Origin of the sequence: Saccharothrix sp. HUAS TT1 (assembly GCF_040744945.1) — a bacterium.
In the GTDB taxonomy this organism is placed as follows: domain Bacteria; phylum Actinomycetota; class Actinomycetes; order Mycobacteriales; family Pseudonocardiaceae; genus Actinosynnema.
Genome location: NZ_CP160453.1, coordinates 2,152,068 through 2,267,410, shown reverse-complemented (window position 1 = coordinate 2,267,410; position 115,343 = coordinate 2,152,068). Strand labels below are relative to the sequence as shown.

Sequence of the window (115,343 nt, the reverse complement as noted above, 5' to 3'; positions counted from 1 at the left end):
CCTCGGCCACCGGCAGGTCGCGCGTGGCCTCGTACACCAGCATCACGGTCAGCTCGTGCAGCGCGGCGCGGAACGCCGCGTTGTCGGTGCGGGCGTCGCGCATGGTGGTCAGCCGCGCCCTGGCCAGTGGGTGATCGACAACGAGGACGTCCATGGTCGAACAGTATGTGGTACCTCTAGGCGATGCCCGACGGCTCTTTACCCGGCTCGGTCGTCCGGTTCACCGACGCGGCGGGGCACGTCGTCGGGGTCGGCGTCCTGGTCGGCGAACGCCGGGTGCTCACCTGCGCGCACGTGGTCAACCTGGCCGTCGGGCGGGACGGGCTCAGCGGCGCGCCGCCCGACGACCCCGTGCTGGTCGACTTCCCCGGTCGCGCGGCGATCCGCGCGACCGTGCGGCAGTGGCTGCCACCGCCTCCCCGCGAAGGCGCGCCGGGCCAGGACGTCGCCGGCCTCGAACTGGCCGAGGATGCCCCCGCCGGGGCCACCCCCGCCAAGCTGATCACCACGCTGCCCGGCCCCGGTCACGAGGTCGACGTCTTCGGCTACCCCGACCGCCCGGCCCGCCCGGACGGCGCCTGGGTGCGCGCGGTCGTCCGCGGCCGGGTCGGCAACGGCTACCTGCAGCTCGACTCGACCTCCGCGCTCCAGGTCCAGCCCGGCTACAGCGGCAGCCCGGTGTGGGACCCGGTGACGGGCCGCGTCGTCGGCATCATCGCCACGGCCGGCCGCACGGCGCCGGACTGCTACGCCATCACCGCCGACCTGCTGCGCCTGAGCTGGCCGGACGCCCTGGACCACCACCGCCGCCGCGGCGACGTCCGCGGTCCCGACCGGCTCGACGTCCTGCACCTGGCAGGCACCCGCTTCGGCCGCGACGGCGACCACCGGCTCACCGTGCTGCACCACGACCTGGAGCACCTGGCGGCGCGGGAGGGGCTGCGCCCGGACCTGGTCGTGGTCGCGGGCGACCTCACCGAACGCGGGCTGCGCACCGAGTTCGAGCAGGCGTTCGCGTTCCTGGAGGGGCTGGCCGAGGCGGTCGAGCTGCCGCGCGACCGGGTGGTGGTCGTGCCCGGCCCGCACGACGTGAACCTGGTCGCGTGCCGCGCCTACTTCCTGGACATGGAGGCGGAGCAGCGGGAGCCGGTGCCGCCCTACTGGCGCAAGTGGAAGCAGTACGGCGAGGCGTTCGACCGGTTCTACCGGGACGCGGGCGCCACCTTCACGCCGGACGAGCACTGGACGTTCTTCACCGCGCCGGACCTGCGCGTGGCCGTGGCGGGCCTGAACTCGACCGTCGCCGACAGCCACGTCCACGACGGCACGCCCGAGGTGGACGCGGCCCAGCTGCGGCGGTTCGCCGCGCACCTGGAGGAGCACCGGGCGAAGGGCTGGCTGCGACTGGGCGTCGTGCACCGGTCCACGGCCGGTGTGAAGCACGCGCTGGTCCGGCCCGGCCTGGTGGACCACCTGCTGACCGGCACGCCGGACGCCGGGTCGTACGAGCTGGTGTCGTTCGACGAGCGCGGTTTCACCCGGCACGCCCGGCGGTTCGAACCCGACCAGGGCCGGTGGGTGGGCGACACGCGGGTCAGCCCGGACGGCGCCGACTGGCGCGTCCGGCACGTGCTGAGGCCGACCTCGGCCCACGCCTTCCGCACCACACCGCGCGAGGAGGAGCGGGCACGCCCGCCGCTCGCCGGGGACTCGTTCTTCGAGCGGGTGGCGGAGGCGACGCGGATCAGCCACCCCGGCGCGACCGTGACGCCCTACCTGGAGCACGCCTACCTGCGCGTCACCAAGCCCACCTCTGGTGGCGGCGTCGAGCAGTGGCCGGTGGCCGTGGTCGAGGGCGACGTGACGGCGGACGGCGTCGAGCGGTTCGCGCGGGACGTGCACGTGCGGTTCGCCGAGCACGACCGGTCGGTGCGGTCCGAGCTGGTGCACGGGGGCGCGCCCGCGCCCGCCGAGCTGGTCGCGCGGGCGTTGAGCCTGGGCATCCGGCTGCGCAGCTGGGTCGACTACCAGGGGATGCTCGACCTGCGGGCGCAGGAGCACCGCCAGCAGGCGCGGCTGGCCGACGACCCGATCTACCCGGCCCACCTGTACGTGCCGCAGCGGTTCCACGAGCTGACCAGGCGTGGCCCGGGCGAGGTCCGGGACAACGCGCTGGACCAGGTGCTGGAGTGGCTGTCGCCGGACGCGGCCCGGTTCGTCGTGGTGCTCGGCGACTTCGGCCGCGGCAAGTCGTTCCTGCTGCGGCAGCTGGCCAGGGAGCTGCGGTCGCGGCTGGGCAACGTGTCGCCGGTGCTGGTCGAGCTGCGCAGCCTGGAGAAGGCGCCGACGCTGGACGAGCTGCTGACCCAGCACCTGGTGCGCGAGGGCGTCGAGGTGCTGGACGTGGTGAAGCTCCGGTACATGATCGGCAGCGGTCGGCTGGCGCTGCTGTTCGACGGCTTCGACGAGCTGGAGCTGCGGGTCGGCTACGACAACGCCGCCGAGTACCTGCGCACGCTGCTGGTCGCGGTGAGCGATCGGGCGAAGGTCGTGCTGACGAGCCGCAGCCAGCACTTCCGGTCGCACAACCAGGTGCTCACGGCGTTGGGCGACCAGGTCGCCGCGATGAGCTCCAGCCGGGTGGCGGTGCTGGAGGACTTCACCGACGGGCAGGTCCTCGACTTCCTGACCCGGCACTACCGGGGTGACGCCGGGCAGGCCGAGCGCCGGTTCGACCTGCTGCGCGAGGTGCACGACCTGCTGGGCCTGTCCCGCAACCCGCGGATGCTGGCGTTCATCGCCGACCTGGACGAGCGGCGGCTGCGGCAGGTGCGGCAGGAGCAGGGCCGGATCAGCGCCGCCGAGCTGTACCGGGAGCTGGTCGACTTCTGGCTGCTGCACGAGGCGGAGCGGCAGCGGCACCCGTCCGGGCTGCGGTCGTTCGACGAGCTGGAACGGCTGCGCGTGTGCACGGTGCTCGCGTCGCGGCTGTGGTCGGGCACGGCGGCCGCGGTGCAGGCGTCCGACCTGGGTGAGACGGTCGCGCAGACGTTGACCGAGCTGGTGGAGCGGGGCTACTCGACGGCGCAGGCGGCGCACGCGGTCGGCTCGGGCACGTTGCTGGTCAACACGGAGGACGGCTTCGGGTTCGTGCACCAGTCGGTGATGGAGTGGCTGGTCGCCAACGCGGCGGCCGAGCAGGTCCGCGACGGCGCCGTGCCGAGCGTGATGAGCAGGCCCATGTCGCCGTTGATGGTGGACTTCTTCTGCGACCTCGCCGGCCACGCCGCCGCCCGCGAGTGGGCGGTGCGGGTCGCGACGCGGCCGGGCGCCGACAAGGTCGTGCGGCTGAACGCGGTGGCGGTGTGGGACCGGCTGGGCGGGCCCGCGACCGTGCGGCAGCACCTGGTCGACCTCGACCTGCGCCACCGCGACCTGTCCGGGGTCGACCTGCGCGGCACCGCGGTGACGGGGGCGGACCTGCGCGGGCAGCGGTTGACCGACGCGGACCTCACCGGGGCGGACCTGGCCGGCGCGGACTTCCGGGGCGTCCGGATGACCGGCGGCGACCTGACCGGCGCGCGGTTGACCGGCAGCGACTGGCGCGGCGCGGTGCTGCTCGGCGTGCGCGGGGTGGAGGAGCACCCGGAGCTGGCCGAGGCGACCGTCGTCGGCCGCGACCCGGCCTCGGTGGTGACCGCCGTCGGCGGTGCGCAGTCCCTCGCCTACTCCCCCGACGGCACGGTGCTCGCGGTGGCCAGTGGCTGGGCCGTCACGCTGGTCGAGCGAGCGACGCGGAAGGCGCTCCGGACGCTGACCGGTCACACCGGGCACGTCACCCGGGTCGCCTGGTCCCCGACCGGCGAACACCTCGCCTCGTCGTCCGACGACGGCACCGCGCGGATCTGGACCCGTGACGGCGACCTGGTCACGGTCGTGGGAGGACACCAGGACGGCGTGCGGTGCGTGGCGTTCGCGCCCGGCGGACAGCACATCGTCACCGGTTCGCGCGACCGCACCGCACGGATCTGGACCCTCGGCGGTGATGAGGTCGCGGTGCTCCTCGGGCACGAGGAGAAGATCGAAGCCGTGGCGTTCGCACCGGACCGCCGCCACGTCACCACCGCGTCCGACGACGGGACCGTCCGCATCTGGACCGTCGACGGTGAGCCGGTCTCGACGCTCGCCGGCCACACCAGGGGACTGTGCGGAGTGGCGTTCTCACCGGACGGGGAACACCTCGTCACCGGAGCGCACGACACCACAGCGCGGATCTGGACCATCGGCGGCAGCCCTGTCGCGACGCTGCAGCACTCGTCCCCGGTCTACGACGTCGCCTACTCGCCGGACGGCAAGCACATCGCCACGACGACCACGAGCGACCACACCCTCACCCTCTGGGCCTCGGACGGCACCCGCACAGCCGAGATCGGCCGGGACCCCGGCACCAACGTGCTGGCGTTCTCGCCGGACGGTGAGGAGATCGCGACGGCGAACAACCGGCAGGTGCTGTTCTGCACACCGACCGGTGATCCGCTCGACCACCACGGTGGTCAGGTGCGGCCGGTGACCACGGTGATCTTCTCGCCCGACGGCGCCTCCCTGGCCACCGCGTCGACCCGCGGCGCGCACCTGTGGGCCGGCGCCGGGCCGGCCCTGACCATCCGGCGGGGCGAGGTGGCGGCGATCGCCTTCGCACCGGACGGCAGGTCCCTCGCGGTCGCCTCGTTCACCGACGCGCTGCGGGTCCACTTCCTCGACCAGCGCCTCCCCCTCGTGTACTCGACCTCCGACACCCCGGTGGTCTCGGTCGCCTTCTCCCCTGACGGTCGGCGGGTGCTCGGCGGCACGATCGGTGGGGAGGCGCACATCTGGTCCGTCGACGGCGGTTCGGAGCGCCTGGTCCTGTCAGGTCATGCGCTCTCCGTGGAAGCCGTGGCGTTCAGCCCGGACGGGAAGCGCTTCGCGACCGCTTCGGCGGACGGGACCGCTCACGTGTGGACCACCTCCGGTCGCCTCACGGCCACTTACGCGGACCACAGCGGGTGGCTCACCTCGGTGGTCTTCTCTCCCGACGGCCGGTACATCGCCACCGCGTCGGCGGACGGAACCGCTCGCGTCCGGACCAGGCGGCACAGGACCGCACTGGTGCTGCGCGGGCATGGCGCAGAGGTGTGGGCGGTCGCCTTCGCACCGGACAGCAAGCTCCTCGCCACGTGCTCCGACGACGGGACCGCTCGTGTGTGGAGTCTCCAGGGACGGGAGGTGGCCGTTCTGCGCGGACACCTCGGGCCGGTGAGGTGCGTGGCCTTCTCGCCGGACGGCAAGCACCTCGCCACCACGTCGACGGACGGGACGACGCGGATCTGGAGCGTCGGCGGCACGGAACTGGCCAAGTTGATCAACGCTGATGACGGGTGGGCCGTGCTGCTGGCGGACGGGTCGTACCGGATCGGGGGCGACGTGGGCAACCAGGTGTGGTGGGCGGTGAGGTCGGCGCGGTTCGAGGAGGGCGAGTTGGACCCGTACGTGCCGGAGATCCGGAGGATGCCCGATCACAGGACGATTCCCGGGATCGTGGCGGGGGTAGTGACATGAGCATGGCCGACCACGTGCGGATCGGGGTTCTGGGGGCGGCGCGGATCGTGCCGTCGGCGTTGGTGCGGCCGGCGCGGTCCGTGGCGGCGGTCGAGGTGTCGGCGGTGGCGGCCCGGGAGGTCGGGCGGGCGCAGGCGTTCGCCGACCGGCACGGGATCCCGCGGGTGCACGCGACGTACGAGGAGCTGCTGGACGACCCCAACCTGGACGCCGTCTACATCCCGCTGCCCAACGGGCTGCACGGGAAGTGGACGTTGGCGGCGTTGGCGGCCGGGAAGCACGTGCTGTGCGAGAAGCCGTTCGCGGCCAACGCCGAGGAGGCCGCGGAGGTGGCGGCGGTCGCCAGGAGCAGCGGGTTGGTGGTGATGGAGGCGTTCCACTACCGCTACCACCCGTTGGCGCTGCGGTTGCCGGAGGTGGTCGCGGAACTCGGCGAGTTGCGGCACGTGGAGGCGCGGATGTGCATCCCGCTGCCGCGGTTCGGCGACATCCGGTACTCGCTGGACCTGGCGGGCGGCGCGATGATGGACACCGGCTGCTACCCGGTGAACCTGGTGCGCCACCTCGGTGGCGGCGAGCCGGAGGTGAAGTCGGCGCGGGCGTTGCTGAAGGGCGACGGGATCGACCGGTTCATGCGGGCGGAGCTGAAGTTCCCGGCCGGGCACACCGGGACCGTGGTGACGTCGATGTGGTCGCGCTCGCTGGTGAAGCTGACCGCGAAGGTGTTGGGCGCCAACGGTTCCCTGAAGGTGCTCAACCCCTTCGCGCCGCAGTACGGGCACCGGCTCGCGGTGAAGCTGGACGGGCACCGCCGGGTCGAGCGCTTCGACCGCCGGCCGACGTACGACTACCAGCTGGCGGCGTTCGCGGACGCCGTGCTGCACGGCAAGCCGTTCCCGACGACGGTGGACGACGCGGTGGCCACGATGCGGGTCGTGGACGACATCTACCGGGCGGCCGGCCTGTCGGTCCGCGAGCCGAGCTGACCCGCCGCCGGTCCGGCCGCCGGTTCGCCCCGGTCAGGTCGGCCGCGGTGCGGAAGTGACCGGCAAAGTCGACTGGTCGGTGCTCAGCCGCCGGTTCTGAACCTAGACTCACCCGGGTGAGCGACGAGCTGGTGCCGGACCCCCGTCAGATGCGTGCCTCGGACGCCGACCGCGAGAAGGTCGCCCAAGTGCTCCAGCAGGCGCACGGCGAGGGCAGGCTGGACCTGCACGAGCTGGACGAGCGCCTGGGCGCGGTGTACGCGGCCAAGACCTACGGCGACCTGGTGCCGCTGACCGCCGACCTCGGCGTGCCGGCGCCCAACGTCCTGCCCCAGCCGATGCACCACAACGCCCCCTCGTCGCGCATCGGCGGCACGCCCGGTTCGACGGTCTCGTTCGCGTTCTGGTCGGGCGTGGAGCGGCGCGGGGAGTGGGTCGTGCCGCCGACGCACACCGCGACGGCGTTCATGGGCGGCATCCAGCTGGACCTGACCAGGGCCCGCTTCTCCCAGGCCGAGACGACGATCAACGCCTACGCGCTGATGGGCGGGGTGGAGATCATCGTGCCGGAGGACGTCACGGTCCGGGTCGACGGCATCGGGTTCATGGGCGCGTTCGAGGACACCACGCACAAGGGGGCGCCGACCATCCCCGGTGGTCCCGTGGTGCGCATCACCGGGTTCGCGATGATGGGCGCGGTCGAGGTGAAGCGGCCGAAGAAGAAAAAGATCAAGGGGCGCAAGTACGACGAGCTGGAGGGCTGAGGGCCCGCACCCTCCCGATCGGCTCAACTAGGACGGCCGTCCCACTCCGCCTAGACTCGGCGGCATGGCTGCTCCGACAACTCCACCGCCAGCGCAGCTGCCCCCGGCGCTCGCGGACGCCGTGCGCGACGACGCGTCGCTGCGCCGGTTCCTGCACGGCCTGCCCGGCGTGGACCAGGTCGGCGTCGAACAGCGCGCGGCCGGTCTGGGCACCCGCAGCATCAAGAAGGCCGCCAAGCTGTGGGCCATCGACACCGCCATCGGCATGGTCGACCTGACCACGCTGGAGGGCGCCGACACCCGCGGCAAGGTGCGCTCGCTGGCCGCGAAGGCCCGCAGACCCGACCCCGACAACCCGGACGTGCCGCAGGTCGCCGCCGTGTGCGTGTACCCGGACATGGTCGAGACGGCCGTGGCCGAACTCGCCGGCACGGGCATCGGCGTCGCCAGCGTCGCCACCGCCTTCCCGTCCGGCCGGTCGAGCCTGAAGGTGAAGCTGGAGGACACCGCCTTCGCCGTGGCCGCGGGCGCGACCGAGATCGACATGGTGATCGACCGGGGCGCGTTCCTGTCCGGCCGCTACGGGCAGGTGTTCGACGAGATCGTGCAGGTCAAGCACGCCTGCGGGGACGCGCACCTCAAGGTCATCCTGGAGACGGGCGAGCTCGCGACCTACGACAACGCGCGCCGCGCGTCCTGGCTGGGGCTGCTCGCCGGCGGCGACTTCATCAAGACGTCCACCGGCAAGGTCTCGCCCGCCGCGACGCTGCCGGTCACGCACGTGATGCTCCAGGCCGTCCGCGACTGGCACACCCAGACCGGCGAGCTGCGGGGCGTGAAGCCCGCCGGCGGCATCCGCACGACCAAGGACGCGATCAAGTACCTGGTGGCGGTGCACGAGGTCGCCGGACCCGAATGGCTGACACCCGAGCTGTTCCGCTTCGGCGCCTCCACGCTGCTCAACGACCTGCTGATGCAGCGGCGCACCCAGTTGGCCGGCCACTACAGCGGCCCCGATTACGTGACGGTGGACTGACATGTGGGAATACGCGCCCGCGCCCGAGTCGCGGGACATCGCGAACCTCAAGCCGAACTACCGCATGTTCGTCGACGGTCAGTTCGTCGACGGCGGCGGTGAGCCGCTGAAGACCGTCAACCCCGGCACCGAGGAGGTGCTGGCCGAGGTCTCCACGGCCGCGCCCGAGGACGTCGACAAGGCCGTGAAGGCCGCCCGCCGCGCCTACGACCGCGTCTGGGGCCGGATGCCCGGCTCCGAGCGGGCCAAGTACATCTTCCGCATCGCCCGGCTCATCCAGGAGCGGTCGCGGGAGCTGGCGGTGCTGGAGTCGCTGGACAACGGCAAGCCGATCAAGGAGGCGCGGGACGTCGACGTGCCGACGGCCGCCGCGCACTTCTTCTACCACGCGGGCTGGGCCGACAAGCTCGGCTACGCGGGCTACGGCCCCGACCCGCGCCCGCTGGGCGTCGCGGGCCAGGTCATCCCGTGGAACTTCCCGCTGATGATGGCCGCGTGGAAGATCGCGCCCGCGCTGGCGACCGGCAACACCGTGGTGCTCAAGCCCGCGGAGACGACGCCGCTGACCGCGCTGGTGCTGGCGGAGATCGTCCAGCAGGCCGACCTGCCGCCCGGTGTGGTGAACATCCTCCCCGGAGCGGGTGACGTCGGCGCGGCCCTGGTGTCCCACCCGGACCTCGACAAGGTCGCGTTCACCGGCTCCACCGAGGTCGGCAAGATCATCCAGCGGCAGCTCGCGGGCACCGGCCGCCGGGTCGGCCTGGAGCTGGGCGGCAAGGCGGCGAACATCGTGTTCGACGACGCGCCGCTGGACCAGGCGGTCGAGGGCATCGTCAACGGCATCTTCTTCAACCAGGGCCACGTGTGCTGCGCGGGCTCCCGGCTGCTGGTGCAGGAGTCGGTGGCCGAGGAGCTGCTGGAGAAGCTGCGCGTCCGGGTGTCCACGCTGCGCGTCGGCGACCCGCTGGACAAGAACACCGACGTCGGCGCGATCAACTCGCGCGAGCAGCTGACGAAGATCCAGGAGCTGGTCGAGACCGGCGACGCCGAGGGCGCGCAGCGGTGGACGTCCGCGTGCCCGTTGCCGGACAAGGGCTTCTACTTCGCGCCGACGGTGTTCTCGAACGTGTCGCAGGCGATGCGGATCGCGCGCGAGGAGATCTTCGGGCCGGTGCTGTCGGTGCTCACGTTCCGCACCCCGGACGAGGCGGTGGCCAAGGCGAACAACACGCCGTACGGGCTGTCGGCGGGCATCTGGACCGAGAAGGGCTCCCGCATCCTGTGGGCGGCGCAGAAGATGCGCGCCGGCGTGGTGTGGGCGAACACGTTCAACCGCTTCGACCCGACCGCCCCGTTCGGCGGCTACCAGGAGTCGGGCTTCGGCCGCGAGGGCGGTCGCACCGGGCTGGAGGCGTACCTCGATGTCTGAGAACCGGATCGCGGTCGCGAAGACCTACAAGCTGTACATCGGCGGCGCCTTCCCCCGGTCGGAGTCGGGCCGGTCCTACCCGGTGGTGGACGCCAAGGGCGCGTTCCTGGCCAACGCGGCGCAGGGCTCGCGCAAGGACGCCCGGGACGCGGTCGCGGCGGCGCGCAAGGCGTTCCCCGGCTGGTCCGGCGCGACGGCGTACAACCGGGGGCAGGTGCTGTTCCGGGTGGCCGAGGTGCTGGAGGGCCGCCGGGACCAGTTCACCGCCGAGGTGGCCGCCTGCGAGGGCTTGCCGGTGAAGAAGGCGCAGTCGCTGGTGGACGCGGCGATCGACCGCTGGGTCTGGTACGCGGGGTGGACCGACAAGGTGGCCACCGTGCTGGGCGCGTCGAACCCGGTGGCCGGGCCGTACTTCTCGTTCTCGGTGCCGGAGCCGACGGGCGTGGTCGCCGTGCTCGCGCCGCAGCAGTCGTCGCTGCTGGGGCTGATCAGCGTGGTGGCCCCGGTGATCGCGACCGGGAACGCGGCGGTGGTCGTCAGCTCGCAGGAGCGGCCGCTGCCCGCGGTGACGCTGTCCGAGGTGCTGGCGACGTCCGACCTGCCCGGCGGCGTGGTGAACGTGCTGACCGGCCGCACGGCGGAGATCGCGCCGTGGCTGGCGTCGCACGGCGACGTGAACGCGCTCGACCTGACCGGCGCGCCGAAGTCGGCGCGGGCGGACCTGGAGCGGGCGGCGGCCGGGACCGTGAAGCGCGTGCTGCGGTCCCGGCCGGCCGAGGACTTCACCCGCGAGCCGGACATCGCCCGGCTGCGGGCGTTCCTGGAGACGAAGACGGTCTGGCACCCGATCGGCGTCTAGCGGCGGCAGCCGAACCAGCTGTGGGCCAGCAGGCCGGTGCAGCCCAGCACGACCGCGGTCACGGTGGCCGAGGTGGTGCCGGTCGGTTGCACCGGCCAGGTCAGCAGGCGGTCGAGCCAGTGGTCCGCGCCGGGCGGCACGACGAGCGTGACGCCCGTCCAGCCGACCGGCAGCGCCCACGCGGCGCGCGCGCCGAGCACCAGCGCGCCCAGGGCCGCCAGGCCGCCGAGCCCGACGACGTCGCGCAGCACGAACGCGTCCGGGGCGATCGGGTCGGCGACCCGGCCGGCGGCGAGGAGCAGCGCGGCGACGACCGCGCCGCCGAGCAGCAGGTGCGCGGCCCGGCGGGGCGGCCAGCCGAACGCGGCCGTGCGGTCCAGCGCCAGGTCCTGCCCGCCGAGGCCGGTCGCGACGGCGGCCACCCCGAGCGCCGCGCCGAACGCGGCAAGCTGCGGGCTGCCGTCCGCGCCGGCGAACGCGGCCACCCCCACGACTCCCACCACGACGGTCGCGAAGGACCCGAGGACGCCGCGAGAGCGGACGTAGAGCAGCACCCAGCGGTTCACGTCGTGCCCGCCGTCAGGGTGGTGAGGGCGTCGCCGGAGCAGGCCGCCTGGGTCTCGCGAGCCGCCTGGACCCGGGCGGCCTGGACGGGTTCGGGCAGCGAGCGCAGGTGGGCCAGTGCCTCGGCCGCCAGGCCGTCGGTCTCCCGGCTCAGCCACGACCGGTACATCGGCAGCGGTTCGACGCGGCCGGTCAGCCAGGTCGTCATCGCGGTGCGCGCGGCCAGCTCGCGGGCCGCTCCCCGCGGGACGTGCTCGCCGTAGCAGGTCCGCGTGCCCGCGCCGGCGACCAGGTAGGCCGTCACCTGCTCGGCCGTCGGCGGCGCGGTGCGGAAGTACGTGAACTCGTCCAGGTGCACCCACACGGCGTCCACCGGCTCCGGCCCGCGCGCGTCCCGGGGCCGGACCGGGGCCGCCACCTCGCGCACCGACGTCGGCGGCGACGGCAGCTTCGCCAGCGCCCGCAACGCCTCCCGCGCGGGTCCCGCCAACGCCGCCCGCTCGTCCTCGTGCGCCCGGGTCAGGCACAGCTGCTCCGCGCACACCAGCTCCGCCGCCACCGGGTCGGCCGCCACGGCCCCCTCCGGCGTCGACGGCAGCAGCGGCACGGCCACCGCCAGCGCGACCACCAGCGGCAGCGCGCCGAGCCACGCCCGCCGCAGCGCCACCAGCAGGAACCCGGCCAGCGCCACCCCCGCGAACCACACCGCCTGCCCCAGGCTCACCGAGCCCGCCACCGACGCGTACACCGTCTCCGGCGACGGCACCGAGGGCAGCAGCAGGGTCCAGCGGAACGCCGCACCGCCCGTCGGACCCGAGCCCAGCACCATCAGCGCGAACCCGGCGACCGCCACCAGCGGCGGCGTCAGGGGCGACGGCACGAGCCGGCCCAGCCCCATGCCCAGCCACGCGGCGGCGACCAGCGCCACCACGCCCACCAGCGCGACCGGCGCCCACCCGAGGTGGAAGTGGTCCGTCGCCGACGCGACCCGCACCGCGCCGACCGCGAGCACCACCGCGCACGCCACCACCAGCGCCAGCGCCAGTGCGCCGAGCGTCCAGCCCACGCGCTGGGCCCGCGGCCGCGGCGTGGAGCCGAACAGCTCCTCCACCCCGGACCGCCGGTCGCGCAGCCCCTGCAACGCGCCCGCGCCCAGCGTCAGCGGCCACGCGAACAGCAGCATGAACCGGGCCCACTCGGCCATCGTCGACCACTGCCGGTCCCACGCCGTGCTGTTCTTCGTCGACGGGCCCCAGTCCAGCAGCCCGACCAGCACCACGGCGACCAGCGCGCCGAGCACCGGCGCCGTCGTCCGCCTCAGCTCGATCCCGAGGACCCTCACCACTCGCCCGCCCCGCCGAGCAGGGCCGAGTAGCCGCGTTCCAGCGGGCTGTCGCCGACGTCGTCCGGCCCGCCCGCGGCGGCCAGCCCGTCCGGCGTGCCCTGGAACACCAGCCGACCCGCCTTGACCAGCACCACGTCCGTGCAGGCCGTCGCGACGTCCTCGACCAGGTGGGTCGACACGACGACGCACGAGTCGGCGCCCAGCTCCTGCAGCAGCTCCCGGAACCGGACCCGCTGGCCCGGGTCGAGCCCGGCGGTCGGCTCGTCCAGCAGCAGCACCTCGGGGTCGTTGACGATGGCCTGCGCGATGCCCGCCCGCCGCACCATGCCGCCGGACAGCGTCTTCAGCCGGTCGTCCGCCCGGTCGGCCAGCCCGACCCGCTCCACGGCCCGCTGCACGGCGCCGGGGACGTCCCGCTTCGGCACCTCCTTGAGCCACGCCACGTACTCGACGAACTCGCGCACGGTGAACCGCTTGTAGTAGCCGAAGTCCTGCGGCAGGTAGCCGAGCGCGCGCCGCAGCCGGCGCAGGTCCACCCGCCCCGACACCGACGAGCCCAGCACCTCCAACGTCCCCGACGCGGGCCGCAGCACGGTCGCCAGCGCCCGGATGAGCGTGGTCTTGCCCGCGCCGTTCGGCCCGAGCAGCCCGTGGACGCCGCGGCCCAGCCGCAGGTCGAGCCCGTCCACCGCCGTCCTCCGGCCCGCGCGCACGCGCAGGCCCTCCGCCCGGACCTGCCAGGCGTACCCCGCAGGCGCGACCTCCGCCGCGCTCACCGCACGTGCCATCTCCCGACCTCTCAACGACAACCCCTCCATCACAGGCGCGCGTAGGCCGCGGACCTGAGGACAACGGCGGCGGCGCCCCCGACGAACGCCGCCGCCCACACCGGCGCCGCGCCCGGCGCCAGCACACCGGGCACGGCGCCGACGACCACCGCCGGACCGACCACCAGCACCGCCCACGCGGCGGCGGCGGCGAAGGCGGCCCGGCGCACCCCGATGACGCCGCCGAGCGCGAGCGTCACCGTGGTGACGGCCAGGCACGGCAGCAGCCAGTACGCCGGTGACGCGCCCGCCAGCCAACCGCCGAGCAGCAGGCCCGGCAGCACGACCAGCAGCACCGAGAGCGTGCGGCGCAGCACGAGCTGCAGCCCGGCCCGCGCGGTGGAGACCACCAGCTCGTGCGCCGGGTCCATGCCGCGCGACCAGGCCGCGACCACGCCCAGCACCGGCACGATCGGCGCGACCAGCAGCACCGCGGACGACACCTCGTGCCGGGGCAGCAGCCCGTCCAGCGACAGCGCCGCCAGCACCGCGAACGCCGTCATGGCGAGCCACGGCAGCAGCGACGGCGCGGCCCAGCGGGCGAGGTGGCGACGTCGGCGCACCGGCGTCCCGGTCGGCCCCAGCTGCGCCCACACGGCCGCCGTCAACGCCGTGACCTGCGGCGGAGCCACGTCGGCCAGCCGCAGCCGGCACAGCTCGCAGGTCTCCAGGTGCGCCTCGACCGCCCACAGCAGGTCGGCGGGCAGGTCGTCGCCCGCCGCGTACCCGGCGATCGAGGCGGCCGAGGGGTGCTCGCTCATGACAGTGCCTCCCGCAGCGCGATCCGAGCCCGCCGGGCGCGGGTCTTGACGGTGCCCTCGGGCACCCCGAGCAGCACCGCGGTCTCGCGCACGGTCAACCCGTCCAGCACCATCGCCTGGAGCACCTGCCGCAGCTCCGGGGCCAGGTCGCGCAGCGCGCCGCCGACCTCGTCGCTCCACGTGCCCGCCAGCGCCTCGTCCTCGGCGGCGGGCGCGGCGCCCGCCACCGGGAGGGGCGCCCGCTGGAGGGCACGCCTGCGGAACGCGTCGACCAGCCGGCGGGCCGCGATCGTCCACAGCCAGCCGACCGCCGTGCCGTCGACCGCCGCGCCCGCGAACGACCCGGCCGCCCGCCAGACCGCCAGGTACGTCTCCTGCATGACCTCGGCCACGACCTGCTCGTCGGCGCACCGGCGGCGCAGGCGCACCGCCAGCCACGGCGACGTGCGGCGGTAGAGCTGTTCGAAGGCCGCGCGGTCGCCACGGGCGACCGCGCGCACCAGCTGCTCCTCGTTCACACCCGGCAAGACGACCGGGCGGCGGGAACGGTTCTCACATTGGAGTGACTTGCGTCACATCAGTACCAGGTGTCCTGGTTCTTGGCCGCGCTCACGTCGGCCTCCGAGGTGGCCCGGTGGGAGATGGCCGCCACCGCCTCCGCCAATTCGCGCCGCACGTCACCGGGCTCGTCGGTCTCCACGGTGAGCACGACCTCGCAGAGCCCGGCGTCGTCGTCGGCGACGCTCAGCACGCCCCGGTAGCCGTTCTCCTCCCACGACAGGCTCCGCCGGTCGTGGTCGATGCGCGGGGTCGAGGCGGACAGTCCGGGCAGGTGCTGGGGCAGGCTCTCGGGTCGCGCCAGGAACTCGAACAGCTCCTGGGCGGACATCTCGACGGGCGCCCGGTGCTCGTAGCTGGTCATGGCCACGGGTACCCGGTCAGGCGAGGCTCAAGACGGCGGCGGGCAGCTCGTGCCGCGCGTCGTTCGAACGGGTCACGTCCGACGGCGGTCGCGCCGGCGCGTCAGGGCCAGCGCGGTCCCGCCGGACAGGACCAGCAGGCCGCCCAGCACCACCGCCCCGCGCACCGGCGAACCGGTGGCGGCGAGCTGGCCGCCCCCGCCCGGCCGGACCGCGCCTGGCTCCGTCCCCGACTCCGACTCGGTCGTGGCCGTGGTCGTCACGTCCGCAGTCGTGGTCGTGGTCGTGGTCGTCAGGGCTGTGGACGTGGTCGTCGGGGCCGTGGTGGTCGTCGGGGCCGTGGTGGTCGTCGGGGCCGTGGTGGTCGTCGGGGCCGTGGTGGTCGTCGGGGCCGTGGTGGTGGTCGTGGTCGTCGTGGTGGTCCCGGACTCGCACGTCGTGAGGACGTCGTCGAACGGCGCGTGGTGGATCTCGCCACCGCTGCCGCTCGCGGTTCCACCGTGGACGAGGGACCGCACCACCACCGCGCCCTCGATGTTGGACGAGCTGTTGTCGACCAGGGTCGCGTTCGGCGCGTAGACGGTCCCCCACACGGTGGGCGAGTCCGGCGGCAGCGTGATGGTGCCGGAGGTGGTGAAGTTCCACAGCACGTGGTGCGACGGGCCGTTGCCCTGCCAGCTCACGTTCGGCGCCGGCCAGGTGTAGTCGCCGGTCACGTCGACGTTGACGACCAGCCACGCCTCGTCGCCGGGCTGGAGGGCGCCGTTGAGCGGGTTGACGTTGTCCAGCGCGCTCATCCGCGCGGCGTCCAGGGTGAGCACGTTCTGGCCGGGTCGCAGGCCGATGGTGGCGTTCGGGTCCGTGCCGTTCCACGGCCCCTGCCCGTTCTGGTCCCGCAGCTGCACCGTCGACGCGCACGCGGCCACGTCGGCGTTGATCCCCCGGTACAGCGCGAACAGCGCCGCGAAGTCGAACCCGCTCGGGCCGCCGACCGACCCGGCGGGCTGCGAGGTCTGCACCGCCACCGCGGGCCGGGTGTCCTGGTCACCGCCGCTCGGCACGACGAACGTGACCCCGCCGGACGGCAGCACGCTCGCGCCGCCCAGGTCGCCGATCTTGGCGTAGGACTGGTCGAGCACGCTGAGCCGCGCACCCGGCCCGCTCCCCGCGAAGTCCACCCGGCCGCCGACGACGAGGCTGGTCGGCCGGGCGTCGCCGGGCAGGGCGTAGGAGCCGGGGTTGTTCGCGCCCGCGTTGTACAGCCGGAACCGAAGGTCGCCGCCGACCGCGACCGGCCCCTCGGTCTCGTTCTCGTTCAGCGCGGCGTCGCCCTCGACCAGCACGAGGAACCCGTGGCTGGGATCCGCCACCACGTCACCGGGCGCGACCGGCCGCACCGGGTTCACCGCCGCCGCGGCCACCCCCGCCACCACTCCCGCCCCCGGCGCCCACCCGACCGCCACCACCGCGACGACAACCGCCGCACCGACCGCGCCCGCCCGGCTGATGCCCATGTCCGGCTCCCGTGGAGGTCGACCCGCCTCCTCGCAGCCAACGTCACCGCGCCCCACCCGGCACGCCGGACCGCCCCACTTCACCCGCCGGGGTCACCACCCGGCCCGGGACGTCAGTTGGTGCACCAGCCGAGCCGGCCGTCCGTCGTCACCAGCGGCTCGCAGTGGCCGAGCCGGCTGCGGTGCTCCAGCGCGGTGGCGATCTGGTCCAGCATCTCGTCCAGGCTGGTCCACTCCGGCTTCAGCATCTCGCCCGCCTCGCGGTCCCACTCGACCACGCACCCGGACAGCACGCCCGGCCGCAGGTCGACCGCCAGCGCGTCACCGCACCCGTCGAACGCGATCGGCAGCCACATCGGGTGGAAGCCGGACGTGGGCGTGCCCGCCTCGGTGTCGAGGTCCGCGGGCCAGAACCGCTCCTTCAACCGCCACGACCGCAGGGCGTTGGACGGCCCGAGCGGCGTGTAGAACGGCGGCAGCACCTCCGCGAACGCCAGGTTCTCGGTGCCGCCGCACACCGCCCACCAAGCACGCAGGTCGTCGGGCGGCACGAGGCCGCTCGCGACCGCCAACGACTCGACCGCGGCGCCGTCCTCGGGTGGCACGAACGCCGATGCGGTCAAGGGGGCGTGGTGGTCGAGCCACGCCACGATCCGTTCCCAATGGCGCAAAACACCCACATGCACATGATCAGGTGACGACGACGCCGCCGGTACCGCTCATCGGGGCAGGATCTGGCCGAACGCCGCACGACCGGCGGGTCGATGGGGCAGGATCGCGGTCGCACGGCACCAAGAGGGGGACCAGGGTGGAACGGGGTTTCGGCGTCGACACCGCGGCGCTGTCGGCGTACAGCGGCGCGGCGGCGGGTCTGGCGGGCGAGGTCGGCGCGGTCGGCACGGGCGCGCTGGCGGGCAGCACGTCGTTGGCGGCGGGCAGTTTCGGGAAGATCGGCGACGAGGTCGGCCTCGGCGCGGCGTTCCGGGCCGCGGCACAGGCCCAAGTGGACGGTGTCGCCGCCGCGGCGGCCGGGCTGTCCGGGTTCGCCACCGCCGTCCGGCAGACCGGCGAGGCGTACGTGGAGCAGGAGGCGGCCAACAGCACCGGCCTCGACCGGGCGTACCGGACCTGACGTGGACGTCGGCGGCTTCCTGGCGGCCCTGGTCCGGCCGATGAAGGACCACCTGGCCCAGCTCGACGGCGACACCGGCGGTGCGACGGGCGCGGCGGAGGCGTTCGGGCGGGCGGCCTCGGCGCTCACCGAGGTCGAGGGCAGGCACACCGGCGCGGCGAACGCGGCGCTGGCCGGCTGGTACGGCGAGAAGGCGAACGCCTTCCAGGCCCGCGTCGCGACGTTCTCCGGCGGCGTGGGCACGTTGGCGCGCAACGCGACGACCACGCGGCAGGCGGCCACCACCGCGGTCGACGCGGTGACGTCCGGCAGGACCGCGATCCAGGCCCTGATCGACGAGTTCACCGGTTGGGCGTGGCCCCGGCTGGCGGCGGCCGTGGCGGCCGGCGTGTTCGGCGGGATCGGCGCGGTGCTCGCGGTGGCGGCGGAGGTGACCGCGAAGGCCCGCGAGTACGAGGGCAGGACGGCTCGGGAGCTGGACCGGGTCCGCACCGAGCTGACGAACGTCGTCGCGCAGCTCCGGAGCTTGCAGCACCCGGACTTCGCCGGCCTCGGCGACCCGTTGGGCGTGGAGAGCGGCGGCTCCACGTCGACGTCGTCCGCGGGTGACGGCGGTGGCTCGTCGTCCAGCGGGACCGGCGGCAGCGGCGGCACAGGCGGTAGCGGCGGTGGAGGTGGGGGCGGCAGTGGTGGGGGCGGCGGTGGCGGCGCGATCGGCCCGAACCTGCCCGTGGCCATCCCGCCGCAACCCGGCACCGGCGTCGGCGTGAACCTGCCGGACGGCAGCAGCGCCGAAGCGCCCAACGAGACCGCCGCGCGCGCCGTGCGCAACGCGTTGTCCGCCCTGGGCACCCCGTACGTGTGGGGCGGCGCGAACCCGCCCCAGGGCACGGACTGCAGCGGCCTGACCCAGTGGGCCTACGGCGGCGCCGGGTTCGACATCCCGCGGCCCGCGTCGTCGCAGGCCATGGGCGCGTCGGTGCCGGCCGACCAGCTGCTGCCCGGCGACCTGGTGGTGTGGGACGGGCACGTGGCCATGGTGATCGGCAACGGGCAGATGGTGGAGGCGGGCGACCCGGTGCAGGTCAACCCGATCCGCACGAGCAACAGCGGCATGGGCTTCATGGGCTTCTACCGACCGACGGGCTGAGGGCGTGGACGAGACGCAGCGGGCGGCCGAGCGGGTCGCCGACACCGAGCGGCGGGTTTCCGAGCACGCGGCGCGCACCGGTCCGGTGCTCGGCCGGGCGTCGTCACCCGACGGCGCGGTCACCGTCGTCACCGCGCCCGGCGGACCGCCCCGGGAGGTGCGGGTGTCGCCGGCGGCGCTGAACATGGGACCGCGGGCGCTGGCCGACGAGATCCTGCGCGTCGCCGCACGGGCCTCCAAGGACGCCTCCACCCGGATGCACCGGACCCTGGAGCGGGTGGCCGACCCGGCGACGCTGCGGGCGTTGACCGAGATCGGTTTCGAGCGCGGTCCGGACGACGACGACTTCGGTGGCACGTACCTGAGGGGTTCGCGGTGACGCAGGAACAACGACTCGCGGCGGCCGAGTCCCTGACCGACGTGCTGGCCCGCACCACCGGCTCGGCCGAGCACCCCAGCCGCCTGGCCCGCGCCACGGCGACCGCCACCGGTGAGCTGAAGTCGCTCGACCTGCACCCGGACGCGCTGGCGCGGGGACCGGGCGCGGTGGGCGCGCTGGTGGTGGAGACGGCCCGGCTGGCGACCGACGCGGCCGTGCGGACCAGCTACAACGAGCTGGCCAAGGCGCTGGGCGACGGCCTGGCGATGGCGGTGGAGGCGTTCGCCGGACCGCCGCCGCTGAGGACCGCGGCCGAACCCCCGCCCGCGCCCGCCCCGCCCCCGGGACCGGCCCGACCGCCGTGGGCCGGGCAGCCGCGGAGCCGCCCCGCGCCCCGCCCGGCGCCCGAGGAGCCGGACGACGACGACTACTTCGCGGACCCTTTCCGTGGTCAACGGCAGTAGCGGGTGATCGACCCCGTACTCTTGCCCCCGCATCGCAAAGGGGCATGGCGTGACCGGGAGGTCGGATGGCACAGGACATCGTCCCGATCGAGCTGGGGCTCACCCAGGGTGATGTCGTCACCCTGTGGGCCCCGCGCTGGCGGGAAGAGGGCGAGGAGTGGGAAGCCTTCCTCGGCCACGAGGAGGACCTGTACACGTTCCCCGATGCCGCGCACCTGGCGGCGTTCGTGCGCAAGGCCGAGGAGCACGACCTGACCGACCACCCGGCGTGGCACGTGGTGCCCGCGCTGTCGGTCGGTGAGCTGTCGCCGGACGACAACCACCAGTTCGACCTGGTGGGCGTGCCGGAGCTGGTCGCCGAGGAGCCCGACACCTGGGTCATCGGCGAGCTGGCCGACGTGATCTCGATCGTGCGCTCGCTGGCGGACGTGTGCGACCTGGAGAAGGTGCACGAGATCCTGGACTCGGCGGAGGGCTTCGCGCTGCTGCCGCAGGGCACGCTGCCGTTCACCGGTCGCGAGGGCCACGCGCTGTGGACCGAGCTGGCCGAGGTCGTCTCCGACAAGTGGGACGAGGTGCTGGACGCGATCGACGAGGTCGCGAGCACGCCCGAGGTGGACGCGGTCGAGCTGAAGGCGGCGCAGGAGGAACTGGCCGCGTTCGAGGAGGCCAACGCCGCGGCGGCGGTGGTCTCGGACGACGAGGACGACGAGGACGGCGACGAGCCGGTCGGCTTCTGGGGTGAGGTCGGCATCGACCCCATCAAGATCATCAGTGGCGCGGGCGAGTACTACACGCTGCGCTGCTACCTGGACGACCAGCCGGTGTTCCTCGGCCGCAAGGGCAAGATCGACGTCTTCACGTCGCCGCGCGCGCTGGCCCGGTTCATCGTCGAGGCCGACGACAACGACCTGGCCGAGGTGTCGACCTGGGGCGAGCTGGTCACCAGGGCGACCGGCGGCGACCTCGACGTCGACGTCGACCCGGACAACGTCTACGTGCTCACCGGCCTGGACGAGGACATCGTCGACGGGCCGAACGCGATCGACCCCACGCAGCTCGACCTGGTGGTCGAACTGCTGGAGGACGCGGGCGAGTGGGCGAACGACGACACCGTGAAGGTGGCGCTGAACCAGTCCGAGCGGCTGGGCTGGCTGGTGTCGTACGTGCTCAAGCCGGACCCGACGCGGCTCGCGCCCAGCGCGCCGTTCGACGACGAGCAGGTGGCGTGGCGGGCGCTGGTGGCGGCGTTCGAGGACCGGCTCAAGGTCCACTAGGCAAGGCGTGACCAGAGGAGAGGTCGCGGGCCCCGTCGGAGCCCGCGACCTCTTCCGTCACTTCAGCAGTGCGGCGTACGCGGGCTCGATCACGTCCTGGACCAGGGCGCGGCGCTCGTCCAGCGGCAGGAACGCGGCCTTGGCGGCGTTGGCGGTGAACCGGCGCAGGTCGTCCCAGCCGAACCCGAAGTGCTCGACCACGGTGGCGAACTCGCCGGTCATCGACACCATGCTCATCAGCCGGTTGTCGGTGTTCACGGTGACCCGGAAGCCCAGGTCGGCCATCCGCCGGATCGGGTGCTCGGCCAGCGAGGCCACCGCGCCGGTGTGCACGTTCGACGTCGGGCACATCTCCAGCGCGATGCGCCGGTCCCGCACGTACGCGGCGAGGAGCCCGACCTCGTCGCCGTCGATGTCCTCGGCCAGCCGCACGCCGTGGCCCAGCCGCTCCGCGCCCGCGAGTTGCACGGCCTCCCACGCCGACTCCGCGCCGGACGCCTCGGCGGCGTGGATGGTGAAGTGCGCGTTCTGCTGCCGCAGGTACTCGAACGCGGACAGCTCCTTGCTCGGCGGGAACCCGGCCTCGGGGCCCGCGATGTCGAAGCCGACCACGCCCGCGTCCCGGTAGCGGACCACCAGGTCGGCGATCCGCTGCCAGCCGTCGTTCTGGCGCATCGCGCAGAGCAGCGTGCCCACCCGGATCCGACCGCCGGTGGCGGCCTCGCCCTGCCGGAAGCCCTCCTGCACGGCCTCGACGGCCTGCTCCAGGCTCAGGCCCTTGTCGGTGAACAGCTCGGGGGCGTAGCGGATCTCGGCGTACACGACCCCGTCGTCGGCGAGGTCCTGCACGGCCTCGGAGGCGACGCGGACCAGTGCGGCCTCGTCCTGCATGACGCCGCACGTGTGCGCGAAGCCCTCCAGGTAGCGGACCAGCGAGCCGGAGTTGGCGTTGTCGCGGAACCACTCGCCCAGCGCGACCGGGTCGGTCGTCGGCAGGCCCTGGTGGCCGCAGGCGTCGGCGAGTTCGATCACCGTCTGGGGGCGGAGGCCACCGTCGAGGTGGTCGTGCAGCAGCACCTTCGGCGCGCTGCGAAGGGCCTCCTGGGTAAGCGGGGTCGGCATGGCCGCCACCGTATACCGGTGACACGCCGTGTCGTTGCGCCGAGCGATGATCTTGATCCGGTATCATCACCCCGGCGTCACCGGGTGTGTTCAGAACCACTCTGTCGGGGGCCGCTTTCGCCGTTGTGCAGTCGTGATGCAGAACTTTCCGCTACCTCTACCACGGCTTTAGTCACTCACACGGTGGATGCTCACGCGGCGCAGTCACAGGCCCGCTGGCGGTTACCTTGAGGTAGGGTCGGCCACTGTCACTCCAACGGAGTACACGCAAGGTCGATCCAGGCGGTCCGCGTCGGGGGGCGCTACTGCCCACCGCCCCAACCTGGTTAGGCTCCCGGAGGTCTCCCCTCCCCTGGACGAAGGCACCCGAGCCGTGAACGAGAACAACAACTCCACGATGTCCTTCGATCGGATGCGCAACATGCTCACGCGCGCCGCGGAGATCCGTGAGAGCGAGCAGCAGCAGATCTTCGACGCGCTGGACGAGATCCACGCGCGGATGTCCCCGCTCGAGTCGCTGGGTTCCGTTCGCAAGCGCCTGTCCGAGCTGCCCGACCGGACCGAGGTCAGCGTGCTGGCCGAGCGGCTGGACGAGGCGCTGGCCAGGTTGGAGGCGCAGGACAACGCCGTCCAGGGCATCGGTCGGGCCGTCGAGGGCCTGGTCGACAAGCTGGCCAAGCCGTTCGCGCAGCTCGACGGTCGGCTCGACGGGGTGGCGGGCCGGTTCGAGGGCGTCGCCGGGCGGATGGACGGCCTGGAGGACAAGCTCTCCCACATCCACAAGCGGCTGGACGACCTCGACGGCCACCTGGACAAGCAGGACGGCAAGGTCGACCAGGTGCCGGGCGCGGTGATCGCGCCGCTGCGGGAGCGGATCGAGGCGCTGGAGGCCGCGCTGCGCGGTCGCCTGGACGAGGTGGACGAGGGCGTGCACGAACACCTCGACGGCACCCGCGAGGCGCTGCAGCGGTCGCTGGCGGACTCGACCAACGCCCTGCACGGCAGGCTGGACGAGACCCGCGACAACCTCAACAGCACCCGGGACGGGCTGCACTCGTCGCTGGCCGAGACGCGCGACTCGCTGTCCTCGTCGCTGGCCGACACCCGCAGCACGCTGACGGGCAAGCTGGACGAGGCCCGCGAGGCGCTGCACGCGGCGCTGGACGAGACCCGCGACCAGGTCGACTCGACCGACCGCCTGGAGGCGCTGGCGCAGCGCCTGGAGCAGGTGACGTCGCGGCTGGACACCATGGCGACCCGGCTCGACTCGGTGGAGGACGACTTCGCGTCCCGCCTCGGCGAGCTGTCCGGCGTGGTGGAGCAGGGCATCGCCAAGGTCGAGGGCACGCTGTCGACCCGGCCCGACGCCGAGTCGCTGGCCGGCCTGGTGCGCCGGAGCAACCAGGAGTCGGAGCTGCGCATCGGCGGCCAGCTGGACGAGGCCATGGCGACCTTCGCCGAGCTGATCCTCGGCGGCGGCTCCCCGACCCCGCCGCCCCCGCCGACCGCCCTCCCCCGGCCGCAGCGGCGCACCCGCAAGAACGGCTCGAAGCCGGGCGACAACCGCAACGTGGACGACGACGACCTGGCCGCCGAGGGCGCCTGACCGCCGAGCGACGAAGGCCCGGTCCGCTCCGCGCGGACCGGGCCTCCTCGTTGAGCTGCCTAACCCCGGATGGTGTCGAGGACCAGCGGTCCGCGGGCCGGGGGTTCGTCGCCGATCCCGTAGCCGCCGGCCAGCGACTCCAGAGCGCCCGGCACCGCGTCGGGGGTGTCGGTGTGCAGTTCCAGCAGCGGCTGGCCCGCGGTCACGCGTTCGCCCGGCTTCACCAGGCACAGCACGCCGGCGCCCGCCTGCACCGGGTCCTCCTTGCGAGCCCGCCCGGCGCCCAGCCGCCAGGCCGCGACGCCCACCGCGTAGGCGTCCAACGACGTCAGGTACCCGTCCTCGGCGGCCGTCACCACGTGCTTGTGCCGCCCCACGGGCAGCGGCGCGTCCGGGTCGCCGCCCTGCGCCCGGATCATCCGCGCCCAGACCTCGTAAGCCTCACCGGACGCCAGGACCGACGCCGGCGAAGCGGACACCCCCGCCCGCGACAGCATCTCCTCCGCCAGCGCCACGGTCAGCTCCACGACGTCGGCCGGACCGCCGCCGCGCAGCACGTCGACCGACTCCGCCACCTCGACCGCGTTGCCGACCGCCCGCCCCAGCGGCACCGACATGTCGGTCAGCAGCGCCGACACGCGGAGCCCGTGGTCGACGCCGATCGACACCAGCGCCGCCGCCAGCGCCCGGGCCTGCTCCAGGGACTTCATGAACGCCCCGGACCCGACCTTCACGTCCAGCACCAGCGCCTCGGCGCCTTCGGCGATCTTCTTCGACATGATCGACGACGCGATCAGCGGGATGGACTCCACCGTGCCCGTCACGTCGCGCAGCGCGTACAGCTTCCGGTCCGCCGGCGCGAGCCCGGACGTCGCGGCGCAGATCACCGCGCCCACCGACCGCAGCTGCGCCGCCACCTCGTCCACCGACAGCCGCGCCCGCCAGCCGGGGACGGCCTCCAGCTTGTCCAGCGTCCCCCCGGTGTGCCCGAGGCCGCGCCCGGACAGCTGGGGCACCGCCGCGCCGCAGGCCGCGACCAGCGGCGCCAGCGGCAGCGTGATCTTGTCGCCGACGCCGCCCGTGGAGTGCTTGTCCACGGTGGGCCTGCCGACGTCCAGCGCCAGCCGTTCGCCGGACTCCACCATGGCGCGCGTCCACCGGGCGGTCTCGGCGGCGTCCATCCCGTTCAGGAAGATCGCCATGGCCAGCGCCGACATCTGCTCGTCGGCCACCTCGCCGCGGGTGTAGGCGTCGACCACCCAGTCGATCTGGTCGTCGGTCAACCGGGCGCGGTCGCGCTTGGCGCGGATCACGTCCACGGCGGTGTGCGGTCCCGGTGGCCGGGTCACGGCAGGTCCTCCGGTCCGAACGCGTCCGGCAGCACCGAGGTCATCGGCAGCACGCCGGACGGCGTGTCCACCAGGCAGGTCGCGCCGCCCAGCTCGTAGATCACCTGTCGGCACCGCCCGCACGGCATCAGCAGCTCACCCGTGCCGCTGCGGCAGGCCAGCGCGACCAGCCTGCCGCCACCGGTCAGGAAGAACTGACCGGCCAGCGTGCACTCGGCGCACAGCCCGACGCCGTACGCGGCGTTCTCGACGTTGCACCCGACGACGACGCGGCCGTCGTCGCAGACCGCCGCCGCGCCGACCCGCAGGCCGGAGTACGGGCAGTACGCGGCCTGCGCGGCCTCGACGGCGCGCGCCCGCAGCAGGTCCCAGTCCACCTCAACCACGGCGGTACACCACCCCGTCGGCCGCGGGCATCCGCAATCGCTGCGACGCGACGGCCAGCACGATCAGCGTCACCAGGTGCGGCGCGTAGGTGGTCAGCTCGCTCGGCACCTCGTCCACCGAGTAGTACACGGCGTACAGCGCGCCGGCGGCCACGATCCCGGCCGCGGCGGCGAACCAGCGGCGGCGCACGAGCTGCCAGACCACGATCACGACCAGCAGCAGCACCGCGCCGTAGACCAGCGCCAGGAACGTCTTGCCGCCGGACCGCAGCTGCAACCCGTCGGCGTACCCGAACAGGGCCGCGCCGCCGAGCAGCCCGCCCGGCCGCCAGTTGCCGAAGATCATCGCCGCCAGGCCGATGAACCCGCGCCCGTTGACCTGGCCCTCCAGGTAGCCGGGCTGGCCGGGGTTGAGCACCAGGGCCGCGCCGCCGATGCCCGCCAGCGCGCCGGACGCGATCACCGCGACGTACTTGTACCGGTAGACGTTGACGCCCAGCGACTCGGCGGCCACCGGGTTCTCGCCGCACGAGCGCAGCCGCAGCCCGAACCGGGTCCGCCACAGCACCAGGTAGCTGCCGACCACCAGCAGGACGGCCAGCATCGTCAACGGCGACACGCCGGTGACCAGGCCGCGCAGGATGCCGGCGACGTCGGAGAGCCCGACCCGCTGCTGCGCCTCCAGCTCGCCGAGCCAGTCCGACAGCCCGGCGGCCGAGTACGTGTCGAACTTCGACACCGCGGGCGACTCGCGCGGGTTGTTCGACAGCGGGAAGAAGATCAGCGTGGACAGGTACTTGGTCAGGCCCGCCCCGAGCAGGTTGATCGCCACGCCGGAGACGATGTGGTTCACCCCGAACGTCACGGTCGCGATGGCGTGCAGCAGCCCGCCCAGCGCGCCGAACACGGCCGCCGCCACCAGCGCCGCCCACGGGCCCCACTGGTAGCCGGCCCACGCCGCGCCCCACGTGCCCATGATCATCATGCCTTCGAGGCCGATGTTCACCACGCCCGCGCGCTCGGCCCACAGGCCGCCGAGCGCGGCCAGCAGGATCGGCAGCGCCAACCGCACCGCGGTCTGGATGGTGCCGGTGGACGTCAGCTGCGGCACGCCGGTCAGGTAGGACGTGGTCGACAGCAGCACGACCGCGCCCGCCACCCCCAGCGCGCCGACGGCCCAACCGGGGATCCGGCGCCTCTTGCGCGGCGGCGGCACGGTGGAAGGGGCTTCGGACGGGTTCATCAACGAAGTGCTCATGCCGCATCCACCGTTCCGAGCTGCCGACCGACCTGCCGCTGCTGCGCGGCCAGCTCGAACCGGCGGACCACCTCGTACGCGACGACGACCGACAGCACGATCGCCCCCTGCATGATCGTCACGATCTCGCGCGGCACGCCGACGTTGTCCAGCGCGAGGCCCGACTTGTCCAGGAACGCCCACAGCAGCGCGCCGAACGCGATGCCGCCCGGGTGGTTGCGCCCGAGCAGCGCGATCGCGATGCCGGAGAAGCCGATGCCCGCCGGGAAGTTCAGGTTGTACGTGTGGTCGCGGCCCAGGATCTCGGGCATCGACACCAGGCCGGCGATCGCGCCGGACAGCAGCATCGCGACCAGCACCATCTTCTTGGCGTTCACGCCACCCGCGGCGGCGGCCGTGGACGACTCGCCGGACGCCCGCAGCTCGAAGCCGAACCGGGTGCGGTTCATCATCACCCAGTAGCCGACGCCCAGCAGCACGGCCAGGAACACCAGGCCGAACACCGTGCCGGACGAGCCGAGGGAGATGCCGGGCACCCAGCCGCTCTCCGGGATCTCCGGGGTGCGGATGTTGTTGCCGCGCAGCTCGCCGAACACGTCCGCGCCGATCAGGTACGCGGCCAGGCCCAGCGCCAGGCCGTTCATCATGATCGTGGAGATGACCTCGTTGACGCCGCGCGTCACCTTGAGGATCGCCGGGACCGCCGCCCACAGCGCGCCGGCGACGGCGGCCGTCAGGATGATCACCAGGGCGTGCAGGCCGGGCGGCAGCGCGATGGAGCCGCCGACCACGGCCGCGACGACCGCCGCGACCCGGTACTGGCCCTCGACGCCGATGTTGAACAGGTTCATCTGGAACCCGATCGCCACCGCCAGCGCCGCGATGTAGTAGGTGCCGGTGCTGTTGACGATGTCGACCGCGGTGGTCCCCTCACCGACCTGCGACAGCATCACCCCGAACGCCCGCAGCGGGTTCGCGCCGGACACCACCAGCGCCACACCGCACAGCAGGGCGGAGAACAGGATCGCCAGCACGGGCGGCAGCAGTTTGCCGCGCAAGATTCCCATCACTCGCCTTCCGATTCCGGCGCCCGCACGGCGCCAGGGGCGTGCTCGACGGCGGCGGCGCTCGTGGCGCCCGCGCCGGTCATCGCACTGCCGAGGTCTTCCGGGGTGACCGTGGCCGGGTCGGCGTCCGCGACCAGCCGACCCCGCAGCATCACCCGGATCGTGTCGGACAGGCCGATCAGCTCGTCCAGGTCCGCCGAGATCAGCAGCACGGCCAGCCCGCGCGCGCGGGCGTTGCGGATCTCGTCCCAGATCAGGGCCTGCGCGCCGACGTCGACGCCGCGCGTCGGGTGCGAGGCGATGAGCAGCACCGGGTCACCGGACAGCTCGCGGCCGACCACCAGCTTCTGCTGGTTGCCGCCGGACAGCGCGGCGGCGGCCACGTCGATGCTCGGCGTCCGCACGTCGAAGTCCCGGACGATCCGCTCGGTGTCCTGCTTCGCGCCCGGGAGGTCGAGCCACTGGCCGTTCGACACCGGGCGGCGGGTCTGGTGGCCGAGGACGCGGTTCGCCCACAGCGGCTGGGTGAGCAGCAGGCCCTGGCGGTGCCGGTCCTCGGGCACGTAGCCGATGCCCGCCTCGCGCCGCGCCAGCGTGCCCAGCCTGGTCAGGTCGCGGTCGCCGAGCAGCACGCGGCCGTGGTGCGCCCGGCGCATGCCCATGATCGTCTCGACCAGCTCGGTCTGCCCGTTGCCCTCGACGCCCGCGATGCCGACGACCTCACCCGCGCGCACGACCAGGTCGATGCCGTCCAGCACCGGTCGGGTGCCCTCGGCGGCGACCAGCCCCAGGTCTTCCACCCGGAGCACGACGCGGTCGGTGACGGTGGACTCGCGGGTCTCCGGGCTCGGCAGCTCGCTGCCGACCATCATCTCGGCCAGCTGCCGGGAGCTGACGGCCTTCGGGTCGGCGGTGCCGACCGTGGTGCCGCGCCGGATGACCGTGACGGAGTCGGCGATCGCCCGCACCTCGTCCAGCTTGTGCGAGATGAACAGGAACGTGAAGCCCTGCTCCCGCATGCCGCGCAGGGTGGCGAACAGCTCGTCCACCTCCTGCGGCACGAGCACGGCGGTCGGCTCGTCCAGGATGATCACCTTGGCGCCCCGGTAGAGCACCTTCAGGATCTCGACCCGCTGCCGGTCGGCCACGCCGAGGCGTTCCACCAGCACACCGGGGTCGACGGTCAGGCCGGTGGCGTCGGCCAGCTCCAGGATGCGCTTGCGCGCCTTGCCGCCGATGCCGTGCAGCGACTCCGCGCCGAGCACGACGTTCTCCTGCACGGTCAGGTTGTCGGCCAGCATGAAGTGCTGGTGCACCATGCCGATGCCCGCCTTGATGGCGTCGGCGGGCGTGCGGAACCGGACCTGCTCGCCGGCCACCTCGATGGTGCCCTCGTCGGGCTGCTGCATCCCGTACAGGATCTTCATCAGGGTGGACTTGCCGGCGCCGTTCTCACCGCACAGCGCGTGCACCTCGCCGACCTGGACGCTGAGGTGGACGTCGCTGTTGGCGACGACACCCGGGAAGCGCTTGGTGATGCCCGCCAGGACGACGGCAGGGGTGGTAGTGCTCATGGAAGCTCCGTCTGATCTCCGGCTGCGCCGGGGCTAACCACGCACTGGGCCCCGCGAGGGTGCTCGCAGGGCCCAGTGCGCCGGAGGCCGGATGGGGTTACGGCGTGGACTCGACCTGGATCTTGCCCTCGATGATCTGGGCCTTGTAGCCCTCGAGGACGGCCTGCAGGTCGGCGTCGATCTTGCCGCCCGACGTGGAGTAGCCGACGCCGTCGACGGACAGGTCGAACACCTTCGGCAGGCTCGCCAGGTCGTCCTTGGCGACCGCCTTCACGAAGTCGTACACCGCGACGTCGACCCGCTTGAGCATCGACGAGACGATGACGTCCTTCGACTCCTCGACCGTCTTCTGGTTGTACTGGTCGGAGTCGACGCCGATGGCCAGCGCGCTGCCCGTCTTGGCGGCCGAGAACACGCCCTTGCCGGACGCGCCGGCGGCGTGGTACAGCACGTCGGCGCCGGCCTCGATCTGGCCGGTCGCGGCCTCCTGGCCCTTGGTCGGGTCCTGGAAGCCGGTGAAGTCGCCCGCCGGGGTCAGGTACTTCTTCTCGATCTTGATGTCCGGGGCGGCGGTCTTGGCGCCCTGGGCGTAGCCCGCGTCGAACTTCTGGATCAGCGGGATCTCCACGCCGCCGACGAAGCCGATGTGGCACGACTTCGACTTGTAGGCGGCGATGACGCCGGCCAGGAACGAGCCCTGCTCCTCGGCGAACAGCAGCGGCGTGACGTTCGCCGCGCCCTCCACCGCGCCGTCCACGATGGCGAACTTGACGGCCGGGAACTCCGGCGCGACGACCTTCAGCGACTCGGCGTAGGCGAAGCCGACCCCGATGATCGGGCTGAAGCCCTCGCTCGCGAGCTGGCGCAGGCGGGTCTGCTTGGCGTCCTCGGGCTCGTTCGGGGCCGCGGTCAGCTCCTTGACCTCGGCGATGCCGAAGTCGGCCTTGGCCTTGTCCAGGCCCGCCGCAGCGGAGTCGTTGAACGACGCGTCACCCCGGCCGCCGATGTCGTAGGCCAGGCCGACCTTGAGCGCGCTGCCGTCGACCTTCTCGGTCGACGCGGCGGCGCTGGAGGTCGCGGCGGCGGCCGGCGGCTTGTCAGCCAGCTTGCAGCCCTCGGCGGTGTTGGTCGACCCGGACCCGGTGTTGTTCCCACCGGTGTCCTTGGCACAGGCAGCCATGCCAAGAACGCTGGTCAGCGCGATCGCGGCCACCGCGAGGCCACGCATTCGACGACGCACGGCTCGTCTCCCTCCCTGCTCGGCTAGGAGCAGACACATCCCGACAGCGGTCGTCGGGGCTTCCGAGTGGCGAACCGTACCCCGTAGTAATGACACCCGCGCACGGACCGGTCCGCCGTGACCTAATCGTTGGTGCCACCAGGCGACTCCGCCACTCGGAGTGATCCGCCGACTTCCCGCCGTCGTAGCCGGTTACTCACCGTCAAGGGGCGGATCAGGTGAAGCCGGCGGGCGGGCCGCCGGTCCCGACCGGGGTTCGGAGGACCGCAGGGTTGACCCGTTGGTGGGGCGTTGGGGCCGCGTTGGCGGTTCGGGTTGCACTCCACCCTGCACAGACGTCCCCCCTAGGAGGTTGAGTTGGACCCCCAGCAGTGGCTCGACAACTTCGAGGCCAAGCTGGCCGATCTCCAGCGGAAGTCGGCCGACCTCCAGGAGAACTTCGAGTCGTCGCAGGCCACGGTGTCCAGCCCGGACGGCGCGGTGACCATCACCGTCGGCCCGAACGGCGGCCTGCTCAACCTCCAGCTCGGCCACCGCGCCACCGAACTCGGCTCCGCCCGCCTCACCGCCCTGATCATGCAGACGGCCAGGACCGCGCAGAAGCAGGCCGCGCAGAAGGTGATGGCCGCGTTCGAACCGCTCGGCGAGGGCACCGAGGCCCTGCGCATGGTCAGCGACTCCATCCCGTCCGACGAGGTCGAGGACGACGGCGCCGACTACGCCGCGCCCGAGTACGCCGAGCCGGAACCCGCGCCCGCCCCGGCGCCGGCCCCGCCGCAGCCGGGCTGGCAGACCCAGGCGCAGGCGCAGACGCCGCCCCGACCGGCGCGGCCCGCGCGGCCGAGCGACGACGAAGACGACGACAACCAGCCCTGGTGACGAGGAGACCCTGAGCGATGACCGCCCCCGACACCCCGATCGCCGCGCCGCCCGGCATGGAGATCACCGAGCAGAACAAGTTCAAGGGCTCCCTGTTCATCTCGGCGTGGGACGAGATGATCACCACCATCGGCAAGGACGCCGAGACCGAGACCGAGAAGGCGCTGGACATCACGTTCGCCGCGATCGGCACGGCGTCGTCCATGGCCATGCTCGCGGTGGACCCGTTCGGCACGATCCTCGGCGCGGGCATCGGCTGGCTGATCGAGCACGTGTCGTTCCTCAAGGAACCGCTCGACCAGCTCATGGGCGACCCGGACGAGATCAACGCCAACGTCGAGGCGACCAAGAAGCAGGCCGCCGAGCTGCGGGTGCTGGCCGAGGACCACCGGCGCGAGCTGGCCACGTTCGACGGGTGGAGCGGCGCGTCGTCGGAGGCGTTCGCGAAGAACATGGAGGCCATGGGCCAGGAGCTGGACGCGCTGGCCAACGCCGTCGAGCAGAAGGCGAAGATCGTCGCGATCTGCGGCGTGCTGGTGTCCGTGCTGCGCGACATCGTGCGCGACCTGATCGCCCAGCTGCTCGGGTCGCTGCTGGCGGGCGCGCTGATCGCCGCCGCCACCGCGGTCATCACGTTCGGCGCGTCGATCGCGGCCTACATCGGCTTCGCGGTCGGCAAGGCCGTGGCGCTCGGCGTGAACATCGCGTCCCGGATCGCCCGGCTGACCGCGGCGCTCGGCCGGCAGATGGCCCGGATCAAGAACCTCGACGAGATCACCGAGAAGGTCGGCAAGGGCTGGAACCGGTTCGAGAACGTCGCCGACGTGGCCGAGGTCGGCTACGAGTCGTGGAAGGCGCAGAAGGGCGTCGACCGCGAGATCGACAAGGCGCTGGCCAAGGACGTCCAGGACGACAAGGTCACCGACGCCAACGACAAGGCCGAAGAGGCCAACAAGAAGTACGAGCAGGCCAAGGAAGCCGAGGCCAAGGCCGCCGAGGAGGCCAAGAAGGCCAACGAGGCGCTGAACGCCGCCTCGGAGAAGGCCGCCGCCGCGAACGGCAAGGTCAACTCGGCCATCGAGGAGGCCAACGCCGCCGCCGCGCGCGGCGACCAGGCCGGCTACGACGCCGCGATGGCGAAGTACGAGCAGGCCAAGGGCGAGGCCGACGCGCTGCGCTCGGAAGCGGCGAAGGCCGCCGAGGCGTCCGCGAAGGAGAGCCGCGACGTCGCCGACGCGGCCAAGGCGAGCAACGACGCGCTCAACGCCGCCAAGCCCGCCGACGAGGCCGCGAAGGCCGCGTACGAGGAGTACAAGCGGAACAACCCCGGCCCGGAGGACCCCGGTCGCACGGCCGCCGAGAACGACATGTCGGCCAAGAACGACGCGGCGAAGGCGGCGAACGCCTCCTACGAGCAGGCCAACGTCGACTACGCGGCGGCCAACGCGGCGGCGGCCGAGGCCAACGCCAAGGCGTTCGCGTCCGGCGCCGAGGCCGACATCAAGGCCGCCGAGGAGGCGTCGCGCAAGGCCGAGCAGGCCGGTTCGAAGGTCGAGCAGGCCGCCGGCGACGCCAAGGCGGCGGGCGAGGCGGCGAAGTCGAGCTACGACTCGTACCAGTCGCAGTACTCGCAGCCGACGTCCAGCGGGACGTCGACCAGTTCCGTCCAGGTCTGACCGAACAACCCCGGAGAACCAGCCATGGCACGCGGTGGCGGCGGCGTCAGCCCGAACCCGAACCCCAACTCCTCGGGCAACCCGTCGTCGCCACCGCCCGCCGCGCCACCGGTGGGCGGGCCGACCGGTGGCTCCGGGTTCGGCATGAGCGAGTCGACCATGGACGGCCTCCAGCGGCGCGCCGGTGACTTCCAGTCGCGGCTGGCGGCGATCTCCGGCGGGTTGCAGGGGTTGAAGCTCGCGCCGAACGCGCTCGGTCCGATCGGGATCGTCGCCGTGCCCGCGTTGAACAGCTCGAACGACGCCTCGGTGCAGCAGGCCAACAACGCCTCCACCGCCATGGGCAACGTGCAGTCGGGGATCAAGGCGACGCAGCAGACGCACGTCCAGAACGACCAGTTCAGCCGCGACCAGTTCAGCAAGATCGACCCCAACTCGAACGCCCAGAGGCCGCCGGGCTCCCCCGGCGCCGGGCCGCTCGGGGCGAAGGGGCCCGGCGGGCCGGTGGTGTCGCCGGTGAGCAACATCGCCGGTGGGACGGGGCCGAACGGGTCCGGCGGCCCGAAGGGTCCCGGTGGGCCGGTGGTGTCGCCGGTGAGCAACATCGCCGGTGGGACGGGGCCGAACGGGTCCGGCGGCCCGAAGGGTCCCGGTGGGCCCTCGGTCGCGCCGGTGACCAACGTGCGCGGCGGGTCGGGGCCGAACGGGACCGGTGGCCCGAAGGGGCCCGGTGGGCCCTCGGTCGCGCCGGTCACGAACGTGCGCGGTGGAGCCGGTCCGAACGGGAGCGGCGGCGTGAAGGGGCCCGGCGGGCCGGCGGTCACCCCGGTCACCGACGTGCGCGGCGGGACCGGGCCGACCGGGAGCGGCGGGGTCAGGGGACCGGGCGGGCCGGCGGTGTCGCCGATCACGAACGTGCCCGGTGGGACCGGGCCGACCGGGACCGGCGGCCCGAAGGGGTCCGGTGGACCGGTGGTGTCGCCGGTGACCAACGTGCGCGGCGGGTCGGGGCCGACCGGGACCGGTGGTCCGAAGTCGACCGGTGGTCCCCAGGTCAGCCCGGTGAAGAACGTGCCCGGCGCCACGGGGACGACCCCACCCGGTGGGTCGCGGGGCACCGGTGGGCCTCCGATCGGACCGGTGCCGGGTGTTTCCGGTCCTCCCGGGGCGTCGGGTGGTTCCCGGGGTGGCGGGATGCCCGGCGGCGGGATGCCCGGTGTGCCCGGCGCGCCCGGTTCGGCGTCGAGCGGTGGCCCGTCGGTCAAGGGCGGTCCGACCCCCGGTGCGGGTCCGATGACCGGCGCCACCGGTCCGGGCGCGAGCACGGCGTCCCGCAGCATCTCCGGGGCGCTGTCCGGCACGCCCAGCGCGACCCCGCCCCCGATGGCCGGCGCCCCGATGGCTCCCGGCGGCGCTCCGGGTGCGGCGGGCGGGTCGGACCGGTCGAGCAGGTTCACCGGCGGGCCGGGCAAGGGCGTGTTCGACGCGCCCAAGTCCCCCACCGGCGACGGCACGATCACCAAGGCCCCGGCCTCGGGCACTTCGACGCCGCCACCGGCGCCCAAGCCGACCACCGGCGCGCCCAACGTGCCGAGCACGAGCGCGCCGGTGACCGGCACGAACACCCCCAGCACGTCGACGGTCCCCCCGTCGACCGGCCCGAAGGTCTCCCCCGGCACTCCGCCGCCGGGGGGCGCTCCGGTCATGGGCGGGATGGCCCCACCGGCCGCGAGCGCGCCCGCGACCCCGTCGACGGACCGGTCGAGCAAGTACGCGGGCGGGCCGGGCAAGGGCGTGTTCGACGCGCCCAAGCCACCGACCGGCGACAGCACCATCACCAAGGCCCCGACCACCTCGCCCTCCACACCCCCACCGGCCCCGAAGCCGACCGTGAGCGCGCCCCCGGCCACCCCCGGCGTCCAGGCTCCTCCAGCGGCGAGCAAGCCACCGGCCACCCCGGCGTTCACCCCACCACCGGCCACCCCTCCGGCCACGGTTCTCCCGCCGGCAGCAGTCACCCCACCGCCCGCCACAACCCCCACCCCACCCCGCACCACCACCCCGCCGGTCAGCACCCCGCCGCCTGCCAACACCGCACCACCGACCAGCCCACCACCAACGGCCCCTCCCGCGACCACTGCGCCACCCGCAGCACGCCCCACCCCACCCCCGGCCCCACTCGCCAACACCGCCCCGCCCGCAACACCGCCCACCGCAACACCGCCCACTCAGCCCTCGACCCCGACTCCCACCCCGCCCCCGCCCCCGGCTCCGACCTCGACCCCTGCTCCGGCTCCGGCTCCGGCTCCGACCCCGGCCCCGGCCCCGGCCCCGAAGACCGCACCACCGGTCAACCCGCCGAGTGGCACCGTGCCGCCCCCGGCCCAACCGGCTCCGCCAATCAGCACACCGCCGCCCGCCAACGCACCCACGAGCCCACCCGCGAGCGCCCCGGCCAACCCACTCGCGAGCCCGATCGCGAACCCCACGGCGAATCCTGCCGTCAACCCACCGGCCAACCCGGCGGCGAACCCACCCGCGAGCCCGACCCCCAACCCACCTGCGAACCCGGCAGCGAATCCGACCACCAACTCGCCCGCGAACCCAGCTGCCAACCCACCGGCCAGCCCGCCCGCGAACCCACCGGCCAACTCACCCGCAAGCCCGGCAGCCAACCCACCGGCGAGCCCGCCCGCGAGCCCAACCGCGAACCCGCTGTCCGCCCCGCCCGCCGACTCACGCCCCCCGGCGCCCGCGCCGCGCACCCCCGACGTCCGACCCGCACCGGCAGACGGCCCCAAGACCGAGGTCGGCAACACCCCCGACACCAAGCCGAAGGACGCCCCGCCGACCAATCCCCCCGTCGTGGTGGGACTGGTCACGCCCCCCGGTCGGAAGACGCCGAACTTCCCGTCCTCCACCCCGGACCCGGCCGCCACCCCCAACCCCGCCCCCGCCGCACCGAGCCCCCGCGCCACCCCGGACGCCCCGGCAGCGGTCGTCGGTGGCGGTCGGGACGCGGACGTGCCGAAGAAGCTGCACTTCGTCTGGATGGGTGGTGAGCTGAGCCCGTCGGCGAAGGCGAACATCACCGAGTGGGCGGCCAAGGCCGCCGAGTCCGGCTGGCGCGTCCGGCTGTGGACCGACGCGTCCGCCGCCGCGAAGCCGGGCAACCAACAGCTGCTCGCCGACCTGGAGGCGCAGTTCCCCGGCGTGGTCGCCCAACGCCCGGTCGACCGCTCCCTGCTGAACCCGGTCCCCGGCGGCAGCATCGTGCCCGCGCTCGACAGCAAGGCCAAGAAGCTCAGCGACCTGGCCCTGCAGAAGGGCGCTTACGCCCTCGCCTCCGACATCGCCCGCTACCACATCCTCAACAAGCGCGGCGGGGCCTACGTCGACGTGGACATCGCGCCCGGCCAGGTGCAACTGCCGGCGGACCCGAAGATGTCCACCAAGGGCTCGGCCGTGCCGTTCTTCGCCCCACTGCTGCGCGACCAGGCGGCCTTCGACCGGCTCGTCGCCGAACTGCCTCCCCCGACCGAGGCCGACGCGGGCAAGACGCCGATGCAGCGGGTCATCGACCAGCTCTACGACGGCGGCCAGTTCAACAACAACCTGATCATCTCCCCGCCGAACTCGCCCTTCCTCCAGCGCCTGATCGACAACCTGCCCAAGACCGACGACTACAGCGTCCAGACGGCGCTGGTCGGCAAGGACCTGAGCAAGAACGCCGCCTCCCTCACCGGACCCCGCTACATCGAGTCCCAGCTGGAGAAGCACCTCAAGGCGAACGGCACCTGGCCGCCCGGCACCAGCTGGGCCGACTTCGTCGACACCTCGAACGGCCACCTCCAGGTCGACCCCGAGGCCCGCGCCACCTGGTCCGGCCTGGACTTCATCACCCCCGAGAGCGAAGCCCAGCTCGACCGCGAGACGCCGCCCGCCGGTCCCGAGCCGAGCCAGAAGGCGCCCGACCCGGCCCCGAAGGCACCCGAGACCGACTCGGCGACGCCCGAGACCTCGACGCCCGACCCCGCCCCGGCCACGAAGACGCCCAACTTCCCCACCTCGGACCCGGCAGCCACCCCGAGGGACCTCGACACCACCCCGAGCACGACGCCCGACCCGGTCGCGCCGCCCAAGCAGTCCGACGCCGACAAGCTGATCAACGACGAGAGCTGGCGGCACAGCGGCAAGGACCACGGCGACCCCGACGCGTCCTGGACCAAGCACCCCAACCCGGTCAGCCCGGACCGGGTCGACGCCGTGCGCGCCGACGTCCCGCCCGTCCGGCACTTCGCCGACGTCGGCGGCCTGACCAACGACAGCCGGATCACCATCGGCCCGGACGGCCGCCCGAAGTTCGAGCTGTCCACCTGGGGCAACCAGATCGGCTACGAAGCGCGCCGCATCGAGTTCCCCGGCGTCGACGGCAAGCCGGGCACCGTCGTCCAGGACCGCACCTTCAAGCTGTTCCTGCCCAACGCCGACGCCTACACCCCCGACCAGCTCCAGAACTTCAAGGACAACGCCAAGAAGGGCGCCGACCAGTTCTGGAACCAGGGCTTCGGCCTGCCGCGCGGTGACCAGCTCAACGTCAACATCGAGTTCACCACGAACCCGGACGAGGCGACCGGCAGCGTCACCATCACCCCGCCGGGCAGCCACCCCAACCAGCTCCAGCTGCCGATCGACGCCAAGCCCGTGCACTTCGCGCACGAGATCGGCGGGCACTCCGGCGGCCTGGACGACTCCTACTTCGAGCGCCCCGACCAGAACCCGAGCATCTTCCAGCACTCGCCGGGCAAGACGATCACGCACACCGACGGCACCACCGAGGTCGTCGGCAAGGGCCGCGTCGCCGACGACGGCAGCATCATGGGCCCCCACGCCGACAAGCCGGGCGCCCACGTCATGCCGCGCGACCTGTGGTTGGTCGACAAGCGCGGACCGAGCCCCGAGGTGATGACGCCCTCGCGCGTCGACCCGGAGACCGGCCGGGTGGACAACCCGGTCAACCCGAGCGTCAGCAACCCGGACAGCCGGGCCGACATGCCGGGCCAGGACTCCGACGTCAAGCCGCCGAACATGAAGTTCGGCCGCGACAAGACCCCGCCGTGGGGCTGGGACGACCCGAACGCGCCGGTGGCGGTCGTGGGCGGCGGTCGGGACGCCGACGTGCCGAAGAAGCTCCAGTTCGTCTGGCTGGGCGGTGAGCTGAGCCCGTCGGCGAAGGCGAACCTGGGCGCGTGGGCCGCCGAGGCGCAGAAGTCCGGCTGGCGCATCCGGCTGTGGACCGACGCGTCCGCCGCCGCGAAGCCCGGCAACCAGCAGCTGCTCGCCGACCTGGAGGCGCGGTTCCCCGGTGTCGTGGCGCACCGCCCGGTCGACCGGGCGCTGTTCAACCCCGTGCCCGGCGGCAGCGTCGTGCCCGCCCTGGACACCAGGGCCAAGAAGCTCTACGACCTCGCGATCGAGAAGGGCGCGTACGCGCTCGCCTCGGACGTCTCCCGCTACCACATCCTGAACAAGCGGGGCGGCGTCTACGTCGACGTCGACATCGCGCCCGGCCAGGTGCAACTGCCGGCGGACCTGAAGATGTCGACCACGGGCGCGGCCGTGCCGTTCCTCGCGCCGCTGGTGCGCGACCAGGAGGCCTTCGACCGGATCTCGGCCGAACTGCCTCCCCCGACCGACGCGGACGCGGGCAAGAGCCCCCTGCAGCGGGTCGTGGACCACCAGTACGACGCGGGCCGGTTCAACAACAACCTGATCGTCTCCCCGCCGAACTCGCCCTTCCTCCAGCGCCTGATCGACAACCTGCCGAAGACCGACGACTACAGCGTCCAGATGGCCATGGTCGGCAAGGACCTGAGCCAGAACGCCGCCACGCTCACCGGTCCCCGGTTCATCGAGCTGCAGCTGGAGCAGCACCTCAAGGCCAACGGGAAGTGGCCGGCCGACACGAAGTGGGCCGACTTCGCCGACCCGGCCAACGGCCACCTCCAGGTCGACCCCGGGCTGCGCCAGACCTGGGGCGGCCTGGACTTCCTCACCGACGAGAGCGAGGCGCAGCTCGACCGCAGGACCACGCACGGCGACACGCCGGCGCCCAGTCCGCGCGGCGGGAGCCTCGACATCACCGAGGTCACCGACGCCCGCCCGACCCACAAGACGCCGAACTTCCCCCAAGAGTCCACATCGGACGCCCCGTCGCCGGCGGAGTCCACACCGGACGTCCCGCCGCCGTCCCCGCGCGCGCCGGGCGCGCCGTCACCCGCGCGGTCGCAGGCGCAGGCGACCTACGACACCGCGCGCCAGGACGTGGACCGGGCGACCCAGCGGCGGTTCGAGGCGATCACCGGCGGCGCGGACCCGGAGGTGGTCGCGCGGCACACCGCCGACGTCGAGGCCGCCACGAACCGCGCCGAGCGGGCGGCGGACGCCATCGGCGCGGTCGAGCTGGCCGAGCGGTCGCCGGAGCAGTCCTTCGAGCAGTGGCACGAACGCGCGTTCGGCGCCCCGCCCGAGTCCCAGGCCGACACCGAGTCCCAGGCCGACACCGAAACCCCGGCCGACGCGCCCGCGCCGGCGCGGCAACCGCAGAAGCTGGAGTCCGTGCTGCCGCGCGAGCAGTGGTGGCGGCTCTACCTCGACCCGACGCACCACGCCGAGGCCCAGGCGACGCTCCCGGACAACCCCGGCCACCTCTACGACACCCAGCAGTCACCGGGCTTCCAGGCCGGCATGGAGGCCGCCTACCAGGAGGTCCTGAACCCGTCGGACATGGCGGTGCAGCGGCTCACGTCCGCCGACTACAAGCGGATGCACGAGCTGGCCACGCAGAGCCTGGACAAGCAGTTCGACTGGTCGGCGAAGGTCACCGACCACGGCAAGCTGGTGCCGACGAACTTCCCGCTGCGCGCCGACCAGCCGCACCCCGACGTGCTCAGCGACACCGTCGGCGGCCGACCGCTGATGCTCGACCTGCAGAAGCACTTCGCCACACCGGTCGACCAGCGGCCGGACATCAAGGCGGTGCAGCCGCTCGTGCTGCTCGACTCGATCACCTACCCCAACAAGGTGATCACCACGAACTACGCCCCCGGCGCGGCGCCGGGGCTGATCGACACCGTGCTGGAGACCTACTACCAGGACACCGCGAACGCCAGGACCGACCACGAGAAGCTGCGGGCCATCGCACGGGTGGTGCGCACGTCGCACATCATCCACCCGTTCGCGGACGGCAACCGGCGGCTCAACGTCCACCTGCTGCTGCCCAGGCTGCTGCTGGAGCAGGGCTTCAAGCCGGTGATCCTCCCGGAGATGCCCGCGCTGTTCCAGGGCGGCTACTCGCTGGACCAGATCGCCACCGCCCTGCAACGCGGTCAGGACCAGGACCTCACCGCGGACGTGGTCATCCCGGAGCAGCTGCACGCCGACGCCGTCGCGGCGTACGACAAGGCGGTGGCCGCGCGCCAGGACGCGATGCTCGGCCCGATCACCCCCGAGGAGCAGGCGCGGCTCGACGAGGACGTGGAGCACGCCTTCGACCTGCTGAGCGAGGCGAACAACGCCCTCGCCGCGCGCAACCTCCCGGACGTGGGCGCGCCGCCGCAGCAGCCCGCCGCCAACCCGAGCGCCAACACCGACACCGCACCCGCCGTCCGCCCCGAACCACCGATGCCCACCCCCGGGGACATCGACGCGGGCACGACCTCCCGGTCCGCGCTCCCCCCGGACGCCGAAGCGAGCCCGAAGCCCACCAAGGACGTGCTGAGCGACGAGTCGTGGCGGCACAGCCGCGCCACCACGGCGACGTGGTTCGGCACCGACGGCAAGGTCGCGCCCGCGCAGTGGCAGCACCGCCGCGACCACGCGCACGTCCGCACGGTCGACACCGAGGTCGCCGACGTCCGCACCGACAGCACGGTGCAGGGCCGCGTGCGCGACATCAGGTCCTACAAGGGCCTGGTCAAGTACGACCTGCGCAGCATCCAGGCCGACAACGGCAAGTGGGTCAAGGAGTTCACGCTCAAGGTGCACCTCGAGCCGGGTGACGGCGTCGGCCCCGACGCCCTGGCCAAGGTGCGCGAGAACGCCCTCAAGGGCGTGGACGGAATCCTGAACAAGGGCTACCACCTGCCCGGTGGGGCGCAGTTCCACGCCACCGTCGAGTTCACCGACGACCCGGCGGACGCGCACACCACGATCACCGTCGGCGACGGGCGGACCGACCAGCTGACCTGGAACCCCGACGCGTCGCCCGAGGTGGTCGCGCACGAGGTCGCGCACTACTTCGGCGTGCCCGACGAGTACCAGGACGGGACGCGGGTCTTCCTGGCCAAGCCGGACGACGGCGTCCGCTCCGCGGTCGTGCGCGGCGACGGCGGCCTGATGGGCCAGGACGTGCACGAAGCCGACCCCGCCCTGCGCCCGCGCCACCTGTGGCTGGTCGAGCGCACGGCGAACGGCCAGGTCATGGTGCCGGACACCCCCTACGAGGCCCCGCAGACCACCCGCCCCACCACCAACGGACCAACCGGCGCCAACCCCGCGCCTCCCGAAGGGCCGACCGGCGCCAACCCCGCGCACCCCGAAGGGCCGACCGGCACCAGCACCGGCACCGCGCCCACCGCGCCCACCGACACCAAGCCCACCACCAACGCCAACACCAAGCCCGACACCGACACCGAGCCCGGGGCCACCCCCGACACCCGCCCCGCGCCGTCGTTCCGCAACCCGTTCCGGTCCACGCCCGCCCCGGCGATCCCGCTGGTCACCCTGAACACCGCCCAGGCCGGTCCCCTCCTGCCCTCGCTGCCGACCCTCCCGGACTTCGTGCAGGACGGCCGGGCCCTGGGCTCGGTGGGGGCGCGCGACGTCAACGGCGCGGCGAAGGTCGTCACCGCCATCACCGGCCTGCTGCCCCAGCGAGCGGGGGTGACGCCGGTCGGCTTGGACGGGATCGAGGCGGCCGTCACCGGCGACTTCGAGTCGTTCCTCGGCGGCGGCAGGCACTTCCAGGTCAAGGTGGGCCGGTCCTGGTTCGACGCGCACGTGCAGGCCGCGCTGCGCACGCCGGCCGACGAGGCCGCCGCGACCACCACCCCGCCGACCAAGACCAAGGTGGACGTGGCGGCCAACAGCGCCGTCACCGCGTCCGCCACCAGCACCATCGCCACCGGCAACGACATCGGCGTCGCCGCTTCGGCGGGCATGGCCGTCGGCGTCACCGGCTCGCTCGGCGTGAAGGCGCCGCTGGCCCAGCCGGTCTCGTCCAGCACCACCACGACGACCGCCGCCGACCAGCGGATCATCCGCTCGGGCGACAACTCCACGCAGGTCAAGGTCCCGGTCTCGTACGCGGTCACGCTCACCCCCGCGGACGGCACGCCGCCGACCAGCACCACGGTCACCACCGACGCCGCGGGCGACGTCGACGTGACGCTGCACGTCCCGCACGAGCTGACCACCCTCACGCCGCCGGACCCGGCCCTGACGCGGGTCACGCCCCCGGCCGGCTGGGGCGCGCGGCTGGAGCACCCGGTGCCGGAGGCCGTGACCGGCCTGAACAGCGCGCAGGCGTTCGCCGACATCGCCGCGCACCTGCACCCGTCGATCACCAAGGTCGGCTCGCCGGGCCGGACGGCCCTGCTCGACTTCATCAGCGAGACCACCGTCCGCGACAACCTCGGCCCGATGCTCAGCGGCTGGGTGACGTCACCGGACCTGGTCAGCGAGCACGGTGGACACGCCGACGTGCTCCAGGCTCGGGTGAACCTGGTCAGCGCCGAGCTGGTCGGCACGCACGACGGCTCGCAGCTGCGCGTGCACGAGGTCGCGAGCACCAGCACCGGTGTGACGACGACGACCAAGAGCGGTTTCGACATCAACGCGGGCATCGGCGGCGGCGCGATCGTCCCCGGCCAGGTCGGCGGCAGCGCGGGTTTCGTCGGCGGCATCTCCGCGCGCACCGCGGAGACGTCCTCGGCGGGCGTGAGCAGCAGCACCCGCGCGGGCATCCAGATCAAGAACGGCGTGGGCCTCTACAAGATCACCGCCCATCTCCAGGTCCGCACGACCGACGGCGCCACCGTCGACATCCCGGTCACCACCTACCAGCGCGTCGGTCTGCCCGAGGCGTCCGCGCAGAACCTGCCGGTGCCGCCCGGCACGCGGCCGGACCTGACCAAGCCGGGCACCGCGGGCACGAGGCACGCCCCGCCGTACCTGGCCGCGTCGCTGGCCGCGGGCAACGCCAAGGTCGGCTCGTTCGAGCCGGCCGCCCGGGTGAAGACCCAGGTCGAGGACGCCCTGCGGCGGCTCGGCGGCTTCCTGCCCGACTGGAGCACGCCCAACGCCGACCCGCTGCGCCGGGTCAAGCACGCCGACCTGGCCGAGCTGACCGCCAACCAGCGCAAGATCGACGCGGAGATCTCCCGCGCCGCGCTGGCCGGGAGGATGGACGGCCTGATGGGCTCGGGGGTGGACGTCCAGCTGAAGAAGCGGGGCTTCGCCACCACCGAGTACGTCAACATCAAGATCAAGGCGCGGGTCGCGCCCGGCGTCCACCTGGGCGAGGCCGACGGCCGCAACGTGCGCGGCTCGGCCTCCACCGGTCCGAGGCTGGACAGCTCCACCACGTCCCAGAAGGGCTGGAGCGCGGGCGTCGAGGGCCGGGTCGTCATCCCGGCCGTGTCCGGGAGCACCACCCTCACCCCCGCGCCGCAGGCAGGCGTGAAGTACAACAGCTCCACCTCGACCAAGACCACCGCCGGCCCGACGGTGAACAGCACCTCGCTCAACGTGGGCAGCGCCGACGCCCAGCTGTTCGACCACAACGTGGTGTTCGACGTGGAGATCACCACGTTCAGCCGCAACCGCGCCTGGGTCAAGCGGCTGACGCCCGGTTCGCCGTTCCGGCAGGTGCCGGAGCCCCGGACGGTCGCGAAGACCAACGGCGGCCCCAACGTCGCGGACGACCTGGCGCCGATCGCGGGCCCGGTGAAGCTGTGGGTGTCCGACGGCTCCACCATGACGTCGGACCCGGCGGTGTTCGCGCCCGGCGCGCCCACCACGCGCCCGCTGGCCAACCCGGGCACGATCAAGGACCTGCTCAGCGCCACCCGGCCGCCCGCGCCGGAGATCCTGCACGTCGAGGCGGTGGTGAACACCGACGCCGTGCTCGACGAGGCGATCCGGCTGATGGGCCAGGCCGCCGACGGCGACACGTCGCTGACCGTGCCGGGCACCGAGTCCCGCGGCCGGATCGACAAGGCGTACGCCGCGGAGAGCTTCAAGGCCAACCTGTCGAAGATGGTCCAGACCGGTATGCAGGAGGGCTCGCTCAAGTACGGCCGCCGGGTCACCGACCGCACCGGCGCGCTCGGCACGTCCGTCGCGCTGAGCAACCCGCGCCTGGTGTCCATCTCGGACTCCACGCCGACCGAGAACGCCGCCACCGGCGGTTACAGGGCGGGCAGCAGCAAGACCGACAGCAAGTCGGTGGACGCGACCCTCGGTGTCAACGTGCCGATGAAGCCCACCACCGCCCCGAAGGGCTCGGGGGGCATCGGCCTGCTGGGCAAGTGGACGCCGTGGGCCAAGGCGTCGACCACGGCGAGCGAGGTCGCGGGCAGCGTGGACCGCAACCGGGTCACCGCGCCGAAGACCCGCACCGTGCTGGTGCAGCTGGACGCGGACGTGACGCTGGTCGCGGAGTCGCGGTCGGGCAACAGCGTCTACAAGGGGACGCCGCGGGTCGCCGGTTCGGTGGTGACGCTGCCCGGTGGCGTGTTCGCCCGCGTCAGCGAGGACACCGCGCGCGGCATGGGGCTGCTGCCGCCGCTGCCCGCGCACACCTCGCCGAACTTCGGCTCGATGGAGCCGCCGCGGATGGTGGCGGCGGGCGAGCCGGGCGCGCTGGGCCTGAGCCTGGTCGACGAGATGCCCGACCTGTCCAACCTGGTCACCGACCTGCGGGCGAACATGCGGCAGCTCGGCCCGGACCTGCTGCCGGACTCGGTGCTGAACGACTCGATGAACAACCTCCAGCGGCTGGTCGACCTCACGTCCAAGACCGGGTCGACCGCGCTGGTGGACAGCGCGCTGGACGGCGGCGTGCCGCTGCTGGTGCACAAGCCCGGCGTGTTCGGCAAGCAGGCGTTCCAGGTGATGCTCAGGGCCACGACGGGCACGCCGGTGTTCCGCGACGTCGTCAACGACGGCGTCGACATCGAGCACACGATCTCGTCGTCCCGCAAGGACAGCGACACCCGGGACAGCACCACGGCGTGGGGCCTGGGCGTGCGGGCGCCGGGCCTGGGGCAGCCGGGCAGCGCGAACCCCAACCTGTCGGGTTCGGCGGGCGTGTCCGCGGCCGCGAGCATCGGCGGCGCCAAGACGACGTCCACCACGAACGCGACCACCGACCAGTTCGGCCACCTGCGCGCGGGCTCCGGCCCGGCGGCCCGCTACGGCGTGCCGATCCAGTTCGAGCTGGTGGTGGAGCGGGGCGACACCGTCGTCGGGCGGTCCGACAGCGGTGCGCCGCAGCAGATGGGCGTGCGGCTGCACGCCGACAACCAGCGCGTGGCTCCCCCCGCCGGGGGCAACGCGCACACGCCGTACTCGGCGACGGACGTGCAGCGCAACGCCTCGGAGGCGCGGCCGGCGCAGCTGGCGGCGTGGCGGGCGGCGGGCACCCCCGTGGTGCTGCCGCCCGGCGCGTCGGTGGAGACCCTGCGCGGCGTGGCCGACGTGCGCCGGGTCGCCGTGACGGCGTTGACGGCCGCGGGCGCCCGGGCGGGCATCACCGGCAAGGGCACCGGCGCGCTCAACGCGCTGCTGTCCACGATCAGCTCGGAGCAGTTCCAGCCGGCCCTGCCCGGCATGACGCAGTCGCCCCTGCGAATCCGGCTGGACGAGGCGTCGCTGGCCCCCGGTCAGCACGCGGACCTGGAGGTCTACCCGAAGCTGGTGAACCCGCGGCTCGCGGCGGTCAGCGACGGGGTGAAGCTGGAGAACCCGACCAGCACGGTGACGTCGACCTCCACCGACTTCAAGCAGTCGGAGACCGGGGACGTGTCGCTCGGCGCGGTCGCCGGCGGTTTCAGCCTGAAGCAGCCGGCCGACCCGGCCAACCCGAAGCCGACCGACCCGGCCGTCAACTTCGCCACCAACGGCGTCGAGGTGCGGCACGCCAACGAGGACGCGGAAGCGGTGTCCGGCGGGTCGCAGCACAACAAGACCGGCAACCTGAAGCCGGACGGCCGGACCGGCCTGGTGGCGTTCGACGTCGAGTACCGGGTGGTGGCGCGGCTGGAGGGCGGCGGCGTCGCGGTGTTCGACCTCACCGTGCCGGACTCGGCCGAGGCTCGGGTGCCCGCCACGGACGTGGAGTCGGTGCTGGGCAAGCCGATCGACGGCCCGCTGGCCGACGCGCAGACCGCCGCGAAGGACGCGGCGGCGGCGTGGCGGCTGGCCGAGGAGGCGTCCGACGCGGCCAGGCACGCGGCGGTCGCGAAGATCAACGAGCTGGCGCCGGACATCACGGCGGCGGACAACGCGATCACCACCCGCACCACCGAGCTGGGCACGGCGACCGGTGACGTGACCGCCGCGCGGACCGCGCTGCTCCCGCTGCAGCCCGCGCTGGAGCAGGCGGTGCTGCGGCGCGACCAGGCCAACACCCTGGTCGGCACGCGGCAGCAGGAGCTATCGACCCTCCGCCTGGAGTCGACCACCGCAGACAACGCCCGGTTGAGCGCCGAGCTGCGCGAGCAGATCAGCGCGGACGCCCTGTCCGACGCGCAGGCGCTGAACGGCACGGCCGCCCAGCGCCTGTCCGACGCCGAGGCGGACCTGCGGACGGCCGGGCGGGCGTTGGCCAACCACACCCCGCCCACGCCCCCCGCGCCGGACACGGCGCGACCGCAGCTGGAGACGGGCGTCACGAACGCCAGGGACGCCCGCGACGCCCGGCAGCGCGAGTTCGACCAGGCGCAGCGGGCGCTCGCCGACGCGACCACCGAGCACACCGCCGCCAGGACCGCGGCGACCGACGCCGGGCAGCGCTCCACCGACCTCCAGCAGCAGGTGAGGGACGCGGAGGCGCTGCTGACGACCGCCCTGGACGGCCTGCGGACCGCGCGCGACGACGTCACGCTGGCGCAGACGGACCTGACGAACGGGCAGGACGCCGTGCGGCAGGCCGAGCAGGGCCTGCTGACGGCCCAGCAGCGGCACGACGCGGCGGTGCGGGCGCGGCAGCAGCTCAGCGACCAGATCACCCGGGTCGAGCAGGCGCTGGAGACCGAGCGCACGAACGCCGACAACGCCCAGCTCACCTGGTGGCAGGCCAAGGCGGCGGTCGACCAGCAGGTCGACACCTACAACGCCACCCCGCCACCTCCTCCCCCGGCGCCTCCCGCACCTCCCGCGGCCCCGGCTCCTCCCGTGCCCGGCGGGACCAACCCCACCCCGTCGACCCGGCCCGCACCCCTGGTCCCGACCCCGGCAACGACACCGGCCGGCCCCGTTCCGCGCTCCCGCCCGGCTCCTCCGGCGCCGACCCCGGCCGCTCCCCCGATTCCGACCTCGACCCCGCCCTCGGCACCGGCCCTCACCCCGGCCCCGCCCCCGACCCCCGCTCCGGCTCGGGCGACCCGCGCGCCGTCCGCCGAACTGTCCTTCGACCTCACGCCGGGCTCGACGCTGGACGCCGAGCAGACCGCCAAGCTGAACGCCCTCGCCACCGCCCTGCACGAGACCCGGACGACGCGCGACCTGCTCGGCTACCTGCCCCCGGTGGTCGAGGTGTCCGGCCACCACGCGCCGCTGGTCGCGAACGCCCTCGCCGCCCACCTCGGCGCCGCCTTCGACGTCCGGGTCGCCGAGGGCCGCCCCGACGGCGCGGACATCCGCGTCGACTGGGACCTCAAGCGCCCCACCGGCTGGACCCCACCGCCGCCGCCCACCGCGCCGGCGACCGCCCCGCCGACGACCACCGTGATCACCTCACCGGCGCCCCAACCGCCGCACCCGGTCCTGGCCAACCCGCACTGGCGGCACAGCCCCGCCCTCACCGCGCCCTGGTTCGCGCCGCGGCAACCGGCGTCCACAGCGGACGTCCAGGCCGTGCGCGCCACCACTCCCATCACCACCCACGTGCGCGGCGAGGACAGCGGCGTGATGTCGGACTCCTCGGTCGGCCCCGACGGCGTGCGCCTCAAGCCGTGGCGCGGCCCGATCGCCTACGACACCCGGCTGCTCGACGTGAACGGCGTCCCGGTGCGCGACTTCACCGTCACGCTCCACCTCGACCACGGCAACGCCACCCCCGACCAGGTGCGCGAGCTCCAAGAGCGCGCTCGCCGGGGCGTCGAGGAGCTGTTCAACCGCAACGGCAACCGGCTGCCGGGCGGCGAGCAGTTCCACGTCACCGTGGAGTTCACCACCGACCCCGCCGCGGCCCACGCCACGATCGCCGTCGCGCCGCCGAACGGCCGGGCCGACCAGCTCCGCTGGCCGGTCGACACCGACCACCGCCGGCTGGCCCACGAGATCGGGCACTTCCTCGGCCTGCACGACGAGTACTTCGAGACCAACGCCGCCAAGCCGATCTTCCAGCACCAGCCGGGCCGGGGCCGGGTCGTGGCCGACAACGGCCCGATGACCGCCGGCGTCGACGCCACCGACGCCGCCCTCAAGCCGCGCAACCTGTGGCTGATCGAGAACCGCATGTGGGCGCTGGAGACCAAGCTCCCCACCCCGCACGACCCGACCCCCGACGCCGCGCCGCCGCACGCCCCGCCGACCACTCCGGACTCGCCGTCGGTGTACTCCCAGCCCGAGTACTCGCCGTCGGAGTACTCGGAGTACTCCGCGTCCGTGTACTCCCAGTACGACCCCGACTCCGATGCCAACTCCGACGCCGACCTGTACGACCTCTACGACAACCCGGGCACGGACTCGGCGGCCGGCTCCGACGCGGACATCTACGAGCTGTACGGGGACGGCCCGGACTCCGACGCCCTGTCGTCCTACGTCGACTCGGACGTGAACTCGCTGCTCGGCCTCTACCGCGAGGACGACGCCCAGCCCGTCGTGACCCTGGACTACTCGGTGGAGACCGACGGCGTGGTGCCGCCGTTCACCCGGCACGACCGCCGGCCGACGTTCCAGCGGACCGGCGGCTTCCCCGCCGTGCTGCCGCAGATCGCCCGGCAGCCGGTCGCCAAGCCCGCGATGGTGTTCTCGTCGGACGGCACGATCGGCGTCCCGCTGGGCGACGTCGACGGGCACTTCAAGGAGTTCTACGCCACCCCGGAGGTGCTGGCGGACGCCAGGGCGAGGCTCAAGGAGGTCGGCAGCAAGATCGACCTGGTCGCGGTGCCCGCCAACAAGGTCCACTACGGACGGGGCGACGCGGCCCGGGGCCTGGTGATGGTGCGGCCGACGTTCGACGGGCTGCCGCCCGGCGTGTGCAGCGAGTTCTCCCGCGACATCATCGGCGGCACGCACAGCCAGGCCGTCCTGCGCCCGGCCGACGGGGGCACGCCGCCCGCGCTCGGCCGGATCGGCGACGGCGGCGCGCTGGAGCTGATCGGCATGCACGGGCTGGCCACCGCCCTGGCCATCGAGGCGCACGACCCGCGGGTCACCATCACCCCCGAGTCCGCCGTCGGCGCGATCAACGACCGCCCCGGCGACCCCGCGATGGTCGGCCGCGCCTACGGCTCCGCGCTCCAGCCCGGCACGCCCGCCCGCGCGCGGCTGGACGAGGCGGCCCGCCGGTTCGGCCTCAACCAGCACGCCTGGGCCAAGCCGGGCGAGGCGTACGTGATCCAGTCCATCTCCGTGCCGACCACCGGCCCGGACGGCAGGCCCCAACCGGACTACGGCCTCAACCACGCCCGCCCGAACCCCGACGGCAGCGGCGCGCGCCTGCCGCAGACCTGGGGCTACCACTTCGGGTCGGTGGCGGTGAACAGCGCCGACGACAAGAGCCAGATCACCGTCGAGACGGTCCGCCAGGGCGGTGCGCGGCAGCACCTGCTGACCAAGCTGGTCGAGGCGAACCTCAAGGCGCACGAGGCGGACCTCGACCGCATCGCCGTCGACCTGGAGCTCGACCCGCACGCCGACCCGACGCGCAAGAAGCTCGTCGAGTCGTTGATCGCGATCCGCGACAACCGCGCGATCATCGCCGACCCGGCCACCGACCCGGAGACCGCCCGGGTCACCGAGCGGTACCCGCTGCACAACGCCCTGGCCGCCGCCCGCCAGGCGATCTCCGGCATCGTCGGCAACGACGCGCTGCCCCAGCCCGGCCAGATGTGGTTCATCAACCAGTACAGCAAGGCGGAGGGCCAGACGTTCTTCGACAAGTGGGGCCACGTGGACGACCCGAACACCCAGATGCAGCTGGCGAACCCGCTGGTCGCGCTGACGGTCGGCCACACCGGGCAGGCCACCGCCTCGGTCGACATGACCGACGGCAAGGACCTCGACCCGGACCTGGTCGCCCGGGGCGCCCAGCCGCTGCCGCCGGGCACGCAGAGCATGCTGACCGGTGTCGCGGAGACGACCGTGAAGACGGCGCTGTGGCGGTTCCGCAACGGCCTGCCGCTGCCCGAGGTCCACGTCGTCGGCTACGGCAACTCACCGCTGCACGCCACCCGCACCGGTCAGCTGCGGGCCGACGCGGCGGCGGCGTGGGTCCGCGCCGAGGTCGCCCGCGAGCTGGCCGAGCTGCAGGAGGGGCTGCCGCCCGACCAGCCGCGGCTGACCGGCCACCAGATCCCGGTGCTGCCCATCTCGGGCGGCCGGCAGGTGCCGCCGGGCTCGACGGACCCGCAGGCGGACCGCCGGGTGGTGAGGGCGGACATGGTGTTCAAGTGACCTGCGTCGCACGGCACCCGACCGGTTAACCGATCAAGGTCACCCGGACGTGGAACGTCGTGTCTCGTCGCTCACAGACGGGTCATGCTGTTGGGTCGGCCGGCGCGAGCGGGACTAGCATCCGGAGGTCAAGGTCCGAGTACGCACGTACCGGAGACCAGTCCACCACTGACGCTGGAGGCCGTTGCAAATGGCCGGCACCACCGCACCCGAGCGGGCGGGCACCTCCAAGGGGGGCGGAACGCTCTACCGCGGCGACCTGGGGATGTGGTCCTGGGTCGCCCACCGCATCACCGGTGTGCTGACGTTCTTCTTCCTGTTCGCGCACGTCCTGGACACCGCGCTGGTGCGCGTGTCCCCGGACGCGTACGACAAGGTGATCGAGACCTACAAGAACCCGATCGTCAACCTCTTCGAGGTCGGCCTGGTCGGCGCGGTCCTCTACCACGCGCTCAACGGCATCAGGGTGATGCTGGTCGACTTCTGGGAGAAGGGCGCCCGCTACCAGAAGCAGATGCTGTGGGCGGTGCTCGGCGTCTGGGTGCTGGTGATGATCCCCGGCACCTACTACATGATGGTCCGCACCATCACCGACCTGTTCGGCGGGGGTCACTGATCATGAGCGAAACGACCCTGGCCAAGCCGCGCGCACCGCGCCGCCCCGCCGCCCGCCGCAACAACTTCGAGCTGTACAGCTGGTTGTTCATGCGCATCTCGGGTGTCGCCCTGGTGGTCCTGGTGCTCGGGCACCTGTTCATCATGAACATCCTCGACGGTGGCGTGCACCGCATCAACTTCGGCTTCGTCGCGGGCCGCTGGGCCTCGCCGTTCTGGCAGATGTGGGACCTGGCGATGCTGTGGCTGGCCCAGATCCACGGCGGCAACGGCCTGCGCACCGTGATCAACGACTACGCCCGCAAGGACGCGACCCGGTTCTGGCTCAAGGTGCTGCTCTACGTCTCGATGGTGCTGATCATCGCCCTCGGCACGTACGTGATCTTCACCTTCGACCCGAACATCACCGACTGACCCGCTGCGGGGAGTGCTCAAGCCATGCAGTTCCACAAGTACGACGTCGTGATCATCGGCGCCGGCGGCGCCGGGATGCGCGCGGCGATCGAGTCCGGCCAGCGCGCCCGCACGGCGGTGCTCACCAAGCTCTACCCCACGCGTTCCCACACGGGCGCCGCGCAGGGCGGCATGTGCGCCGCGCTGGCGAACGTGGAGGAGGACAACTGGGAGTGGCACACCTTCGACACGATCAAGGGCGGTGACTACCTGGTCGACCAGGACGCCGCCGAGATCATGGCGAAGGAGGCCATCGACGCGGTCCTCGACCTGGAGAAGATGGGCCTGCCGTTCAACCGCACGCCCGAGGGCAGGATCGACCAGCGGCGGTTCGGCGGCCACACCCGCAACCACGGCGAGGCGGCCGTGCGCCGGGCGTGCTACGCGGCCGACCGCACCGGCCACATGATCCTGCAGACGCTGTACCAGAACTGCGTCAAGCACGGCATCGAGTTCTTCAACGAGTTCTACGTGCTCGACATCTGCCTGACCGAGACCGCCGACGGCCCGGTGTGCACCGGCGCGGTGGCCTACGAGCTGGCGACCGGCGAGATCCACGTGTTCCAGGCCAAGTCCGTGGTGTTCGCCACCGGCGGCTTCGGCAAGGTCTTCAAGACCACGTCCAACGCGCACACGCTGACCGGCGACGGCATGGGCATCGTGTTCCGCAAGGGCCTGCCGCTGGAGGACATGGAGTTCTACCAGTTCCACCCGACCGGCCTCGCGGGCCTCGGCATCCTGCTGACGGAGGGCGCCCGCGGCGAGGGCGCGATCCTGCGCAACGGCTCCGGCGAGCGGTTCATGGAGCGGTACGCGCCGACCATCAAGGACCTCGCGCCGCGCGACATCGTCGCCCGGTCCATGGCGCTGGAGGTGCTGGAGGGCCGCGGCGCCGGTCCGAACAAGGACTACGTGCTGCTGGACTGCACGCACCTCGGCGCCGAGGTGCTGGAGACGAAGCTGCCCGACATCACCGAGTTCGCCCGCACCTACCTCGCGGTCGACCCGGTGCAGGAGCCGGTGCCGGTGTACCCGACCGCGCACTACGCGATGGGTGGCATCCCGACCAACGTGCACGGCGAGGTGCTGCGGGACAACGACAACGTCATCCCCGGCCTGTACGCCGCCGGCGAGTGCGCGTGCGTGTCCGTGCACGGCGCGAACCGGCTCGGCACGAACTCGTTGCTGGACATCAACGTGTTCGGCCGCCGGGCGGGCATCGCCGCCGCCGAGTACGCGCTGGCGCACGAGCACGTCGAGCTGCCCGCCGACCCGGCCGCGGCCGTCGAGGCGCAGGTGGCGCTGGTGCTGTCCGAGCACGGCGAGGAGCGGGTGGCCGACATCCGCACCGAGCTGCAGGCCACGATGGACGCCAACGCGTCGGTGTACCGCACCGAGGACACGCTCAAGCAGGCGCTGCACGACGTGCAGGCGTTGAAGGAGCGGTACCAGCGGATCACCGTGCAGGACAAGGGGAAGCGGTTCAACACCGACCTCCTGGAAGCCGTCGAGCTGGGCTTCCTCCTGGAGCTGGCCGAAGTCCTGGTCGTGGGCGCGCTGGCGCGCAAGGAGTCCCGCGGCGGTCACGCGCGCGAGGACTACCCCAACCGCGACGACACGAACTTCATGCGCCACAGCATGTACTACAAGCAGGGCGACGGCTTGGCGGCCGACATCCGGCTCGACTACAAGCCCGTGACGTTCACCCGGTACCAGCCGATGGAGCGCAAGTACTGATGACCGCTACCGCTGAAGTGTCCACCGGCTCGCGCGGGAACCAGCCCCCCGTGCCGGACGGCGCGATCACCGTCACCCTGAAGGTCCGCCGGTTCAACCCGGAGTTCGACGACGAGCCGCGCTGGGACTCGTTCGAGATCCCGGCCCTGCCGTCGGACCGCGTGCTGAACCTGCTGCACTACGTGAAGTGGTACCTCGACGGGACGCTGACGTTCCGCCGCTCGTGCGCGCACGGCATCTGCGGTTCCGACGCCATGCGCATCAACGGCGTGAACCGGCTGGCGTGCAAGGTGCTGCTGAAGGACCTGCTGGCAGGCGGCGGCAAGCCGACCACGATCACCATCGAGCCCATCAAGGGGCTGCCGGTCCACAAGGACCTGCTGGTCGACATGGAGCCGTTCTTCGAGGCGTTCAAGGCGGTCAAGCCGTACCTCATCACGTACGGCAACGAGCCGACGCGCGAGCGCGTGCAGTCCATCGCCGACCGCGAGCGGTTCGACGACACCACCAAGTGCATCCTGTGCGCGGCGTGCACCACGTCGTGCCCGGTGTACTGGACCGAGGGCTCGTACTTCGGCCCGGCGGCGATCGTGAACGCGCACCGGTTCATCTTCGACAGCCGGGACGAGGGCGCCGAGGAGCGGCTGGACATCCTCAACGACGTCGACGGCGTGTGGCGCTGCCGGACGACCTTCAACTGCACCGACGCGTGCCCCCGCGGCATCCAGGTCACGAAGGCCATCCAGGAAGTCAAGCGCGCCCTCCTCTTCAAGCGCACCTGACCCCTCGCGAGTCGAACACCCACGACCCGCGAGTCGAACACCCACGTACCCCGAGTTCAACATTCAGGACCCCCGGCGACGGCGCGAAGGCCGTCAGCGGGGGTCCTGAATGTTGAACTCGGGGGTCCTGAGCGTTCGACTCGCGGGACCTGGAGGTTCGACTCGCGAGGGGTCAGGAGGGGCGCTGGGTGGAGGTGCGGGCGGCGCGGGCGGCCTTGGCGCGGCGGTTGCGCAGGTACATCAGCAGGCCGAGGACGAGGCCCAGGCCGGCCACGGCGGTGATCGGGCCGCCGACGTTGCCGAACGCGGTCTCCATCGCGGACGGCTGGGAGCCGTCCGGCGTGCTGTTGGCGACCTCGCCGACGCCCGCGCTGGTCGGCGTCGGGCGCGGCTCGGTGGTCTTCTTCTTCACCTGCGGCGCGCCCTCGACCAGGCGGCCCACGGGGTTGTTCGCGGCCGACGGCTCCAGCGCGAAGCCGTAGTCCAGCAGCCGGGCGGCCTGGTCGGTCATCCGGGTCGGCTGCTGCTGACCGCGCAGCAGCACCACGACGAGCCGCTTGCCCTCGCGCTCCGCCGCGCCGACGTAGGTGTGCTGCGCGTCGTCGGTGAACCCCGACTTGCCGCCCAGCGCGCCCCGGTACGTGGTCAGCAGCCGGTTGTCGTTGACGACCGGCGTCGTCCCGCTGCCACTGGCCGCCGGGAAGTCGATCCGCTGCGTCATCACGGCCTTGACGAAGTCCGGGTACTCCATCGCCTCGCGGTAGATCAGCGCCACGTCGTAGGCCGACGTGGACGTGCCCGGCGCGTCCAGCCCGGACGGCGTCACGGCCCGCGTGTCCAGCGCGCCCAGCTCGGCCGCCAGCGCGTTCATCTTCCGGATCGCCGACGGCACCCCGCCCAGCCGGCGGGCCAGCGCGTGCGCCACGTCGTTGCCCGACGCCATCACCAGCGCCTGGAGCATCTGCTCGACGGTGTACTCGGCCCCGGCGCGCAGCCCCACGCAGGTGCACTCCTGCGCGACGTCCTCCGCCGTCGCCGCCACCGCGGCGTCGGGGGGCAGCTCCTTGGCCACCACCATCGCCAGCAGCACCTTGATCACCGACGCGGGCCGCTGCCGACCGTGCGGGTCGACCGCCGCCAGCACGGCGCCGGAGTCCATGTCGGCGAGCAGCCAGCTCGCCGCCGTGATGCCGTCCGGCGGGACCGGGGCGTTCGGCGGCAGCACGAGGCCGCACTCACCGAGCCGCTGTCCCCCGATCGGGCTCTCCGGCACCTCGATCGGCGGCGGCGGCCTCTCGCCGGGCGCCACCTGTTCGGACGTGTCCACCGGCGGGGGCGGTGACACCTTGTTCTCGCAGGCCGGCTGCGCCGCCAGGACCGGTGCGGGCACGAACGCCGCGCCGGCCATCAGCGCGCAGGCAGCCACGACCAGGGCAACGGGCCGTCGGAACGCGGAGGAACGCACCGGACCAGGCTAACCACCCCGGATGAGTGACCTCCACCCGCCACGTCCGATACTGCTCCGGTGAAGCTCTCCCGAGGCGCGTCCGCCTTCCTGCTCGCCTTCGGGGTGTGGTCCTGGGTGATCTGGCCGACCTTCCTGCGCAACATCTGGAAGGACTCCCGCTCGTGGGACGGCGGCCCGACCGCGTTCTTCACCGTCCACCTGCTCCTCGTCGTCGCGTCGCTCACGTTCGGCACGGTCATCGGCGTGCTGGGCGTGCGCGGGTTGCGCGCTGCCCGAAGCGCGAAGCGCGACTGACCCACCACACCTGGAGGCTCCGCCGTGGAGTTCGTGCGCCTACTGCTGGTGTTCCTGCACCTGCTCGGCATGGGCATGCTCGTCGCGATGTTCTTCGTCCAGCGCCGCACCGGGGCCGACGCCCCGCTGAACAAGGGCTGGCTGCACGGCAGCGCGCTGCAGCTGCTGACCGGCGTGGCGCTGATGGGCCTCGCCCCGCTGACCGACCAGGACTACAACCACATCAAGATCGGCGTGAAGCTGCTGGTCCTGGTCGTCATCGCGGCCCTGGTGGCGGTCAACCTGAAGAAGCGGCCCGCCGCCTGGCTCACGCCCGCGCTGGCCGGCCTGGTCGTGCTGAACGTCGGCATCGCCGTCTTCTGGACCTGACCCCCACCGGCCGCCCGGCCCCTCACCGGCGCCGGAACAACGCCCCCAGCAGCAGCCCCGCGCCGACCAGCCCGACGGCGGCGCGGGGGCTGGGGCCCGACCGCACCTCCACCACCGGCTGGATCACCGCGGGCGGCGGCGGCACGGGCGGGTCGCGCAGCAGGTTCTCCCGCGCGGTGGCGGTCCAGGCGGTGATGAACAGCAGCGACTGGGCGACCAGGTTGGCGAAGAACAGCACGCCGATGATCGGCCCGAACGCCACGCCCGCCGGTGACGTCGTGACGGTGCTCAGGTAGAGCGTCCCGCCCTGCTTCAGCACCTCGAACACGACCGCCGCCGCGGCCGCGCCCTTGGCGGCGCTGCGCAGGCTGAACGGCTTGCGCGGCAGCTTGGCCAGCACCCACAGGAACACCAGCCAGTTCGCCACCAGGCCCAGCACGATGGTGCCGATCTTCAGCACGGCCTCGGCCCACCCGACGCCGTCCAGGCCGATCCACCGCAGCACCAGCTCGGCGAGCCCGCTGCCCGCCACCGTCAGGCCGAACGACACCACCAGGGCCGCGCCGAGGCTGATCAGGGCCAGCAGGTCCTTGAGCGCCGTCTTCAGCAGCGGCAGGTCCTGCTTGGGGTGCCCCCACTGCGCGGTCAGCGCGTCGCGCAGGTTGCTCATCCAGCCGAAGCCGGAGTAGACGGCGGCCAGCAGGCCCAGCACGCCGACCGTGCCCTTGGAGTCGATGGCCTGCTGCACCACCTCGTTGATGGTGGTGCCGAGCGTGCCGGGCACGGCGTCGGCGATGCTGCCCTTCAGCTCCTCGATCAGCGAGGGCTGCGAGGCCAGCACGAAACCGGCGACCGCGAAGCCGATCATCAGCATCGGCACGAGCGACAGCACGCTGAAGTACGTCACCGCCGCCGCGTAGTGCGCGCCGTAGCTCTCGGTGTAGCGCTGGGCCGCGCGGAACAGGTGGTCCAGCCACGGGCGCTGCCGGCGCAACCGGTCGATCTTCGCCTCGACGCCAGCATCTTCCGCCACACGGGAACGCTAGTGCGTGCGATGATCAGTCGCCACTCGGCAGGAAACCGATCCGGTCGTAGGTCCGCGCCAACGTCTTCGCGGCCACCGACCGGGCCCGCTCCGCGCCGCGCGCCAGCACCTTGTCCAGCTCGGCGGTGTCGTCCAGGTACTCGGCCACCCGCGCCCGCACGGGCGTGACGAACTCGGTGAACACCTCGCCGAGGTCCTTCTTCAGGTCGCCGTAGCCCTTGCCGTCGTAGTCGGCGACCAGGGACTCGACCGACCGGCCGGTCAGCGCGGAGTAGATCACCAGCAGGTTGCTCACGCCCGCCTTCGCGGCGGGGTCGTAGACGATGTCGCGCCCGGTGTCGGTGACCGCGGAGCGGATCTTCTTGGCCGAGCGCTTCGGGTCCTCCAGCAGCTCGACCACGCCCGCCGGCACCGACTTCGACATCTTCGACGTCGGGTCCTGGAGGTCGTAGATCTTCGCGGTGTCCTTGACGATGTAGGGCTCGGGCAGCCGGAACGTCTTGCCGTAGCGGGTGTTGAACCGCTGCGCCAGGTCGCGGGTCAGCTCCAGGTGCTGCCGCTGGTCCTCGCCGACGGGCACGTGGTGCGCCTGGTAGAGCAGGATGTCCGCGGCCTGCAGGATCGGGTAGGTGAACAGGCCGACGCCGACGCCCGCCGTCGTCTGGTTGCCGGCTCCGCCGTCGGCCTGCCGCGCGGACTTGTCCTTGAACTGGGTCATCCGGCTGGCCTCGCCGAACCCGGTCAGGCACTGCAGGACCCAGGCGAGCTGGGCGTGCTCGGGCACGTGCGACTGGACGAACAGCGCCGAGCGGTCGGGGTCGATGCCGAGCGCCAGCAGCTGCGCGGCGGACACCCTGGTGTTCCGCCGCAGCACCTTGGGGTCCTGCTCGACGGTGATCGCGTGCAGGTCGACGACGCAGTAGAACGCGTCGTGCGTCTCCTGCAGCGCCACCCACTGGCGCAGCGCGCCGAGGTAGTTGCCGAGGTGGAACGAGCCCGCGGTCGGCTGGATGCCGGACAGCACGCGGGGGCGGCTCACCGGGGCAGCGGCGGCCTGGCCGGCCTCGCCCGCGGCGCTGCCGGCGACGTTCTCAGCGGAGTTTTCGACGACCACGGGGTGATCCTCCCAGGTCGATCAGACCCCGGTGGTGGCGGGCCGCACCTCGACCTGGCCGTCCCCGTCGACGGCGACGGGCTGGTTGGCCGCCGTGGGCGCCACCGCGCCCCGGCGGCGCCGGACCAGACCGGCCACCAGGCCGATCGCGCCGAGGGCCACCGCGGCGATGCCGACCGGCGCCTCCAGGGAGACCGGAGCCGCCGCGGCGTCGTCGGCCGCTTCCGCGACACCGCCGACGACCAGCGAAGACGCCGCGCCCAGGACCGAACCCAGGACCGCACCGCGACCGCGCACGTGCCCAGCCTCCTCAACAACACCGTGCCACTCCACGGAGGAGTGATCCTTGTTGACGGACGGCCGCGAACCTACCCAAGGTGGGGAGCGGGTGTGCCCCCTTTCGGGTAAACGCGGCCGGCCGCAGAGTAACCACAGCCGTCGACCGGCCTCCTCGCCGGGGTCTACCCGACGACGTCGACTCGGCCGTACGTCGTAGTGCGCTGCCGGGCCGGGCGGCCGGCCAGCGCTGCCGTGGCGCGCAACTGGTCGGCGGTGCGGGCGGAGCCGTGCTCGGAGCCCGCCATCCGGCTGATGGTCTCCTCCATGAGCGTGCCGCCCAGGTCGTTGGCCCCGCCGCGCAGCACCTCGGCGGTGCCCTCGTCGCCGAGCTTGACCCACGAGCACTGGACGTTGGCCACGCGGCCGTGCAGGGCGAGCCGGGCGAACGCGTGCACGGCCCGGTTGTCCCGCCTGGTCGGACCGGGCCGGGCGACGCCCGCCAGGTAGATGGGCGCGTTGCGGTGCACGAACGGCAGGCCGACGAACTCGGTGAGCCCGCCGGTGCGGTCCTGGAGCGCGGCCAGCGCGCGGAAGTGCCCGAGCCAGTGGCCGGGGTGGTCGACGTGGCCGTACATCATCGTGGACGAGGAGCGGATGCCCAGCTCGTGCGCGGTGGCGACCACGTCCAGCCAGGTCGCGGCGGGCAGCTTGCCCTTGGTCAGCACCCAGCGCACGTCGTCGTCCAGGATCTCGGCGGCGGTGCCGGGGATGGTGCCCAGGCCCGCGTCGCGCAGCTCGGTCAGCCACTCCCGCACGCTCACGCCCGCCTTGGCCGCCGCGCTGACGACCTCCATCGGGCTGAACGCGTGCACGTGCATGCCGGGCACCCTGGCCTTGATCGCGCGCACGACGTCGGCGTAGTAGGTGACCGGCAGCTTCGGGTCGATGCCGCCCTGCATGCAGACCTCGGTGGCGCCCGCGTCCCACGCCTCCTGCGCGCGGTCGGCGACCTCGGCCACGGACAGCCGGAACGCGTCGGCGTCCCGCTCGCGCTGGGCGAACGCGCAGAAGCGGCAGCCGACGTAGCAGACGTTCGAGAAGTTGATGTTGCGGTTGACCACGTAGGTGACGTCGTCGCCGACCACCTCGGCGCGCAGCTCGTCGGCGAGCCGGGCCATGGTCTCCAGGGCGGCGCCGTCGGCGGTGAGCAGCGCCATGGCCGCGTCCGCGTCGTCCAGCAGCTTCCCGGGGTCGTCGGCGGCCAGCTTGAGGGCGCGCGCGGTGTCCTCCGGCAGCCGTTCGACGGGTTGCCGGCCGACGACCGGGGGGACGGTCAGCGACGCCCAGTCGCCGTAGACGCTGTCGAAGTCGCCCCGGCGGTCCCCGGTGCGGCCCTCGGTGTCGACGGCGGTGTGCAGGTCGGCCCGGCCGTAGCTGTCGAGGCCGCCGTCCGGCTCCTGCCACTCCCGGCCGACGACGGGGGCGTCCGGCTCGGCCAGGCCGTCCGGGCGGGCCAGCGCGGCGACGTGCGCGGTCAGCCGGGCGTCGACCCACTGCCCGGCGGGCGCGGTCGCGTACCGCGGGTAGACGGCGAGGCGTTCGCGCAGGTCGAACCCGGCGGCGCGGGTGTGCTCGGCCAGCACGTCCACCTGCGGCCACGGCCGTTCGGGGTTGACGTGGTCCGGCGTCACCGGCGACACGCCGCCCCAGTCGTCCACGCCCGCGCGCAGCATCAGGTCGAACTCGCCGCCGACCAGGTTGGGCGGGGCCTGCACGCTGGTGGACGTCGGCATGACCAGTCGCGCCACCGCGATCGTCGCGGCCAGCTCGCGCAGGTCGGCGTCGGGCATCCCGCGCATGGCGGTGTCCGGCTTGGCCCGGAAGTTCTGGATGATCACCTCCTGGACGTGCCCGTACTGGCGGGCGACGGCGCGCATGGCCAGCAGCGACTCGGCCCGCTCGGTGATCGTCTCGCCGATGCCGATCAGGACGCCGGTGGTGAACGGGACGTTGACCCGGCCCGCGTCGGTCAGCACCCGCAGCCGGACCGCCGGTTCCTTGTCGGGGCTGCCGTAGTGCGGGCCGCCCTTCTCCGACCAGAGCCGCTCGGCCGTGGTCTCCAGCATCATCCCCATGCTGGCCGCGACCGGCCGCAGCCGCTGCAGCTCCTCCCAGCTCAGCACGCCGGGGTTGAGGTGCGGCAGCAGGCCGGTCTCCTCCAGCACGGCGATCGCGCTGGCCCGCACGTAGTCGAGCGTCGACGAGTAGCCGCGCGCCTCCAGCCACTCCCGCGCCTGCGGCCACCGCTCCTCGGGCCGGTCGCCGAGCGTGAAGAGGGCTTCCTTGCAGCCCTGGGCGGCGGCCGCGCGGGCGATGTCCAGCACCTCGTCCCGCTCCAGGAACGCGGCGGGCACCTTGTGCGGGGCCGTCGCGAACGTGCAGTAGTGGCAGCGGTCCCGGCACAGGCGGGTCAGCGGGATGAACGCGTTGCGGCTGTAGGTGACCACGCCCGGCCGGCCCTCCGCCAGCAGGTGCGCGTCACGCGCCCGGCCCGCGGCGCCCAGCAACGCGTCCAGGTCGTCACCGCGGGCGTGCAGCAGCACGGCGGCCTCGGTGACGTCCAGCGCGGCGCCGTCGGCGGCACGGCGCAACGCGCGGCGCATCGCCGACGGGCTCGGCGTCGGTTCCGGCGGGGTGATCGGGATGTGCACGGACACGTCACCGACCTTAGGTGGCCGCAATCGCCGGGCACGGCCGGAGTGACGTCCGGCACGGCCGCGCTACCGGGTCGGGGCCCTCCCCGCGACGACCAGCTCGGTGTTGCGGTCGGTGACCGCGCCGACCGCGCCCGCGCCCGCGTGCGGGTCGTTGAACGCGAACTCGCGGGCCAGCGAGGCCAGGCCGCGCGGTGTGGTGTCGTCGTAGTCGGCCTGGTAGGGCGCGTCACCCTCGACCAGCGTGGTGAACAGGGACAACGTGCCGTCGCCGTTGTCCGCCAGCTCGATGATCCGGGCGTGCTGCGGGTGGTCGACGTGGGCGGCGGTGTTGATCTCCCAGAACGCCCGGTCGCCGACGCCGTGCGGCACGATCCGGTTCTCGTGGGTGTGGCCGTTGACCCAGGCCACCACGTTCGGGAACCGGCCGAGGAGGGAGACCAGCGCGTCGCCGTCCAGGCGGGGGTCGAGCGGGCGGCGGCGGTCCGGCAGGACGTTGCCCATGGTCCAGCTGGTGTGGTGGCTGAACAGGATGAACAGCTCGTCGGTGACGTCCTGGCGGTGCCGGAAGCCGAGCACGTCGTAGTAGCGCGAGCTGCCGCGCTTGAGGGTGCGCTCCAGCCAGAGGTACTGGTGCAGGCCGATCGAGCCGTCGGCGAAGCCCGCGGTGGTCGTGGTGTCGAGGCTGATGCCGGTGACGCCGGGCGCGATCGGGAAGGTGTAGAAGACGTCGACGCCGTCGGCGTTGTCCGGCGTGAAGCCGTGGCCGTGCGGGCCGGGGCCGGTGTGCCGCGGGTCGAGGTGCGCCTGGACGAACTCGGCGGTGGTGAACGGCCGGCGGCGGGGGTCCGGCGTGACGGTGCGGACCAGCCCGCCCTCGGCCACGACGGCCGCCGCGTCGAGGAGGTGCGCCGGGTCGGTCATGGCCCTGGCCAGCCGCCGGGTCCGGTCGTCGGAGAAGCCCATGATCTTGCGGTTCGAGGTGTACAGGCCGTCGATCAGCGGGATGCCGTCGGGCAGGGAGCCGACCACGCTGTCGTCGTGGTTGCCGAACGTGCAGTACCAGGGGACGCGGAGGCCGGGGCTGTCGAACGGGCGGATCGCGGCGTCGAGCAGGCCGGGGACGAGCGGGAAGCCCTTGGCCTTGTAGTCGTCGAGGAGGGTGGAGTGCGGGTTCCAGTAGGCCGTGACGCCGGAGTCCTGCACGCCCTCGTACCGGGTGGGGTCGCCGGTGTTGGCGGTGATCCGGCCGCCGTTGAGGGTGGTGAGGAACCAGTCCAGCTCGACCAGCTCGTGGTTGTCGGTGTTGTCGCCCGTGGTCATCATGAAGTCGATCGGGCGACCGGTGAACGGCCCGGCCCCGATGCCGTTGATCTTGCGCACCAGGGCTGCCGACGTGTGCTGGGCGAGCGTTTCGTGGGGGCGGAAGGCGCCGGAGCCCAGCAGCGGGTGGGTGTACTCGAACCGGGCGGGGCTCTGGGTGTCGATCATGTGCATGTCGGTGAACTGCACGAAGCAGGCCAACGACGTCCGCCGGTCCGCCCGGCCGGGGCTCGGCGCGACCAGGTCCGGCCGCACGACCAGCGGCCACCCCGGCCCGGCCTGGAGCCGTCGGTACCCGGTGCCGCCGACGGCCGTCGCGGCGGCGTCGAGCGTCGTCCCGGTGGTCGCCGCCCAGGCGGGCCCACCCCACAGCAGCACCGCCCCCGCCGCACCCGTCGCCTGGAAGAAACGCCGCCGGCTGATCCCGCCCATCGACCACTCCCCGTGTTCGGTTTGGTGAAAAGTTCTCACGAACCGGGGAGGAGGTCACGAACTCACGGTGAAGTGCGGCCGAACGAGCGAAGTCGATCGTCGTGTTGATCGGTTCCGGGACCGGACAACGGGCCCTCGATCGAGCCGACTCAGTCCTCCGGCCAGTCGTAGCTGACCGTCATCGGCGCGTTGTCGGATCGATCACCCATCCACCTCGTCCAGCAGCCGGCGGAGCGCCTGATCCAACGCGGGCACCTTGTCCACGAGCGTTTGCCAGACCAAAGCGTCGTCAACCGAGGCGTACCCGTGGATCAGGATGTTGCGGAACGCGACTATCCGGTTGACGTCCGGGATGGCCGACGCGAGATCGGCATCGGCCTTGCGCAGCTGGTTCAGGGCTTCACCGATGATCTCGAACTGTCGCTCGACCGCCGACCTCAGCATGGCGTCCGCCTCGTAGTCCGCGAACGACTTGCCGGCGCTGAACCGGCTCAACAGGTCAACGGCCTGTAGCGCGTCCCAGAGGTACGCGCGAGGGTCAGGCCGCATACAGCTGTTCCTTGGTCTCCATCACTCGCTGCCGGAAGTACGGGTTGCGGATGCTGGAACCGCTCACGAGATCGACCGGCCGACCGAAGATCCGCTCCAGCCCTTCCTTCAGGGCGAAGTAGCTGCCGAAGTAGTCGAAGCCCGGACCGGCGTCGAACTCCACGAGGACGTCGACGTCGCTGGACACCACGTCGAACGAGTCACCGACAGCGGACCCGAACACGTCGAGGCGGCGAACGCTCAGCACGCGGCACAGGTCTTCGACCTCGGGCCGCTTGGCCGCGATGATCTCGTGCACAGGCGCCACCTCCTGGCCACGATTGTGCCTGATCTCAGGTCCTCGGCCAGTCGTAACCCACCGTCACCGGCGCGTGGTCGGACCAGCGCTCGCCGTACGCGGCGGCCCGCTCGACCACCGCCGACCGCGCCGTCGCCGCCAGGCCCCGCGTCGCCACCTGGTAGTCGATCCGCCAGCCGGAGTCGTTGTCGAACGCCTTGCCGCGGTACGACCACCACGTGTACGGCCCCGCCACGTCCGGGTGCAGGGAGCGCACCACGTCGACGTACCGGGCCTCGTCGAACACCCGCCCCAGCCACGCCCGCTCCTCCGGCAGGAAGCCGGACGACTTCTGGTTCGCCTTCCACGACTTCAGGTCCTCGGCCCGGTGCGCGATGTTCCAGTCGCCGCACACCAGCACCTCGCGCCCGCCGGCGGCGGCCTTGTCGCGCAGTTCCACCAGGTACGGCAGGAACCCGGCCATGAACCGGTCCTTCTCGTCCTGCCTCGGCGTGCCGACGTCACCGCTCGGCAGGTACAGCGACGCCACCACCACGTCGGCCAGCTCGACCTCGACGTACCGCCCCGAGTGCTCGAACTCCGCCACCCCGAACCCGACCCGGACGGCCCGCGGCGCCTCGCGGGTCAGCACCGCGACGCCGTTGCGGCCCTTGACCTCGGAGTGCGCGTGCGCCACGTGCCAGCCCTCCGGCGCGCGCACCTCGTCCGACAGCTGCCCCGGCTCGGCCCGCACCTCCTGCAGGCAGACCACGTCGGCGGGCGTCGCGGCCAGCCACTCCAGGTAGCCCTTCTTCGCCGCCGCGCGCAGCCCGTTGACGTTGATCGTGGAGACAGTCAGCACCCGGGCAGCCTATCCGCGCTCGGCGACCGCCCAGCCGTGCGGGTAATCGGCGCCGCAGCCCGTGCACGACGCGCGCAGCCCCAGCATCAGCACCAGCGGGCTGCTGCCCTCCGGCGACGGCACGCCGGCCACCTGGCTCCCGTCGACCTCCGCCCGCAGGCCCGGCCACTCGGGCTCGCACGCGCACGTGACCACGTCACGGCGCGACCACCGCCACTTGAAGAACATCCGCCAATCACATCACGAGCACCCGCTGTCCGAGGTCGGTGTCACGAACTCGTCCTTCACCCACCGCCCGTCGGACAGCAGCCGGAACCCGTTCTCGACCCTCGCCTCGGCCCGCACCACCGCGTCCCGCGGCATGGTGGCCACGATCGGCTGGGTGTCGGCGGGCCCGGAGCGGACGTTGAGGACGTCGGCGATCACCGTCACCCGGCACTGCTCGGCGGCGACCTCCTCCACGCCGAGTCTCCTGCCCTCGTTGGCGACGTACATCAACCCCGCCGCCGCGAGCACACCGACGACGACCATCCCGCGCACCGGAATCCCGAACACCACGCCCTCCCGACACCTCTTCCGAAGTGCAGATATAGCGCGCCGGGCGGGGTCGTGCGGCGGTCGGCGGCACAATCCACCCCACCGGGGAACCGGACGGGTGAGGCCGCTGCGGAACGCGACAGGGGACCGCCCGAGAGCGGTCCCCTGGTCACGAACGGGCAGGCGTCAGCCGGCCATCCGCTTCTGCAGGTTCTCGTCCAGCGTGCCGAGGAAGTCCTCGGTGGTCAGCCACTCCTGGTCCTTGCCGACCAGCATGGCCAGGTCCTTGGTCATCCGACCGCTCTCGACGGTCTCCACGATGACCTGCTCCAGCGTCTCCGCGAAGCCGGTGACCTCCGGCGTGCCGTCCAGCTTGCCCCGGTGCTTCAGGCCACCGGTCCACGCGAAGATCGACGCGATCGGGTTGGTGGACGTCGGCTTGCCGGCCTGGTGCTGCCGGTAGTGCCGGGTGACGGTGCCGTGCGCGGCCTCGGCCTCGACGGTCCTGCCGTCCGGCGTCATCAGCACCGACGTCATCAGGCCGAGCGAGCCGAAGCCCTGCGCGACCGTGTCGGACTGCACGTCGCCGTCGTAGTTCTTGCACGCCCAGACGTAGCCGCCCTCCCACTTCATCGCGGCGGCCACCATGTCGTCGATCAGGCGGTGCTCGTAGGTGAGGCCCGCCGCGTCGAACTGCGCCTTGAACTCCTCCTCGAACACCTTCTGGAAGATGTCCTTGAAGGCGCCGTCGTACGCCTTGAGGATGGTGTTCTTGGTCGACATGTACACCGGGTAGTCGCGCTGCAACCCGTACGAGAACGAGGCGCGCGCGAAGTCCTCGATGGACTTGTTGAAGTTGTACATGCCCATGGCCACGCCGCCGTCGGCGCCGTAGTTGGCCACCACGTGCTGGATCGGCTCGGAGCCGTCCTCGGGCGTGAACGTGATCGTCAGCTCGCCCGCGCCGGGGACCTTGAAGTTGGTCGCCTTGTACTGGTCGCCGTGGGCGTGGCGGCCGATGATGATCGGCTTGGTCCAGCCCGGCACCAGCCGGGGGATGTTCGAGATGATGATCGGCTCGCGGAACACCACGCCGCCGAGGATGTTGCGGATCGTGCCGTTCGGCGAGACCCACATCTTCTTCAGGCCGAACTCCTCGACCCGCGCCTCGTCCGGCGTGATCGTGGCGCACTTGACGCCGACGCCGTGCTTCTTGATGGCGTGCGCGGCGTCGATCGTGACCTGGTCGTCGGTGCTGTCCCGGTACTCGATCCCCAGGTCGTAGTACTCGAGGTCGACGTCCAGGTACGGGTGGATCAGCTTGTCCTTGATGAACTGCCAGATGATCCGGGTCATCTCGTCGCCGTCGAGCTCGACGACGGTCCCCTGAACCTTGATCTTGCCCATACTCAGGGCGCTCCTCTCGCGACAATGCAAGCAAGACAAGCGTACTGCTATGTCGGGTTGCTTGCGTCCACCTCGGCGGAAAAAGGGAACGGCGTCACACCTCGCGGACGCCGCGCGACGGGGTGGCACGGGTGTTCTCCGACCCAATACAACCAGCCGGGCCGCCGGACCGCCGCACGGGGACGGCCGACCGCGACACTCGAACACGCGTTCGCGATTGACGGCGCGACGCCCGCCGACACCGCTAACCTCGCACCCGTACGAGTGATCAAGGGGGCAGCGTTGTCGACGGGTCCGACCCACGCCATGAGCGGTCTGCTGGCCTGGGCCGCGGTGACCGCGCTCGCGGAGAACCACCCCATCGGCCAGCTCACGCCGCAGAGCTGGGCGGTCGGCGCGGTGCTCGCCACCGGCGCCGCGCTGCTGCCCGACCTCGACCACCCCTCGTCCACCATCTCGCGGACGTTCGGGCCGGTCAGCGCGGGCGCGTCGGCCCTGATCAACACGATCAGCTCGTTCGTCTACCGCACCACCCGCACCCGCAAGGACTCCAATCGCGACGGCGGGCACCGGGGCCTGACCCACACGCTGGCGTTCGCGCTGGCCGCCGCCGTCGGCACGACCGCCGTGGTGCAGCAGTCGCAGAAGTGGGCGCTGCCCGTGCTGATGTTCGTGTTCGCGGGCCTGGCCGTGCGCGGGATCATGAACGACTGGTGCCCGCAGAAGGACGCCCTGCTCATCACGGGCGTGTCGGCGGCCATCACGGTCGCCTGCGTGGCCTGGACCGCGCAGACGCCCGCCAGCGCGGCGGCGTGCGGGGTGGCCGTCGGCATCGGCTGCGTGGCCCACTACCTGGGCGACGCGATCACCGAGCAGGGCTGCCCGATCCTGTGGCCGGTCCCGCTGATGGGCAAGACGTGGTACCCGGTCGCGCCGCCGAAGATCATGCGGATGAAGACCGGCGGCCGGGTCGAGATGGCGATCGTCGGCCCGCTGATCACGATCCTGAGCGTCTGGCTGTCCGCCGCCGCGCTCCAGCGGGCGGGCGCGCTGCCGTTCCTCGAAACTTTCGACCTGCTCCCCATCTGATTTTCAGATACCGGCCATTCGGCGGCTACCACTGCATCACCCGATCGGACTAGCCTCCACGAAATCCCCGTCCCGCGCAGACCCGCGTCGAGGAGGACTTCGTGCCCCACCCCACGCACGACAACGTTGTCGAGGCCGCCGGATGACCACCTGGCTCGGCGTGAACGCCGGTCATGAGGACCCGGCCGCCGCCGACGCGACCGCGTTGTCGCTGCACGAGTCGCTGCTGTTCCACGCGCAGCTCGTGTGCGTGCACGACGTCGAGGGGCGGCACGCGATGTCGTTCCGGCTCACCGACGGCCCGTCCGGGAACACCCTGTCGACGCTGATCGAGCGCGGCTACGGCGTGGCCGTGCACAACGGCTCGCTGCAACGCCTCGCCGGCCCCGAAGCACTCGCCCGCGGCGCGCTGCGGGCCGTGCTGGCGCACCGCGACCGGCGGGAGGGCCGGGCGCTGCGGTTCCCCGGCCAGCGCACGCTGCGCGGGCGCTACGGGGTGTCGGACATCATCGCGTTCAGCGCGATCGAGGAGGTCCTGCCGCACGGCACCAAGAGCGTGGACGCGCGCGGCGACCTGCAGCCGGCGTTCGCCAACGGCCGGCTGGTGCTGCTGGTCCGCTAACCGGGGTGCGCGCCCACGGTGTCCTTGATCTGCTCGCCGAGGCTGTCCGCGCTGCGCGCGCAGTGGGCGCAGCAGAAGAACCGGCCCCGCACCTCGACGCCGTGGCCCAGGATGCGGCAGTCGCAGTGCTCGCAGCGCGGCGCCAACCGCTGGATCGCGCACTCGAAGCTGTCGAACGTGTGCACGCCGCCGCCGACCGTGCGCACCTCGAAGGCCATCCAGTAGTCGTTGCCGCAGACGTCGCAAGTCGCCATGGCGGAAGCGTGCGCCGGTGGGCGCACCCCGGCAACTCGGGTCACCCACCCCCGTGACACCCCTGCGGACCAGGCCGGACTCGAACCGGCGTCCTCCCTCCCGTGGGGAGGGCGCGTCAACCACTGCGCTACATGGTCCCGAGCCGGGCCGGATTCGAACCGGCGTCCTCCCCCTGAGCAAGAGGGCGCGACAACCACTGCGCTACCGGGCTCCTGCCCCAACACTAACCATGACCACCGGCCCGGAGACAGGGCCGCTAAGGTCTGCCGCGTGCGCGGGGTCGACTACTACGAACTCCTCGGGGTCGGTCGCAACGCGTCCGAGGCGGAGATCAAGTCCGCTTACCGCTCCCTGGCGAAGGTCATGCACCCGGACGCGGGCGGGTCCTCCGGCACGTTCCGGATGCTGCAAGAGGCATATGACACCCTGCGGGATCCCGCACGCCGACGTGACTACGACCGCGGCTGGTCGTTCACCCGGCCGGGCTCGCGGCCGTCGTCGCCGACCCGACCGCCGCGCTCCGGCCGGACCGGTCGGCTGCGCAACTTCGGCGACGACCCCGACTTCGTGCCGCCGAAACCCGCGGTGGACCTCGGCGGGCTCGCTTGGTGGCACCTGGTCGACGTGGCGCAGCGGGTCCGGTACGCGCCGACCGCCGGTCCGGGCCACGCGCCCGCGCTGGCCGCCGTGTGCGGCTGGTTCTTCCTGCTGCTGCCGGTCGTGGTGATCGACTTCTCGCCGCTGGCGCTCGGCGTCTGGCTGGTCCTGGTGGCCGCCGCGGCGGCGGTCGCGTTCCGGTTGGCGCGGCGCTACCTGGCGGCGGTCCGGGCCGACCGGGCGTTCACGCTGGACCACGACACGTCGGTGGTGCACGGGACCACCGACGACCGGGTCTGCGAACAGCTCACCGCCGACCTGCTCAGCCGGTACCTGACCCGGTTGCCCGGCGCGCGGATCTTCCACGGCCTGGCCTGGCCGGGCTCGGTGTTCGCCGACGTCGACCACGCCGTGCTGTGCGGGCGGCGGCTGGTGCTGATCGAGTCGAAGTCCTGGCTGCCCGGCCACTACGAGGCCGAGGACGACGGCACGGTGTGGCGCAACGGCCACCCGTTCCGGGGCGGCGGGATGCGGATGCCGCGCAGCCTCGCGGTGTACCGCAAGCTGCTGCCGTGGCTGGAGATCCGGACCGCGCTGCTGGTGTACCCGAGCCGCGCGGGCGGGGTGACCACCGAGGAACCGGCGGACGCCATCGTGCCGCCGATGACGCCCGCCCAGTTCGTCGAGGAGATCGGCGACTGGCTGGCCGAGGACCCGGCCACGGTGGACCGGGAGGCGCTGCGGCTGCTGATCGGCCAGGTCGTGCCGATCGTCCGGCAGTGACCGCCGGCAGCCGTGCAGCAGCCGTTCCGCTCAGCAGCCGCCGGCAGCCGTGCAGCAGCCGCCGTGCGTCAGTAGACGCCCACCTCCCACAGCGAGTAGCCGTACGGGGTGGCCCGCTGGAACGCGTACAGCTTCACGTAGCGCGCGCTCGTGTTCAGGGTGATCTCGTCGGTGCCGCCGTCGGCCGCGTAGTCCGCGTGCACGGTCGTCCACGTCGTGCCGTCGTCGGACACCTGGAGCTGGTACTGCCGGGCATGTGCGGCCTCCCAGTCGAGCCGCACGCGGCGGACCGGTCGGACCGCGCCGAGGTCCACCCACAGCGAGTGCTGGTCGGTGAACGCGCTGCTCCAGCGGGTGGCGGGGTTGCCGTCGAACGCGTGGGAAGCCGGGTGGCTCGCGCTCTCGGTGGCGCTGGACCAGGACGGGCGGTTGAGCGCGAGGTTGCCGCCGCCACCGGTCAGCTGCCCCTGGTTGACCGCGCGCGGCGACGAGTAGGTGGCGCGGACGGCGCTGTCCGGGTTGAGCTGCTTGTCGTCGAAGAACTCCGGCCACGCCATGAAGTACGACCAGTCGGGCTGGGACGCCAGCTCGGCGGGTGACGGCACCCGGCCGACCTCGGCCAACGCCAGCGGCTTGCCCGGGGCCAGCGCCTTCAGGGTGTCGTAGTAGGTGGCGGAGGGCCAGAAGCTGTTCCAGGCGTCCAGCGACACGACGTCCGCGTAGGCCGGGCCCGGGTAGTAGGCCGCGATGCCCGCCGGGTCGAGGTCCTTGACGTTCCAGACCCACGCCATGCCGGTCAGGCCGCGGGTCCGGACCAGGTGGTCGTGGGTCAGCTGGTAGAGCAGGCGGCTGCCGGTCGCGCCGGGCCGGCCGCCCCACCACGACCAGCCGTCGTTCATCTCGTGCAGCGGGCGGAACAGCGGCTGCACGCCGGCGTCGAGGAGCTGGCGCAGGAACGGCACGACCTCGTCCAGCCGGGCCTTCCAGGCGTTGTTCAGGGCGGTGCCGCTGGTGACGAGCTGGGACCACTGGGCGTCGGTGAGGTCGTCGTTGACACCCGCGTCCCAGCCGCAGGCGGTCGGTCGGGTCGGCGGGCAGACGTGCCAGGTCAGCGTGACGAGCGAGCCGTTGCGCCACTCGGTCTTGGCCTGGTCGACCATGGTCTGGCGGTGGTTCACGTCGTCCTGCGCGAAGAGGAAGTCACCGCCCCAGAGGCCCGGGTAGGCGCCGGTGATGGCGTGGACCTTGGCGGTGTGGCGGGCGGGGTCGGAGTTGGGTTCTTTGTTGTGCATGCCGGTCACCGTGCGGGTGCCGGTCACGCGCTTGAGGTAGTCGACGACGGGAACGGGCGGTGCTGCGGCTTGTGCCGGTGGCGCGAGCGTCACCAGCAGGAGGGCTACCAGCGTCATCGTTGTGCGCACTGCGTCCTGCCTCTCGAAAGGTGGCGGCCTTCGGAGTGCGGCGGCGGGTGGCTGGACGGTAGCGATTAACCGGTTAAGCAGTCAACCGAATGGCTCCTGCTCAGCGGACCGCCGGGGAGCTACGTTCTGCGGACCACGGGAGGAGCGGGGCGCATGAAGATCGACGTTTTCAACGAGGTCCAGGACCCGCGGCCGTGGCAGGAGGGGCACCAGAACGCGCGCATCCGGGAGACGTTGGAGCAGGCCAGGCTGGCCGACGAGCTCGGCTACGGCTGCTGGTGGCAGGTCGAGCACCACGGCGCCGACGAGTTCAGCCTGTCGTCCGCGCCGGAGCTGATGCTGGCCGCGATCTCGCAGCAGACGTCCCGCATCCGCCTCGGCCACGCCGCCGTGCTCGCGCCCGCCAAGTTCAACCACCCGATCAGGGCAGCCGAACGCGCCGCCATGCTCGACCAGCTCAGCGGCGGCAGGCTGGAGTTCGGCCTGACCAGGTCGACCGCGCCGGAGTGGCGGCTGTTCGGCGTCGACCCGGTGGAAGCGCGCAGGCAGACCCAGCAGGCGTTCGAGATGATCCCGCGGATGTGGACCTCGGAGCGCTTCTCGCACTCCAGCGAGGACTTCGAGGTCCACGACGTGCCGATCGTCCCCAAACCACTGCAACAACCCCACCCGCCGCTCTGGCAGGCCGCCGCCACGCCGCCGTCGTTCGAGGAGGCGGGCCGGCGCGGCGTCGGGGTGCTCGGGACGACCATCTGGGAGTCCATCGAACGGGTGCGGCGGATGGTCGCGCTCTACCGCGCCGCCGCCGACGCGTGCACGTCCCCGGTCGGCTCGTACGTCAACAACCAGGTCGCGTTCTTCACGTTCGTGCACTGCGCGGAGACCGACGAGCAGGCCGTCCGCAACGGCGCCGTGGCCGCGGCGGCCTGGTACACGGTCAAGGCGCTGACCTTCTTCGAGGCCGCGGACGCGTTCGTGGACAACGTGCGACGGCAGGAGGCGCTGCTGAACGCGCCGGACGGCGGCGGTCTGACCGGCGACTTCCTGCGGGCGGAAGCAGCGGGGTTCACCGGCCCGAACCGCGCCCAGGTCGTCATCGGACGGGTGCTCCAGGGTGACGACGTGGACCCGGAAGAGATCTTCGAGGCGCTGAACGAGCAGGACTCGCTGATCGTCGGCAGCCCCGAGACGTGCCGGAAGAAGTTGCGCGCCTACGCGGACCTCGGCATCGACCGCCTGATGGCGTTCCACCAGGTCGGCAGCCTGAAGCACGAGGACGTCATGCGCAGCCTCCACCTGATCGGCAACCTGATCCCGGAGTTCGACGCCTGAGGCGGCCATTAACCAGTGCAATAACCCCCTCGGGAACATCTGCTTGAACAATTCACCGGAGTATGCGAAAATCCCAATGGGCATGGCGGTGCATCACTAGCTATATGCACCGCCATGCCTGTTGCACCGGCTAGATCGGCTGAGGGAACTGGTCGTTCGTCAGCACACCGATCGGCAACTTGATGAGCTTGCTCTCATTGCCCTTCCGGTAGTGGTTCCACCCGGTGACCACGAGGTACACCTGCTGCCACTCAGCGGTTTTCGACCGCCCCGAGCGCTCGGCTCGCAGCAATGCCTCACGCAATGCGTAGACGGGTTGCAGCTTCTTCAACCCCTCACCGGTGGAGAGCTGGACGAGGAACCTCTCCGCATCCTCCAGGTCCACTCCGCGCAGCAGCCAGGCGAGGAACGCCGACCTGGCCGCCGTGGTCAGGGTGATGCGCATGAACTCCATGTCGGGCAGCCACGCGAACTCCACCGCGTCGATGATCTCCGGGTGCTCGTCCAACACGGCCTTGGTGTCGACCGGGGTGAACTTGAACCCGCTGAGCTGCATGTACTTGTGGTTCTTCCAGGCGTACACCCGCCGCGCGACAGCAGCCACGGTCACGCTGTGCTCGACCTGGTTCTCGATCGTCAGCAGGTCCGCGATGCTCCTCCCGCGGCCGTAGTCGATCGTCGCCATGGCCTCGTCGGGCACGTTGTAAGCGATCAACATCTCGACCGGCCGGCCGAACTCGCACACCGCGGTGAGGCGGTGCTGCCCGTCGATCAACTGCCGATTGGCGTTGTACTTGATCGCCACCCCGTTGTCGTGCCGCCATTGACCGTCCGCCATGGCGCGGACATAGCTCGCGACGGTCGCCTTGGACACGTTCCGGTTGTTCGGCCTCCTGTTCTGCAGGTCGTGGAGCGCCCGCTCCGGTGTCACCAACTCAGTCGAGAAAACCACTTTATCCTGCTGATGAGGCCAAGTCAGGCCCGTCATTGCCACTCCCTGAACGAGGGACCGGCGGGGAGACAACGCTAGCTATTCGCAGCTCTCCGCCGGCCGTCCATCGGACACCGGGCGTCGACACGCCCGGTCAGCGACGATCTTCGCCGAACAGCGGCAATGAGCACAAGTCGGATAAACGCCCTCCGACAACCCGCCACAGGAGTCACCACCTGCGGTTTCCCTCTCGGGTGTATTAACCCGGCACCGCGACCGCACTCCGCAAGTTCACTCGTTTGCCACAACTGCGGATATATATCCGCAATACTGCGGATCGTTCACGTGCCACATTATTCCAGCTGCGATCGGGACGCTCCCCGCCCCGGTCGACACCGCGGGGTGCGAGGATGACCCCATGCCGAAGAAGCTGCGCCTGACCGGTGACCCGGCCGCCGACAAGCTGCTCAGCGAAGACCCCTTCGCGCTGCTCACCGGGCTGCTGCTGGACCAGCAGTTCCCGATGGAGCACGCGTTCGCCGGACCGCGGAAGATCGCCGACCGGATGGACGGGTTCAGCATCACGAAGATCGCCGAGACCGACGTGGACGAGTTCGTGGAGCTGTGCGTCCAACCACCGGCCATCCACCGCTACGGCGGCTCGATGGCACGCCGGGTCCACGCCCTCGCGTCGCACGTCATCGAGCACTACAAGGGCAAGACGGCGAACATCTGGAAGGCGGGCAAGCCGGACGGCAAGGAGGTGCTGCGCCGGGTGAAGGCGCTGCCCGGCTTCGGCGACCAGAAGGCCCGCATCTTCGTCGCCCTGCTGGGCAAGCAGCTCGGCGTCACGCCGGACGGGTGGCGCGAGGCGGCCGGCGCCTACGGCGAGGAGGGTTCCCGCCGTTCCATCGCCGACGTCACCAGCCCCGAGTCGTTGGCCGAGGTCCGCGCGTTCAAGAAGGCGGCGAAGGCGGCCGCCGCCGGCGGTTAGAGTCCCGGCGTGCAACTGCCGGGACTCGTCGACCTCACGCCGCTGGGCCAGGGCGGCTTCGCCACGGTCTACCGCGCCCGCCAGGTCCAGCTGAACCGCGAGGTCGCGGTGAAGATCGACGACCGCGTGCTGCGCACCGAACGCGACCGGCGGCGGTTCCTGCGCGAGGCGCACGCCGCCGCACGGCTGTCCGGGCACCCGCACGTCGTCTCCGTGCACGACGCGAACTTCACCCCGCAGGGCACGCCCTACCTGGTCATGGAGCTGTGCACGGGCGGCTCGCTGGCGGACGTCGCCCGCCGGGACGGCCCGCTACCCGCGGAACGCGTGCGGCAGCTCGGCGTGCAACTCGCGGACGCGCTGGCCGCCGCCCACGCGGAAGGCGTGCTGCACCGCGACATCAAGCCCGGCAACATCCTGCTCGACCGCTACGGCACGGTGAAGCTCGCCGACTTCGGACTCGCGGCACTGCTGGACGCCGAGGGTTCGAGCACGGTCACACGCGACGCCCTGAGCCCCAGCTACGCGCCGCCCGAGGCGTTCGCCATGGCCGCGCCCACCCCCGCCGCGGACGTCTACGCCCTGGCCGCGACCCTCTACGACCTGCTGGCCGGCAAACCACCGCGCCCGGTGCCCTGGCCGATCGAGTCCTTCGACCACCTGGGCGAGGTGCTGCGCTCCCCCGTGCCGCAGGTCCCCGGCGTCCCCCAGAACCTGCACGACGTGCTGGTGCGAGCGCTGGAACCGGACGCCGCGAAGCGAACCCCCAGCGCCGCCCGGCTGCGCGACGAGCTGAGCCAGGCCGCCACCGCCGAGCCACCGTGGCCGGGCTCCCGGTTCTCCGGCCCGCCACCCGGCTCCGCCTACGTCCGCCCCCCGACCAGGAAACCGTGGCCGCTCGTCATCGGCGCCGCCGTGCTGGCCACGATCGTCGCCATCGGCACGTGGTGGTGGGCGTCGAGGTCGACGGACACCACCCGGCCAGGCGCCCAGTCCACTGCCGCTACCACCACCAGCACGCCCCTCCCCCCGCCCGACATGGCGGCGTGCGCGACCGGCTACTGCGTCGCCGAACCGACCTGCTACCGCGGCATCGTCGCGAGCGGCGGTCAAGCGGCGACCGCCCGCAGGGTCGGCAACTGCTCCGAGGACCACTACTGGGAGGCGTTCGCGGGCGGCTGGCTGTCCGGTCCCGTCCCGGAGGTCGACAACGACGAACTGGTCAAGGCCCCCGAGGTCGCCGACGTCTGCACCGCCGACGTCATGAAGGCCAACACCCGGCCGACCGTGGACACGTCGGACTGGCGCTTCACCGCCGTCGGCTTCACCGATGGCGAGCTCGCCTACTTCCACTGCCTGGCCGCCCCCGCCGAGGGCGGCGAGACCACTACCAGCGCCTTCGGCGGCTCCTGAGGCTTCAGGGCGAAGACCAGGACCACCAACGCCACCAACGCGAGCAGCGCCGCGATGGGCGCCAGCGGCAGCAGGCCCACCCAGCTGATCACCACGCCACCGACCACACCGGACAGCCCGACGCCCAGGTAGATCGCGGACGCGTTCAACGACAGCAGCAGCCCGCTGTTCGCCGGCGCCAGCTCGATCAGCCAGCTCTGGATCGGCGGGTTGGCCGACCACGTCAACGCGCCCCAGACGAACAGCGCGACGGCGGCGGACACCGGTGTCGTCATCGTCAACGGCAACGTCGCCAGCACTGCGGTGAACCCGCTGAACACCACGACGAGCAGCTTGCGCGTGTCGAAGCGGTCCGCGAGGCGCCCGGCCGCCCAGTTCCCGACCACCGAGCCGACCCCGTAGGCCATGAGCAGCGCACCGATCGCCGCACCGCCCACCCCCGCCGTCTCGGTCAGCAGCGGCGCGATGTAGTTGAAGACGCTGAAGACGGCCAGGCACGCGAGCACCGTCAACCCGAGCACCATCAACACCCGCCGATCGGCCGCCGGGGCGAACCGGTCCCGCAACCCGACCACCGGCGGCGCGTCGACACGCGGCAACCAGACCCGAACGGCCACCGCCGCCAGCGCGGAGACCACGGCGATCAACGCGAACACGCCCTGGTAACCGAGGGGCCCGCCCAGCAGGTTGCCCACCGGCACACCGAAGACCAGCGAGAGCGTGAGCCCGCCGAACACCAGGGCCACGGCGCGCCCTCGGCGTTCCGGCGGGCTGAGCACCGTCGCCACCAACGTCGCCCCGGGCGTGTAGACGGCCGCGCCAAGCGCGCTGACAACCCGTGCCACCAGCAACAACGGGTAATTCGGCGCAACGGCCGCGAGCAGGTTGCCGAGCGCCGAGACACCCAGCGCGGTGACCAGCAACTTGCGGCGCTCCCACCGCCCGGTGAGCACGGACAGAAGAGGCGATGACAACGCGTAAGCGACGGCGAACGCCGTCAGCAACTGCCCGGCCGTGGCGTGCGAGACGTGCAGCTCCTCGCTCACCGCCGGCAGCACACCGGAGACGATGTACCCGCTCGTGCCGATGGCGAACGCGCCGGCGGCGAGCAGGTAAGTGCGGGCGGACATGAACGCTCCCCCAGGAGTGGACAGTGTTTCGACGTGCACCGTACTACGAAAGTCATCGAAGTACGATCAGTATCGTAGTATGTCCGCATGAGCGCCACGCCCACCACCACGCTCGCCCACCCGGAACCGGACGAGATCCGGATAGCGACCGTCCTGCACGCCCTCGCCGACCCGGTGCGGCTCCAGATCGTGCGTGCGCTGGCGCAACACCAACAGGGCCTCTCGTGCGGCGTCCTGGACCTCGGCGTCACGGCCTCGACCCTGACCCACCACGTCCGAACCCTGCGCGAAGCCGGCATCGTCCACGTGCGCCCCCAGGGCACCTCCCGCATCAGCACCCTGCGCCGAGCGGACCTGGACGCCCTCTTCCCCGGCCTGCTGGACGGAATCCTGGCGGCCCGCCGGTGAGCGACGCGAACGACTGGGAGTGGGTCCGCGTCCTCGCACAAGGCCGCGTCTACGACGACAACCGCCCCACCACCAACCGCCTCGCCTGGGCCGCCATCGCCCTGGCCGCCTCCCACGGCGGAGAGCGCAACGGCATCCGCCGAACCAGGGCCCTGGCCGACCGCTTCGCCCTGAAAGCCCGCCTGATCCGCTCCCTGGGCCCCTGGACGACCGACCCGGACAACCTCGTCACAGAAGTCCTGGCCGAAACCGAAATCCCCACCAGGCACCAAAAACTGGTCGCACAAGCCATCCAACCAGTCATCCACCACATCAAGAACGACGACCTGCGCCACCAAGCCACCCACTGGCTGACCACCCGAACCCCACCACCAACAACTCCCACCCACTAACCACATCCCCACCACATCGGACCCGCCGCCAACCCGCAGAGGTTCGATTTGACATGGCTTTGGCCTGCATAGGGCACCCGTAAGGGCCCCATGTCAAATCGAACCGGACTTGAGCGTTGAACTCGCGGTACGGGAGTGTTCGACTCGCGGTACTGGAACGTTCGACTCGCGGTACTGGAACGTTCGACTCGCGGAACCTGAGGAAAATCGGTTGCGGGAGTTCCTAGGGTGAACAGACGTGCGCGCCTACGCCCGTCTAGCGCTGGCCGGATTCCGCAGATACTCCACCTACCGACAGGCGATGGTCGCCGGAATGGCGACGAACGTCGCGTTCGGCCTGCTCAGGATGGCCATCCTGCTCGCAGCCGTGACGCAGGGCCCCATCGCCGGCTACGACCTCGCCGCCACCGCCACCTACGTCTGGCTGGGCCAGGGCCTGATGGCCGTCGTCGTCCTCTGGGGCGACAAGGCGCTGGCCGACCGCGTCCGCAACGGCGACGTGGTGGTCGACCTCTACCGCCCCTGGCACCTCCAACTGGCGATGCTCGCCGAAGACCTCGGCCGGGCCGGTTACGCCGTCCTAGTCCGGCTCGCGCCGCCGGTCGTCTTCGGCGCGCTGTTCTTCCCCTTCCGCTGGCCCTCACCCGCCACCGCCCTCACCTTCGCGGTGAGCGTGGTGCTCGCGGTGGCGATCAGCTTCGGCCTCAGGTTCCTGCTCAACGCCAGCACCTTCTGGCTCCTCGACAACCGCGGCGTCAACGCGCTGTACACGACGCTCACCTGGCTGCTGTGCGGCTTGACCGTGCCGCTCGCGTTCTTCCCGGAGTGGGCGCTCCCGGTCCTGTGGTCCCTGCCGTTCGCGGGCATGCTGCAGGCGCCGATCGACGTCTTCCTGGAACGCGGTTCGCCGTGGCCGTTCCTCGCCGGTCAGGCGTTCTGGGCGGTCGCGCTGCTGGCCGCGGGCCACTTCGTGCTGAACCGGGCCGTGCGCAAGGTGGTGGTGCAGGGTGGCTGATCGAGCGCCGGCCTCGACAACCCGCGTCTACGCCAAGCTCGTCGGCGCCCGCCTGCGCGGCCAGCTGTCCTACCGCGCCTCGTTCCTCCTCCAGTGCCTGGCCCAGGCGGTCAACCAGCTGGGCGAGCTGACGATCATCCTGGTGCTGTTCAACCGGGTGACCGCGCTCGGCGGGTTCTCGGTGCACGAGGTCGTGCTGATGTACGCGATAGCGGGCACGGCGTTCGGCTTCGCGGACCTGGTGGCGGGCCAGCTGGACGAGCTGCCGACCTACATCCGCACCGGCACGTTCGACGTCCTGCTCCTGCGCCCCCTGGGCACGCTGGCCCAGATGATGGCCTCGGACCTGCACCTCAGGAAGCTCGGCCGGATCGTCGCGGGGCTCGCCGCGCTCGCCTACGCCCTGGTCGCCAACGACATCGCGTGGTCCCCGCTCGTGGTGGCGCTGGTCGTGGTCACGCCGATCAGCGGCGCGGTGATCTTCTCGTCGGTCTGGGTCGCGGCGAACGCCCTGTGCTTCTGGGTCGTGGACGGCCAGGAGCTGGCCAACACGGTCACCTACGGCAGCAACGCGTTCACCTCCTACCCCGCCACCGTCTACGGCCCGTGGTTGCGACGGTTCTTCGCGTTCGTCATCCCGGGCGCGTTCGTCGCCTACTACCCGGCCCTGGCCCTGCTCGACCGCCCGGACCCGCTGGGCGGCCCGGCGCTGCTGGGCTGGCTCTCACCGCTGGTCGCCGTCGCCACGGCGGTGGTCGCCGGCCTCGTCTGGCGCACCGCCGTCCGCCACTACCGAGGGACTGGATCATGATCGAGGTGCGCGACCTGCGCCGCGAGTTCACGCTCACCACCAAGGTCGGCCGCTTCAAGCGGGAGAAGCGCGTGGTCCGCGCGGTCGACGCGGTCAGCTTCGACGTCGCGGCGGGCGAGGCCGTGGGCTACGTCGGCCCCAACGGGGCGGGCAAGTCGACCACCATCAAGATGCTCACCGGCATCCTCGTGCCGACGTCCGGGCACGTCCGGGTGAACGGCGTCGACCCGTCGCGGGCGAGGCGCGAGCTGGCCCGGCGGATCGGCGTGGTGTTCGGGCAGCGCAGCCAGCTCTGGTGGGACCTGCCGCTGCGGGACAGCTTCGACCTGCTCCGCGCCATCTACCGGGTGCCGGGGGCCGACTACGGGACCCGACTGCGGGAGTGCGTCGACCTGCTCGACCTCGGCCCGTTCCTGGACCGGCCGGTCCGCCAGCTCTCGCTCGGGCAGCGGATGCGCGGCGAGGTCACCGCGGCGCTGCTGCACGGCCCCGAGCTGCTGGTGCTGGACGAGCCGACGATCGGCCTGGACCTGGAGTCGAAGGAGCGGCTGCGCGAGTTCCTGGCCGAGCTGAACAGCCGGCGCGGCACGACGTTGCTGCTCACCACGCACGACCTGGACGACATCGAACGGCTCTGCCCGCGGCTGGTGGTGATCGACCGCGGCACGGTGCTCGCCGACGGGCCGCTGGAGGAGCTGCGGGCCGAGGTCGCGCCGGAACGCGTCCTCGTGGTGGACCTGGAGGAGCCGGCCACCGGGCTGGGCGGGCTGCCCGGCGTCACGTCGGCGCGCGAGGAGCTGAACGGGTTGCGGCACCACCTGACGTTCCGCCGCGCCGACACGACGGCGGCGGCGTTGATCTCCGCGGTCGCCGGCCGGGCCGCGGTGCACGACCTCGTGGTCGTGGAACCGGAAATCGACGACGTGGTGCGGCGCTTGTACGCGCGTCGGTAGAGTCGGACGAAACGGTCACCCAAGAGTCACCTAAGAACGGGAGCACCCCATGCGCGCAGGTCGTCCGGTCGCCACCATCCTGTTGGCGCTGGGACTCATCGGGGCCGTGTCCGGCTGCGAGGCCGTGCAGCAGGCCGGGGACGCCGCCAACCAGGTGAGCGACGCCGCCGACAAGGCGACGCTGTGCATCGAGGCGATCAAGCTCGCGGGCTTCACGCCGGACGCCACCGACCCGCAGAAGGCGCTGGAGGAGACCCAGCAGAAGGCGCAGGAGCTGAACGACCTCGCCGCCAAGGCGGGCGACGCCACGGTCAAGGACGCCATCACCGGCGTGTCCGACACCATGAGCAAGGTGACGCTGGAAGACCTGAACCCGGCCAACATCGCGACTTGGACGCAGGAGAAGCTGGACCGGGCGGCGAAGCTGTCGACGGCCTGCTCCTGAGGCTCGTCGGGGTCCGGGCTCGCAACACCTGCGGTCGAGCGGAAGTGCCAGGCTGTCGGTACCTTCGGTACAGCCCTACGCTGTGACGCACCGGAGGTGTTGCAGATGCACGCGACAGCAGGCGACCGGTTGCACATCCACAGCCGCGCGGTGGGCCTCGACGAGACGATCGGCGAGATCCTCGAGGTGCGCGGCTCGGAAGGTGCGCCCCCGTACCTGGTCCGCTTCTCCGACGGGCACGAGGGGCTGGTCTACCCCGGCCCCGACAGCCTGGTCGAGCCGCGGACCCCTGAATCACCGAGGATCAAGGACTCGACCTCGGCGCGGTAGATCAGCGCCGGGTCGATTCCCATCGGCCCGAACCGACCGGAGACTTCCAGGCTGAGCACGCCGTGCAGCCTGGTGAAGCCGCGCATGCCGGTCAGCAGCACGGCGGGGGACTTCCCCCCTCGCCGCGCGATTCCGCCCACACCAGGAGCCGGTCGTCCAATGTGGACGGTCCGAGCCCGGGTGTGCCGGATGTCGGCAGCACGCTCAGGAAAGCGCTCATAGTGCGGTGCGCGGCCATGATCGTGTCCTCCGGCGCGTGGTAGCCGGGTAGCGGCGAGCCGAGCAGCAGGTACCGGTGCGGCTGCCCGATGGCCCACGACCTGAACGCCTCCACGAACGCACGCACCCGGTCGGGTGGTTCCGCGCCCTTCGACGCGCCGACGGCGGTCGTGCCGGGAGCGGGTCGGGGCATCGGCCGGGAGAGCACCCGGCAGCTGGTGGCCGAGGGGCGGGAGGTCCGGGCCGTCACACGTTCGGGTGGAGTTCCGGAGGGTGCGCAGGACGTGCGCGGCGACCTCGTGGACCGGGCCTCGACGCTCCGGGCGGTCGAGGGCGCGTCGGTGGTCCACCTGGCGGCGAACGTGAAGATCGTCTTCGCGGACGACCTGTATGCGTACGGGCCGGTGTCGGGACCCCTGCGGGAGGACACGCCGGAACGGCCGGCAGGGGCGAAGGAGAAGCTGCGGAGCGCACTGGGCAAACGTTTGCCGCCGGGCCGCCGGGCCGCCGGGCCGCCGGGCCGCCGGGCCGCCGGGCCGCCGGGCCGCCGGGCCGCCGGGCCGCCGGGCCGCCGGGCCGGTGGCCATCGGCCGGTCGTCGGACTACTACGGGCCGGGTGGCACCGCGTCGCTGCCCGGTGAGCTGCTGATCAAGCCGATGGCCGCCGGGAAGGCGAGCACTTACGAGGTGAACGATGGGTGAGCTGCGGGTGGGTTACCGAGGGTGAGTGAAACGGTCAGTCAGCCCAGGATGGTGGCGATCAGGTCGTCGGCCAGGGCGGGGGTCGCGGCGGCGACGCCGGACCAGCGGCGGGACAGGTCGAGGTCGAAGGTCAGCGGGCGGCCGTGCAGGTCGAGCAGCACCCCGCCGGCGGCCGGGACGGTGACCAGGGCGGCGATCAGGTCCATCAGGCGGTGGGTGTCGGAGCCCGGGTCGGCGAACGCGTCCACGGAGCCCTCGGCGACCAGCACCGTTTCCAGGCACGTGGTGGAGAGGATGCGAATCCGGTCGGCCTGGTTCGCCACCCGCGACCAGGCTTCCTCGGTGCCGCGCTTCGGCCGCATCATGCACATGGAGGCGCCCTTGAGGGTGGTGCGGCCGGACGTGCGGAACGGCGTGGGCCTGCCCGCGTGAGCCGACCACGCGCGGCCGGTGTCGAACCAGACGGTCAGGGCTTCGACCGGCTGGTCGTCGATCACCAGGGCGCCGGCGAAGCAGGAGAGCGGAACGCCCATGGCGGCGTTCGCGGACCCGTCCACCGGGTCGATGACGAGGGTGGCGGCGGAGCCGTTGTCGAGGAACCCGGCTTCCTCGGACAGCAGGTTCGCGCCCGCTCCGGCGGCGGCTTCGGCGATCGCGGCCTCCACGATCGCGTCGACCCGCATGGTGGGCGTGCCGTCGGCGCCGTCGGCGACCTCCTCGCGCAGCTGGACGCGGGTGAAGTCGCGGCGCGCCTGGGCGAACGCGCGGGAGGCGGCGGTCGCGGTGGCCGCGAGGGCCGGGTGCACGTCGGCGGGCAGGTCTGGGGTGGGCACGGGCCAGGTGTTCATGCGCCCAACATGCCACGGGGAGGACCACCGGCGGCGGCCCTCCCCGTGGTCGTGGTGCTCTAGATCAGGCCGAGCGCCTTGACCGCGTCGCGCTCCTCGACCAGCTCCGCCACGGAAGCGTCGATGCGGGCGCGGGAGAAGTCGTCGATCTCCAGGCCCTGCACGATCGAGTACTTGCCGTCGGTGACGGTCACCGGGAAGGACGAGATCAGGCCCTCCGGCACGCCGTAGGAGCCGTCGGACGGGATCGCCATCGAGACCCAGTCGCCCTCGGCGGTGCCGTTCACCCAGTCGTGGACGTGGTCGATCGCCGCGTTCGCCGCCGACGCCGCCGAGGACGCGCCGCGCGCCTCGATGATCGCCGCGCCGCGCTTGGCGACGGTCGGGATGAACTCGTTCTCCAGCCACGCCTGGTCGTTCACGGCCTCGGCCGCGACCTGGCCGTTGACCTCGGCGTGGAACAGGTCCGGGTACTGGGTGGCCGAGTGGTTGCCCCAGATCGTCAGCTTCTTGATGTCGGTGACCGACACCCCGAGCTTCTTGGCCAGCTGCGACAGCGCCCGGTTGTGGTCGAGGCGGGTCATCGCGGTGAACCGCTCGGCGGGCACGTCGGGCGCGTGCTGCTGGGCGATCAGGGCGTTGGTGTTGGCCGGGTTGCCGACGACCAGCACGCGCACGTCGTCCGCCGCGCCCGCGTTGATCGCCTCGCCCTGCGGCTTGAAGATGCCGCCGTTGGCCTCCAGCAGGTCGCCGCGCTCCATGCCCTTCGTGCGCGGGCGGGCGCCGACCAGCAGCGCCACGTTGACGCCGTCGAAGGCGGTCTTGGCGTCGTCGGTGATGTCGATGCCGGACAGCAGCGGGAACGCGCAGTCGTCCAGCTCCATCGCGGTGCCCTCGGCGGCCTTGACGGCCTGCGGGATCTCCAGCAGGCGCAGGCGGACCGGGACGTCGGGGCCCAGGAGGTGGCCGGAGGCGATGCGGAACAGCAGTGCGTAGCCGATCTGGCCGGCCGCACCGGTGACGGTGACGTTCACGGGCGTGCGGGTCATGTGCCTTCCCGAATGTTGTGGCTTCAGTCCTCGGGCACGACCACTAGGCAGGCTGACGACCTGTCAGCGGCGGTCTCTACTCCGGGACCGCGCACCGGGCGGGGTTACCCGGTAGGTCGGAGGTTACCAACTGGGGAACGGCGGGACGGGGGATGAGGGTGTGACAGTGGACATCATCAGGGGTCGGGGAGAGTCCGGTTCGATTTGACATGGGGCCCTTACGGGCACCCTGTGCAGGCCAAAGCCGGCAGGCCCGGCGGGGAAGAGCGTCCCGCCAGGCCTGCCGGCTTCGACCAGCCTATGGCACCCGAACCCATGTCAAATCGAACCTCTGCGGGGGCGTTGCGGGTCCGATGTGGTGGGGGTTGGTGGGGGTGAGGGTTGTGGGGGTGGGTTAGTGGGTTGGGGGGTCCTGGTTGGCGACTTCGACGAGGACGCCGTCGGCGATCATGTCGTCGATCGTCTTCGGCATCAGGTAGGCGGTGCCGCCGCCTGGTTGTTCGAACCACGGGACGGCGACGCCGGTCAGGACCTCGATCGGGCGGCGCAGGCGGTAGACGTGGTAGTTGCGGTTGATCCAGGACGGCACGAGGGAGCGTTGCGGGAAGGGGGTGCCCGCCGCGTAGACGAGGTTGCCCTCGCCCTCGCCGAAGCGGTCGACCTCCATGCCGGCGGGCAGCTCGACCATCTTCTTGTGCCGGAAGAGGGTCAGCGGTGGTTCGCCGTTCATCGGGTTGATCGGCCACGTCCGCTGGGGCTTCGGCTCCTGGGTGGACGTGGTGGTGCCGGCCGGTTGAGCGGCGGCCGGGGTGGGTGGTTGCTCCACCGGGGGGCGTGGTGGTGGGGCGGGGCGGCGGGGTTCCTCGCGGAAGCCGTTGTTCATCGGGGGGCGAGGGCGCTGCGGTGGTGGCGGCGGTGGCATGGGGGCCGGGCGGGGGACGCGGCGGTTGGTCAGGACCAGCTTGCCGGTCAGGTACGCGGCGGCGTCTTCGAGGCGGTCGAAGCGGACCGGGTTGGTCGGGCCGTGGTCGTACCACGACACCTCCCAGTCCGGGCCCTCGGTGCGGAGCAGCCAGGTGCGGTCGGCGGGCTCGCCGCCGAAGCGGTAGGCGGCGGGTGGCACGTCGAGGTCGTCCAGGGCGCGGCGGACGGTGGCCAGTTCGCGTTCCTCGTCCGGCGTCACCTGGCGCGGTTCGACCGGTGGCGGGGTCAGGGTCGGCGGTGGTGGCGGCGGCGGGGTCACGTCGTCGAACGGCTGCACCGCCTCGGCGAACTGGGTGGCCTGGTCGGCGAAGGGGGGTGGGACCTGTTCGGCGAACTGGGTCGGTTGGTCCGCGAACGGCGGGGGGACCTGGGTCGGCTGGTCGGCGAACGGGGGTGGGACCTGCTCGGCGAACTGGGTCGGCTGGTCCGGGGCCGGTGAGGGCTGGTGCTCCTCGGGCTCTTCCGGGTGGGTGTCCTCGGCCTCGGTGAAGTGGTCCTCGTCGAAGGCCGTGTCGTCATCGTCGTCGTGCTCGGGGGTGTACAGGTCCGCCTGGTCGACCTCGAACGCGGCGGTGACCTCGGCCTCGTCGGCCTGGCGGTCCGGTTCGGGCTCGGTGGTCGGTTCCTCGGCGGGCCGGGGTTCGGGTTCCTCGGGGACGGCCTCGACCTCGCCGGTCTCCTGGGCGGGCGCGGGGTCCGGTTCCTCGTCGGTGAACGGGTTCCAGGTCTGGGTGTCGTTCAGCTCCCGCTCGTACGCCGCCGGCGCGAAGAGGTCCATGCCCTCCACGTAGGACTCGCGGCGGTACCGGTCGTCGATCACCGGGCCGTCCTCGTCGAAGCGGACGCGGTAGGGCGGGCCCTCCGAGGCGTACTCGATGACTTCCGGCTTCAGGTCGGAGAGGTTCGCGGTCTCCTCGACGTCCGCCGGGGCGGCCGGCTCGTCCGGCCGGTGGGGCTGGTCATCGGCCTGCGGCGCGGGGAGGGGGGCGGCGATGGTCTCGGCGGCCGGCGGTTCGGGCAGCGGGTCGGCGGCGGGGAGTTCGGTGCCCTGGGGCGCGGCCGGCGCGCCGAGGTTGGCGGCGGCGGCGACGCGGGCCTCCTCGGTCACCTCGGGCAGCACGAAGTCCTGGGCCTTGGCCCGTTCGACCAGCTCGGGCTCGGGCGGCACGCCGTAGGCGCGCAGGTAGTAGCCGACGGCGGCGGGCCAGATCCAGTGGCCGTCGGTCTGGAAGGCGACCGGGACGACCGAGGGCGCGTCGGGGTTCAGCACGTCGGCGTCGAAGCCGCGCCCGATCACGGCGACGGGAGCGCGGTCCAAGTAGAGCAGCAGCAGGTCGCGGTCGGTGTCGGGGACCGGTGGGCGGTTCACCGAGGGGCGGCCGTTGGGCCCGGCGCCGTCGAACACCCGGGCCGTGCGGAACGCCCGCGCCGGCTGGGGCTGGTCCGCGGGCGGCTGGAGGCGGCGGCGCAGCCAGTCCGGCACGTTCTCGTCCGTGCGCGGGAAGAACCGCATCTCGTCCAGGTACGCCTGCGGCGGCGGCGGGGTGGTCCAGGTCGGCTCGGCGCGGTCGAAGTCCAGGTTGTAGCTGGACGGGTGGTCCAGCTGGTAGCGGGCGTTGGACCAGCTGCCCCGGCCGTCCCGGTACATGCCCGCGCGCAACCGCGAGAACAGGCCGGCCACCTCCTGGGGCGGTGACCAGGCCCGCATGGCGCCGTCTGCCGTGCGCACCTCGGCGGCCAGCTCGAAGTACCGGCCGGTCGCGCGGTACTCCGCGGTCACGTGCCGCCACTCCTCCGGCGCGGCCCGCATCAGCGTCAGGCCGATCTGCTTGACCAGCGCATCCTGCTCGGTCGGGTTCAGCGGCTTCAGCTCGGACACGTGAACATCTTCCCCCGCGACTCCCCGTGCCCGCACGGGACCCCGCTGCGCCGAACGGACCAATGACGCCGGGCGACGGCCCCCGGACGCTTGGTGCCTAGTGCTGGACCGCCGCCGCGGCCACCTCGACCAGGCTCCCGTCGGCCAGCAGGTCGCGCACGGAAGTGGCCAGGAAGTAGCCCACGCCGCCGCCGACCTGCCCGAACCACGGCACGGCGACGCCCTTCAGCGCGGGCACCGGCTTCTGCACCCGGTACACGTGGTAGCGGCGGTTCAGCCAATCCGGTGGCAGCGAGCGGTGACCGAACATCGTGCCCGAGGCGTAGACGAGGTTGCCGACGTCGGCCCCGAACCGGTCCAGCTCGACGCCGACCGGGATGACCACGTTCTCGCGGTCCCGGAACAGCGACAGCGGCGGCTCGTCGGGCAGCGGCTGGATGTCGGCGACCGGCAGGACCAGGGCGCCGGTGTCGGCCGCGGCACGCGTCCGGTCCGGGTCGACCTGCCACAGCAGCTCGGCGAGCAGCACCTTCGCGGCGTCCACGGCGTGCTCGTAGACGCGCGGCCGGCCGTGCGGGCCGCGGTCGGCGTCCCAGAACTGGACCTGCCAGCCGGACCGGCCGGGTGCGGGCTCGATCACGAACGCGTCCGGCTTCGGCTCGGCGATGCCGTACGCGGACTCCGGCACCCCGAAGTGGTCGAGCAGGGCCTTGAGGCGGTCGAGCGCGCGCTCGTCGGCCTCGGTGACCGTCCGGGGCTGGTGCTCGGGCAGCGGGGCGCTCTCGGCCTTGCCGGTGGCGACGGCCGCCGCCGCGTCCTCGGCCTCGGGCGAGACCGGTGGCACGGTGTAGCCGTTGTCCCGGATGTGCTGCACCAGCTGCGGCACCGGCGGGACGTGGTGCTCGCGCAGGTAGTAGGCCACCCCACCGGGCCACACCCAGGCGCCGTCGGTGTGGAAGGACAGCGGCACGGACGGCGTCGCACCCGGGTCGAGCGCGTCCGGCCCGTAGGAGCGCGCGGCCAGCACGACCGGCGCGTTCTCCAGGTAGGCCAGCACGTCGTCCAGCTCCTGCGGGTGCACGCCCGGCCGGTCGCCCGCCACCGGTTCCGGCCCGTCGAACACCGGCGCGGCGATCACGTCGCCCCCGACCGGGCCGCGCAGCCACGCCGGGACCACGTCGCGCGGGTAGACCTCCAGCTCCTCGGCGTAGTACTCGGGCGAGGGCGGCTGCGTCCAGTCCGGCTCGTTGTCCCGGTCGAACTCCGCCGAGTACGTGTCGGGGTGCACGAGGTGGAACTTCATCGACAGCCACGTGCCCTGGCCGGGTCGCGCCATGCCGTCGCGCAGCTGCACGAAGAACGGCAGCGCCTCCGGCGGCAGCTCCCAGTCGAACGACGAGCCGAACATGGTCAGCCCGGAGACCTGCGTCTCCAGGTAGCGGCCCACCATCCGGAAGTCGACGAACAACTGCTCCCAGTCGCCCGGCAGGCGCTGCACCAGCAGGGTGGTGACGGAGCCGAGGATGGCGTTCTGGTCCTCGACGTCCAACTGCGGCGCGGTCATGCGTTCTGCTCCTCGGTGCTCGCCTCGACCAGCTTGGCCCGCAGCCAGTCGGGGGTGTACGCCTCGTCACGGGGGAAGACCTGGAGGTCGCGGGCGAAGTCCGCGGCGGGCACCGGCGGGTCGAACTGCGGGTCGTGGTCGAAGTTGTAGGTGATGTCGATGCGGACCGGCGCGTTCACCACGCACCGCGCCGAGAACCACGTGCCGCGACCCGGCTGGTACAGCACCTGCCGCATCTCCTGGAACGCCGCGTTCAGCCCCTCCGGCGGCACCACCTCGGGGGTGGCGCCGTCGGGCAGGTAGACCTTCAGCGCCGCGTCCTGCACCGCCACGGTCATCCGCACCAGCAGGTCGATCCGCCGGAAGCCGTCCGGAGCAGCGTCCAGCAGCATGCCGCCGATGTGCTGCAGCAGCTCGTCGTGGCGCTGCTCAGAAGTCGGCCGGCCAGAGGGCTGCGTTGTGCTCATTGGGGTAGCTCCTGACGTAGATCCCGGTGGTGCCGTCGGCGAGCGTCACACGCCACCGCGTCTGGTACGTGTGCGGGTGGCGCTGCAGCGGGTCGCGCAGTGCGAACGTGTCGATCACCTCGACCGTACCGCCCGATTTCATGAAGCTCGCGCGGTCCCGCTCCATCCGGTGCCACGTCTCGGCGGTGACGAACGCCGGGCGCGCGTTGCCCTGGTTCTCGTCGCGCTGCTGGCTCGACTGGTTCGCCGCCTCACCGGGACCGCCGGTCTCGTTGCCCTGGTGGTGACCGCCGTCGGACAGCTTCTTGCCGTCGCCGTCGACCTCGCCGTGGCTGCCGACCTCGAGCTGCGCGCTGCCGTCGCGGCGGATCGCGCCACCGGACCTGAGATCGGGCCTGCCCGTGGTCGCGACCGTCTCGCCGTCGCCGTTCGTGCGACCGCGCCACGCGTCGTTGTCGGCGACCAGCACCGCGTTGGGCAGCGGGTTGTTCAGGTCCGGGCTGAACGGCCGGAACGTGTGCACGTGCGAGGCCGTGCCGTCCCCGCCGGTCTGGAACGTGCCGTAGCCCTGCTTCTTGTGGTCGTCCAGCACGAACCGGGTGTTCGGCGGCAGGTCGGCGCGGGCCGCGAACGGGTCGGCGTTGTTGAACGGGCGGGTCACCGCGGCCCGCTGCTCCGGAGTCCACCCCGACGTGTCGCCGCTGACGACCTTGACCGAGTAGGCGTACCCGTCGTCGGTCTTGGTGCGCTGCACGGCCAGCTGCACCTCGCCGTTGGCGGGGGTCGGCCAGCTCTGCGCCGGGTTCAACGCCTTGCCCAGGCCGTAGAAGCCGTCGGACGTGACCTGCGCGTGCGCCGGGGCCTGGGTGATCTCGGTGTTGACCCGGCTGCGCTGGCCCGAGTGGGTGTCCTCGAACACCACGTGCCCGGACTCGTCGGTGAGGAACCGGCCGCGGTGCTGGCCGTGCTCGTCGGAGACCAGGTACTCGGTGCTCGGGTCGTGCACCTGGCCGGGCCGGCTGAACGGCTCGCCCTGCCCCAGGTCGGTGAACGGGGTCTGCCGGGTGGTGGTCGGCTCGGTGCGCTCGACCGCGGTCTGCGGGTGGCCCTGCGCGTCGGTGGTGAACTCCTGGTGCAGCGGGCCCCGGTCGATGTTGTAGTTCGTGCCCTGCGAGGTGTGCATCACCTCGGGGTTGCGGGCGTCGGTGGACAGGTAGTCGGGGGCGGCCACCCACCTCGGCTTGCCGTCGGCGTCGGTCTGCACCGTGCCGCGGTACGTGCCGTCGGTGTCGTGGACCTCCATCCGCGTGTTCGGCGGCAGGTCGGTGCGGGCGGTGAACGCCTCGCCCGGCCGCGGCGCCAGCGGGTGGTCGCGGTCGATCACCTGCCGGCCGTTCGCGGGCTCCGGGATCGGCTCGATGATCACCGCGCGGTCGATCGGGACGACCCGGTCGCCGATCTTGACGCTGTCCTGCGCGACCTGGCGCGTGCCGTCGGCGTTGGCCACGAACGCGTCCTGCCGGTGCCCGACCTCCACCCGGTAGTGGGCGTTCGGCGCGGGGTGCTTGACCTCGGGGTTGTCGCCGTGGCGGGTGTTCGGCGCGATGGCGTCGACGTGCGCCCGGCCGTCGGCGTCGACGTGCACGACCGTGCGCACGTTGCCGTCCTCGCCGACGATCGTGATCCGGGTGTCCCTCGGCAGCTCCTGGCCCTGGAAGAACGACTGGTCGTCGCGCAGCCGGACGTGCTGCTCGTGCGTCGTCTCCGGGGCCGACCACGGCTGCTGCACCTGCGGCTCGATGTCGAGCCGGCCGCGGTGCGCCTGGTCGTCGACGGCGAGGTCGCCCTTGGGCTCGTGGCCGGGCGGCATGCCGTGCTCGCCGACGGGCGCGTGCGTGCCGTCCGGCTCGAACGCGTGCCAGCCGCCGTCCGGCGGGAGCTTCGGGCCGGTGCCCGCCTCGTTCGGCGAACTGGCGTAGACGTTGCCGTGCCGGTCCGACCAGGCCAGGGTGTCCGGCGCGAAGACCCGCTGACCGGTCTCCCTGGCGACGTGCGCGGCCAGGCTGTTGTCGCCGCCCGCGCCCGCGTCGCAGCCGACCAGCGTGATCGGCCGACCGGCGAGGTCCGGGTGGTTGTTGATCAGCTGGACGAGTTCGTCGCGGGTGTAGCGGGTGTCGCCGACCCGGACGCCGTCGCCGTCGGTGTGGACGTCGAGGACGACCTGGCCGTCGGTGGCCGGGATGCGGCCGGACAGGTCCCGCAGGCGGTCCTCGGTGTGCAGCGCGACACCGGAGTCGGTGACCTGGCTGTTGCGGATCGCCTGGTCGACGCGCTGCGACACCTCGCCGAGCGGGATCGGGCCGTTGGGCGAGACCGGGCCGAGGTCCGGGGTCGGCGTGGCGCCCGGGTGGTCGCTGAACGCGCCGGCCTGCGCGTCGGCCACCGTCGCCACGTCGGGCCGGAGCACGGTGCCGTCGGCGTCGAACGTGCCGAAGTCGGGCGGCAGCACGCGGCCGTCGGCGGGCGGCACGTCGACCTCGTGCAGGACGCCGAGGTCCAGCAGTCGCTGGACGCTCATCTTGCCCGTGGCCGGGTCGGCGAGGGCCGCGTCGAGGACCGGCTGCAGCTGCCGCGCGCCGCCGTTCTGGTCGAACGCGGGCGCGACCTGGGCGAGTTCAACGGTGAGCGGGGCGTCCAGGACGTAGACGTGGTAGCCCTTGCCGAGGCTGTCCGGCATGATCGCGCGCTCGCCGAAGCCGTACGCCTGGCCGTCCGGGCGCAGCGGCGAGAGGAAGTCGCCGTTGGGGCTGCCGAACCGGTCCAGCACGGTGCCCGCGGGCAGTTCCACGACGACGCGCGCGCCGTCCGCGCCCTGGTTCGGCGGCCAGTCGATGCTGCCGTCGGGCTTGGAGTGGGCGTCGCGGAACGACTGGTAGTCGCCGTGCGGGCCGTAGGGCTGGTAGGTCGGTTCGACGAGGGCGGCGGCGCGCTGGTCGTACGTGCCGACGGACTGGTCGGTGGGGCCGGTGCTCTCGTGGACGGCGAAGTAGTCGCCGTTGTGGGAGAAGCCGGGGACGACACCGGCAGGCTGGTTCCAGACGTTCTTCTGGGGGAACGGATCCGCCGCACTGCCGGTGCCGGTGCCGGTTTCGCCCGGTGCTTCGGCGGGCCACTCGTGGCTGGACGCCGGGGTGTGCTGGTCACCGGGCTCGCCGACCAGGTCCGTCGGCCCGTCGGCGGTGTCGGGCGGCGTGCTGTCCGGAGCCGGCCCATCGGCAGGCGGGGTCGTGTCCAGGGGCGAGGTCGTGTCCGGGGACGAGGTCGTGTCCGGGGTCGGGGAAGGGTTGTTGCTGGACGGCGCGGGACCGTCCGTGCCGCCGCGAGCCGCAGGAGCCGGTCCGTCGACGCGGATCGGCGCGGTCGACGGCGCGGTCGACGGCGGGGTAGGACGCGCGGCGGTCTCCGGAGTGCGCGCAGGCGCCGAAGCCTCCGGACGCCCCGGTGCCGCGGGACCACCGGGCTGCGGCCCGAACCCGCCGGGCTGCGGCCCAAATCCACCGGGTTGAGGTCCAAACCCACCAGGCTGCGGCCCGAACCCGCCGGGCTGGGGCGTGGGTGTCGTCGGCGGCGCGGTGGACGCGGGCCCGCGCTGCTCGGGCATGGACACCGGACCGGCGTCCGGCAGCGAGTGGACCGGCATCCCGGTCAACGAACTCGCGTTGACCGCGTCATCACCCCGAACACCCAGGTCCGGCCCGGACGAGGCGGTGCCGGGGTCAGCCGCGAAGCCACTCGCCAACGGCACACCGCCACCACGCCCACCACTACCGCCGCCAGGCGCCCCGCCGGCCGCACCGGCCATCGGAGCTCCCATCGGGGCCCCCATAGGAGTCCCCGCCGGTCCAGTCGCAGGCGTTCCAGCACTCGGGCCGGCAGGCACGTGCGTCCCACTGCCGGTCCCACTGCCGGCGGGCGCGGAACCATTAGGAGCGGAACCAGTAGGCACCGCCCCACCAGGCACCGGACCGCCAGGCACCGAACCACCGGCGGGCACCCCACCAGGCACCGGACCACCGGGGACCGGCCCACCGGGCACGGGTCCCCCGGGCGTCGCACCAGGCAGCGCCCCACCAGGCGTCGCACCAGGGACAGGTCCACCAGGCGTCGCCCCACCAAGCGGCGGACCACCCGGCGTCACACCACCAGGCGTCGAGCTACCGGGCACAGGTCCACCAAGCGGCGGACCACCGGGCGTCACACCACCGGACGCCGGGCCACCAGGCACAGGTCCACCAGGCGTGGAACCACCGAACGGCGAGCCACCCGGCACAGCCCCACCGACAGGAGCACCCCCAACAGCAACGCCACCCGGCATCGCCACACCAGGCCGAACACCGGAAGTCGCACCAGGCGCCGACCCGGGCGTCGACCCAGGAGCCGCCCCGGAAGCCGACCCCGAACCCACCCCGGGAGCAGCACCCGTCCCAACCGGCGAAGCCCCCACCGAACCGGGCGCGAACGCCGACCCACCCGGCACCGGCCCGCCGGCCGGCATCCCACCGGGCATCCGCCCAGCCGTCCCACCCGGAGTCGACCCGGCAGCCGTCCCACCAGGAGCCGTCCCACCAGGAGTCGACCCACCCGGCGCACCACCCGGAACCAACCCACCCGGCAGCCCGACCGGCGCGGAACCGCCGGCCGTGCCCAACCGGCTGCCGATGGAAGGCCCGGACGTCCCACCACCGGGCAACGTCGGCACCGCAGCACCACCGCGCCCGCCGGCCACCCCACCCGGAGCGGCGCTCAACGACGAAGGCGCAGGCGCGGACGCAGGCGACGAGTCACCACCCACCGACGGCGGCGCGCTCACCGGCCGCCCGGGAGCGGGCGGCGCGGCCACCGCAGACGACGTGGTCGTCCCGCTCCCGCCGAGCGGCCGGTCCAACCCGTCACGGCTCACCGCCGGCCCACCGGGCGCAGAACCACCCGGCGCCACTCCACCGGGCGTCGCACCACCAGGAACCGGCCCGCCCGGCATCGCACCACCGGGCGCGGCGCCACCCGGAACCGGCCCACCGGCAGCGGGTCCGGGCGCCGGACCCGGCGCCGGACCGAGGTTCGGCGGCCCGTCCGGTCCACCGGGGTTGATCCGCGGCGGGTCGACCGAGATGCCGTCCTTCGCCCCGCCGATGCCACCGGACACCGCGCCGGCCGACGCGCCCATCAGCACGTCCCGCGCCGAGATGTCCTGTCCCAGCACGGCCGCCGTGCCGACCGTCGACACCGCGCCCTCGACCGCACCGCGCGTCGCGCCGACGACCACCTGCCCGGGCAGCCCGCCGCCCTGGAACTTCAGCCCGCCGGACAGCCCGCCGACCGCGCCGGACACCACGCCGGAGACCGCGGCCTCGGTCGTCTTGCCCCAGTCCCACGACTGCCGGTCGCCGCGCGCCACCTGCACGGCCTGGATGGCCGCGTCGATGCCGACCGAGATCGCGACCTCCTTGAGGATCGCGATGATCAGCTGCCGGAACGTGAACTGCACGATCAGCCGGGTGGCCTGCTGCGCGATCGGAATGCCCGCCGTCGTCGCGCCGAACGTGCCGAACGCCGCGGCGATCAGCGCGGCGATCTCGATCGCCAGCGCGATCAGCGACGCGATGATCGACAGCTTGGTGTACTCCACCTCCAGCGCGGTGTTGTCGCAGCTCTCCGCCAGCTGCTCGCAGATCTTCTGCAGCTTCGGCAGGTAGGAGTCGTCGCCGTCGGCGAACTTCTTCCAGTACTCCTCGAACCGCTGCACGGCCTCGCCGGTCTGGCTGGCGAACACGGTGGACGCCGCGCCGTTGCCCTCGTCGATGACCGACTTCACGCCCTGCGCCGCCGTGCGGTAGGCGTCGGCCATCCGCCGGAGCGCCGTCTCATCACCCTCCGGCCAGCTCTGCCCGACCACGATCGGGAAGAGCCAGGTGACCTCGCTCGGGATCTCGATGCCCACCGCAGTGCCCCTCAGTAAGTCCGGGAGATCCCGGTCGCGTTGCCCTGGTCCGAACCCTCGTACGCGTCGGCGGTCTGCTCCACGCCGGTGCGGATGTCGTCCAGTGCCTGCGCGAGGTTCTGGAACGCCTCTAACGTCGCCTGCGAGTTCGGCACGTACTTCTGGGCGAACGCCTGGCCGGACTCGTCACCACCCCAGCACTGCCCCTCGGCCTGCAGCGCCGAGCTCAACGCCTGCAGCACGCCGCCGAGCGAATCACCCGCCGCCCCGAACTGGCCCGCGCCGCGCCGCAGGCCGGGCACGCTGACATCGAACCCGCTCACCAGTCGCTCCTGTCCATGACGCTGTCTCCGTTGTCATCGTCCGAAGGCGGCGCGGTGCGACGCGGTGGCGCCGACGACTTCGGCATCGCGGGTGGCTGGGGGATGAGGTCGGCCAGCGACGGCACGCCGGGCAGCAGCTCCGACAGGTCGATGCTCGGGCCCTGCTGCGCGGGCGCCAGCACCTCGTTCAGCTCGGTCCGGGCCTTGGCCACGGCCTGCTGCACGGTCTCGGTGACGAGCCTGGCCAGCTTGTCCGGCGTGGTGCGCTCGAAGGCGTTCACGGAGAACTCCAGGGACGTCAGCGCGCCGGCGGAGTCGACGGTGGCGCGCACCGAGCCGTCCCTGGACACCGCGGTCGCCGTGATCGCCATCGCCTGCGCCTGGGTCTCCCGCAGGTCGTCGGTCTTCTTGCGCAGCTCGGTCAGGAGGGAGTCGACCTGCTCGCGCATGGCGGCGTTCCGCGCCTCCAACTCGGCCCGTCGTCCTGTCGGATCGGTCACAGGGGTCCCCTCGGTGAGCGGCGTGCAGAGGTGCAGACGCTAACCGAGGCCGGCGGGTTCCCGCGGATATTCGGCACCGGATTGTCGGGGGGTGCGGGCAGAGTGGCACCGTGCTCCGTCCGTACCGGGAACTCGCCGCGATACCCCACCTGCCCTGGCTGCTGGTGTGGTCGCTGATCGGCCGCATCCACCTGCCCGCCACGCCGCTGGCGGTGTCGTTCCTGATGGCCGGGTGGACCGGCTCGTACGCGCTGGCGGGCGTGGTCGGCGGCGCGTTGACGCTGGGCATGGGCGTGGCGGGGCCGGTGCGCGGTCGGGCCGCGGACCGCAGCCCGGCCGGTCGGCTGCTGCGGGTCACCGCATCCGGTTACGCGGTCGGCATCGCGGTGCTGGGCCTGCTGCCCGCTCTCACGCCGGGTTCGGTGTGGCCGTTGGCGGTGGTGGTGGCGTTCCTGACCGGGCTGTCCATGCCCCCGGTGACGGCGATGAGCCGGGCGAGCATCCCGCGGTTGACGAAGGGGTCGGCGCAGTCGGCGGTGTTCACCGTCGAGGCGTCGATGCAGGAGGTCATGTACATCGCCGGGCCCGCGCTGGCGGCGGTCGTGGTGGCGGTGTGGGACGCCCAGGTCGCGCTGTGGCTGTGCGGCGCGTTGGCGGTGCTCGGGGCGCTCGGCTTCGCCGGTGCGCTGCGGCGGGCCGGGGTGGACCAGCCGGTGGTCCGGGAGACCCCGCGCGGCGGGCGGACGCTGCTGCGCGACGGTTCGCTGGTGCTGGCGCTGGCGTCGGCGCTGTTCATGGTGACGTCGCTGGTCTCGATCGACATGGTGATCATCGCGTGGGCTCGCGACCTGGGCAGACCCGCGATGGCCGGGGTGCTGACGGCGGTGTGGGGCGTCGGGTCGGTGGTCGGTGGGCTGATCGCGGGCGGGTTGGCCGGGCAGGCCAGGTTCCCCCGGCGGATGCTGTTGATGGCGCTGGGCGTCGCGCCGCTGGTGCTGGTGCTGCCGCCGGTGCGGGAACCGTCGTCGGTGTGGTTGGTCGGGCTGGTGCTGGCGGTGGGCGGGCTGGCGATCGCGCCCGCCATCGCGGCCAACAACCAGCGGATCAGCGGGCTCGCGCCGGACGACCGCAAGGCCGAGGCGTTCGGTTGGATGGGCACGTTCACCACGGCGGGATCGGCGTTGGCGCAACCGCTGGCCGGGACGCTGCTGGACCACGTCGGTCCGGCCGCGGCGGCCGGGGCGAGCACGGCGGCGGCGCTGCTCGCCGCGCTGCTGGCGAGTCGGGTGCGCGATCGGAAGGTGGTTGCGGTTGGGTGACCGGGTCCGGCTGGTCGGCGGGCTGCTCGCGTTCGTCGGCGGGGTCTTCCTGGCTGTTCAGGGCAGGTTGAACGGCGAGTTGGGGCACGTGTTCGGCGACGGGTTCCTGGCCGCGCTGGTGTCGTTCGGCGGCGGGTTGGCGCTGATGTTGGCGATCGGGCCGACGACGGCTTCCGGGCGGGCCGGGCTCGTGCGGCTGCGGTCCGCGCTGCGGTCCGGCCGCATCCGCTGGTGGCAGTGCGCCGGTGGGGCGTGCGGCGCGTTCTTCGTGGCCACGCAGGGGTTGACGGTCACGGCGCTCGGCGTGGCGGTGTTCACCGTGGCCGCGGTGGGCGCGCAGGCGGTGAGCAGCCTGCTGGTCGACCGGGCCGGGATCGGGCCGGCCGGTCGGGTGGACCTGACCTGGCCGCGGGTGGCGGGTGCGGCGTTGGCCGTGGCGGCGGTCGCGGTGGCCGTGTCCGACGAGGTCGGCGACCCGTCCGCGCTGTGGCTCGCGCTCCTGCCCGCCGTGGCCGGCATCGGGCTGGGCTGGCAGCAGGCGGTGAACGGGCTGGTGCGCGAGGCGGCGGGGAGCACCCGGGTCACCACGCTGGTCAACTTCGGCACCGGCACCGCCGTGCTGCTCGTCGTGTGCGTGGTGGACGTCGCCCTCCGCGGGTTCCCGACCGACGCGCCCAGCGAGCCGTGGTTCTACGCGGGTGGCGCGCTCGGGATCTGCACGATCGGGTCGGCCGTGCTGGCCGTGCGGTGGCTCGGCGTCCTCCTCGTGGGCCTGTGCCAGGTCGCCGGGCAGCTCGTCGGCGCGCTCGCGGTGGACCTCCTCGCTCCCGCCGCAGGTGGGCAGGTGTCCGCGCTCGCGCTGGTCGGCACGGCGTTGACGCTGCTCGCGGTGGCGGTCGCCGCGTTGCCCGCCCGGCGGTGATGAGAGGATGAGGCACGTGACTGCGACGATCCTCAACGGCAGGGCCACCCGGGACGCGATCTTCGAAGACCTGCGCGCGCGGGTCGCCGCGTTGCGCGCGCGGGGGGTGACGCCGGGTCTGGCCACCGTGCTGGTCGGCGACGACCCGGGCTCGCGCTCGTACGTCCGGGGCAAGCACCTGGCCTGCGAGAAGGTCGGCATCACGTCGATCCGCCGCGACCTGCCGGCGGACACCACGCAGGCGCAGCTCGAAGAGGTCGTCGACGAGCTGAACGCCGACCCGGCGTGCACCGCGTACATCGTGCAGCTGCCGCTGCCCAAGCACCTCGACCCGAACCCGATCCTGGAGCGCATCGACCCGCGCAAGGACGGCGACGGCCTGCACCCGGTCAACCTGGGCAAGCTCGTGCTCGGCGACGAGGCCCCGCTGCCCGCCACCCCGCGCGGCGTGGTGGAGCTGCTGCGCCGCTACGACGTGCCGCTGTCCGGGGCGAACGTGACCGTGGTCGGTCGCGGCGTGACGGTCGGCCGGCCGATCGGGCTGCTGCTGACCAGGCGTTCGGAGAACGCCACCGTGACGCTGTGCCACACCGGCACCAAGGACCTCGCGGCCGAGGTCCGGCGGGCGGACGTCGTGGTCGCGGGCGCGGGCAGCCCCGGCCTGATCACCGCCGACATGATCAAGCCGGGCGCCGCCGTCGTGGACGTCGGCATCACCCGCACCGAGGCCGGCCTGGTGGGCGATGTTCACCCGTCCGTGGCCGAGGTGGCGGGCTTCCTCGCGCCCATCCCCGGTGGCGCGGGTCCGATGACCATTGCGATGCTGCTGACCAACACGGTCGAGGCAGCCGAGCGCACGGCCTGAGGCGGAAGCGGTGGAGTTGTTGCCTGAACAGCGCTGGCGGTCCGCGGCGGGCAAGCACCTGCCGTTCGCGCTGGTGCTGGCCATCGTCGGACTGGGCCTGGTCCGGGTCGTGCAGTACCACTGGCGGCAGGGCGCGGTGCTGATCGGCGCCGCCCTGCTCGTCGCCGCCCTGCTGCGCGTCCTGGTGACCGACGAGCAGGCCGGCCTGATCGCCATCCGCAGCCGCAGCGTGGACGCGCTGCTCTACTCGGGCCTGGGCATCGCCGTGCTCTTCGTGGCGATGACCATCATCGGCGGCCCCCTCGACCGCTAGGCCCGCTCGACCAACGCCTCGATCAACCTCGTCATCTCCTCCTCGGGCAGCACTTCGGGCAGGGTCAGGTGCTCCACCATCAACCCCGTCATGGCCAGGTAGAGCGAGACCACCGTGGTGCGGTCGCCGGGTAGCCCCGCGTCCAGGTGGAAGCGGACGTTCTGCTCCAGGTTGTCGCTGATCGTCCTGGTCAGCGCCGCCTGCAGCTCCGGCCGCCTGGTCGCCTCCAACCGCAGCTCCAACAGCGCCAGGTACCCCGTCCGGTCGACCTGCAGCCGTTGCAGCAACTCGTGCATCAACCGCACCACGAGGCTCTTGTCCGGCGGCCCGGCCATCGTCTCCGCCAACCGCCGCGCATCCGGCGTCAACCGCACGTGGATGTGCTCGCCGACCTGTCGCAGCAGCTCATCCCGGTTCGCGAAGTAGTTCGACGCGGTGCCGCCGGGCACCCCCGCCTCCTGGTCGACGGCCCGGAACGTCAACCCCCGCGCACCCTCCCGCGCCAACACCTCGACGGCCGCATCGACCAACGCCGTACGCCTGGTCGGGTTACTCCCCATGATCCCTCCTTGACAACCACTCCAACCATAGTACTACAGTCACAGTGGTAACCAACCCAAGGAGCCAAAATGCGAACCCTGACCTACTTCGTCGCCACCACCCTCGACGGCTTCATCGCCGACCAGAACGGCGGCTTCAACGACTTCCTCTTCGAAGGCGACCACATGACCGCCCTCTTCGAGGAGTACCCCGACACCCTGCCCGCCCAGGCCCGCCAAGCCCTCGGCATCGACACCCCGAACAAGAACTTCGACACGGTGATCATGGGTCGAGCCACCTACCAAGTCCCAGGCGGCCCACCGAGCCCTTATCCCCACCTACGCCAATACGTGGTCTCGACCAGGCTCGCCACCACCCCACCCGACGTCCACGTCGTACCGGACCCCCTCACCAAGATCCGCGAACTGAAATCCGAGGACGGCCTGGGCATCTGGCTGTGCGGCGGCGGCCGCCTAGCCGCCACCCTCCTCCCCGAAATCGACGAACTAATACTGAAGGTTCACCCCATCGTGCTAGGCAAGGGAATCCCCCTCTTCGCCGCCGACTCCCCCACCACCCACTTCACCAAATCCTCAACCAGAACCTTCGACACCGGCGTCATCTTCACCAACTACACCAAAACCGACCCCACCTAACCCCACCCCATACCCACCACCGCCACACTGACCGCCAAACACACCACCCTCACTCCCACCCCTCACACCACTCGCCACACCACCGCCACAACGGACCCGCCGCCCACCCACCGAGGCTCGATTTGACATGGGTTCGGGTGCCATAGGCTGGTCGAAGCCGGCAGGCCTGGCGGGACGCTTTACCCCGCCGGGCCTGCCGGCTTTGGCCTGCATAGGGCGCCCGTAAGGGCCCCATGTCAAATCGAGCCGGCCCCTCCCCGGCCCCTAACCCCACCGCACCCCTACCCCACCCACCCACCCACACCCACTCACCCACACTCACTCACTCACACTCACTCACCGAAAATCCCGCGACCGAGACGGCACCCTCAACTCCAACCGCTGCAACCGCTCCGCCCGAACACTGATCACCCCTTCCGCCGACTCAACCACCCCTCGCACCAACAACGCCGAACTGCTCCGAGCAACCTTCCGATACCGAGCCCACAACCCCGCAGTGCACACCACGTTGACCATCCCCGTCTCATCCTCAACATTGAGGAACGTGACACCACCAGCAGTCCCGGGCCGCTGCCGGTGCGTCACCGCACCACCGATCAACACCCTGCCCCCATTCGCCACCTCGACCAGATCCGCAACAGCCAGAGCCCCAAGCCCCGCCAACCGCTCCCGCACGAACTGGGTCGGAAAACTGTCCGGCGACAACCCCATCGCCCACACATCGGCAACGGCCAGCTCAACCTCATCCATCCCAGGCAGAACAGGAGCCTCAGCACCAACAACCATTCCCGGCAACCGGTCGGGGCGAACCTTCGCCACCACCCCCGCCGACCACAACGCAGCACGCCGATCAAGCCCGAAACAACCGAACGCACCCGCCGTGGCCATCGCCTCCACCTGCGCAGTGGTCAGCCGAACGCGAGCCCCGAAATCCGCCATATCCACAAAAGAACCACCCCTCCGCGCCTCCACCACACCTTCCGCAGCCACCTCCCCGATACTCCGAATACCGCTCAGGCCGATGCGCACAGCCTGAGCACCGTCCACCACCTCAAGGGTGGCGTGCGGAAGGCTCGCATTGACATCAGGACCAAGCACCCGCACACCGTGCCGACGCACATCGGCGACCAATGACTGAGGGGAGTAGAAACCCATGGGCTGAGCACGAAGCAACGCCGCGCAGAATGCAGCCGGGTGGTACAGCTTGAACCAGGAGCTGACGAAGACCAGGTGCGCAAAGCTGAGCGCGTGACTCTCCGGAAAGCCGAAGTTGGCGAACGCCAACAACTTCGCGTAGATGCTCTCCGCCAACTCCTGGCCGATACCCTTGGCCTTGGCGCCTTCGTAGAAGCGCTCACGGAGGCGTTCCATGCGGTGGGTGGAACGCTTGGCGCCCATGGCGCGGCGCAGTTCGTCGGCCTCGGCGGGGCTGAAGTCGGCCACGTCGACGGCGATCTGCATCAGCTGCTCCTGGAACAGCGGCACGCCAAGGGTCTTCTTGAGGGCGCCCTCCAGCAGGGGGTGGTCGTAGTCCCACTCCTCCTGCCCGTTCCGGCGGCGGATGTAGGGGTGCACCGAGCCGCCTTGGATCGGGCCGGGGCGGATCAGCGCCACTTCGACCACCAGGTCGTAGAACGTCCGCGGCTTGAGCCGGGGCAGGGTGGCCATCTGGGCGCGGCTCTCCACCTGGAACACCCCGACCGAGTCGGCGCGCTGCAGCATCTCGTAGACGCGCTCGTCCTCCAGGTCGAGGTCACCGATGTCGACCTCGACGCCCTCGTGCTCGCGCACCAGGTCGATGGCGTAGTGCAGGGCCGACAACATCCCCAGACCGAGCAGGTCGAACTTCACCAACCCGATGGAGGCGCAATCGTCCTTGTCCCACTGCAACACCGTGCGATCGGCCATCCGGCCCTTCTCGACCGGGCACACCTCGCTGACCGGTCGGTCGCAGATGACCATGCCACCGGAGTGGATCCCGAGGTGGCGGGGGAAGTTCTCCAGCTCGGCGGCCAACTCCAGCACCGGCCGGGGTATGCCTCCTCCCGCCACCCCGCCTTCCTCCACTGTGGACCGGAGTGGGCCCCAGCGCTCGATCTGCTTGCTCCACGCGTCCTGCTGGCCGACCGAGTAGCCGAGTGCCCGCGCCACGTCCCGGACCGCCGACCGGCTGCGGTAGCTGATGACGTTCGCGACCTGGGCGGCGTGCCGTCGGCCGTACTTGCGGTAGACGTACTGGATGGCCTCCTCACGGCGGTCGGACTCGATGTCGAGGTCGATGTCGGGAGGGCCGTCGCGGGCGGGGGCCAGGAATCGTTCGAAGAGGAGGTCGAAGCGGACCGCGTCGACGTTGGTGATGCCCAGGGCGTAGCAGACCGCGGAGTTCGCGGCCGAGCCGCGGCCTTGGCACAGGATGTCGTTGCGGCGGCAGAACGAGACGATGTCGTGCACGACGAGGAAGTAGCCGGGGAAGTCCAGCTCCTCGATGATCTTCAGCTCGTGCTCGACCTGCCGGTACGCCCTGGGGTTCTCGCCGATCGAGCGGTACCGGCGGGCCGCGCCGGCGTAGGTCAGCTCGCGCAGGTAGCTGTTCTCGTCGTGGCCGGGTGGCACGTCGAACGGCGGCAGTCGCGGTGCGATGAGCCTGAGGTCGAACTGGCACTGCACGCCGAGCACCGCCGAGCGGTGCACCGCGCCGGGGAACCGGGCGAACCGGCGGGCCATCTCCTCCCCGGACCGCAGGCACGCGGTGCGGCCGGGTGGCAGCCAGCCGGTCATCTCGTCCAGGCTGCGCCGGGCGCGCACCGCCGCCATCGCCGCCGCCAACCGGCCGCGCGAGGGCACCGCGTAGTGCACGGCGTTCGTCGCCACGGTCGGCAGCCGCAGGTCGTGGGCCATCGCCCACAGCAGGTCGTTGCGCGGGCCGTCCTCGGGGTAGCCGTGGTCGGTCAGCTCCACGAACACCCGGTCCGCGCCGTACAGGTCGACCAGCCGGCGCAACTGCTCGAACGCCGCCTCGGGGCCTTCCCGGGCCAGCGCCCGGCGGACCGCTCCCTTGCGGCAGCCGGTGAGCACGACGCAGTCGTCCCGGGTGTCCGCGACGACTTCCTCCAGCCGGTAGACCGGCCGTCCCTTCTCGCTGCCGTCGGCGAGCTGGCCGGTGGTGATCGTGCGGCACAGGGCGTGGTAGCCGTCGGGGCCGGTGGCCAGCAGGAGCAGGTGCTCGCCCTCCGGGTCGGGCACACCGCTCTGCGGCGCGGTCAGCCCGAGGCTCAGCTCCGTGCCGAACACCGTGCGCACACCCAGCTCCTTGGCCGCCTCGGCGAACCGGACCACGCCGTACATGCCGTCGTGGTCGGTCAACGCCAGCCCGTCGAGGCCGAGCTGCTGCGCCGCCTCCACCAACTCCTCCGGGTGGCTGGCGCCGTCGAGGAAGCTGAAGTTGGAGTGGCAGTGCAGCTCGACGTACGGCACGCGGGCGCGGGTCGAACCGAGGTCGTCCACCTTGACCGCGAAGTCGGGCGGCGCCTCGTAGCGGTCGCGGCGGTGCGACCACACCGGGCCGTCGCCGCCGTCGGGAACCGGCACGTCGTTCGCCGGCCAGGTTCCCGTCAGCGCGCGTTGCAGCTCGGACCAGCGGACCGGTGGGTTGTTCCACCCCATCAGCGCGTGTCGTCGGGCGCCCGGCGGGGCAACGGAACCGACCACACCGGGGCCGGTGGCAGCCGTGCCGGCAGCCAGCCGAAGCTCACCACGTAAGCCGGTCCGCTGCGCTGTTCCGGCACGTCCTGCCGATCCGCGCCGCCGTCCAACGCACCGCCGCCCAGCCCGGAATCCTCCAACCACGCAGCCAACCCACGCCTATCCCTCTCACGCCGGTCCCGCTCATCGCGGTCCGGCTCGAAGAAGTCACCGCTCATCAGTCGTACACCCCTTCAACCGCCCACTTCCCGCCCGCGCGGATCAGCAGGAACGCCTGCTCTTCACCGTCCGGCGCGGTACCCAGCACTTGCAGTCGTGCACCGCGCATCGCGGTCTCCGCGTCCCACCAGCGCTCGTCCACCGGCCAAGGTCCCGACCACGCCACCACCTGCCGCGCCCGACCGGCGTGCACGATCCGGTGTGGTCGCACGACCAGCTCGGCGTAGCCGGTGACCACGACGTCCGCGCCCGACTCGTCCAGCAGCGCCGCCGGTTCGGGCTCGGTGAACACCGTCGCGGGTGACGGCGCGGGCAGCTGTCCGGGCCACGGCTGGTCGGGGTCCGCCGCCGGGGTGCGCTCGTCACCCCACGGCACCAGCCGCACCCGTTCGACCGGCCCACGTCCGCCGCCGAGCACGGGCGTGAGCACGGCGTCCGGTCCGAGCAGGCCCTGGACGTGCACCATCGCGCGCGCCGCGCGTTCCGCCGCCTCGCCCTGGTCCCGCCCGGCGCCCGGCCACAGGCCGAGTTGCAGGGCGGTGGCGTCGACCACCTCTTCGGGGTCGAGCCGGAGCAGGTGGATGCCCGCGGTGAGCCGGGCGCGGGTGAGCCAGCCGTCGAGCTGCCAGCGAACCCGGTCGGCGATGCCCTGCGGGGTGAGAGGTTCGGCGCAGCGCCACACCCGGTGCAGCTCCTCGCCGTTCTCGGTGGTGGCCCGGATGCCCAGGCGGGTGCAGGCCAGGCCGCGGTCGGCGAGGTTCGTGTGCAGGCGGTCGGCGAGGCCCCTGGCCGCGAACGCCGCCGCGTCGACCCGGTCGATCGGCGGGTCGAGGTCACGGGTGACCGACAGCTCGGGTGGCGGTCGGCGGCGGGAGCGGGGGCGTTCCTCCAGGCCGGCGGCCAGCCGGTGGGCCGGCACGGCGGCCCGACCGAAGCGGGTGGCGACGTCGCGCTCGGGCACGGCGGCGAACGCGCCCAGCGTGCGCAGGCCCAACCGGCGCAGCAGGTCGACCAGTGCGGCGCGGTCCTCGCGGCGTTCGGCGGGCTGGTCGAGTTCCCGGATGCCCAGCGGCGCAAGGAACTCCCGCGCCCCGCCGGGCGGCACGATCACCCCGCGGTGCGCGGCCAGGGTGGCGGCGAACAGCCCGTCGGCGACCCCGACCTGCGCCTCGACTCCGGCGTGCGCCGCGACGTGGTCGACCAACCGCTCGGCAGCCGCCTCCGCGGACCGGTAGTACCCGATCGGTCCGCGGGCGGCGACGACCACCAACCCCGGCCGGACCACCTCGATCCCCGGTGTCAACTCCTCCACCGCCGCCGCGACCGGCTCGAAGAGGCGGGCGTCGCGAACCTCGTCGTGCTCGAAGACGACCAGCTCGGGACACCGCCCCTGCGCCGCCCGCCGTCGCATCCGCCGCCCCACCCCTTCCGCTCGTGCGACGGCGGAACAGGCGACGACTTCACCCGCTTTGACGACGGCGGCGGGCACGTGCGGCGGGAGTGACGCCTCCGCTGAGGCCGCCACCACCGGCCAGTCAGGGCACCAGACAGCGAGCGTGTACAGGGAATTCACCTCTTCGAGGGATTTCACGAGCCCGAACCGCACGAGATCACACCGCCTGGGAACTGGTCGGGGACGGCGCAGTGGCCGAGGTGGACGGAACGGGCCAGAGGGGCGGACTGCAAGGTGGTGCGGCCGGAAGCAGTGCGGCTGAGAGCGGCGTGGCAGAAAACGGTGCTGCAGCCAGCCGGAGTGCGACCAGTGCGGCGGCGGCCAGTGGTAGCGCGGCGGCCGGGTGAGGTGTGGCGGCCAGATGAGGTGTGGCGGCCGGGAGCAGGGCGGCGATCGGGGACGAAGCGAGAGCGGCCGGGGATAACGCGGTGGCTGGAGGTGATGCGGGGGCCGGGTGGCATGCGGCGGTCGGGAGCGGCGCGAGGGTGGACGGAAGTGGAGCGGTGGCAGCCGGAAGTGGCCTGGCAGCCGGGAGTGGCGCGGTGTCCGGGAGTGGCGCGGCGGCTGGGCACGACATGGCCGCCGGGAGCGACGCGGCGGCAGGGCGCGACGCGGCAGCCGGAAGTGAGGCGGCGGCTGGGAACGGTGCGGTGATCGGGAGCGGTGCGGTGGCAGCCGGGAGCGACGCGCGGGCCGGAAGTGGCGTGGTGGCTGGGCGCGACGTGGCGGCTGGAGGTGGCGTGGCGGCCGGAGGTGGTGTGGTGGCAGGGCGCGACGCGGCAACCGAGAGCGGTGTGGTGGCAGCCGGAGGTGGTGCGGTGGCAGGAAGTGGTGTGGTGGTTGGGGATGGAGCGGTGGCTGGAAGTGGTGTGGTGGTTGGGGATGGAGCGGTGACTGGAAGTGGTGGGTGGGTTGGGGTTTGGGTCAGGTTGAGAGGTGGAGTGGGGAGGGAGAGGGTGGTGCGCTGGGGGTGGGAGGCGGCGCCGCGACCGGTTGTTTCGATGGTCAGGGTGCGGTTCGACAGCAGGCCGTGGCCGGTGGAGAGGCCGGTCCACCGGGTGGGGGTGGCGGTCAGGGCGATGTCCGAGCCCGGCCACGTGGTGGCGAAGGGCAGCAGGACCGCCTTGCGGTGGCGGGCTCTGGCGGAGAGCTTGCGCGCGGTCGACTGGGGGACCGGGGTGGCGGTGGCGACCAGGTCGAAACCGTCCAGCAGGGCCGCCACGGTCTTCTCGACCTCGCCCTGGTCCCTCCCAGGACGAGGGACCAGGGCAAGTCGATGGACGGCCACTCCGAGCTCGGCCGCCGCGAGTGCCCCACACCGCGGCAGGCCGACCACGGCCGCCCAGCACCCTTCCGCTGTCGCCGCGGCCATCAGCGCGAGCAGCAACGATGTCGACCCGCGCACCGACACCGTGCTGCCCCGCCGCAGGCCGCCCCACGGGAGGAGCCCTGCCAGTTCCCCGCGAACCGGCAGGGCCAGAGCCGGTGCCGTGGCCAGCTCGCTCGCCGCGCCTACCCCGAGCGCGGTCAGCGTCGCCGTTGCCGACCTGGACACCCGCCCTCCTCCCACTGATCCGCGCGCACCCCTGTGCGCGGATCGCCGTGGGAAGTTCGGCGACCTGTCTGTCGAACATCTGTTCGAACGACGTGGTGATCTTATCGTGAGGGAGGCACCTGCTGTCAATGCCGTGGCCGTTCCACGATCGGGTGGCCGGCAGACTGCTGGACGGGCACCGATCGGCGACACGGGGGGACCGTGAACACACCGCAGCACCCGCAGCAGAACCCGCAGGATCCGCAGCACCAGCACAACTGGCAGCAGCAACAGCAACAACCGCACCAGCAGCAGCCGCCGCACCAGTACCAGCAGCAGGGGTTCGGTCAGACCGGACCGCAGCCCGGCTTCCCGCCGCCCGGCTACCCACCGCAGGGCCCGGCCCAAACCGGTCCCGGCCAACAGGGCCAACAAGTCCGACAGGGTCCACAGTTCCAACAGGGCCAACCGGGTTACCACCCGTACGGCCCGCAGCCGCCGAAGAAGAACCGGACCGGGCTGGTCGTCGGCATCGTCATCGCGGTGGTGGTGCTGGCCGTGGGCGGTGTCGGCGCGACGTTCCTGCTGGACTACCTCGACGAGCCGGGCGGCGGTCCCGGCGAGCAGCCGATCGCCGAGTGCGACCTGAGCGCCGACCTGAGGTCACAGGCCCACGTCAGCAGCTTCCGCCTGATCGAGAAGCCCCCGGAGGGCGAGGGCCTGAAGCGCTGGAACTGCCAGTGGAACCAGACCGAGGGCAAGGACGGCCGCGACCCGCGCAACCTCAGCTTCTACATCTACGACTTCAGCCGGCTCCACGCCGACCCGGAGCGGAACGTCGAGCAGGCGGAGAACTCCTACGACGAGTTCAAGTCGTTCGCCAACGGCCTGGCGGGCAAGCCCGTGGACGGCCTCGGCGACGAGGCGATGCTGATCATCGAGCCGACGCCCCGCGACTCGATCGACGTGAAGCTCATCGCCCGCGAGGACAAGGTGGTCTGGAACATCACCTACAGCGGGCGGGACAACGGCTTCTTCGGCGACTCGGCGATGCCGCTGGCCGACGCGGAGGCCGTGGTCCGCAAGACGGCCGAGGAGCTGGTCGCGAAGCAGTGAGACGCCGGGGGCTCCCCGTCCACCGGAACCAGCCGGTCGACGGGGAGCCCCCGTGAAGCGCTCTCAGTGCGCGAAGTGCCGCGTCCCGGTCAGGTACACGGTCACACCGGCAGCCTCGGCCGCCGCGATCACCTCGGCGTCGCGGACCGACCCACCGGGCTGCACGACCGCGCGCACACCGGCCTCCAGCAGCACCTGCAACCCGTCCGGGAACGGGAAGAACGCGTCCGACGCGGCCACCGCGCCCCGCGCCCGGTCACCGGCGCGCGCGACCGCGAGCCGCGCCGCGTCCACCCGGTTGACCTGCCCCATGCCCGCGCCGACGGTCGCGCCGCCGGAGGCGAGCAGGATCGCGTTCGACTTCACCGCCCGGCACGCCCGCCACGCGAACGCGAGGTCGACCAGGCCCTCCTCGTCCAACGGCGTGCCGCACGCCAGCGTCCACTTGGCCGGGTCGTCGCCCTCGGCCTCGATGGTGTCCGAGGTCTGCACCAGCAGCCCGCCGGACACCGCGCGCGTCTCCACGCCACCGCGCACCGGCTCGGGCGCGACCAGGATGCGCACGTTCTTCTTCCGCGTCAGCACGTCCACCGCGCCATCGGCGTACGACGGCGCGATGACGACCTCGGTGAAGATCTCCGAGACCTGCTCGGCCAGCTCCACGGTCACCTCGCGGTTCGCCGCGATCACCCCGCCGAACGCGCTGACCGGGTCGCACGCGTGCGCGTTGCGGTGCGCCTCGGCGATGGCGCCCGGACCGTCCACGCGGGACACCGCGATGCCGCACGGGTTGGCGTGCTTGATGATCGCCACGCACGGCAGCTCGTGGTCCCACGCCGCGCGCCACGCGGCGTCCGCGTCGACGAAGTTGTTGTAGGACATCTCCTTGCCGTGCAGCTGGGAAGCGGTCGCCAGCCCGGCACGCCCGTCGCCCTGCGTGTAGAGCGCGGCCTTCTGGTGCGGGTTCTCGCCGTACCGCAGCACCTGCTTGCGGTCCCACGTCGCGCCGATCCAGCCGGGGAAGCCGGAGCCCTCGTCGTCCGGCGCGACGACGTTGCCCAGCCACGACGCCACGGCCACGTCGTAGGACGCGGTGTGCCGGAACGCGTCCACGGCCAGCCGCTGGCGCTCGGCCAGCGTGAAACCGCCGGCGGCGACCTGCTCCAGCACCCACGAGTACCGCGACGGGTCGACGACCACGGCCACGCTGGCGTGGTTCTTCGCCGACGCCCGCACCATGGCCGGACCGCCGATGTCGATCTGCTCGACGCACTCGTCCGCCGACGCGCCGGAGGCCACCGTCCGGGCGAACGGGTAGAGGTTCACCACGAGCAGGTCGAACGGCTCGATGCCCAGCTCGGCCAGCTTCGCCACGTGCTCCTCGCGCCGGGTGTCGGCCAGCAGGCCCGCGTGCACGCCGGGGTGCAGCGTCTTCACCCGGCCGTCCAGCGCCTCGGGGAACCCGGTCACCCGCTCGACCGGCGTGACGGGCACGCCCGCGTCGGCCAGCGCGCGCGCCGTGCCGCCGGTGGAGACGATCTCGACTCCGGCCGCGTGCAGGCCGGTGGCCAGTTCCAGCAGCCCCGACTTGTCGGAAACCCCGATCAGGGCCCGGCGAACCGGTCGCCTCTCGGCAGGAGTGGTCACGGGATGCTCACCTTTCGTCCGTTCACGGTGCAGCCCTCGCGGGCCAGGCGGGCGACCACGTCGACCAGCAGCCGCCGCTCCACCACCTTGATGCGCTCGTGCAGGCTTTCGACGTCGTCGTCATCGGCGACGACGACCGCCTCCTGGGCCAGGATCGGCCCGGTGTCCACACCGCCGTCCACCAGGTGCACGGTCGCGCCGGTCACCTTCACGCCGTAGTCGACGGCGTCGCGGACGCCGTGCGCGCCCGGGAAGGCGGGCAGCAGCGCGGGGTGGGTGTTGACCATCCGGCCGCCGAAGCGGGCCAGGAAGGCGGGTCCGAGGATCTTCATGAAACCGGCGGAGACCACCAGGTCGGGCTCGTGCGCGGCGACGGCGTCCGCCAGCGCGGTGTCCCACGCGCCGCGGTCGGCGTGGTCGCGCAGCTTCACCGCGAAGCCGGGCACGCCGGCGCGCTCGGCGCGGTCGAGGCCTTCGATGCCGTCGCGGTCCGCGCCGACGGCGACCACCTCGACCGGGTATCCGGGGTCGGCCGCCGCGTCCAGCAACGCCTGCAAGAGGGTGCCGGAACCGGAGACGAGGACGACGACCCTGGCGGGGACGGGAAGCCGGAGTGTGGTCGCGGCGCTCAGCGTGCTCTCCTTGCTGGGGACTGTCACAGCAGCTCAAGAGCAGCCTAGGCGTTGGCTACCGGGGCTTGTCGGCCAGGTCCTCCGGGTCGACGTCGTCGGCCTCGTCGGTGTCGTCGGCCTCGTCCGCTTCGACTTCCCCGTCGTCCTCGGAGAGGTCTTCCCCGGGCTCGTCCCCGGGGTCCTCCTCGAAGTCCTCGGGGTCCTCGGTGTCCTCTTCGGAGTCCTCGGAGTCTTCCTCGACCAACTCCTCCTCGATGTCGTCGTACTCATCGAGCTCGTGGTCGAACTCCTCGTCGTCCTCTCCCTCTTCTGCCTCTTCTTCTTCGTACTCGTCGTCGTCCTCTTCTTCTTCGACGGCGACCACGACCGGTTCCGGCTCGGGCTCGGGTTCGGGCTCCACCACGCGCGGCGGGCGGGGACCGGCGAACCAGGTCACGACACCGCCCGGCACGGCCACCCAGCCGAACGTCAGCACCGCCAGCAGCCCGGCCGGGATGGTGACCGGGTTGAACACCCCGCCGCCCAGCGCGCCACCGGCGACCGCCGCCAGCACCAGCGTGCCGACACCCGCGGTCACCGCCGCGACCAGCACCGCGCGCACCCGCGACCGGGGCGTCCCGGCGGCGTCGCGCAGCGACCACCCGACCAGCACGCCGACCACCGCGGGCAGCGCCAGCACCACCGGCAGGTAGCCGACCTGCTCCTCCGGCAACGCGGCCAGCAGCGGCACGGCGGGCACCGGGCCGCCGGTGAACCCCAGCGGGCCGACGACCACCGCGCCGATCGAGAACCCGGCGCCCACCACGTACGACAGCGCGCCGACCACGGCGTTCGGCAGGTACGCCAGGCACAGCAGCCAGATGCCGAGACCGGTGCCGACGGTGCCGCCGCTCTGGTCGAACAGCCCGGCGGTGGTCGACCACGAGAACACCAGTCCCAGCGCCAGCACCAGCGCGCCCGCCGCCGCCAGCGCGAACAACGCCGACGCGCCCGCGCGCAACCCGCGCCGCGCCACCGGGTCGACCCGCTCGAACACGACCTCCACCAGGCCGCAGCGCTGCGCGACACCCGCCACCGCCGCGACGCCGGACACCGCCGCGCACCCGAAGAACGCCACCGCGGGCGTCGCGCGCACCGGACCGCCGTCACCCATCAGGAACGAGATCAGCCCGCCGACGACGGCGTGCGCGCCGGCGATGCTGAACACCACCGACCGCGCCTGCAGCGGCTCGAACAGCCCCAGCCGGTCCGCCGCGCTCGCCGCCGCCCGGTACACCAGCAGCATCACCAGCGCCGTCGGCAGCAGCGGCAGCAGGCCGAGCTGGCCGCCGTCGAAGCGCAGCGGCACGTGGTGCGCGGCCAGCCAGCCCGGCGCGGCGGCGGTCAGCACGCCGGTGGTGGAGAACGACGCGTGCGCGGCGGTCGAGGAGATCAGCGCGAGCAGCGCGGCGACGGCCGCGTAGCCGACGACCACCGAGCCCGCGGCGGTCATGGTGAGCACCCGCACCCGTTCGGCGCGGGAGAACTCGGGTGGGCGGACGGAGTCCGTCACAACGCCGTGCGAGGTCGTTTGCAGCACCGACATTCCCCCACTGTCTCAGTCGTGATGGGCCGTTCGGGGCAGGCACGCCGGACACGCGAAGAGGGGTGGCACCGGAGCACCGGTGCCACCCCTCCCACGGCTGGGATCAGCCCTGCTGCGGTCCGCCGAACCCGCCGGGCGGCGTGCCCTGGCCCGGCTGCTGGCCGGGCTGCTGGCCGGGCTGCTGACCCGGCTGGCCGAACTGACCGGGCTGCGGCATGTACGACGTCGGCTGCGGCTGGTTGGGCTGCGGCTGGGCCTGCTGCTGCGGCGGCGCCTGCTGGCCGAACTGGCCCGACGGCGGGCCGAACTGCTGCGGCTGCTGGCCCTGCTGCGGGAACGCGCCGGAGTGCGGGCTCCAGCCACCGGGCTGGCCGTAGACGTTGGCCGTCTTCGGCTGGAGCTTCACGATGCCGACCTCCAGCAGCAGCGCCATCACGACCGCCGCCGTCAGCAGCAGCGACACCAGCAGCAGCACGATCTGCATGCCCTCGACGTCGGCCTCGGTGGTGATCAGGCCCTGGAGCAGGCCGAGGGTGGGGATCAGCGCGAACGGGACCGCCGCCCACAGCAGACCCCTGGGCGCCTTCGGCAGCACGGACAGGCCGGCCAGGATGCCCGCGGCGTACAGGTACTCCGACGACGGCACGTCGTCGGCGAACGCCAGGAGGTAGGCGATCAGCGCCAGACCGGCGGCGACCAGCGGAAGGATGAGGTTCAGGTTCACACCCACCGCCGGCTGCGCCGGACCCGGCTGCTGCTGAGGGGCGCCGTACGGCTGGGACATGATGCGGTCTCCTCCACCTGCGAACTTGATTTCGGGTCGACAGAACGCTAGCCGATGCGCACTCTCCGACGGCGACCGGACTCCTGTGGTTCCCCTCAATGTGCGCATCTACTCCGCCGAACACGCGCCGAGGGCCACCTCCGAGCGGAGGCGGCCCTCAGTGCGTGGCACGAACGGGCGAGTGTCAGCCGATCGACTGCATGATCTCCCGCATCAGCCCGGCGGTCTCGCTCGGCGTCTTGCCGACCTTGACGCCGGCGGCCTCCAGGGCCTCCTTCTTCGCCTGCGCGGTGCCGGCCGAGCCGGACACGATCGCGCCCGCGTGGCCCATCGTCTTGCCCTCGGGCGCGGTGAAGCCCGCCACGTAGCCGACGACCGGCTTGGTGACGTTGTCCTTGATGTAGGCCGCGGCCCGCTCCTCGGCGTCGCCGCCGATCTCGCCGATCATCACGATCGCCGCGGTCTCCGGGTCGGCCTCGAAGGCCGCCAGCGCGTCGATGTGGGTGGTGCCGATGATCGGGTCGCCGCCGATGCCGATGGCGGTGGAGAAGCCGAAGTCGCGCAGCTCGAACATCATCTGGTAGGTCAGCGTGCCGGACTTCGACACCAGGCCGATCTTGCCGGCGCCGGAGATGTTGGCCGGGATGATGCCCGCGTTGGACTGCCCGGGGCTGATCAGGCCGGGGCAGTTCGGGCCGATGATCCGGGTCTTGTTGCCGGTCGCGACGGCGTGCGCCCAGAACGCGGCGGTGTCGTGCACCGGGATGCCCTCGGTGATCACGACGGCCAGGCCGATGCCCGCGTCGACCGCCTCGATCACGGCCGCCTTGGCGAACGCCGGGGGCACGAAGATCACGGTGACGTCGGCGCCGGTGGCCTCCATGGCCTCGGCCACGGAGCCGAACACCGGGAGCACGTTGCCGTCGAAGTCGACCTTCTCGCCGGCCTTGCGCGGGTTCACGCCGCCGACGATGGTCGTGCCGGAGGCCAGCATCCGCTTGGTGTGCTTGGTGCCCTCGGCGCCGGTCATGCCCTGGACGATGACCTTGCTGTCCTTGGTGATGAAGATAGCCATCGTCAGACCCCCGCAGCCGCGAGCTCGGCGGCCTTGTCGGCCGCGTTGTCCATAGTGTCCACCACGGTGACCAGCGGGTGGTTGGCCTCGGCGAGGATCCGGCGGCCCTCTTCGACGTTGTTGCCGTCGAGGCGGACCACGAGCGGCTTGGTGGCCTCGTCGCCCAGCATGCCCAGCGCCGCCACGATGCCGTTGGCGACC

General features: G+C 72.5%; 94 protein-coding genes and 2 tRNA genes (2 of these 96 cut by a window edge). 42 read left to right on the top strand and 54 right to left on the bottom strand.

Going from position 1 to position 115,343, the window contains the following annotated elements:
• Positions 1–154 carry the beginning of a uracil phosphoribosyltransferase gene (gene upp / locus AB0F89_RS11115; protein WP_367135174.1) on the bottom strand. Its footprint begins 473 nt before the window's first position, so only the first 154 of its 627 coding nucleotides appear in the window; the start codon lies at positions 152–154; its stop codon lies beyond the left edge, outside the window.
• 29 nt (positions 155–183) lie between these two features.
• Here upp and AB0F89_RS11110 point away from each other — a divergent pair, with 29 nt between their 5' ends.
• The 6 genes from AB0F89_RS11110 to AB0F89_RS11085 all read left to right on the top strand — a co-directional run bounded on the left by AB0F89_RS11110 (position 184) and on the right by AB0F89_RS11085 (position 10,672).
• Positions 184–5,598 carry a pentapeptide repeat-containing protein gene (locus AB0F89_RS11110; protein WP_367135172.1) on the top strand — a complete coding sequence of 1,805 codons (5,415 nt, stop codon included), beginning with the start codon at positions 184–186 and terminating at the stop codon, positions 5,596–5,598.
• Positions 5,595–6,584 carry a Gfo/Idh/MocA family protein gene (locus AB0F89_RS11105; protein WP_367135170.1) on the top strand — a complete coding sequence of 330 codons (990 nt, stop codon included), beginning with the start codon at positions 5,595–5,597 and terminating at the stop codon, positions 6,582–6,584. The genes AB0F89_RS11110 and AB0F89_RS11105 overlap by 4 nt, the downstream gene beginning before the upstream one ends.
• A 116-nt stretch (positions 6,585–6,700) precedes the next feature.
• Positions 6,701–7,348, top strand: a complete 648-nt coding sequence (locus tag AB0F89_RS11100) for a DUF1707 domain-containing protein (RefSeq protein WP_367135168.1) — start codon at positions 6,701–6,703, stop codon at positions 7,346–7,348.
• A gap of 64 nt (positions 7,349–7,412) precedes the next feature.
• On the top strand, positions 7,413–8,384 hold the full coding sequence (gene deoC, locus AB0F89_RS11095) for a deoxyribose-phosphate aldolase (protein WP_367135166.1): 972 nt from the start codon (positions 7,413–7,415) through the stop codon (positions 8,382–8,384).
• A 1-nt stretch (position 8,385) separates the two neighbouring features.
• Positions 8,386–9,813, top strand: coding sequence for an aldehyde dehydrogenase family protein (locus AB0F89_RS11090; protein WP_367135164.1), 1,428 nt, complete (start codon positions 8,386–8,388; stop codon positions 9,811–9,813).
• Complete coding sequence (locus AB0F89_RS11085; RefSeq protein WP_367135162.1) at positions 9,806–10,672, top strand: aldehyde dehydrogenase family protein; 867 nt, start codon at positions 9,806–9,808, stop codon at positions 10,670–10,672. The genes AB0F89_RS11090 and AB0F89_RS11085 overlap by 8 nt, the downstream gene beginning before the upstream one ends.
• Here the strand turns inward: AB0F89_RS11085 and AB0F89_RS11080 are convergent.
• The 8 genes from AB0F89_RS11080 to AB0F89_RS11045 all read right to left on the bottom strand — a co-directional run bounded on the left by AB0F89_RS11080 (position 10,669) and on the right by AB0F89_RS11045 (position 17,226).
• Complete coding sequence (locus tag AB0F89_RS11080; protein WP_367135160.1) at positions 10,669–11,238, bottom strand: hypothetical protein; 570 nt, start codon at positions 11,236–11,238, stop codon at positions 10,669–10,671. The two genes, AB0F89_RS11085 and AB0F89_RS11080, sit on opposite strands and share 4 nt — an antisense overlap.
• Positions 11,235–12,578: a hypothetical protein gene (locus tag AB0F89_RS11075; RefSeq protein ID WP_367135158.1), complete on the bottom strand. Its 1,344-nt coding sequence runs from the start codon at positions 12,576–12,578 to the stop codon at positions 11,235–11,237. Before AB0F89_RS11075 ends, AB0F89_RS11080 begins: the two co-directional genes overlap by 4 nt.
• Positions 12,575–13,369 carry an ABC transporter ATP-binding protein gene (locus AB0F89_RS11070; RefSeq protein WP_367135156.1) on the bottom strand — a complete coding sequence of 265 codons (795 nt, stop codon included), beginning with the start codon at positions 13,367–13,369 and terminating at the stop codon, positions 12,575–12,577. Before AB0F89_RS11070 ends, AB0F89_RS11075 begins: the two co-directional genes overlap by 4 nt.
• A 29-nt stretch (positions 13,370–13,398) precedes the next feature.
• Entirely contained in the window at positions 13,399–14,169 is a 771-nt protein-coding gene (locus tag AB0F89_RS11065; RefSeq protein WP_367135154.1) for a zf-HC2 domain-containing protein, read from the bottom strand.
• Positions 14,166–14,687: an RNA polymerase sigma factor gene (locus AB0F89_RS11060; protein ID WP_367135152.1), complete on the bottom strand. Its 522-nt coding sequence runs from the start codon at positions 14,685–14,687 to the stop codon at positions 14,166–14,168. Before AB0F89_RS11060 ends, AB0F89_RS11065 begins: the two co-directional genes overlap by 4 nt.
• Before the next feature lie 59 nt (positions 14,688–14,746).
• Positions 14,747–15,091, bottom strand: a complete 345-nt coding sequence (locus tag AB0F89_RS11055) for a hypothetical protein (RefSeq protein ID WP_367135150.1) — start codon at positions 15,089–15,091, stop codon at positions 14,747–14,749.
• A 72-nt stretch (positions 15,092–15,163) separates the two neighbouring features.
• Positions 15,164–16,603, bottom strand: coding sequence for a collagen-binding domain-containing protein (locus AB0F89_RS11050; protein WP_367135148.1), 1,440 nt, complete (start codon positions 16,601–16,603; stop codon positions 15,164–15,166).
• Between the two features lie 113 nt (positions 16,604–16,716).
• Positions 16,717–17,226: an SMI1/KNR4 family protein gene (locus tag AB0F89_RS11045; protein WP_367135146.1), complete on the bottom strand. Its 510-nt coding sequence runs from the start codon at positions 17,224–17,226 to the stop codon at positions 16,717–16,719.
• A gap of 185 nt (positions 17,227–17,411) precedes the next feature.
• Here AB0F89_RS11045 and AB0F89_RS11040 point away from each other — a divergent pair, with 185 nt between their 5' ends.
• The 5 genes from AB0F89_RS11040 to AB0F89_RS11020 all read left to right on the top strand — a co-directional run bounded on the left by AB0F89_RS11040 (position 17,412) and on the right by AB0F89_RS11020 (position 21,005).
• The gene (locus tag AB0F89_RS11040; protein WP_367135144.1) at positions 17,412–17,735 is read left to right on the top strand and encodes a hypothetical protein; all 324 of its coding nucleotides are present in this window, start codon (positions 17,412–17,414) and stop codon (positions 17,733–17,735) included.
• Between the two features lies 1 nt (position 17,736).
• Entirely contained in the window at positions 17,737–18,885 is a 1,149-nt protein-coding gene (locus tag AB0F89_RS11035; RefSeq protein ID WP_367135142.1) for a C40 family peptidase, read from the top strand.
• Positions 18,886–18,889: 4 nt separating this feature from the next.
• On the top strand, positions 18,890–19,264 hold the full coding sequence (locus tag AB0F89_RS11030) for a hypothetical protein (protein ID WP_367135140.1): 375 nt from the start codon (positions 18,890–18,892) through the stop codon (positions 19,262–19,264).
• On the top strand, positions 19,261–19,728 hold the full coding sequence (locus AB0F89_RS11025) for a hypothetical protein (protein ID WP_367135138.1): 468 nt from the start codon (positions 19,261–19,263) through the stop codon (positions 19,726–19,728). The genes AB0F89_RS11030 and AB0F89_RS11025 overlap by 4 nt, the downstream gene beginning before the upstream one ends.
• 65 nt (positions 19,729–19,793) lie before the next feature.
• Complete coding sequence (locus AB0F89_RS11020) at positions 19,794–21,005, top strand: primosomal protein (protein ID WP_367135136.1); 1,212 nt, start codon at positions 19,794–19,796, stop codon at positions 21,003–21,005.
• Between the two features lie 57 nt (positions 21,006–21,062).
• On the opposite strand, the gene AB0F89_RS11015 is transcribed toward AB0F89_RS11020, so the two are convergent.
• On the bottom strand, positions 21,063–22,127 hold the full coding sequence (locus tag AB0F89_RS11015; protein WP_367135134.1) for an adenosine deaminase: 1,065 nt from the start codon (positions 22,125–22,127) through the stop codon (positions 21,063–21,065).
• Between the two features lie 397 nt (positions 22,128–22,524).
• On the opposite strand from AB0F89_RS11015, the gene AB0F89_RS11010 reads away from it, so the two are divergent.
• Entirely contained in the window at positions 22,525–23,733 is a 1,209-nt protein-coding gene (locus tag AB0F89_RS11010) for a hypothetical protein (RefSeq protein ID WP_367135132.1), read from the top strand.
• Between the two features lie 59 nt (positions 23,734–23,792).
• Here AB0F89_RS11010 and AB0F89_RS11005 read toward each other — a convergent pair whose 3' ends face one another.
• From AB0F89_RS11005 to AB0F89_RS10980, 6 genes are all read right to left on the bottom strand, one after another.
• The gene (locus AB0F89_RS11005; protein ID WP_367135130.1) at positions 23,793–25,082 is read right to left on the bottom strand and encodes a thymidine phosphorylase; all 1,290 of its coding nucleotides are present in this window, start codon (positions 25,080–25,082) and stop codon (positions 23,793–23,795) included.
• Positions 25,079–25,468, bottom strand: coding sequence for a cytidine deaminase (locus AB0F89_RS11000; RefSeq protein WP_367135128.1), 390 nt, complete (start codon positions 25,466–25,468; stop codon positions 25,079–25,081). The genes AB0F89_RS11005 and AB0F89_RS11000 overlap by 4 nt, the downstream gene beginning before the upstream one ends.
• Positions 25,461–26,726 carry an ABC transporter permease gene (locus tag AB0F89_RS10995; RefSeq protein ID WP_367135126.1) on the bottom strand — a complete coding sequence of 422 codons (1,266 nt, stop codon included), beginning with the start codon at positions 26,724–26,726 and terminating at the stop codon, positions 25,461–25,463. The genes AB0F89_RS11000 and AB0F89_RS10995 overlap by 8 nt, the downstream gene beginning before the upstream one ends.
• A complete protein-coding gene (locus AB0F89_RS10990; RefSeq protein WP_367135124.1) occupies positions 26,723–27,793 on the bottom strand; it encodes an ABC transporter permease in 1,071 nt (356 codons plus the stop codon). Before AB0F89_RS10990 ends, AB0F89_RS10995 begins: the two co-directional genes overlap by 4 nt.
• A complete protein-coding gene (locus tag AB0F89_RS10985; protein WP_367135122.1) occupies positions 27,793–29,367 on the bottom strand; it encodes an ABC transporter ATP-binding protein in 1,575 nt (524 codons plus the stop codon). The genes AB0F89_RS10990 and AB0F89_RS10985 overlap by 1 nt, the downstream gene beginning before the upstream one ends.
• Before the next feature lie 97 nt (positions 29,368–29,464).
• Complete coding sequence (locus AB0F89_RS10980) at positions 29,465–30,595, bottom strand: BMP family protein (RefSeq protein ID WP_367138818.1); 1,131 nt, start codon at positions 30,593–30,595, stop codon at positions 29,465–29,467.
• Between the two features lie 369 nt (positions 30,596–30,964).
• Between AB0F89_RS10980 and AB0F89_RS10975 the strand changes: the two genes are divergently transcribed.
• Positions 30,965–31,486, top strand: coding sequence for a YbaB/EbfC family nucleoid-associated protein (locus tag AB0F89_RS10975; protein ID WP_367135119.1), 522 nt, complete (start codon positions 30,965–30,967; stop codon positions 31,484–31,486).
• Positions 31,487–31,503: 17 nt separating this feature from the next.
• Positions 31,504–33,162, top strand: a complete 1,659-nt coding sequence (locus tag AB0F89_RS10970) for a hypothetical protein (RefSeq protein WP_367135117.1) — start codon at positions 31,504–31,506, stop codon at positions 33,160–33,162.
• Here the strand turns inward: AB0F89_RS10970 and AB0F89_RS10965 are convergent.
• A complete protein-coding gene (locus AB0F89_RS10965; RefSeq protein WP_367135115.1) occupies positions 33,090–35,156 on the bottom strand; it encodes a hypothetical protein in 2,067 nt (688 codons plus the stop codon). The two genes, AB0F89_RS10970 and AB0F89_RS10965, sit on opposite strands and share 73 nt — an antisense overlap.
• Before the next feature lie 871 nt (positions 35,157–36,027).
• Here AB0F89_RS10965 and AB0F89_RS10960 point away from each other — a divergent pair.
• The 5 genes from AB0F89_RS10960 to AB0F89_RS10940 all read left to right on the top strand — a co-directional run bounded on the left by AB0F89_RS10960 (position 36,028) and on the right by AB0F89_RS10940 (position 54,656).
• Positions 36,028–51,069 carry a glycosyltransferase gene (locus AB0F89_RS10960; protein ID WP_367135113.1) on the top strand — a complete coding sequence of 5,014 codons (15,042 nt, stop codon included), beginning with the start codon at positions 36,028–36,030 and terminating at the stop codon, positions 51,067–51,069.
• A gap of 190 nt (positions 51,070–51,259) precedes the next feature.
• Positions 51,260–51,685 carry a succinate dehydrogenase, cytochrome b556 subunit gene (sdhC, locus tag AB0F89_RS10955; RefSeq protein ID WP_367135111.1) on the top strand — a complete coding sequence of 142 codons (426 nt, stop codon included), beginning with the start codon at positions 51,260–51,262 and terminating at the stop codon, positions 51,683–51,685.
• A gap of 2 nt (positions 51,686–51,687) precedes the next feature.
• Entirely contained in the window at positions 51,688–52,098 is a 411-nt protein-coding gene (locus tag AB0F89_RS10950; RefSeq protein ID WP_367135109.1) for a succinate dehydrogenase hydrophobic membrane anchor subunit, read from the top strand.
• A gap of 24 nt (positions 52,099–52,122) precedes the next feature.
• Entirely contained in the window at positions 52,123–53,874 is a 1,752-nt protein-coding gene (sdhA, locus tag AB0F89_RS10945; RefSeq protein ID WP_367135107.1) for a succinate dehydrogenase flavoprotein subunit, read from the top strand.
• Positions 53,874–54,656, top strand: coding sequence for a succinate dehydrogenase iron-sulfur subunit (locus tag AB0F89_RS10940; RefSeq protein WP_367135105.1), 783 nt, complete (start codon positions 53,874–53,876; stop codon positions 54,654–54,656). Before sdhA ends, AB0F89_RS10940 begins: the two co-directional genes overlap by 1 nt.
• Before the next feature lie 172 nt (positions 54,657–54,828).
• Here AB0F89_RS10940 and AB0F89_RS10935 read toward each other — a convergent pair whose 3' ends face one another.
• Positions 54,829–56,121: a D-alanyl-D-alanine carboxypeptidase family protein gene (locus AB0F89_RS10935; protein ID WP_367135103.1), complete on the bottom strand. Its 1,293-nt coding sequence runs from the start codon at positions 56,119–56,121 to the stop codon at positions 54,829–54,831.
• A 60-nt stretch (positions 56,122–56,181) separates the two neighbouring features.
• Here AB0F89_RS10935 and AB0F89_RS10930 point away from each other — a divergent pair, with 60 nt between their 5' ends.
• Positions 56,182–56,418, top strand: a complete 237-nt coding sequence (locus AB0F89_RS10930; protein WP_367135101.1) for an SCO4848 family membrane protein — start codon at positions 56,182–56,184, stop codon at positions 56,416–56,418.
• 24 nt (positions 56,419–56,442) lie between these two features.
• Positions 56,443–56,787 (top strand): hypothetical protein, encoded by a 345-nt coding sequence (locus tag AB0F89_RS10925; protein WP_367135099.1) that lies wholly within the window; start codon positions 56,443–56,445, stop codon positions 56,785–56,787.
• 22 nt (positions 56,788–56,809) lie between these two features.
• Here AB0F89_RS10925 and yhjD read toward each other — a convergent pair whose 3' ends face one another.
• The 11 genes from yhjD to AB0F89_RS10870 all read right to left on the bottom strand — a co-directional run bounded on the left by yhjD (position 56,810) and on the right by AB0F89_RS10870 (position 67,326).
• Positions 56,810–57,820 carry an inner membrane protein YhjD gene (yhjD, locus tag AB0F89_RS10920; RefSeq protein WP_367135097.1) on the bottom strand — a complete coding sequence of 337 codons (1,011 nt, stop codon included), beginning with the start codon at positions 57,818–57,820 and terminating at the stop codon, positions 56,810–56,812.
• Positions 57,821–57,845: 25 nt separating this feature from the next.
• A complete protein-coding gene (gene trpS, locus AB0F89_RS10915) occupies positions 57,846–58,871 on the bottom strand; it encodes a tryptophan--tRNA ligase (RefSeq protein ID WP_367138816.1) in 1,026 nt (341 codons plus the stop codon).
• Positions 58,872–58,967: 96 nt separating this feature from the next.
• Entirely contained in the window at positions 58,968–59,243 is a 276-nt protein-coding gene (locus AB0F89_RS10910; RefSeq protein WP_367135095.1) for a hypothetical protein, read from the bottom strand.
• A 164-nt stretch (positions 59,244–59,407) separates the two neighbouring features.
• Positions 59,408–61,942: a bifunctional FO biosynthesis protein CofGH gene (locus AB0F89_RS10905; RefSeq protein ID WP_367135093.1), complete on the bottom strand. Its 2,535-nt coding sequence runs from the start codon at positions 61,940–61,942 to the stop codon at positions 59,408–59,410.
• A 63-nt stretch (positions 61,943–62,005) separates the two neighbouring features.
• Entirely contained in the window at positions 62,006–63,694 is a 1,689-nt protein-coding gene (locus tag AB0F89_RS10900) for a TIGR03767 family metallophosphoesterase (protein WP_367135091.1), read from the bottom strand.
• A 201-nt stretch (positions 63,695–63,895) separates the two neighbouring features.
• Positions 63,896–64,243, bottom strand: a complete 348-nt coding sequence (locus tag AB0F89_RS10895; RefSeq protein WP_367135089.1) for a DUF86 domain-containing protein — start codon at positions 64,241–64,243, stop codon at positions 63,896–63,898.
• Positions 64,233–64,541 carry a nucleotidyltransferase family protein gene (locus AB0F89_RS10890; protein ID WP_367135087.1) on the bottom strand — a complete coding sequence of 103 codons (309 nt, stop codon included), beginning with the start codon at positions 64,539–64,541 and terminating at the stop codon, positions 64,233–64,235. Before AB0F89_RS10890 ends, AB0F89_RS10895 begins: the two co-directional genes overlap by 11 nt.
• Before the next feature lie 34 nt (positions 64,542–64,575).
• Positions 64,576–65,382 carry an exodeoxyribonuclease III gene (locus AB0F89_RS10885; protein WP_367135085.1) on the bottom strand — a complete coding sequence of 269 codons (807 nt, stop codon included), beginning with the start codon at positions 65,380–65,382 and terminating at the stop codon, positions 64,576–64,578.
• A 9-nt stretch (positions 65,383–65,391) separates the two neighbouring features.
• The gene (locus AB0F89_RS10880) at positions 65,392–65,610 is read right to left on the bottom strand and encodes a hypothetical protein (protein WP_367135083.1); all 219 of its coding nucleotides are present in this window, start codon (positions 65,608–65,610) and stop codon (positions 65,392–65,394) included.
• A 12-nt stretch (positions 65,611–65,622) separates the two neighbouring features.
• Entirely contained in the window at positions 65,623–65,940 is a 318-nt protein-coding gene (locus tag AB0F89_RS10875) for an SH3 domain-containing protein (RefSeq protein WP_367135081.1), read from the bottom strand.
• A 165-nt stretch (positions 65,941–66,105) separates the two neighbouring features.
• Complete coding sequence (locus AB0F89_RS10870; protein WP_367135079.1) at positions 66,106–67,326, bottom strand: NADP-dependent isocitrate dehydrogenase; 1,221 nt, start codon at positions 67,324–67,326, stop codon at positions 66,106–66,108.
• A gap of 282 nt (positions 67,327–67,608) precedes the next feature.
• On the opposite strand from AB0F89_RS10870, the gene AB0F89_RS10865 reads away from it, so the two are divergent.
• Positions 67,609–68,415, top strand: coding sequence for a metal-dependent hydrolase (locus tag AB0F89_RS10865; RefSeq protein WP_367135077.1), 807 nt, complete (start codon positions 67,609–67,611; stop codon positions 68,413–68,415).
• Positions 68,416–68,557: 142 nt separating this feature from the next.
• Entirely contained in the window at positions 68,558–69,037 is a 480-nt protein-coding gene (locus AB0F89_RS10860) for a hypothetical protein (RefSeq protein ID WP_367135075.1), read from the top strand.
• On the opposite strand, the gene AB0F89_RS10855 is transcribed toward AB0F89_RS10860, so the two are convergent.
• The 3 genes from AB0F89_RS10855 to AB0F89_RS10845 all read right to left on the bottom strand — a co-directional run bounded on the left by AB0F89_RS10855 (position 69,034) and on the right by AB0F89_RS10845 (position 69,504).
• Positions 69,034–69,291, bottom strand: coding sequence for a Prokaryotic metallothionein (locus AB0F89_RS10855; protein ID WP_367135073.1), 258 nt, complete (start codon positions 69,289–69,291; stop codon positions 69,034–69,036). The genes AB0F89_RS10860 and AB0F89_RS10855 overlap by 4 nt on opposite strands.
• A 65-nt stretch (positions 69,292–69,356) precedes the next feature.
• Positions 69,357–69,430 (bottom strand) — tRNA-Pro (locus tag AB0F89_RS10850).
• A tRNA-Ser gene (locus AB0F89_RS10845) sits at positions 69,431–69,504 on the bottom strand.
• A 58-nt stretch (positions 69,505–69,562) separates the two neighbouring features.
• Here AB0F89_RS10845 and AB0F89_RS10840 point away from each other — a divergent pair.
• Complete coding sequence (locus AB0F89_RS10840) at positions 69,563–70,672, top strand: DnaJ domain-containing protein (RefSeq protein ID WP_367135071.1); 1,110 nt, start codon at positions 69,563–69,565, stop codon at positions 70,670–70,672.
• A gap of 68 nt (positions 70,673–70,740) precedes the next feature.
• On the opposite strand, the gene AB0F89_RS10835 is transcribed toward AB0F89_RS10840, so the two are convergent.
• Entirely contained in the window at positions 70,741–72,093 is a 1,353-nt protein-coding gene (locus tag AB0F89_RS10835; RefSeq protein WP_367135069.1) for a glycosyl hydrolase, read from the bottom strand.
• Between the two features lie 153 nt (positions 72,094–72,246).
• Here AB0F89_RS10835 and AB0F89_RS10830 point away from each other — a divergent pair, with 153 nt between their 5' ends.
• Entirely contained in the window at positions 72,247–73,425 is a 1,179-nt protein-coding gene (locus AB0F89_RS10830; protein WP_367135067.1) for an LLM class flavin-dependent oxidoreductase, read from the top strand.
• Positions 73,426–73,555: 130 nt separating this feature from the next.
• On the opposite strand, the gene AB0F89_RS10825 is transcribed toward AB0F89_RS10830, so the two are convergent.
• Positions 73,556–74,413: a hypothetical protein gene (locus tag AB0F89_RS10825; protein WP_367135065.1), complete on the bottom strand. Its 858-nt coding sequence runs from the start codon at positions 74,411–74,413 to the stop codon at positions 73,556–73,558.
• Between the two features lie 361 nt (positions 74,414–74,774).
• Between AB0F89_RS10825 and AB0F89_RS10820 the strand changes: the two genes are divergently transcribed.
• On the top strand, positions 74,775–75,350 hold the full coding sequence (locus AB0F89_RS10820; RefSeq protein WP_367135063.1) for an HhH-GPD-type base excision DNA repair protein: 576 nt from the start codon (positions 74,775–74,777) through the stop codon (positions 75,348–75,350).
• Positions 75,351–75,359: 9 nt separating this feature from the next.
• On the top strand, positions 75,360–76,763 hold the full coding sequence (locus tag AB0F89_RS10815) for a serine/threonine-protein kinase (protein WP_367135061.1): 1,404 nt from the start codon (positions 75,360–75,362) through the stop codon (positions 76,761–76,763).
• On the opposite strand, the gene AB0F89_RS10810 is transcribed toward AB0F89_RS10815, so the two are convergent.
• Positions 76,694–77,893 (bottom strand): MFS transporter, encoded by a 1,200-nt coding sequence (locus AB0F89_RS10810; protein ID WP_367135059.1) that lies wholly within the window; start codon positions 77,891–77,893, stop codon positions 76,694–76,696. The genes AB0F89_RS10815 and AB0F89_RS10810 overlap by 70 nt on opposite strands.
• 87 nt (positions 77,894–77,980) lie before the next feature.
• Between AB0F89_RS10810 and AB0F89_RS10805 the strand changes: the two genes are divergently transcribed.
• The 7 genes from AB0F89_RS10805 (at position 77,981) to AB0F89_RS10775 (ending at position 82,247) form a co-directional block, all read left to right on the top strand.
• On the top strand, positions 77,981–78,301 hold the full coding sequence (locus AB0F89_RS10805) for an ArsR/SmtB family transcription factor (protein ID WP_367135057.1): 321 nt from the start codon (positions 77,981–77,983) through the stop codon (positions 78,299–78,301).
• Positions 78,298–78,693 carry a hypothetical protein gene (locus AB0F89_RS10800; RefSeq protein ID WP_367135055.1) on the top strand — a complete coding sequence of 132 codons (396 nt, stop codon included), beginning with the start codon at positions 78,298–78,300 and terminating at the stop codon, positions 78,691–78,693. Before AB0F89_RS10805 ends, AB0F89_RS10800 begins: the two co-directional genes overlap by 4 nt.
• A gap of 313 nt (positions 78,694–79,006) precedes the next feature.
• Entirely contained in the window at positions 79,007–79,708 is a 702-nt protein-coding gene (locus tag AB0F89_RS10795; RefSeq protein WP_367135053.1) for an ABC transporter permease, read from the top strand.
• The gene (locus AB0F89_RS10790; protein ID WP_367135051.1) at positions 79,701–80,519 is read left to right on the top strand and encodes an ABC transporter permease; all 819 of its coding nucleotides are present in this window, start codon (positions 79,701–79,703) and stop codon (positions 80,517–80,519) included. Before AB0F89_RS10795 ends, AB0F89_RS10790 begins: the two co-directional genes overlap by 8 nt.
• Positions 80,516–81,472 carry an ATP-binding cassette domain-containing protein gene (locus AB0F89_RS10785; RefSeq protein WP_367135049.1) on the top strand — a complete coding sequence of 319 codons (957 nt, stop codon included), beginning with the start codon at positions 80,516–80,518 and terminating at the stop codon, positions 81,470–81,472. Before AB0F89_RS10790 ends, AB0F89_RS10785 begins: the two co-directional genes overlap by 4 nt.
• A 49-nt stretch (positions 81,473–81,521) precedes the next feature.
• On the top strand, positions 81,522–81,917 hold the full coding sequence (locus AB0F89_RS10780; RefSeq protein WP_367135048.1) for a bacteriophage spanin2 family protein: 396 nt from the start codon (positions 81,522–81,524) through the stop codon (positions 81,915–81,917).
• A gap of 105 nt (positions 81,918–82,022) precedes the next feature.
• Positions 82,023–82,247, top strand: a complete 225-nt coding sequence (locus tag AB0F89_RS10775) for a DUF1918 domain-containing protein (protein ID WP_367135046.1) — start codon at positions 82,023–82,025, stop codon at positions 82,245–82,247.
• Between the two features lie 91 nt (positions 82,248–82,338).
• Here AB0F89_RS10775 and AB0F89_RS10770 read toward each other — a convergent pair whose 3' ends face one another.
• On the bottom strand, positions 82,339–82,659 hold the full coding sequence (locus AB0F89_RS10770) for a TetR-like C-terminal domain-containing protein (RefSeq protein WP_367135044.1): 321 nt from the start codon (positions 82,657–82,659) through the stop codon (positions 82,339–82,341).
• Positions 82,660–82,750: 91 nt separating this feature from the next.
• Between AB0F89_RS10770 and AB0F89_RS10765 the strand changes: the two genes are divergently transcribed.
• Positions 82,751–83,107, top strand: coding sequence for a hypothetical protein (locus AB0F89_RS10765; protein ID WP_367135042.1), 357 nt, complete (start codon positions 82,751–82,753; stop codon positions 83,105–83,107).
• A gap of 99 nt (positions 83,108–83,206) precedes the next feature.
• Here AB0F89_RS10765 and AB0F89_RS10760 read toward each other — a convergent pair whose 3' ends face one another.
• From AB0F89_RS10760 to AB0F89_RS10725, 8 genes are all read right to left on the bottom strand, one after another.
• Positions 83,207–84,016: an inositol monophosphatase gene (locus AB0F89_RS10760; protein WP_367135040.1), complete on the bottom strand. Its 810-nt coding sequence runs from the start codon at positions 84,014–84,016 to the stop codon at positions 83,207–83,209.
• Positions 84,017–84,075: 59 nt separating this feature from the next.
• A complete protein-coding gene (locus AB0F89_RS10755; RefSeq protein WP_053721608.1) occupies positions 84,076–85,065 on the bottom strand; it encodes a malate dehydrogenase in 990 nt (329 codons plus the stop codon).
• 394 nt (positions 85,066–85,459) lie between these two features.
• The gene (locus tag AB0F89_RS10750; RefSeq protein ID WP_367135038.1) at positions 85,460–87,928 is read right to left on the bottom strand and encodes a glycohydrolase toxin TNT-related protein; all 2,469 of its coding nucleotides are present in this window, start codon (positions 87,926–87,928) and stop codon (positions 85,460–85,462) included.
• A gap of 97 nt (positions 87,929–88,025) precedes the next feature.
• Positions 88,026–89,492, bottom strand: coding sequence for a TNT domain-containing protein (locus tag AB0F89_RS10745; protein ID WP_367135036.1), 1,467 nt, complete (start codon positions 89,490–89,492; stop codon positions 88,026–88,028).
• The gene (locus AB0F89_RS10740; RefSeq protein WP_367135034.1) at positions 89,489–89,959 is read right to left on the bottom strand and encodes a hypothetical protein; all 471 of its coding nucleotides are present in this window, start codon (positions 89,957–89,959) and stop codon (positions 89,489–89,491) included. The genes AB0F89_RS10745 and AB0F89_RS10740 overlap by 4 nt, the downstream gene beginning before the upstream one ends.
• Complete coding sequence (locus tag AB0F89_RS10735) at positions 89,922–95,957, bottom strand: glycohydrolase toxin TNT-related protein (RefSeq protein WP_367135032.1); 6,036 nt, start codon at positions 95,955–95,957, stop codon at positions 89,922–89,924. Before AB0F89_RS10735 ends, AB0F89_RS10740 begins: the two co-directional genes overlap by 38 nt.
• Before the next feature lie 11 nt (positions 95,958–95,968).
• Positions 95,969–96,280: a WXG100 family type VII secretion target gene (locus AB0F89_RS10730; RefSeq protein WP_367135030.1), complete on the bottom strand. Its 312-nt coding sequence runs from the start codon at positions 96,278–96,280 to the stop codon at positions 95,969–95,971.
• Complete coding sequence (locus AB0F89_RS10725) at positions 96,277–96,780, bottom strand: YbaB/EbfC family nucleoid-associated protein (RefSeq protein WP_367135028.1); 504 nt, start codon at positions 96,778–96,780, stop codon at positions 96,277–96,279. Before AB0F89_RS10725 ends, AB0F89_RS10730 begins: the two co-directional genes overlap by 4 nt.
• 110 nt (positions 96,781–96,890) lie before the next feature.
• On the opposite strand from AB0F89_RS10725, the gene AB0F89_RS10720 reads away from it, so the two are divergent.
• Genes AB0F89_RS10720 through AB0F89_RS10705 form a run of 4 tightly spaced genes read left to right on the top strand, consistent with a single transcriptional unit; the run spans position 96,891 to position 100,199 of the window.
• Complete coding sequence (locus AB0F89_RS10720) at positions 96,891–98,099, top strand: MFS transporter (RefSeq protein WP_367135026.1); 1,209 nt, start codon at positions 96,891–96,893, stop codon at positions 98,097–98,099.
• The gene (locus tag AB0F89_RS10715) at positions 98,092–99,021 is read left to right on the top strand and encodes a DMT family transporter (RefSeq protein WP_367135024.1); all 930 of its coding nucleotides are present in this window, start codon (positions 98,092–98,094) and stop codon (positions 99,019–99,021) included. Before AB0F89_RS10720 ends, AB0F89_RS10715 begins: the two co-directional genes overlap by 8 nt.
• Before the next feature lie 16 nt (positions 99,022–99,037).
• On the top strand, positions 99,038–99,886 hold the full coding sequence (locus AB0F89_RS10710) for a bifunctional methylenetetrahydrofolate dehydrogenase/methenyltetrahydrofolate cyclohydrolase (protein ID WP_367135022.1): 849 nt from the start codon (positions 99,038–99,040) through the stop codon (positions 99,884–99,886).
• 19 nt (positions 99,887–99,905) lie between these two features.
• Positions 99,906–100,199, top strand: a complete 294-nt coding sequence (locus AB0F89_RS10705) for a DUF3017 domain-containing protein (RefSeq protein ID WP_367138814.1) — start codon at positions 99,906–99,908, stop codon at positions 100,197–100,199.
• Here the strand turns inward: AB0F89_RS10705 and AB0F89_RS10700 are convergent.
• On the bottom strand, positions 100,196–100,759 hold the full coding sequence (locus AB0F89_RS10700) for a TetR/AcrR family transcriptional regulator (RefSeq protein WP_367135020.1): 564 nt from the start codon (positions 100,757–100,759) through the stop codon (positions 100,196–100,198). The genes AB0F89_RS10705 and AB0F89_RS10700 overlap by 4 nt on opposite strands.
• A 69-nt stretch (positions 100,760–100,828) precedes the next feature.
• On the opposite strand from AB0F89_RS10700, the gene AB0F89_RS10695 reads away from it, so the two are divergent.
• Positions 100,829–101,395, top strand: coding sequence for a dihydrofolate reductase family protein (locus AB0F89_RS10695; RefSeq protein ID WP_367135018.1), 567 nt, complete (start codon positions 100,829–100,831; stop codon positions 101,393–101,395).
• 336 nt (positions 101,396–101,731) lie between these two features.
• Here AB0F89_RS10695 and AB0F89_RS10690 read toward each other — a convergent pair whose 3' ends face one another.
• The 3 genes from AB0F89_RS10690 to AB0F89_RS10680 are packed head-to-tail and all read right to left on the bottom strand — an operon-like array spanning position 101,732 to position 106,889.
• Positions 101,732–105,058 carry an error-prone DNA polymerase gene (locus AB0F89_RS10690; protein WP_367135017.1) on the bottom strand — a complete coding sequence of 1,109 codons (3,327 nt, stop codon included), beginning with the start codon at positions 105,056–105,058 and terminating at the stop codon, positions 101,732–101,734.
• Complete coding sequence (locus AB0F89_RS10685; protein WP_367135015.1) at positions 105,058–105,315, bottom strand: hypothetical protein; 258 nt, start codon at positions 105,313–105,315, stop codon at positions 105,058–105,060. The genes AB0F89_RS10690 and AB0F89_RS10685 overlap by 1 nt, the downstream gene beginning before the upstream one ends.
• Positions 105,315–106,889: a DNA polymerase Y family protein gene (locus AB0F89_RS10680; RefSeq protein ID WP_367138812.1), complete on the bottom strand. Its 1,575-nt coding sequence runs from the start codon at positions 106,887–106,889 to the stop codon at positions 105,315–105,317. Before AB0F89_RS10680 ends, AB0F89_RS10685 begins: the two co-directional genes overlap by 1 nt.
• A gap of 543 nt (positions 106,890–107,432) precedes the next feature.
• Between AB0F89_RS10680 and AB0F89_RS10675 the strand changes: the two genes are divergently transcribed.
• Both AB0F89_RS10675 and AB0F89_RS10670 read left to right on the top strand, forming a co-directional pair.
• Positions 107,433–107,663, top strand: a complete 231-nt coding sequence (locus AB0F89_RS10675) for a hypothetical protein (RefSeq protein ID WP_367135013.1) — start codon at positions 107,433–107,435, stop codon at positions 107,661–107,663.
• Positions 107,664–108,525: 862 nt separating this feature from the next.
• Positions 108,526–109,419 carry a hypothetical protein gene (locus AB0F89_RS10670; RefSeq protein WP_367135011.1) on the top strand — a complete coding sequence of 298 codons (894 nt, stop codon included), beginning with the start codon at positions 108,526–108,528 and terminating at the stop codon, positions 109,417–109,419.
• 63 nt (positions 109,420–109,482) lie between these two features.
• On the opposite strand, the gene purH is transcribed toward AB0F89_RS10670, so the two are convergent.
• The 6 genes from purH to sucC form a co-directional block, all read right to left on the bottom strand.
• Entirely contained in the window at positions 109,483–111,066 is a 1,584-nt protein-coding gene (gene purH, locus AB0F89_RS10665; RefSeq protein WP_367135009.1) for a bifunctional phosphoribosylaminoimidazolecarboxamide formyltransferase/IMP cyclohydrolase, read from the bottom strand.
• Complete coding sequence (gene purN / locus AB0F89_RS10660) at positions 111,063–111,725, bottom strand: phosphoribosylglycinamide formyltransferase (protein ID WP_367135007.1); 663 nt, start codon at positions 111,723–111,725, stop codon at positions 111,063–111,065. Before purN ends, purH begins: the two co-directional genes overlap by 4 nt.
• A gap of 28 nt (positions 111,726–111,753) precedes the next feature.
• Positions 111,754–113,283 carry a DUF6350 family protein gene (locus AB0F89_RS10655; protein ID WP_367135005.1) on the bottom strand — a complete coding sequence of 510 codons (1,530 nt, stop codon included), beginning with the start codon at positions 113,281–113,283 and terminating at the stop codon, positions 111,754–111,756.
• A gap of 103 nt (positions 113,284–113,386) precedes the next feature.
• Positions 113,387–114,067: a DUF5336 domain-containing protein gene (locus AB0F89_RS10650; RefSeq protein ID WP_367135003.1), complete on the bottom strand. Its 681-nt coding sequence runs from the start codon at positions 114,065–114,067 to the stop codon at positions 113,387–113,389.
• A 184-nt stretch (positions 114,068–114,251) separates the two neighbouring features.
• On the bottom strand, positions 114,252–115,142 hold the full coding sequence (gene sucD / locus AB0F89_RS10645) for a succinate--CoA ligase subunit alpha (RefSeq protein ID WP_367135001.1): 891 nt from the start codon (positions 115,140–115,142) through the stop codon (positions 114,252–114,254).
• A gap of 2 nt (positions 115,143–115,144) precedes the next feature.
• A protein-coding gene (gene sucC / locus AB0F89_RS10640) for an ADP-forming succinate--CoA ligase subunit beta (protein ID WP_367134999.1) crosses the window boundary here: on the bottom strand, positions 115,145–115,343 show its final stretch. The gene runs 971 nt beyond the window's last position; only the last 199 of its 1,170 coding nucleotides appear in the window; the start codon falls outside the window, past its right edge — the gene reads right to left on this strand; the stop codon is at positions 115,145–115,147.

Bases quoted from the DNA above. Each gene is read 5' to 3' on its own strand.
- AB0F89_RS10820 (WP_367135063.1), top strand. From the start codon at position 74,775: ATGCCGAAGAAGCTGCGCCTGACCGGTGACCCGGCCGCCGACAAGCTG.
- AB0F89_RS10780 (WP_367135048.1), top strand. From the start codon at position 81,522: ATGCGCGCAGGTCGTCCGGTCGCCACCATCCTGTTGGCGCTGGGACTC.
- AB0F89_RS10805 (WP_367135057.1), top strand. From the start codon at position 77,981: ATGAGCGCCACGCCCACCACCACGCTCGCCCACCCGGAACCGGACGAG.
- AB0F89_RS10700 (WP_367135020.1), bottom strand. From the start codon at position 100,759: ATGGGGAGTAACCCGACCAGGCGTACGGCGTTGGTCGATGCGGCCGTC.
- AB0F89_RS11010 (WP_367135132.1), top strand. From the start codon at position 22,525: ATGTCCTTCGATCGGATGCGCAACATGCTCACGCGCGCCGCGGAGATC.
- AB0F89_RS11065 (WP_367135154.1), bottom strand. From the start codon at position 14,169: ATGAGCGAGCACCCCTCGGCCGCCTCGATCGCCGGGTACGCGGCGGGC.
- AB0F89_RS11020 (WP_367135136.1), top strand. From the start codon at position 19,794: ATGGCACAGGACATCGTCCCGATCGAGCTGGGGCTCACCCAGGGTGAT.
- AB0F89_RS11105 (WP_367135170.1), top strand. From the start codon at position 5,595: ATGAGCATGGCCGACCACGTGCGGATCGGGGTTCTGGGGGCGGCGCGG.
- AB0F89_RS10755 (WP_053721608.1), bottom strand. From the start codon at position 85,065: ATGACCCGCACGCCCGTGAACGTCACCGTCACCGGTGCGGCCGGCCAG.
- AB0F89_RS10690 (WP_367135017.1), bottom strand. From the start codon at position 105,058: ATGGGGTGGAACAACCCACCGGTCCGCTGGTCCGAGCTGCAACGCGCG.
- AB0F89_RS10655 (WP_367135005.1), bottom strand. From the start codon at position 113,283: ATGTCGGTGCTGCAAACGACCTCGCACGGCGTTGTGACGGACTCCGTC.
- AB0F89_RS10740 (WP_367135034.1), bottom strand. From the start codon at position 89,959: ATGAGCACAACGCAGCCCTCTGGCCGGCCGACTTCTGAGCAGCGCCAC.
- sucD (WP_367135001.1), bottom strand. From the start codon at position 115,142: ATGGCTATCTTCATCACCAAGGACAGCAAGGTCATCGTCCAGGGCATG.
- AB0F89_RS11015 (WP_367135134.1), bottom strand. From the start codon at position 22,127: ATGCCGACCCCGCTTACCCAGGAGGCCCTTCGCAGCGCGCCGAAGGTG.
- AB0F89_RS10650 (WP_367135003.1), bottom strand. From the start codon at position 114,067: ATGTCCCAGCCGTACGGCGCCCCTCAGCAGCAGCCGGGTCCGGCGCAG.
- AB0F89_RS11085 (WP_367135162.1), top strand. From the start codon at position 9,806: ATGTCTGAGAACCGGATCGCGGTCGCGAAGACCTACAAGCTGTACATC.
- AB0F89_RS11110 (WP_367135172.1), top strand. From the start codon at position 184: ATGCCCGACGGCTCTTTACCCGGCTCGGTCGTCCGGTTCACCGACGCG.
- AB0F89_RS10775 (WP_367135046.1), top strand. From the start codon at position 82,023: ATGCACGCGACAGCAGGCGACCGGTTGCACATCCACAGCCGCGCGGTG.
- AB0F89_RS10760 (WP_367135040.1), bottom strand. From the start codon at position 84,016: ATGAACACCTGGCCCGTGCCCACCCCAGACCTGCCCGCCGACGTGCAC.
- AB0F89_RS11050 (WP_367135148.1), bottom strand. From the start codon at position 16,603: ATGGGCATCAGCCGGGCGGGCGCGGTCGGTGCGGCGGTTGTCGTCGCG.
- AB0F89_RS10770 (WP_367135044.1), bottom strand. From the start codon at position 82,659: ATGCCCCGACCCGCTCCCGGCACGACCGCCGTCGGCGCGTCGAAGGGC.
- deoC (WP_367135166.1), top strand. From the start codon at position 7,413: ATGGCTGCTCCGACAACTCCACCGCCAGCGCAGCTGCCCCCGGCGCTC.
- AB0F89_RS10950 (WP_367135109.1), top strand. From the start codon at position 51,688: ATGAGCGAAACGACCCTGGCCAAGCCGCGCGCACCGCGCCGCCCCGCC.
- AB0F89_RS11055 (WP_367135150.1), bottom strand. From the start codon at position 15,091: ATGACCAGCTACGAGCACCGGGCGCCCGTCGAGATGTCCGCCCAGGAG.
- AB0F89_RS10980 (WP_367138818.1), bottom strand. From the start codon at position 30,595: ATGCGTGGCCTCGCGGTGGCCGCGATCGCGCTGACCAGCGTTCTTGGC.
- AB0F89_RS10785 (WP_367135049.1), top strand. From the start codon at position 80,516: ATGATCGAGGTGCGCGACCTGCGCCGCGAGTTCACGCTCACCACCAAG.
- AB0F89_RS10745 (WP_367135036.1), bottom strand. From the start codon at position 89,492: ATGACCGCGCCGCAGTTGGACGTCGAGGACCAGAACGCCATCCTCGGC.
- AB0F89_RS10685 (WP_367135015.1), bottom strand. From the start codon at position 105,315: ATGAGCGGTGACTTCTTCGAGCCGGACCGCGATGAGCGGGACCGGCGT.
- AB0F89_RS10795 (WP_367135053.1), top strand. From the start codon at position 79,007: ATGGCGACGAACGTCGCGTTCGGCCTGCTCAGGATGGCCATCCTGCTC.
- AB0F89_RS10855 (WP_367135073.1), bottom strand. From the start codon at position 69,291: ATGGCGACTTGCGACGTCTGCGGCAACGACTACTGGATGGCCTTCGAG.
- AB0F89_RS10970 (WP_367135117.1), top strand. From the start codon at position 31,504: ATGACCGCCCCCGACACCCCGATCGCCGCGCCGCCCGGCATGGAGATC.
- AB0F89_RS10940 (WP_367135105.1), top strand. From the start codon at position 53,874: ATGACCGCTACCGCTGAAGTGTCCACCGGCTCGCGCGGGAACCAGCCC.
- AB0F89_RS10825 (WP_367135065.1), bottom strand. From the start codon at position 74,413: ATGACGGGCCTGACTTGGCCTCATCAGCAGGATAAAGTGGTTTTCTCG.
- sdhA (WP_367135107.1), top strand. From the start codon at position 52,123: ATGCAGTTCCACAAGTACGACGTCGTGATCATCGGCGCCGGCGGCGCC.
- AB0F89_RS10995 (WP_367135126.1), bottom strand. From the start codon at position 26,726: ATGAGCACTTCGTTGATGAACCCGTCCGAAGCCCCTTCCACCGTGCCG.
- AB0F89_RS10880 (WP_367135083.1), bottom strand. From the start codon at position 65,610: ATGTTCTTCAAGTGGCGGTGGTCGCGCCGTGACGTGGTCACGTGCGCG.
- AB0F89_RS11070 (WP_367135156.1), bottom strand. From the start codon at position 13,369: ATGGCACGTGCGGTGAGCGCGGCGGAGGTCGCGCCTGCGGGGTACGCC.
- AB0F89_RS10860 (WP_367135075.1), top strand. From the start codon at position 68,558: ATGACCACCTGGCTCGGCGTGAACGCCGGTCATGAGGACCCGGCCGCC.
- AB0F89_RS10990 (WP_367135124.1), bottom strand. From the start codon at position 27,793: ATGGGAATCTTGCGCGGCAAACTGCTGCCGCCCGTGCTGGCGATCCTG.
- AB0F89_RS10900 (WP_367135091.1), bottom strand. From the start codon at position 63,694: ATGGGCGGGATCAGCCGGCGGCGTTTCTTCCAGGCGACGGGTGCGGCG.
- AB0F89_RS10895 (WP_367135089.1), bottom strand. From the start codon at position 64,243: ATGCGGCCTGACCCTCGCGCGTACCTCTGGGACGCGCTACAGGCCGTT.
- AB0F89_RS10830 (WP_367135067.1), top strand. From the start codon at position 72,247: ATGAAGATCGACGTTTTCAACGAGGTCCAGGACCCGCGGCCGTGGCAG.
- AB0F89_RS11090 (WP_367135164.1), top strand. From the start codon at position 8,386: ATGTGGGAATACGCGCCCGCGCCCGAGTCGCGGGACATCGCGAACCTC.
- AB0F89_RS10695 (WP_367135018.1), top strand. From the start codon at position 100,829: ATGCGAACCCTGACCTACTTCGTCGCCACCACCCTCGACGGCTTCATC.
- AB0F89_RS10985 (WP_367135122.1), bottom strand. From the start codon at position 29,367: ATGAGCACTACCACCCCTGCCGTCGTCCTGGCGGGCATCACCAAGCGC.
- sdhC (WP_367135111.1), top strand. From the start codon at position 51,260: ATGGCCGGCACCACCGCACCCGAGCGGGCGGGCACCTCCAAGGGGGGC.
- AB0F89_RS10870 (WP_367135079.1), bottom strand. From the start codon at position 67,326: ATGGGCAAGATCAAGGTTCAGGGGACCGTCGTCGAGCTCGACGGCGAC.
- AB0F89_RS10810 (WP_367135059.1), bottom strand. From the start codon at position 77,893: ATGTCCGCCCGCACTTACCTGCTCGCCGCCGGCGCGTTCGCCATCGGC.